The sequence below is a fragment of the Pseudomonas sp. WC2 genome (genome assembly GCF_050586545.1).
Classification (GTDB): Bacteria; Pseudomonadota; Gammaproteobacteria; order Pseudomonadales; family Pseudomonadaceae; genus Aquipseudomonas.
The window spans coordinates 1-115,343 of sequence record NZ_JBOBDR010000004.1; the positions used below are offsets into that span (position 1 = coordinate 1).

The following is a 115,343-nucleotide window of genomic DNA, read 5'->3' on the forward strand; positions in this document are numbered from 1 at the left end:
CGCTGTCAACACCTCTTTTTCAACTTCCTTTCGGCTTCGATAAACTGAAGCAACCTTGCTGTCGAAACCTACATAACTCATTGAATCTCAAGGAGTTTTCCGTTTCGACTGCGCCGGAAGTGGGGCGAATTATAGACATCTAAAATTCGCCGTCAACAGTTATTTTCCGTATCACTCAGATTTCAGCGTAATACGTGCAAATGCCTTCTTGCCCGCCTGGCAAACGTGAGTTGCGCCCAGTACATATATAAAGGAGCGATCAACCACCTCGCCATCAACGCGCACACCACCCGACGCCAAGAGATCGCGCGCTGCCGCTGAGTTCTTCACTAGCCCTGCCTTATTAAGGACAGCCGCAATCGGCATATCTTCCGCAGAAACCAATTCGATCTCTGGCAGATCATCCGGCAACTCGCCATCCTTCATGCGATTGCCCGCCGCGCGGTGGGCATTGGCCGCAGCCTCCTCACCATGGAAACGCGCAACGATCTCTTCGGCCAGCTTGATTTTAACGTCACGCGGATTGGCACCCGCCTCTACGTCTGCACGCAACGCATTGATCTCATCCATCGAACGGAAGCTGAGCAATTCAAAGTAACGCCACATCAAAGCATCCGGAATCGAAACCAGCTTGCTGTACATGACACCCGGCGCTTCCTGAATGCCGACATAGTTGCCCAACGACTTGGACATCTTCTTCACGCCATCCAGACCTTCAAGCAGCGGCATGGTCAGAATGCATTGAGCTTCCTGACCGTAACCGCGCTGCAGCTCACGCCCCATCAACAGGTTGAACTTCTGATCAGTGCCACCCAACTCGACATCCGCGCGCAAAGCCACCGAGTCATAACCCTGAACCAGCGGATAGAGAAACTCGTGAATAGCAATTGGCTGATTGGTGGTGTAGCGCTTATCGAAATCATCGCGCTCAAGCATACGAGCGACGGTGTATTGGGAAGTCAGACGAATGAAATCCGCCGGCCCCATCTTGTCCATCCAGGTGGAGTTGAACGCTACTTCGGTTTTCGCCGGATCGAGAATCTTGAACACCTGAGTCTTGTACGTCTCGGCGTTTTCCAGAACCTGCTCGCGCGTCAACGGAGGACGCGTAGCGCTCTTGCCACTCGGATCACCGATCATCCCGGTGAAGTCACCTATAAGGAAGATGACCTGATGCCCCAGCTCCTGGAACTGACGCAGCTTATTAATAAGCACCGTGTGACCCAAGTGCAGATCCGGAGCGGTCGGATCAAAACCAGCCTTGATACGCAGCGGTTGGCCGCGCTTGAGCTTCTCGATCAGCTCGGACTCGACCAATAGTTCTTCCGCACCACGTTTAATCAGCGCTAGCTGCTCTTCAACCGACTTCATAACAGACCCGCAAGGCTCAGATTCAAAGGGAACCAACCATACAAGATCGCGCACCAATTACAAGTTTTGCCCGGCGCACGGACACTAATCCACAGACCGGCTGTCTGTAGACTTGCTTCGGGGATGATTTGGTTATATTTTATACAGTTATTTCATCTTCATCATGTCATTCATCTTTTCCAATTCATCTTTTTTCAAAGTCAAAATTACTTATGACCACAGAACCGTCTAAAGCGCCTCCGCTTTACCCGAAGACCCACCTGCTCGCCGCAAGTGGAATAGCCGCCCTTCTCAGCCTGGCACTCCTGGTATTCCCTTCCAGTGATGTTGAAGCCAAAAAGACGACCCTGAGCCTTGAACTGGAAAGTCCTGCTGAACAACTGACACAAGATCAAGACGCTGCTGACGCGGCTCAAGCCACAAATGAGCCAGTAGCTTCACCGTTTGCACAGATCGAAAACACCGACGAAAACACCCCGCAGACCGCTGAAGCCGCGCCTGCACCGGCGCCTGTTGCGGAAAAAACAAAGGCTCCCGGCCACCGTGAAGTCGTTGTCGCCAAGGGCGACACGCTATCCACCCTGTTCGAGAAAGTCGGCCTTCCAGCGGCCTCTGTTCACGAAGTGCTGGCCAGCGACAAACAAGCCAAACAGTTCAGCCAACTTAAACACGGCCAGAAACTCGAATTCGAATTAAGTCCCGAAGGTCAACTGACCAGCCTCCACAGCAAGGTCAGCGACGTCGAAACCATTACCCTGACCAAGAATGACAAGGGTTACGCGTTCAACCGGGTCACCGCCAAACCTACCGTTCGCACCGCTTATGTCCACGGCGTCATCAATAGCTCGCTCTCGCAATCCGCTGCACGCGCGGGCTTGTCCCATAGCCTGACCATGGACATGGCCAGCGTCTTTGGTTATGACGTCGACTTCGCTCAGGACATCCGCCAGGGCGACGAATTCGATGTGATCTACGAACAGAAAGTGGTCAACGGCAAGTCTGTGGGCAATGGTCCGATCCTGTCCGCGCGCTTCACCAACCGCGGCAAGACTTACACCGCCGTGCGTTACACCAATAAACAAGGCAACAGCAGCTACTACACGGCTGATGGCAACAGCATGCGCAAGGCGTTCATCCGTACCCCGGTGGACTTTGCCCGCATCAGCTCGAAGTTCTCAATGGGTCGCAAGCACCCGATCCTCAACAAGATCCGCGCTCACAAAGGCGTCGATTACGCGGCACCACGCGGCACGCCCATCAAGGCTGCCGGTGACGGCAAAGTCCTGCTCGCCGGTCGCCGTGGCGGTTACGGCAACACCGTGATCATCCAGCACGGCAACACTTACCGTACGCTGTATGGCCACATGCAAGGTTTTGCCAAGGGCGTGAAGACTGGCGGCACTGTCAAGCAGGGTCAGGTGATTGGCTACATCGGCACCACCGGCCTTTCCACCGGCCCGCACTTGCACTACGAATTCCAGGTCAACGGCGTTCACGTCGATCCACTGGGCCAGAAGCTGCCAATGGCTGATCCAATCGCCAAGGCCGAACGCGCTCGCTTCCTGGCGCAGAGCCAACCACTTATGGCACGCATGGACCAAGAGAAGGCGACCATGCTGGCTTCGAGCAAGCGTTAAGCCATGACCCTGTATATCGGTGTGATGTCCGGAACCAGTCTCGACGGGCTGGACATTGCCCTGATCGAACAAACCTCGGCGATCAAACTGATCGCCACGCACTACATTCCCATGCCTGAATCCCTGCGCGCCGAGCTGCTTGGCTTGTGCGCCAGCGGCCCAGACGAGATCGCTCGCTCGGCGATTGCCCAGCAACACTGGGTGACACTCGCGGCGCAGGGTATTCACACCCTCCTTGATCAGCAGCACATCAAACCTGAAGCCATTCGTGCGATTGGCAGCCACGGCCAGACTATTCGCCACGAACCGGCGCGTGGTTTCACCGTACAGATCGGCAACCCTGCCCTCCTCACTGAGCTGACCGGCATCACCGTAGTCAGCGACTTCCGCAGTCGCGATGTGGCTGCCGGCGGCCAGGGCGCCCCTCTCGTGCCAGCGTTCCATGAAGCTTTGTTCGAAGAGCGTACCGGCAACCAGGCTGTCTTGAATGTCGGCGGTTTCAGCAATCTGAGTCTGATCGAGCCAACCAAGCCTGTAGCCGGTTTCGACTGCGGCCCTGGGAATGTTCTGATGGACGCGTGGATTCAGCAGCAGCGAGGCGAGAACTACGACCGCAATGGCGACTGGGCAAAATCAGGCTCTGTTGAGCAAACTCTGTTGAAGGCACTGCTCAGCGATCCGTTTTTCGTCACCAAAGGCCCAAAAAGTACCGGTCGCGAAGTGTTCAACTTGCCATGGCTGGAACAACACTTGTCACGCCTGCCAGGCTTCGCAGCAGAAAACGTACAGGCCACGCTGCTCGAACTGACGGCCCTGACCATCGTCGAGTCGCTGCAAAGCGCTCAGGCTGAAACGCAGGAATTGCTGGTTTGCGGCGGCGGCGCACACAACGCCACACTGATGGAGCGCCTGGCCGAACTGCTGCCGAACACCACGGTCGCCAGCACTGCGACCCACAGCGTTGATCCGGACTGGGTCGAAGCCATGGCCTTCGCCTGGCTTGCCCATTGCTGCCTCGAAGGCATCGCCGCCAACCGGCCAAGCGTCACAGGCGCCAAAGGCCTGCGCGTACTCGGCGCCATTTACCCGAACTGAACAAAACGCAGACAACAAAAAACGCCGCAGAACCGTAAGGCCCTGCGGCGTTTTGCTGTCTGAAACGAAAGCGATCAGATCGAGAACGACGACCCGCAACCACACGTCGTAGTGGCGTTTGGGTTCTTGATCACGAAGCGCGACCCTTCCAGACCTTCCTGGTAATCCACTTCAGCACCGGCCAGGTACTGGAAGCTCATTGGATCAACCACCAGACTCACGCCTTCGCGCTCGACGATGGTGTCGTCATCGGCCACATCTTCATCGAAGGTGAAACCGTACTGAAAACCTGAACAACCGCCACCCGTAACGAATACGCGCAGCTTCAAGCGATCATTCCCCTCTTCATCGACCAGGCTCTTCACCTTGTGCGCAGCACCTTGAGTGAATTGCAAAGCCGTGGGGGTGAAGGATTCGACGCTCATGCTGACTATCTCCCGGCGTTACGCCGCCATAATGCGTGATGACGCGCATTATCCGCTTGTCCTAGAAAATCGGTCAACTATTGTTACGGTATATCAATAAAGCCGACGAGCTGTTCAGAATGCAAAAAGGCCCGTTTGACGGGCCTTTTTGCTATGCAGCTTAAAGTGTTACGGCAGCATACCGGCGTGGGACAGGCCGAAACGCTCATCCAGACCGAACAGGATGTTCATGTTCTGCACTGCCTGACCCGACGCGCCTTTGACCAGATTGTCGATCACCGACAACACCACGACGAGGTCGCCATCCTGCGGACGGTGAACCGCAATGCGGCAAACGTTGGCGCCACGTACGCTGCGGGTTTCCGGGTGGCTGCCGGCTGGCATCACATCAACGAACGGCTCGTTGGCGTACCGCTTTTCGAACAGCGTCTGCAGATCCACCGAGCGATCTACGACTGTTGCGTAGAGCGTGGAATGAATGCCACGGATCATCGGGGTCAGGTGTGGAACGAAGGTCAAACCGACGTCCTTGCCCGCTGCACGACGCAGGCCCTGGCGGATTTCCGGCAAGTGTCGGTGACCTTTCACCGCGTAAGCCTTCATGCTTTCCGACGTCTCGGAGTACAACGAACCTACAGCAGCACCGCGACCGGCACCGCTGACGCCGGATTTGCAGTCGGCGATCAGACGCGAAGTATCCGCCAGACCCGCTTCAAGCAAAGGCAGGAAACCCAGCTGCGTAGCGGTCGGGTAGCAACCCGGCACGGCGATGAGACGAGCCTTCTTGATCTGTTCGCGATTGACTTCCGGCAGACCGTACACCGCTTCGTCCAGCAGTTCCGGAGCGCCATGGGGCTGACCGTACCACTTGGCCCACTCTTCAGCGTCTTGCAGGCGGAAGTCCGCTGACAGGTCGATGACCTTGGTGCCCGCCGCCAGCAATTCGCCCGCCAATGCATGCGCAACACCATGCGGGGTGGCGAAGAACACCACGTCGCAAGCGCCCAGGGTCTTGATGTCCGGCACGCTGAAAGCCAGGCCGTCGTAGTGACCGCGCAGGTTCGGGTACATATCAGCCACGGCCAGACCGGCCTCGGATCGGGAAGTGATCACAACCACTTCTGCCTGCGGATGCTGTGCCAACAGACGCAGCAGTTCGACACCGGTGTAACCCGTGCCGCCGACGATACCGACCTTGACCATAAACCTGCCCTCAACGAACCCACTGGAAAGCCTTCGATAATAGGGGCCGCGCGCGCCTGCGACAACCGTCAAGGTGACGCGCGGACGCTCAAGCCTCTACTATCGGGCCTACCGTGAACCTGGAATAACTAAAAATGCTCTATCTATGGATCAAAGCTTTTCACATTGTCAGCATCGTGTGCTGGTTTGCCGGGCTGTTCTATCTGCCACGCTTGTTCGTCTATCACGCGCAAAGCGAAGACACGCTCAGCAAAGAACGCTTCAGCCTCATGGAGCGCAAGTTGTATCGCGGCATCATGGGCCCGGCGATGATCGCGACGCTGATCTTCGGTGGCTGGCTGATCTATCTCAACCCGGGCATCTTCAGCATGGGCGGCTGGATTCACGCCAAGCTGACCTTGGTCGTGTTGCTGATCGGCTACCACCACATGTGCGGCGCGCAGGTAAAACGTTTTGCCCGTGGCGAAAACACCCGCAGCCATGTCTTTTATCGCTGGTTCAATGAAGTGCCGGTTCTGCTATTGCTGGCTATCGTAATTCTGGTCGTGGTCAAGCCGTTCTAACTTCAACAAGAACCGATCTTTGGGGTATTCATAATGTCGCTGCCCGCTTTGCTCGAACAACGTCTGCGTTTGCCTGTTGTGGCAGCGCCGATGTTCCTGATCTCCAACCCGGAACTGGTGCTCGCCTGCTGCCGTAATGGCGTGGTCGGCAGTTTTCCGGCCTTGAACCAGCGCGAAAGCAGCGGCTTCAAGGCCTGGCTGGAACAGATCGAAGCGGGTCTGGCGACACTGGACAACCCCGCGCCTTACGCAGTGAACCTGATCGTGCACAACAGCAATCCGCGCGTGCAGGCGGATCTGAACATTTGCGTCGAGCACAAAGTGCCGATCGTCATCACCAGCCTCGGCGCGGTGAAAGAACTGGTGGATGCGGTGCACAGCTATGGGGGCCTGGTCTTCCATGACGTCACCACGCGCCGGCATGCTGAAAAAGCGGCCGAAGCCGGTGTCGATGGTTTGATCGCGGTGGCGGCTGGCGCTGGGGGCCACGCCGGCACCTGGAGCCCGTTTGCGCTGATCGCCGAGATCCGCGAATTCTTCGACAAGACCTTGTTGCTCGCAGGATGTTTGAACCATGGCCACGAGATTCTTGCCGCTCAGCTACTCGGTGCGGATTTGGCCTACTTCGGTACGCGATTTATCGGTACTACCGAAAGTCATGCGCCTGACGCTTACAAGGAAATGCTGCTGACAGCCAAGGCTGCGGACATCATTCATACTCCTGCGGTGTCTGGGGTTCCGGCGAGTTTCATGCGCCAGAGCCTGCAGGCGGCCGGGTTTGATACAGCAGCACTGCAGGGCAAGGGTGAAGTGAATTTCGGCGACAAGCTCAAGCCGATCAATGACGAAGCCAAAGCCTGGAAGACCGTGTGGTCGGCCGGTCAGGGCGTAGGGCAGATTGATGACTTGCCGAGCGTGGATCAGCTGATTGCCCGCCTCGACGCAGAATATCGTCGGGCCCAGGAACGCGCCGCGCAGTTACCGCAACGCTGGCCTCGTTAAGAAAATATCAGGCCAGTCGCGGGTGGACTGGCCTTACACTGAAGACCTTTCAACCTATTCGCGACAAGGATGCCTCGGCCATGAGCGACACCCGTTACAAGATCGTTTTCGACGGTGCTCTACAGCCCGGTGTCGATATCACCACTGCCAAGCTCAATCTGGCGAATCTGTTCAAAAGCGAAGTAGCCGCCATTGAGCGTCTGTTTAATGGCAGCGTCGTCGCCATCAAGCGCGACCTGTCCCACAGCGATGCGCAGACTTATCTGCAAGCGCTGAACAAAACCGGCATTGATGCGCGCATCGAAAACGAAACACCTATCGAGCTGAACCTGGCGGACGTGCACGAACACGCTGCCCCCGTGGCTGAACCGACTTCACCCTACGCTCCACCTCGCGCGAACGTCGGCGAAAGCCTGCCAGCGTTTGCCACACTCAAACCCTTTGGGGTGGAGGGCCGGATTGGACGTCTACGCTACCTGGCTTGGTCGATGGTGCTGACGCTCGTAACTCTGCCGATTATCGGCATCTTTGCGTTGATCGCACTGGGACTTGTCGGTGCCGACTCCACCAGCGGCCTGATCATCGGCGGCATCGTCGCGGTCTTTTTGTTCCTGGCCCTGGCCATCGTCAGCATCTTGTTCAGTGTTCAACGCCTGCACGATATCGGCTGGTCAGGCTGGCTCTGGTTGCTGACCCTGGTGCCTTTCGTGGGGGGGTTCTTCCCGTTTGTGATCATGATCGTGCCCGGTAATACCGGCGCCAACCGCTATGGCCCACCACCCCCGCCGAACACCACTGCGGTCAAAGTCCTGTGCTCCTTGTGGATCGTGTTTATCGCTGTGTTTTTCATCGGCGGCATTCTTGGCGGAATCTCCACCGTCCAGCAAGAATATGAAAGCAGTCTGGAGAGCAGCTACGAAAGCGGCTCGGTGACCACCGATGAAATCGATGTAGAGGTCGAGCCTGCAGCGAATTCCGCCGACGAAGCAGCCGAAGCGCCGCAGGCCCCTGTAGACTCTGCGAAAGAATGAACAGCGCTCCCCGCCGTGACACCCGCGTCGCTGGCGCGGAGCTGTTGCGATGGAGAATTGCATGACCCGTTACGCTCTGATCACTGGCGCTTCCAGCGGCATCGGCCTGGCCATGGCCGAAGCGCTGGCCCGCCGTGGCCGCAGCCTGATTCTGGTGGCACGACAACGTGATCAGCTGGAAAGTATCGCAATCGAACTGACCCAGCGCTTCGGCGTCGAGGTGTTGTTCCGCGCCTGTGATCTGGGCGAGCCGCTGCGTTTGTCGGGCTTCTTGCTGGAGCTGGAAGAAGGTGACCGGCAGATTGATCTATTGGTGAATTGCGCCGGCATCGGCACTTGTGGGCCATTCCTCGCACAGGACTGGATGACCGAGCAGGATCTGATCGAGGTAAATATCCTCGCCCTCACCCGTCTGTGCCATGCGATCGGCAACAGCATGGCGTTGCAGGGCGGCGGGCAGATTCTCAACGTCGCCTCGATGGCCGCCTTCAATCCGGGCCCGTGGATGAGCACCTACTTCGCCAGCAAGGCGTATGTTCTGCACTTCTCCGAAGCCCTGCGGGTCGAACTCAAACAGAGTGCGGTGAAGGTCTCGGTACTCTGCCCAGGCCCGACGCGCACCGCGTTTTTCCGTACGGCACAGCTCAACAGCGACAAACTCAAAGACAGCACCTTAATGATGAGCCCCGAGGAAGTCGCGCTGTATACCGTGCGCGCCCTCGACAAGAACCGCGCAATCATCATCCCGGGACGGCGCAACCGCTGGTTTGCGTTCCTGCCGCGACTGGGCTCACGCTGGCTTAACCGCACCATCGTCGGCATGGTCAACAAAGCTTATTGCCCGCGCTGAAGAACCATCATTCAACGCGGTACACTCGAATCAGCCCAAACAACGGAGAAAACAGCAGTGGATACTCTGTTCACCAAAATCATCAACCGGGAAATCCCGGCCAACATCATTTACGAGGACGACCAGGTTCTGGCGTTCCACGACATCGCGCCGCAGGCACCTGTGCATTTTCTGGTGATCCCGAAGAAACCGGTGCGCACCCTCAATGACCTGACCGAAGACGACAAGGCTTTGGCCGGGCATATCCTGTTCACCGCACAACGTCTGGCGTTGGAACTGGGTTGCGAGGAAGGCTTCCGTGTGGTGATGAACTGCAATGAAAAAGGTGGGCAGACGGTCTACCACATTCATATGCATGTCCTCGGTCAGCGCCAGATGAACTGGCCACCGGGCTAAGGTTCACGCCCTTCATCGGTGGGAGCGAGCCTGCTCGCGAAGGCGTCAGTACATTCAATACACCGGTGTCTGACAGTACGCATTCGTGAGCAGGCTCGCTCCCACAAAAGCGCATCGGCCTGCCAAATGACCCAGCGCAAACCTTCTCCGGCCGATTCGGTTAAACTGGCCGCGAGATTTTTCCCGGAGGTCAGCATGACTACCCAACGTCACTACTCGCCCATTGACCGCCTGCTGCTGCAAGCCGATGCCGCCATGCGCACGCTGCTGCCCTCCAGTGGCCAGCCGTACCGTCCGTCGCCCGCCATTTTGCAGCCAGACACGCAGATGAGCGATGAAGACACTCGCCACGTCGCCGGTTTGATGCGCATCAATCACACCGGTGAAGTCTGCGCCCAGGCGCTGTATCAAGGGCAGGCGCTGACCGCCAAGCTTCCGCAAGTGCGCGAAGCCATGGAGCATGCCGCCGAAGAAGAAATTGATCATCTTGTGTGGTGCGAACAGCGCATTCATCAGTTGGGCAGCCATACCAGTGTTTTGAATCCTTTATTTTATGGCATGTCGTTCGGCATTGGCGCGGTGGCCGGGTTGATCAGCGACAAGGTCAGCCTCGGGTTTGTCGCGGCGACCGAGCACCAGGTCTGCAAACACTTGAATGAGCATCTGGAGCAATTGCCGGCGGAGGACGAGAAGTCCAGGGCGATTCTGGAGCAGATGCGCATTGATGAAGAGCATCATGCGGAGAGTGCATTGGAGGCTGGCGGTTTCCGTTTTCCGGCGCCGGTGAAATTCGGGATGAGTATTCTGGCCAAGGTGATGACCAAGAGCACTTATCGGATCTGAGATCTGCATGGCTGCAGAAGGCCCCTTCGCGAGCAGGCTCGCTCCCACAGGGTGGGTGTGGCAGAAATGAAAAAGGCGACCCAAGGGTCGCCTTTTTTGTGCCCGGGAATCTTAGGTCGGCATGTTGCGCGCGTAGAAGATTTCGAGCATTTCGTGTTTCACCCGGTCGGTCACCTGAGCACGCTGCTCGGCTGACAGGTTGCTGGTGGCGTCGCCGAACAGGTAGTTATCCAGTTCGAAGTTCTTCAGCAGCATTTTGGTATGGAACAGGTTTTCCTGATACACGTTCACGTCGGTCATCTGGTACGCGTCGCGAGTGTCTTCGGAGAGGTAGTTCTGGATCGAGTTGATCTCGTGGTCGATGAAGTGCTTGTTGCCTTCAACGTCACGGGTGAAGCCGCGCACACGGTAATCCACAGTCACGATGTCCGAATCGAACTGGTGAATGAGGAAATTGAGCGCTTTCAGCGGTGAGATGACACCACAAGTCGACACGTCGATGTCCACACGGAAGGTTGCAATACCGTCGTCCGGATGAATTTCCGGGTAGGTGTGCACCGTGATGTGACTCTTGTCGAGGTGGGCCAGGATAATTTCGGGCAACGGGCCCGGCGATTCTTCGATCTGGCTTTCAGTCGGGGTTACCGGCTCTTCAGAAATCAGAATCGTGACGCTGGCGCCCTGAGGTTCGTAGTCCTGACTGGCAATGTTCAGGATGTTGGCACCAATGATCTCGACAACTTCTGTGAGAATCTGCGTCAGGCGTTTCGCGTTGTACTCTTGATTGATGTACTCAACGTAAGCCTGCTGGTCTTGCGGGGTCTCCGCGTAGCAGATGTCATAGATGTTGAAGCTCAAGGTCTTTGTCAGGTTATTGAACCCGTGGAGCTTGAGTTTGCTTTTCACCGTTAAAAACTCTCTATGTATGCGGCGCAGCCGCGTGATCAAGCATGCCCGTCAAGTGCGAACAACGCACCTGCGTAGGACGGTTAACACCTCTTCGCGATGGCGATTTTGGTTATCTGTTCAGGCGGATGATCCGTCGGCTGACCGATCACTGCCCTGAAAAAAGTGGCGCATTATGCAGACGTCAGCGTGGGATCGCCAGAGTCTGCACTGCTTTTATGATAGTTGAATGTCGGTTCAACCGAGTTCGACGATTTCGTAATCGTGGGTGATCGCCACGCCAGCGGCACCGAGCATGATCGAGGCCGAGCAATACTTCTCTGCAGACAGCTCGATCGCACGTTTGACCTGGGCTTCTTTCAAGCCACGACCCTTGACCACAAAATGCATGTGAATCTTGGTGAAGACCTTCGGATCTTCGGTCGCGCGCTCGGCTTCGAGAAAGGCTTCGCAGCTCTCAACGGCCTGACGGGACTTCTTCAAGATGCTGACCACGTCGAAATTGCTGCAACCGCCAACGCCCAGCAGGAGCATTTCCATCGGGCGAACACCCAGGTTGCGACCACCGGCGTCCGGCGGACCGTCCATGACCACGACATGACCGCTGCCGGATTCGCCGAGGAACATGGCTTCGCCAGCCCATTGGATGCGTGCCTTCATCGCCAAGACTCCACTGTAGAAAAAAGGGTCGCCAGCTTAGCACAGGGCTTTGCTCCGACATCGTGCGATCCTTCCTAGGACGGATGCGTCTAAGACGTAGGTAATTTCTCGAATTTGCGACGAAGTGTCTGTTAAGCTGGCGCCAATTCGCTGGCGCCCATGTCAGCTGTGCAGCAACCGCCTTCAGCGCCTCATAAAAAAACCAAACATCACCGTGCAGTCTTTTCGGGATACAACCATGGTTGCTATTACCCCCACACCCAAAATCAAGAACCTCGACAAGCTGCTGATGCATTGCCAGCGCCGTCGTCATGCGACCAAGAGCAACATCATTTGTGCGGGCGATCGTTCCGATACGTTGTACTTTATCATCAAGGGCTCGGTGACGATCCTGATTGAAGACGATGATGGCCGTGAAATGATCATTGCCTACCTGAACGCCGGGGATTTCTTTGGTGAACTGGGCCTGTTCGAACAGGCCGGCCAGGAGCAGGAGCGTAGCGCCTGGGTGCGGGCCAAGGTTGAATGTGAAACCGCAGAAATCAGCTACGCCAAGTTTCGCGAACTGTCGCAGCAGGATCCGGACATTCTTTACGTCCTCAGCGGACAAATCGCACAACGTCTGCGCAACACCACGCGCAAGGTCGGTGATCTGGCGTTCTTTGATGTCACCGGTCGCGTGGCGCGTTGCCTGTTGGAGTTGTGCAAACAGCCGGACGCGATGACCCACCCCGATGGCATGCAGATCAAGGTGACACGTCAGGAGATCGGGCGGATTGTCGGCTGTTCGCGGGAGATGGTCGGTCGCGTGCTCAAGGATCTTGAAGAACGCAACCTGGTCGATGTGAAAGGCAAAACCATGGTGGTCTTCGGTACGCGTTAAGCCCGTAACTCAGACGCTGTACATCTGCGCCAGCATCAAACGAAACAGCTCATCGAGACGCGCCAAGGCCTGCGGCGCGTTGAATTTCTCATGCAGGGCGATGTGGCTTTGCGCCCTCACCCGCTGCTCCAGACCACACGCTTCGTTGAAGCGATTGACCGCCGCCACCATCGATTCTCGCTCGTCATCCATCAGCATCGCCCCGTGCACCAGACCGACCGGACGTTGTCTGCCCTGACTCTGGCGCCAGCGCTGCGCGGTGCCGACCATTTTTCGGCCGTCGAGATTGACGTTGAAGCGACCATCACAGAACGCGCCATCGATCTCGCCCAACGATGACGTGCCACCCAATTCATCCAGCAACTGACAGATCGGATCGCACAAACGGCGGTAACCGGTTTCGATGCGATTCAGATCACCTTCGCTGCGCGGTGGTGCGTAGACCAAAGCGATGTTGATGGTGGCAGCGGATTGCGGGACGGGTTCGCCGCCGGTTTCACGCAACAGGATAGGCCAACCGGCAGCGGCGGAGACTTCGCAGGCGTGGTCGAAACCGGCAAGACGATTGAGGCGGCGTGGCATTACAAGTGCGCGATCATTGGGTTGCCAGAATAGAAGACCAAATTCCGCGTCTCCGGCGCAGACCGAGGCCAGCAAATCCTGTTCGGCTTGCAGGCCTGCTTCGATGGTCAGGGGGGTTGGCAGCGACATGGAGGGCTCCGGCAATATGGAAATCTTCAGAGGTTTCGATGACCTCTTCGCGAGCAGGCTCGCTCCCACATTTGGAATGCATGTTCATGTGGGAGCGAGCCTGCTCGCGAAGCAGTCGACTCGGTCTAACGGCAATCAGTCGAGGGTCGAACCGCTGATCGGTACGCCACGCTCCGGGAAGAACAGGCGCTGCAGTTCAGTGCCCGGGTTCTCCGCGCGCATGAACGCTTCACCGACCAGGAACGAATACACGTCGCTGATTTCCATCAACTCGACATCGGCACGGTTGAGGATGCCGCTCTCGGTAATCACCAGACGATCACGCGGGATACGCGGCAGCAGATCGAGGGTGGTTTCCAGACTGACTTCAAACGTGTGCAGATTACGGTTGTTGACCCCGACCAACGGCGTGTCGAGGGTTTTCAACGCGCGCTCAAGCTCATCGCCGTCGTGGACTTCGACCAGCACGTCGAGACCAACGCTCTTGGCCACCGACGCCAGCTCGGCCATTTTCACGTCATCCAGTGCGGAGACGATCAGCAACACACAATCGGCGCCCAGCGTGCGAGCTTCAACGATCTGGTACGGATCGATCATGAAGTCCTTGCGGATCACCGGCAGGCTGCACGCCGCGCGAGCCTGTTGCAGATAGGCATCAGCACCCTGGAAGTAATCGATATCGGTGAGCACGGACAGGCAAGTCGCCCCGCCTCTCTCGTAGCTTTTGGCGATGTCGGCTGGAACGAAGTCCTCGCGAATCACGCCTTTGCTTGGCGAGGCCTTTTTGATTTCGGCAATCACTGCAGGCTGCTTCTTCTTCGCCTGCGCCAGCAATGCCTGGGCAAAACCACGGGGTGCATCGGCCGCCTTGGCCAGACTTTCCAGCTCGCTCAGACTGACGCGGGCGCTACGCTCGGCGACTTCCTGAACTTTGCGGGCCAGAATGTTTTCCAGAACCGTCGGTACACTCATCCTTCATTCTCCACTCTGAATACCGCGGTAAAGGCACCCAGCTCCTCGAGTTTCTCCCGAGCGAGGCCGGTGTGCAGAGCGTCGTGCGCAAGCTCCACGCCCTGTTTCAAACTGCTGGCCACGTCGGCGGCGTACAACGCGGCGCCGGCGTTGAGCACAATCATTTCGGCGGCTTTCTGGCCGTTTTCGGTTTTGCGCTTGCCGAGGGCATCGCGGATCAGCGCCAGCGACGCTTCCGGACCTTCGACCGACAGACCGTGCAAGCTCTGGCTCTTCATGCCGAGATCTTCCGGCTCGACCCAATATTCAGTGATTTCGTTGTTCTTCAGTTCGGCAACAAAGGTCGGTGCGGCGAGGCTGAACTCGTCCAGGCCGTCCTTCGAATGCACCACCAATACATGTTTGCTGCCCAGACGCTGCAAGACTTCGGCCAGCGGACGGCACAAGGCTTGAGTGAACACGCCCACCACCTGATGTTTCACCCCGGCCGGATTCGTAAGCGGGCCGAGCATGTTGAACAGCGTACGCAGGCCGAGATCGCGACGCGGGCCGGCGGCGTACTTCATGGCTTTGTGATGGGTCTGGGCAAACATGAAACCGATGCCGACGTTGTCGATGCAGCGGGCAACTTGAACAGGCGTCAGGTTCAGATAAATCCCGGCTGCTTCGAGCAAATCGGCGCTGCCGCTCTTGCCCGATACCGCACGGTTGCCGTGCTTGGCGACGGTGCAGCCGGCAGCGGCGACAACAAAGGACGAAGCGGTCGACACGTTGAAAATGTTGGCACCGTCACCGCCGGTACCGACGACATCAACCACGCCGTCGAGGGTCTTGAGTTCAACCTGATCGGCCAACTCACGCATCACCGAAACAGCGCCGACGATTTCGTCGATGCTCTCGCTCTTCATGCGCATGGCCATCATGAACGCGCCGATCTGCGCGTCGCTGCATTGGCCGGTCATGATTTCGCGCATCACGTCGCGCATTTCTTCGGTGCTGAGGTCGAGGTGCTCGACGATACGGCTCAGGGCTGTCTTGATATTCATGGGAAGTCCTTAGCGCGTGCCGCCGGTTTGTTTGAGGAAGTTGGCAAACAGTTCATGCCCCTGCTCGGTCAGGATCGACTCGGGGTGAAACTGTACGCCCTCAATGTTCAGGGTCTTGTGACGCAGGCCCATGATTTCGTCGACCGAACCGTCGTCGTGTTGTGTCCACGCGGTCAGTTCCAGGCAATCGGGCAACGTATCGTGTTTAACGATCAGCGAATGGTAGCGAGTAACGGTCAACGGATGGTTGAGGCCGTTGAAAACGCCCTTGTCCTCGTGGAATACCGGACTAGTCTTACCGTGCATCACCTGTCGGGCGCGGACTACATCGCCGCCAAAGGCCTGACCGATGGACTGGTGACCCAGGCAAACACCGAGGATCGGCAGTTTGCCGGCAAAGTGCTTGATGGCTTCGATGGAGATGCCGGCCTCGGTGGGCGTGCATGGGCCTGGCGAGACGACGATGCGCTCGGGTTTCAGCGCTTCGATTTCGGCGATGGTCAGTTCGTCGTTGCGCACGACTTTGACTTCGGCACCCAGCTCGCCGAGGTATTGCACAACGTTGTAAGTAAAGGAGTCGTAGTTGTCGATCATCAGCAACATGGCGTTTCGAACCTCTTGAATTCTGACTTGGAAACAGCCTTCAGATGACTTGCCCGCAGGGCGCTGCACGATGTCGGACGCAGGTGGACGCGTCGGCACAGCGGCAATTCAAACGGGTAAGGAAGGCAAAGCGATACAGATCCGGCAGGGCCGGCAGAAAAGATTCAGGCGCGCCAACGCCAGCGGGCGTGTGCCTTGATGACTTGATCCAGAAGTTTGCTGGTGATCAACACGGGGAAGGTCTCGTTCATACGTTCCGGCACAGTAACTTAGCTGGGCGGAGCGTGCAATATGGCCGGGCCTATGGGGGATAAATCCACACAGCGATTCGCGACCGATGGCAAAACGCCGTAAGTTTTTGGTACTGTCGTTTCGTTCACCTACAACAATAAATAAACGGACTTGCTCATGATCAAACAGACGTTGTTTGTACCGCTGGCCAGTTGCCTGCTCGCTTTGGCCTGTGCTCAAGCGAATGCCGCCCCCAATCCTTATTCGAATTTCGTGGTGTTTGGCGACAGCCTCAACGACGCCGGCACCTTCAGAGATACCGGCGGCCCTGCGGGCGCGACCCAGCGCTACACCAACCGCACCGGGCCGATCTATCTGGACGGCAGCGGCGAATCCCGAGACCTGAACGCCACCCAACGACTGGGCGCACGCCTCGGCTACTCGCCGGATCAAACCGCATCTTCCAGCTCGGCAGTGCGCGCCGAAAATGGCCTGCCCGACGGCAATAACTGGGCGGTCGGCGGTTATCGCACCGACCAGATTCTTGACTCGATCACCACGCAATCCGCCACCGGTGAACGCACCCGCGCCGGTTACCTGCCATCGAACGGCTTCCGCGCCGACCCGAATGCGCTGTATTACATTTCCGGCGGCGGCAACGACTTCCTGCAAGGTCGCATCCTCAGCCTGCCGCAAGCCAATGCCGGCGCCGATCGCCTGGCTGACAGCGTGCAGGCCCTGCAAACCGCTGGCGCCAAGTACGTGATGGTCTGGCTGCTGCCGGACGTCGGTCTGACTCCCGCTATCAACGGCACACCGCTGCAGGCATTCAGCAGTCAACTCGCTGCGCAGTTCAACAGCCAGTTGGTGACGCGCCTGCAAGGCATCAACGCCGAGATCATTCCGTTGAACATTCCGGTGCTGCTGTCGGAAGTGTTCGCCGATCCTGGCCGTTTTGGCCTGGCCACCGATCAGAACCTTACCGCGACCTGCTTCAGCGGCAGCAGTTGCCCGGAAAACGCCCGTTACGGCATCAACAGTGCCACGCCGGATCCGACCAAACTGATTTACAACGACGGCGTGCACCCGACCGAAGCCGGACAGAAACTGATCGCCGACTACGCCTATTCCCTGCTGGCTGCGCCATGGGAACTGACGCTGTTGCCGGAAATGGCCCACGCCACCGTGCGCGCGCACCAGGATGAATTGCGCAGCCAATGGCAGGCCGATTGGGAAAACTGGCAAGCGGTCGGCCAATGGCGCGCGATTGTTTCCGCCGGCGGTCAACATCTGGATGTCGACAGCCAAAGCAGCGGCGCCAGCGCCGACGGTAGCGGTTACAACCTCAACGTCGGTGGCAGTTATCGTCTCAACGAAGCGTGGCGTGTCGGCGTGGCCGGCGGTTTCTACCGGCAGAACCTGGAGGCCGGTCATAACGATTCGGACTACAAACTCAACAGCTACATGGCCACCGCGTTTGCCCAATTCCAGCAGAATCGCTGGTGGGCAGACGCCGCGTTAACCGGCGGCAAACTCGACTACGACAACCTCAAGCGCAAGTTCGATCTCGGCGCCAGCGAGGGTGCGGAAAAAGGTGACACCGACGGCAGCCTGTGGGCGTTCAGCACCCGTATCGGTTACGACATCGCCCAACCGGGCAGCGAATGGCACCTGTCGCCGTTCGTCAGCGCCGATTACGCCAGCGTCGATGTCGACGGCTACTCGGAAAAGAGCAACCGCGCCACTGCGCTGACTTTCGATGACCAGACCCGCGACTCGAAACGCCTCGGCGTTGGTTTGCAGGGCAAGTACAACATCACTCCGCAAACCCAGGTGTATGGTGAGTATGCCCACGAGCGTGAGTACGAAGATGACGTGCAGAAGGTGCGCATCGCACTCAATACCCTGCCAGCCAACGACTTCCAACTCGAAGGCTATACACCGCAAAGCCATTTGAACCGCTTGAGCCTAGGCGTCAGCCACAAGCTCACAGCTGATCTGGCGCTGCGTGGCGGGTATACGTTCCGCAAGGATGATGATTTTACCCAACAGGGCGTCAACGTCGGAGTGGTGTTGGACTTCTAAATCCGCAGGCACAAAAAAAGCGGCGCCCTCACAGGCGCCGCTTTTTTATGACTGAATACAATCAACTGTAGGAGTGAGCCTGCTCGCGATTGCGGTGGTTCAGTCAACACATCTTTTGAATGTTAATCCGCTATCGCGAGCAGGCTCGCTCCTACAAGTGTTTTGTGTGGACTCAGGCTTCCGGGGTTTGCTCGGCCAGCGCCACGGCGCGGAACATCGCGCGGCGTTTGTTCAGGGTTTCTTCCCACTCCAGCGCTGGCACCGAGTCAGCGACGATGCCGCCACCGGCCTGCACGTGCAGTTCGCCGTTCTTGATCACCGCCGTGCGAATGGCAATCGCGGTGTCCATGTTGCCGTTCCACGCGAAGTAACCCACCGCGCCGCCATACACACCGCGCTTGACCGGCTCCAGTTCGTCGATGATCTCCATCGCGCGAATCTTCGGCGCGCCGGACAAGGTGCCCGCTGGCAGAATCGCCCGCAGTGCGTCCATCGCCGTCAGCCCGGCCTTCAACTGGCCAGTCACGTTGGAAACGATGTGCATCACGTTGGAATAACGCTCGATGACCATTTTCTCGGTGAGTTTCACCGAGCCGATTTCCGAAACACGACCGGTATCGTTGCGGCCGAGGTCGATCAGCATCAAGTGCTCGGCGATCTCTTTGTCGTCCGACAGCAGATCTTCTTCCAGCGCCACATCGGCTTCTTCAGTCGCGCCGCGTGGGCGAGTGCCGGCAATCGGGCGCACGGTGATCAGGTTGTCTTCGACGCGTACCAGCACTTCCGGCGAACTGCCGACGACGTGGAAGTCGCCGAAGTTGAAGAAGTACATGTACGGCGTCGGGTTGAAGCAACGCAGCGCGCGGTACAAATCGATTGGCGCAGCCTTGAAGTCAATCGACATGCGCTGCGACGGCACGACCTGCATGCAGTCGCCGGCCAGGATGTATTCCTTGATGGTGTCGACGGCTTTTTCGTAATCGTCCTGAGTGAAACTCGAACGGAACACCGGATCAGCCGATTGCTGCTTGCTGAAATCCAGGCCACGGCGCGGGGTGATCGGCTGGCGCAATTGCTCGAGCAATTCCTGCAAACGCGCCTGACCTTGTTCGAAGGCATCTTCCTGCGAAGGGTCCGCCAGCACGATCGCGTGCATCTTGCCGGCAAGGTTGTCGAACACCACGACGGCGTCGGACACCATCAGCAGAATGTCCGGCACGCCCAGCGGATCCGGATTCGGGCACTTGCCCAAGCGCTTCTCGACATAACGCACGCAGTCGTAACCGAAGTAACCGACCAGACCACCATTGAAGCGCGGCAGACCGGCGATGGTCGGCACGTTGTAGCGCGCCTTGAAGGTTTCAACGAAGGCTAGCGGGTCTTCAACGTCGTGGCTTTCGGTTTCAACGCCATCAACGGTGATGCTGACGTGGTGGTCGTGAACCCGCAGCACGGTGCGGCACGGCAGACCAATGATCGAGTAACGGCCCCATTTCTCGCCGCCCTGCACCGATTCGAGCAGGTAGGAGTTCGGCTGGTCGGCCAGTTTCAGGTAGATCGACAGCGGCGTGTCGAAGTCGGCCAGGGTTTCGCAGGCCAACGGAATGCGGTTGTAGCCGTCAGCGGCCAAGCGCAGGAATTCTTCGCGGATCATAAGGTGCCTCGTGGTGTGAGGTGCTATCAGTCAGGTATGCAAACGCGCCGGCAGGCCGGCCAGGAACAAGTCAGGCGCGCCAACGCCAGCGGGCCAGGGCCTTGATGACTTTCATCCAGAGTTTGCGAGTGACCACCACGATGGCGTTTCCAGAATGGGAGTGAGAAGCGTCGGGCAACGTTATCTCAGCGGCCGTAACGAGGCAACCGGGAATTAACTTGCGCAGATCGTCGATCACCAAGGCGGGCGATTCTTCGGCAATCGGCCGGCCATGGTTGTAGCCGTAACTCAACGCAACGCATTTGACCCCCGCCGCTTTCGCCGCCAGCACGTCGCTGCGCGAGTCGCCGACGAACAACGATTGCGAGGCCGGGATGTTGGCCATTTTCATCACGAAGAACAACGCCGCCGGATCAGGCTTTTTCTGCGGCAGGGTATCGCCGCCGATGATCCACTTGAAGTAGCGGCCGATCTTCATCTGATCCAGCAGCGGCGCAACGAAGCGCTCCGGCTTGTTAGTGATCAGCGCCATGGCCACGCCTTGCTTGTGCAGCCATTTGAGAGTGTCGCGCACGCCCGGATAGACCACGGTCAGCTCATGGCTGGCGCCATAAGCCTCCATGAACACTCCCAGCGCATGTTCGGCCTCGCCGTCATCCACCGCCGAATGATCAATGCCACCGGCCAGCGCCCGACGCACCAGAACTGGCGCGCCGTTGCCGACCCATTCGCGCACCGCTTCGATGCCCGCTGGCTGGCGGCCGAGGGAGAGCAGCATGGTGTCCACCGCCGCTGCCAGGTCTGGAACCGAATCGATCAGCGTGCCATCCAGATCGAACATCACCAGCCGTGGCAGTTTGCCCGGGAACAGCTGCTCAAACCCGCTCATGGGCGCGCCAGCGCCAGTTCGGAACGCATCTTGTCGATGACTTCCTGGTAGTTCGGCGCGTTGAAGATTGCCGAGCCAGCGACAAAGGTGTCGGCGCCAGCCGCGGCGATTTCACGGATGTTGTTGACGTTGACGCCGCCGTCGATTTCCAGACGGATGTCACGGCCCGAAGCATCGATGATCGCCCGCGCTTCGCGCAGTTTGTCGAGGGTGCCGGGAATGAACTTCTGCCCGCCGAAACCCGGGTTGACGCTCATCAGCAAGACCATGTCGACCTTGTCGATCACGTACTTGAGTACGTCCAGCGGGGTCGCCGGGTTGAACACCAGACCGGATTTGCAGCCGCCTTCACGGATCAGCTGCAACGAGCGATCAACGTGCAGCGTGGCTTCCGGGTGGAAGGTGATGTAGGTCGCGCCGGCTTCGATAAAGTCGCCGACAATGCGATCCACCGGGCTCACCATCAGGTGCGCGTCGATCGGCGCGGTGACGCCGTACTTGCGCAATGCCGCGCAAACCATCGGGCCGATGGTCAGGTTGGGTACGTAGTGGTTGTCCATGACGTCGAAGTGAACGAAGTCGGCGCCAGCGGCGAGAACGTTGTCCACTTCCTCACCGAGGCGGGCGAAGTCGGCGGAGAGAATCGACGGAGCAATTACGAAGGGCTGCATGACGCACCTTTTCTGAGCTAAATCACGATGGCGCGCATTGTATACCTCAAGTTTCCGCGCGCGCACCGTGACCGCGATGATCAGTACGCCGCTCGGTAGATCTTCTCGATATCGACGGCGCTGAGTTTGCGCGGGTTATTGCGCATCAAGCGCTCGATGCCCGCGGCTTCTGCGGCCATGGCCGGGATCGCCTCTTCCGGCACACCGAAACTGCGCAGCCCGGCAGGAATTTCCACCGCCGCGCACAAATCGGTCATCGCCTGCACGGCTTTGTCCGCCGCCTCGGCGGCACTCAGATGAGCGATCTTCACCCCCATGGCTTCGGCAATATCCTGCATGCGTTCGACGCAGGCCATCTTGTTCCAGGTCATGACATACGGCAGCAGCAAGGCATTGCTGACGCCATGGGCAATGTTGAAGCGCCCGCCCAGCGGATACGCCAGCGCATGCACCGCACCGACCCCGGCATTGCCGAAGGCCATGCCGGCCATCAGGCTGGCGGTGGCCATGTCTTCGCGGGCTTGCAGGTTGGCGCCGTTGGCGTAGGCCTTGGGCAGGGCTTTGGCGATCAGCTTGATGGCGCCGATGGCGAGGGAATCGGTGATCGGCGAGGCATTCACCGACAGATAGGACTCGATGGCGTGCACCAATGCGTCGACGCCACTGGCGGCGGTGACGCTGCGCGGGCAGGTCAGGGTCATTTGCGGGCTGACCAGCGCCACGTCCGGCAGCAGATAGTCGCTGACGATGCCTTTCTTCAGCTGCGCGACTTTGTCCGAGAGGATCGCTACGTTGGTGACCTCGGAACCGGTGCCGGCGGTGGTCGGGATGGCGATCAGCGGCGGGCCTTTGCGCGGCACCTGGTCGACGCCGAACAGATCTTCCAGCGCGCCGTGGTAACCGGCATAGGCCGCAACACTTTTGGCGATGTCGATGGCACTGCCGCCACCAAGGCCGATCAAGCCGTCATGCCCGCCCTCGCGGTAAACACGCATGCAGTCTTCGACGATGGCAATTTCCGGGTCCGGGAGCACACGGTCGAATATTTCGTAGTCGCGCCCGCCGAGTTGCACCAGCGCCAGCTCCACCGTGCCGGATTTGACCAGCGCGGCGTCAGTGACGATCAGCGGGTTGTCGATGTCGAGGCGCGTGAGTTCGGCGGCCAGCTGTTCGATGGCGGCGGCGCCGGTGATCAGTTTATGAGCGATTTTGAACTGGGACAGACTCATCGTGCGCAGCCTCTTATAGATGTGGGAGCTGGGCACAAGATTAGCTGGGGATTTGGGGTTGTCTGCTATTCACTCCATGAATGACCCAGTCGCGAGGACGGTACTCCCTGATTGTTCCCACGCTCTGCGTGGGAATACAGCCGGGGACGCTCTGCGTCCCATCCTTGAGCGGGAACGCGGAGCGTCCCGAGAGGCATTCCCACGCAGAGCGTGGGAACGATCAGCGTCAGACCTGGGCGGTACGCAGCTTCTCGCTGCGACCGCGTAGCCATTCCAGCGTCAGCAACAGGATGACCGAGAACGCAATCAGCAACGTCGCAGCAGCGGCAATCGTCGGACTGAGGTTCTCGCGAATCCCGCTAAACATCTGCCGAGGCAATGTCGCCTGCTCAGGCCCCGCAAGAAACAGCGTCACCACTACCTCATCAAACGAAGTCGCAAACGCAAACAGCGCACCGGAAATTACCCCCGGCGCAATCAGCGGCAAGGTCACCCGACGGAATGCCGTCAGAGGCGAAGCACCCAGACTCGCAGCAGCACGCACCAGATTATGGTTAAACCCCTGCAAAGTCGCCGACACGGTGATGATCACAAACGGCACGCCCAACACCGCGTGCACGACGATCAGCGAGAAGAAACTGTTGCCCAACCCCAGCGGCGCGAAGAACAGATAACTCGCCACACCAATAATCACCACCGGCACCACCATCGGCGAGATCACCAGCGCCATCACCAGCGCTTTGCCAGGGAAGTCACCGCGAGTCAGGCCAATCGCCGCCAGCGTACCGAAGATCATCGCCAGCACCGTCGCCGCCGGGGCGACGATGATGCTGTTCTTCAGTGCACGCATCCATTCCGCCGAGGCGAAGAAGTCGTGGTACCACTGCAGCGAAAAGCCTTGCAGCGGATAGACCAGAAAACTTCCCGAGTTGAACGACAGTGGAATGATCACCAGCACCGGCAGAATCAGGAACAACAGAATCAGGCCGCAGAGGATCCGCAGGCTGTAGAACCACACCCGTTCAATGGGCGACATGTAAGGACTCAGCATCTCGAATTCCCCTTAGCTCAGGCGCAGGCGACTGGCGCCGACCAGCCAGCTGTAAATCAGATAAAGCACCACGGTCGCCAGCAGCAACAGCCCGCCGAGTGCGGTGGCCATGCCCCAGTTGATGCTGGTGTTGGTGTAGAAGGCGACGAAGTAGCTGACCATTTGATCGTTCGGGCTGCCGAGCAGCGCCGGGGTGATGTAGTAGCCGATGGCGAGGATGAACACCAACAGGCAACCGGCGCCGACACCGGCGTAGGTCTGCGGGAAGTACACCCGCCAGAAACTGGCGAACGGGTGGCAGCCGAGGGAAATCGCGGCGCGCATGTAGGTCGGCGAGATGCCTTTCATCACGCTGTAGATTGGCAGAATCATGAACGGCAGCAGGATGTGCACCATCGAGATGTACACACCGGTGCGGTTGAACACCAGTTCCAGCGGTTTATCGATGATGCCCATGGCCATCAGCCCGCTGTTGATCAGACCACCCGATTGCAGCAGCACGATCCACGCCGCCACTCGCACCAGAATCGAGGTCCAGAACGGCAGCAGCACCAGAATCATCAGCAGGTTGCTCTGCCGCGATGGCAGGTTCGCCAGCAGGTACGCCAATGGATAAGCCAGCAGCAGACAGATCACGGTGATGACCAGGCCCATCCAGAACGTGCGGGCGAAGATGTCGAGGTAGATCGCCTGATCCGGAGTGGCCGGGGCGACTTCGCCGAGGTCGTCGATGCGGTGATCAACGGACGCCAGCAGGTAATAAGGGGTGATGCTGCTGGTGTTGCGTTTGACCGCTTGCCAGTAGGCCGGATCGCCCCAGCGCTCATCGAGACCTTCGAGTGCTTCTTTATAAGAGGCCGGTTCGCTGACGAAGGGCAATGCCCGGGCGGTTTTGGTCAGCAGGCTGCGATAGCCGGCCAACTCCATGTTCAAGCGCTTGGACAAATCGCCCAGCGTCTGGTTTTTGCGTGCTTCGGCGAGGTCTTCGCCGGCGGCTTTGTAGACCGGTTCAGCGGGCAGGCCGCGGCCGTCCCAACTGGCGATGGCCGCCACGGTGCGCGGCATGCCGCCGACCACTTCGGGGTTGCCGACGCTTTTGTAGAGCAGCGCCACGATCGGCACCAGAAACACCAGCAACAGAAACAGCACCAGCGGCGCAATCAGCGCTTGAGCCTTCCAGCGGTTGACCCGCTCGGCGCGCTTGAGCTTCTGCTTCAAGGTGGGGCTGTTGCCCTCGTTCAGGGGAACGGCGATGGCCATGACGTACTCCGCAAATCTTTGATCGTTACAGAGGCGGTGAATACCACCTCGAACTTTTGCTACTGATCGTTCCCACGCTCTGCGTGGGAATGAATCCAGTGACGCTCTGCGTCACACGGGGACGCGGAGCGTCCCGGGCGGCATTCCCACGCAGAGCGTGGGAACGATCATCCGGAGGCCCTCGGCCCGTATGCTCGGCTTATTTCGCAGCCCAGGAATTGAAGCGCTGCTCCAGTTGCTCGCCGTTGTCAGCCCAGAAGCTGACGTCGATCTGCACTTGGTTGGCGATGTTTTCCGGGGTAGTCGGCATGTCTTTCAGCACGTCCTTGGCCAGCAGCGGTACGGCTTGGGTGTTGGCCGGGCCGTAGGCGATGTTTTCCGAATAGGTCTTCTGCTGCTGCGGCTGCACCGAGTAGGCGATGAATTTCTTCGCCGCTTCCGCACGCTTGGCGTCCAGACCTTTCGGGATGGCCCAGGCGTCGAAGTCGTAGATGCCGCCGTTCCACACCACTTTCAGGTTGGATTCTTTCTGCACCGCCGCGATGCGACCGTTGTAGGCCGAGCTCATCACCACGTCACCGGAAGCGAGGTATTGCGGCGGTTGCGCGCCGGCTTCCCACCACTGGATGTTCGGTTTCAGCTCATCGAGCTTCTTGAACGCGCGATCCTGACCGCCCTTGCTCGCCAGCTCTTTGTAGACGTCTTTCGGCGCCACACCATCGGCCATCAGAGCGAATTCGAGGGTGTATTTGGCGCCCTTACGCAGGCCACGTTTACCCGGGAATTTCTTGGTGTCCCAAAAATCCGCCCAGCTGGTGGGTGCGGTTTTCAGCTTGTCGGCGTTGTAAGCGAGTACGGTCGACCAAACAAAGAAACCCACGCCGCACGGCTGGATCGCGCCTTTGACGTAATCTTCGGTCTTGCCGAACAGGGCCGGGTCGAGTTGTTCGAACATGTCTTCGTCACAACCACGGGACAGTTCTGGCGATTCAACTTCGACCAAGTCCCACGACACGCTCTTGGTGTCGACCATGGCTTTGACCTTGGCCATTTCGCCGTTGTATTCGCCGGCGACGATCTTGCCGTTGCCCGCCGCTTCCCACGGTGCATAAAAGGCTTTGACTTGCGCCGCCTTGTTCGCCCCGCCAAACGACACCACGGTCAAATCCGGGCCAGCGGCCATTGCGCTTGCCGCACCCATCAGGCCCAGGGTCAGGGCGGTGAACTTCAGGGATCTCAACATTTATTGTTCTCTCCACGTGCAGGGTTGGTGTTGGTGTTGCCGGGGCGATCAGTTCGCCTCTAAAAGCGGATCAAGCGCGCGAACGTGCTCGACCTGCCAGCCAAGCGGTACCACGTCACCGACGGCGAGCGCGGGATCGAGCTCGGCAATCGGTTGTTTCACGAAAAAGTCGGTCTTGCCGCAGACTTCCAGGCGTACCCGGACGTGGTCGCCCAGATAGATGAATTCCGCCACCCTCCCTGAGAAGCGGTTGACGCATTGATCGCTGGATCCGTTGAGGCTGACGCGCTCCGGACGGATCGACAGGGTCACCGGTTCGCCGGTCTTGCCGACGTTGACCGCCAGCGCCTCGACCTTTTCGCCACGGCCCAACTCGACCACGCAACGCTCGCCGGTCTGGCTGAGCAGGCGGCCGTTGAGGCGGTTGTTCTCGCCGATGAAGTTGGCGACGAAGGTGTTTTTCGGTTCTTCGTACAGGGTGCGCGGTGGGGCGATCTGCTGGATTTCGCCTTGATGGAATACCGCGACGCGGTCGGACATGGTCAGCGCTTCACCCTGATCGTGGGTCACGTAGACCACGGTCACACCGAGGCGCTGGTGCAGGTGTTTGATCTCCATCTGCATGTGTTCACGCAGTTGTTTGTCGAGGGCGCCGAGGGGTTCGTCCATCAGCACCAGTTGCGGTTCGAACACCAGCGCACGGGCCAGCGCCACACGCTGCTGCTGACCACCGGACAACTGCGCCGGATAGCGCGAGGCGAACGCGTCGAGCTGAACCATGCTGAGGACTTTCTTCACCCGATCGCTGACGTCGCTCTTGTTCAGGCCACGCACGGTCAACGGGAACGCGAGGTTCTCGGCAACGGTCATGTGCGGGAACAGTGCGTAGTTCTGGAATACCATGCCAATGTCGCGCTTGTGCGGCGGCACGTTGTTGATCGAGCGCCCGGCCAGCAGGATCTCGCCAGCGGTCGGTGTTTCGAAACCGGCGAGCATCATCAGGCTGGTGGTCTTGCCGGAACCGGACGGCCCGAGCAGGGTGAGAAATTCGCCTTTGCGGATGTCCAGGTTGAGGTCTTTGACGATCAGGTTCTCGCCGTCGTAGCTCTTCTGCACTCCACGAAAGCTGACCAGCACATCACTGGCCCCTGCGTTTGTATCGACCTGGCTCATACCCACACCTTTGTTGTTGATGACTGCTTGTGGATTAAGCCTAGTGCTTGCTGACAGCCGCGCAAATCGGGGCGCAGGAGAGAATCGCCTCAGCCGGATGGAAGGTTGGGGGTAGGGATTGCCCTACAAGGATGGCGCTAACGGATACGGCAGTGGCGAGTGACAAGCTGCGAGCCGCAAGCAAGGGCAAAAACGCGTGTCGCTTAGGGATATGCGCACAATCAGGATCAAAAGCAGGCTCGCCCCCACAGGGGAACAGTGCTGATCAGAGGAGTTTGTGTTCCATCGCGTATTTGACCAGTTCAGCGAGCGAAGTGATGTTGAGCTTTTGCATCAGCCGCGCCTTGTGGGTGCTGATGGTTTTGCTGCTCAGGGCCAACTGTTGGGCGATGTCGTTGACGTTGGCGCCTTGGGCCAAGCGCTCGAACACCGAGAATTCACGTTCGGACAGTAAAGAATGCAGCGGCCGCGTATCAGTCAGGCCGACTTCAAACACCATGCGGTCCGCCAGATCCGGATCGATATAGCGCCCACCCGCCGCGACCTTGCGGATCGCCGTGAGCAACAGCGCCGGGTCGCTGTCCTTGGTTGCGTAGCCAGCCGCGCCGACCTTCAGCGCGCGAGCAGCCATTTGCGCTTCGTCGTGCATCGACAGCACCAGAATCGCCGGCGGATTGTTCAGTGCGCGGATGCGCGGAATTGCTTCGAGGCCGTTAACCCCAGGCATGGAGATGTCGAGCAGCACCACTTCGCACGGCACATGGCGCAGGGTTTCGAGCAGTTGCTCGCCATTGCTCGCCTCGCCCACCACTTGCAGATCCTTGGCCAGGCCGATCAATTGCTTGATGCCTTCGCGGACGATGGTGTGGTCTTCGGCTACCAGTACACGGATCAAATTCTTTCTCCAGATTTCAGGCACACACTAATTCATGTGGGAGGGAGCCTGCTCGCGAAAGCGTCAGCCCAAACACCACAAATCCTCAAACCTCACTCACCGGCACACGCACCACCAGGCTGGTGCCCTCCCCCGGCTCACTCTCCAGCACCAACCGTCCGCCCATGATCAGCACCCGCTCACGCATGCCGACCAGACCAAACGAAGTAGGCCTGCCCGTAGCGGCGACAAATCCTACGCCATCATCGGCGACCGTCAGGCACAACTCATCACCGTCAAGCACCAGCGTCAGTTCCACAGTATGCGCCTGAGCGTGACGCATCACGTTGGTCAGCGCTTCCTGCAAAATCCGAAACAATCCAATCGCCTTGGCATCACTCAGCGCCGGCAGATTGTCCGGTACCTGCACCAGACACGGGATCTGCGTGCGCGCTTCAAATCGCCGCGCCTGCCACTCGATCGCCGAGGCAATCCCGGCATCTAGAATCGGTGGGCGCAGCGCCGTCGCGACATCACGCACCAACTGGAATAACTGGGCGATCAAGCGTTTCATGCTGTTCAGCCGCTCGTTCAGACCCGGGTCAAGTTGCGCATAGGCCAATTCGCACATCGATGTCTCCAGTTTCAGCACCGTGAGCATCTGCCCCAACTCATCGTGAACCTCCCGGGCAATGCGCGCCTTCTCTTCTTCGCGCACGCTCTCCAGGTGCGCAGACAGCTCGCGCAGTTGCTCGCGCGAGGCCGCCAGTTCCAGTTCGATACGTTTACTCTCGCTGATGTCCCAGACGATGCCGTCCCAGACATACGCGCCGTCCTCCAGTTGCCGGGTGATCGCTTTGATCTCGGCCCAGCGCTGTTCGCCCTGACGCGTAAGAATTCTTCCCTGCCACGACCAGTCGCTGTCGGTGTCCAACGCCTGATCCTGGGTTCGGTGATAACTGGCCTTGTCGTCCGGGTGCACCAGACTGCGCAGGCCCATGTCGCGATGGGCGATGGCGGCCGGCGCGTAGCCGACCAGGCTTTCACTGCCCTCACTGATGTAGGCAAAGTCGATCTGCCCGGTCACCGGCGCGCGCTCCAGCCGGAACACCAATCCCGGCACGTTGGCGGCGATGCCTTGCAGACGTGCCTCACTTTCCTGCAATGCCGCCAGTGCACGACGGCGCTCCGTGACGTCGGTGAGGTAAACCACCAGGTATTCACTGTCGCGAAAGCGCAGAAAACTCAGCGACACGTCCGCCGGCAAAATACTGCCGTCGGCGCGCACGCAATTGGTTTCAAAACTAAGCGGCCCTTCTTCACTGGCCCGGGCGCGTTTCCACAGGTTGAGCCAGCGGTCCATGTGCAGGCCCGGTTCGAAGTCGATCAGCGGCCGCTCGATCAACCCGCCCGAGGGATAGCCGAGCATGTTTTCCGCCGCGCGATTCGCGTAGCGCACATGGCTGTCCCAGTTGACCCAGAGGATGCCGACGGTGCTTTGATCGATGGAAAACTGCGTCAGCCGCAGGGCCTCTTCGCTGGCCGCGCGCAGGGCGATGTCTTCCCGGGCGGCCAGCAGTCGCTGCTCAAGGCTGTGCTGTTGGCGGCGCTGCCAGAACACGATCGCGACACAACTGAGCAGCAACACCGCAAACAACAGGCTGAGGTTCTGCCAAAAGCCCGGTGACTCCGACAGTCGCGGGTATTTCGGTTGCAGCCATTGGTTATGCAGTTGCTCCAGATCCTTGGCCGGGATTGCACGCAGCGCACTTTGCACGATGCCGGCCAACTCTGGCCAATCGCGGCGGGAGCCGACGCGCAGCAGTTGCGGCAGGCCGATATCACCGACCACCACCAGCTCGGCGAACTCCGGCTCGGCGGACAGGCGCCCGAGTTGCGCCTCATCGACCACCGCGTAAGCCGCCTGCTGACTTAACAACAACTGCAGCGCCTGACGCTCCAGCGGAACGCCTTGCAGGTTCAGATGCGGATAAGTGCCGCGCAGGTAATCGGCGGTGGTACTCGGCATGCGCACCGCGACGCGGGTCTGGCTGTCGAGTTTTTCCAGATCGACCACCGCGCTGGCCTTCTGGTCGCTGACGATCAATTGCGGCACGCGCATATACGGATCGGAAAACTGCCACAGGCGTAACGCGCTCGGGGTCTGACTCAGGCCTGGCGCAATGTCGATCTCACCATCGCGCACCGCCGTTTCCAGTTGCGCCAGATCCTGAAAGTTGCGCCAGCTCAGTTCGACATTGAGTGCCTTGGCCAGCAATTTCATCAGTTCGACGTTGGCCCCTGACAGTCGCTGCAGGCGTCGGTCGTAAGTTGCATACGGCGCCTGCAAGACCAGACCGACGCGCAATTCATTGTGCTGCGCCAGCCATTGCTGCTGGCTCGCCGACAACTGCGCAAGGTGGGCCGCAGGCGCAGGCGCCGCCCAGCCCATCAAGGGAAACCACAAACAGCCGATAACCCACAGGCAGCAAAATCGCTTCATTGAAGTCTCATACACTGACAAATTCTGACCAACCCATTAGGCTGCCGGGATACTTTCTGGCCTGGAATAACCGATGCCCTCTGTCTACCGCCTGGCAATGCCAGCATTGTGCCTGTCGCTGCTCCTGCCTTGTGCGTTTTCCGTCGAAGCCGCCGATCCGGCACCTGCCGCGACTGCGGAAAAACCTGCCGAAGAAAAACCCGTCGAACGCCAGCCACTGCTTGAGCGTAGTCAGGAAGAGGCGGCCGCACTGGAACGTAAGGTTCCGGCGCAAGAACAGCAACAATTGCAGGCGGGCAGCGACACCTTTCTCGCCCTGTGGAAACCGGCCAACACGGCTGAGCCCAAAGGCGCGGTGATTATCATCCCTGGCGCCGGTGAAACCGCTGACTGGCCGCAGGTAGTCGGCCCGTTACGGCAAAAATTGCCGGATGCCGAGTGGAGCAGCCTGAGTATCACCCTGCCGGATTTGCAAGGCGATGCCATCGCACCGCGGGTGATCGAGCCCGCCGCCGCGCCGAAAGCGCCGGAAACCGGCAGCAAGGACGCGACCACGGCTCAGCCGATCGAGCAGGCTGCTGGCGGTGAAGCCGAAGTGGCCGATCAGGTTGTTGCCGAGACCACCGAAGAACAGAACAAGGCCGATGCCGAGCGCATCTTTGCGCGCATCGACGCCGCGATTGGCTACGCCGAACAGCAGAGTGCGCGCAGCATTATCGTGCTCGGTCACGGTACCGGCGCGTATTGGGCGGCGCGGTATCTGAGCGAGAGACAAAGTGCTCAGGTAGAAAAACTGGTCATGGTCGATGTGCGGGCACCAGCCAAGGCCAAGCCGCCACTGGTTGAACTGACGCCGACACTGAAGCTGCCGACTGCCGATATTTTCTACATGGACAAACCGCTGGATCGCCAAGCGGCGCTCGAACGCATGCAGGCGAGCAAGCGTTTGAAGGGCTCGACGTTCAGCCAGGTGGCGCTACACGCGTTGCCGGATAACAAGGCTGAACAGGAACAACTGTTCCGCCGGGTGCGCGGTTGGTTGAATCCGCAGAGCACGGACTGACCGAGAGACCGCGTCGCCCCCTTCGCGAGCAAGCTCGCTCCCACACTGGATGTGTACGAAGATCCAATTGTGGGAGCGAGCCTGCTCGCGAAGAGGCCCTTAAAGACAACACACCTCTAGTGGCTAACGAAAATCCCGCCGCTCACGAATCAATGTGTAGGCATTGTGCAATTCACGGGTCCGCTCGGTCGCTTCACGCACCTGTGCTGTCGTCGCACCTGTGCCGGCAATCTTGTCCGGATGATGCCGGCTCAACAGCCGTCGATAGGCCCGTTTGATCTGCGCCGGCTCACTGGTCGCCGACACCCCAAGCAAGCGCATCGCTTCCTGATAACTCACCGCAGCGCTGACAATCGGCCGTTTGCCCGGCTCGTAATCACTGGCCAACGCTTGCACCTGATGCGTCGTCCAGCCCAGCCATTTGCCCCACTGCGCCAACAGCTCGCGCTCGCTGACACCCGCGCGACCGTCAGCCCAGATCATCCGCCAACAAGCACGCAATACGCCTTCGGCAGCATGCGGCTGTGCACTCAGACGTTTGAGATAACCGCGCAGATTATCGCCGCCGGACTTGCCGCGGTTGAACGCGGCAATCGCCCGCCGCGTTGCCGGCTCGCTCATTTCCAGCGCACGCATCTCATTGCGCGCCTGATGAATATGCCCGTCAGTGACCCGACCGTCACTCTTGGCCAAACGCCCGAGCAGCACAAACAACAACTCGTCGTTGCGCAACATCGGCCGGCCACCGAGTTTCTCGCGCAAATGCCCCCAGCTCTGCAACTGCAGGCGCCGATCCAGCGCCTGCCCCAACAATGCCCCAAGCATGGCCCCCGGAATGCTGGCAATTGCAAAACCCGCTCCGGCTCCAATCAGAGTCCCTGGCCATAACATGTCAGCGACTCGCTTCTATCAAGGCTTCAGCTTCAGCCAGCCGCTCGTGGGTGCCGACATCCACCCAGTGACCTTTCAGCCGTTCGCCAGTGACCTCGCCTTCCGCCATGGCTTTGCGCAGCAGCGGCGCCAGTTTGAAAGCACCGTCCGCGCAGCCGTCGAACAGTTGCGGATGCAGCACGGCGATGCCGCTGTAAGTCAGGGTTGCCGCGTCCGCGTGGCCGTCGTTCACTTGACCGTCAACCAGCGTGAAATCGCCGGTCGGGTGATGCGCCGGGTTGTCCGCCAGCACCAGATGCGCCAGACCGTTGATCGGTTGGTGCAGCACGCTGAAGTCGTAGTCGGTCCAGATATCCCCGTTGACGACCAGGAATGCATCATCGCCGAGCAGCGGCAGCGCACGAAAAATCCCGCCGCCGGTTTCGAGCGGCTCGCCTTCCGGTGAGTACTCGATGCTGACGCCAAACTGCGAACCGTCGCCCAGGTAGTCCTCGATTTGCTGGCCGAGCCACGCGTGGTTGATGACGATTTCGTTGAAGCCAGCGGCCGCGAGGGCGCGCAGGTGATACTCGATCAACGGCACGCCGCCAGCACGCACCAGCGGTTTTGGGGTGGTCAGGGTCAGCGGGCGCATGCGCTCGCCTTTGCCCGCCGCCAGAATCATTGCCTTCATTCTATTGCTCCACCCCGCAGGCTGGTGAACAACGCTTGCAGCTCGGCCAGTTCAGGACGGCGGGCAATCACTGCTTCTATATAGGAGAAGAAGCGCGGGACGTCAGCCAGATAACGCGGCTTGCCGTCGCGATGGCAGATGCGCGCGAAGATGCCGATGACTTTCAGGTGACGCTGCACGCCCATCAGGTCGCTGGCACGCAGGAAATCTTCGAAGTCCGGCTGCACCGGAATATTCAGTGCCGAGGCTTGCTGCCAGTAATTTTCCAGCCAGCCGCGTACACGTTCTTCAGGCCAGCTGAGGAAGGCGTCCTTGAACAGGCAGGTCACGTCGTAGGTCACCGGGCCGTAGACCGCGTCCTGAAAATCCAGCACGCCAGGGTTCGGCTCGCTGAGCATCAGGTTGCGCGGCATGTAGTCGCGGTGCACCAGCACTTTCGGCTGGGCCAAGGCGCTGTCGATCAACAGCTCGCTGATCCGCTGCCACTGTTGTTGCTGAGTCGAATCGAACTCGACGCCGAGTTCATGTTTCACGTACCACTCAGGAAACAGTTCCAGCTCACGACGCAGCAGGGCCACGTCGTAACTCGGCAGCGGCGCCACCATCGGCAGCTGCTGAAAAGCCAGCAGCGCTTGCAGGGCATCGCTGAACAATGCGTCGGCGTTTTCGCCATCGATCACGTCGAGATAGGTCTTGTTGCCCAGGTCATTGAGCAAAAGAAATCCACGTTCGAGGTCCTCGGCGTAAATTTTCGGCACATTTATTCCGGATTTCGCCAGCAAAAACGCGATATCCACGAACGGTTTGCAGTTTTCCTGGGGCGGTGGTGCATCCATTACGACGAAGCTGCGACCGGCGCCTTCCCAACGGAAGTAGCGGCGGAAACTCGCGTCGCTGCTGGCCGCAGTCAACGTGGCCGGGGGCACGGCGCCCCAGCCCTGATCTGCAAACAGGATTGCCAACTGCTCATCGAGCCAAACTTTCAGGTGTTGCAAGCGTACATCTTGGTCAGGCATTGCAAGGGTCTCCGACGGCGCTAGCCGTCAAGCGGGTCATGCTTTATTATCCAGCATCTTTTTCAGACCATCGAGAGGCGTGCGGCCCACACCGCGGGCAGATGGCACGCAGGAAGCCCGGACTAATAAGATGGCATTGAAATCCCCCGCGTTTCGTAAAAAATTTCCGTTGTTGGTAACCGGCAGTCTGCTGGCTATGCAACCTCTGGCCAGTCAATTCGTTGTCGCCGCCGAGCAGTATGACTGCTCCGTCTCGGCTACGGGTGGTTGGGCCTGTGCGCCCAAGTCATCCGCTGCAGCCTTGCCGCCACGCCCAGTGCATGACGGCAGTGCCGTCAGCGCCGCTGGCGACGCGGCGAGCGAGGACGGTTCGGTTGCCGACACAGGCCCTAAAACGGTCCTGGTCACCGAAGCCAAGGGCCGTGGCCTGAAATCCCGTAGCGAAGACTTCAGTCACCTCGACTGGGTTCCGCGCGAGAAGCTCACCGCCGCCCAACTGGCCGAGACCGGTCCGTATTGCTCAGGTGCCTACATCGAGCCAACTCGTCCTGGCATGAACGACAAGACGAATAAAAGCGATGCTCCGACCTTTATCGGCGCAAAAGCCTCGCGCTATAACACCGATGATCAAGTCGGTACGCTGGCCGGTGATGTCGTCCTGCGTCAGGGCAGCATGCAGGTTGAATCGGACGAGGCCAGCCTGTATCAGGCCGAGAGCCGCGCCGAACTCAATGGCGACGTGCGCATCCGTGACAACGGCGCGCTGATCGTCGGCGACCACGCCGATGTGCAGCTCGACACCGGTGAAGCCAAAGTCGACAACGCCGAATACGTGATGCACAAATCGCGCATCCGCGGTAACGCGCTGTACGCCAAGCGCGCCGAAAACGCGATCATCCGCTTGAAGGACGGCACGTACACCACGTGCGAACCGAACAGCAACGCCTGGCAGCTCAAGGGCAACAACATCACCTTGAACCCGGCCACCGGCTTCGGTACCGCGACCAACGTGACGCTGCGCGTTAAAGACATTCCGATCCTGTACACGCCGTACATCTACTTCCCGATCGACGACCGTCGCCAGTCGGGCTTCCTGCCGCCGACCATCGGCACGGGCAGCGACACCGGCTTCATGCTGGTCACCCCGTACTACTTCAACCTGGCGCCGAACTACGACGCCACGTTGTATCCGCGTTACATGAGCAAGCGCGGCATGCTGGTCGAAGGCGAATTCCGTTACCTGACCAAGTCGAGTGAAGGTCAGTTCGGCGCCGCGTATCTGAACGACGAAGATACCGATCGCAGCAAGCAGACCGATTACGAAAAAAATCGCTACATGTACAACTGGCAGCACAAGGGCGGCCTGGACTCGCGTGTATACACTCAAGTGGACTACACGAAGATCAGCGACCCTTACTACTTCCAGGATCTGACCACTGATCAGATCGGCGTGAAGAGCGAAGACTTTGTGAATCAGCAGGGCGCGGTGACCTATCGTGGTGATAACTACACCGCACGCCTCAACGCCCAGCAGTACCAGTTAGCTACCGTTTCGAACATCACGCCGTATGGCCGACTGCCGCAGATCACTTTCAACGGCAAACTTCCGTACCATCCGCAAGGTCTGAGATTCGATTACGAGACCGAACTGGTTCGTTTTGACCGTGATCTGGAAAAAGGCACCTTCACCGACGAAGATGGCAACATATCGCCTCGTCTGGACACCAACGTTGTGGGTCTCGCCCGCGCCAATGGTGATCGCCTGAATCTGAAGCCGGGCGTCAGCCTGCCGATGAACTGGACCTATGGTTTCCTCAAACCATCGCTCAAGTACCAGTACACCCAATACCAACTGGACCTGGACGGCACCGGCAAATCGCAGATCGATGCGATGACTGCAGAGCAGAAGAAGCTCAACGGTGAGTTCGGCAGCAGCCAGAACCGCGGCGTACCAATTGCAAGTATCGACAGCGGCCTGTACTTCGACCGCAACACGTCTTTCTTCGGCAAAAACTACCGCCAGACTCTGGAGCCTCGCCTGTTCTACCTCTATGTACCCGAGGTTGATCAGGAAGACATTCCGGTGTTCGACTCCAGCGAATACACCTTCAACTACGCTTCGCTGTTCCGCGACAACCGCTTCTCGGGCTCCGACCGTATCGGCGACGAAAACAAGTTGTCGCTGGGCGTGACCAGCCGCTGGATCGAAGACGACGGCTTCGAACGTCAACGCATCAGTGTCGGCCAGGCCTATTACTTCAAAAATCGTGAAGTGCAACTGCCAGGTATCGAAGCCAAAACTCGCGACGACGCCAACGCAAATGTCTCGCCATACGCGCTGGAATACGAATACCGCTGGAACCGCGATTGGCGCACCACGGCCGACTACAACTGGGATCCGGACAGCCGCAGCCCACGCTCCGGCAGTGCGATGTTCCACTACCAGCCGGAAGACAACCCGAACAAGGTGGTCAACCTCGGTTATCGCTATCGCAACGACCAGGTCCGTTACGACCAGAACACCGGCAAGTGGTCGGTGGGCGGTGGTGACTACGGCACCCCGGGCACCCCTGGCTATGTGAAGGACTACTACAAGATCCAGCAGCATGATTTCTCGGTCATCTGGCCGATCGTTCCACAATGGAGCGCGATCAGCCGCTGGCAGTACGACTACAACCGCAACCGTACGCTGGAAGCCTTCGGTGGTTTCGAGTACGACAACTGCTGCTGGAAATTGCGCCTGATCAACCGTTACTGGGTTTCCTACGACGAGTTCAGTCAGGAAGCTCCTCAAAACGAAAAAGGCGACCATGGCGTCTTCCTCCAAATTGTTCTGAAGGGACTCGGCGGCCTGACTGGCGCCAAGGTAGAGAGCTTCCTCGACAAAGGCATTCAAGGTTATCGTGAACGTGAAGACCAAGCTTTCTGATTGTCTGCGCCCGCTGATGCTGGGCGCGCTGTTCCTGGGTACGGCGGCTAACGCCGCCGTGCAGTCCATCGATAAAGTGGTTGCCATCGTCGACAACGACGTGGTCATGCAGAGCCAGCTGGATCAACGTGTCCACGAAGTTCAGCAGACCATCGCCAAACGTGGAGGCGGCTCGCCACCTCCAGGCGTACTGGATCAGCAGGTGCTTGAGCGCCTGATCGTCGAGAACCTGCAACTGCAGATCGGCGAACGTTCCGGCATCCGCATTACCGATGAAGAACTGAACCAGGCTGTTGGCACCATCGCCCAGCGCAACAACATGACAGTTGAGCAGTTCCGTGGCGCTCTGGCGCGTGACGGTCTGAACTATGACGACGCCCGTGATCAGATCAAGCGTGAAATGATCATCAGCCGTGTACGTCAGCGCCGTGTGGCAGAGCGCATCCAGGTCTCGGAACAGGAAGTGAAAAACTTCCTCGCCTCCGACCTGGGCAAGATGCAACTGTCCGAAGAGCTGCACCTGGCCAACATCCTCATCCCGACGCCAGAAAGCGCCAACTCTGAAGCCATTCAGAGCGCTGCCCGTCAGGCCATGGAGGTTTACCAGCAGCTCAAGCAAGGCGCTGATTTCGGTCAGATGGCCGTTGCCAAGTCCGGCAGCGACAACGCCCTGGAAGGCGGCGACATGGGCTGGCGTAAAGCCGCGCAACTGCCACCGCCGTTCGATCGCGAGCTGAGCAGCATGGCGGTTGGCGACATCACCCAGCCTGCACGCACGCCGGGTGGTTTCATCATTCTGAAGCTGCTGGCCAAGCGCGGTGGCGAAGCCCAGATGCGCGACGAAGTGCATGTGCGCCACATCCTGGTCAAGCCAAGTCCGATCCGCGACGAGGCCAAGACTCAGGCGCTGGTGCAATCGCTGTATGAGCGCATCGTGGCCGGTGAAGATTTCGCTGAACTGGCGAAGAACTACTCTGAAGACCCGGGTTCCGCCCTCAATGGCGGCGACCTGAACTGGATCGACCCGAACGCACTGGTGCCGGAATTCCGCGAAGTGATGGCGAAGACCCCACAAGGTCAGCTGTCCAAGCCATTCCAGACCCAATACGGCTGGCACGTTCTCGAAGTCCTTGGCCGTCGCGCCACTGACAGCACCGAACAAGCCCGCGAGCAGCAAGCCATGACCGTACTGCGTAACCGCAAATACGATGAAGAGCTGCAAACCTGGCTGCGTCAGATCCGTGACGAAGCGTATGTAGAGATCAAACTCCCTGATGCAGACCAGGCAGCGCAGTGAAACCCAAGCGTTTCGCGCTGACACCCGGCGAACCAGCCGGCATCGGTCCCGACCTGTGCCTGCTGCTCGCCTCGCAAGCCCAGCCACATCCCCTGATTGCCATCACCAGCCGCGACCTGCTCATTGAGCGGGCCGCGCAGTTGGGGCTGGCCGTCAATCTGCTGGATGTCGGCCCTGATCACTGGCCGCAAGTCCCAGCGCCTGCGAACAGCCTGTACGTCTGGGATACACCGCTCAGCGCCCCCGTGGTTGCCGGGCAACTGGACAAAGCTAACGCTGCGTTCGTTCTCGAAACCCTGACCCGCGCCGGCAACGGCTGCCTCAACGGCGACTTCGCCGGGATGATCACAGCCCCGGTGCACAAGGGCGTGATCAACGAATCAGGCATCGCCTTCTCCGGGCACACAGAATTTCTGGCTGATCTGACTCACACCGCACAGGTCGTGATGATGCTGGCAACACGCGGTTTGCGCGTTGCGTTGGTCACCACTCACCTGCCCCTGCGTGACATCGCCGATGCGATCACGCCAGAGCGGCTGGAGCGGGTCACGCGAATTCTGCACAGCGACCTGCAAAACAAATTCGGCATTGCCCGGCCACGCATCCTGGTCTGCGGGCTCAACCCGCACGCCGGTGAAGGCGGCCACCTGGGCCATGAAGAAATCGACATCATTGAACCAACATTAGAGCGCCTGCGCGGCGAGGGCATGGACCTTCGTGGCCCGCTGCCTGCCGACACTCTGTTTACCCCCAAATATCTGGAGCACTGCGACGCAGTGCTGGCGATGTACCACGACCAGGGCTTGCCTGTGCTCAAGTACAAAGGCTTCGGCGCTGCCGTCAACGTGACCCTGGGCCTGCCGATCATCCGCACGTCGGTCGACCATGGCACTGCCCTGGATCTGGCCGGCAGCGGTAAGATCGACACCGGCAGCCTGCAAGTCGCCCTGGAAACCGCCTACCAGATGGCCGAGACCCGTTTATGACCGAGCAATACCAACACAAGGCGCGCAAACGCTTTGGCCAGAACTTCCTGCACGATGCCGGCGTTATCGACCGCATCCTGCGCTCCATCAGTGCCAAGTCCGAAGACCGTTTGCTGGAAATCGGCCCGGGCCAAGGCGCGCTGACCGCCGGTTTGCTCAACTCGGGCGCACAGCTTGATGTAGTGGAACTGGACAAGGATCTGATCCCGATCCTCAACCAGCAGTTTGCCGGCAAGAGCAACTTCAACCTGCATCAGGGCGATGCACTGAAGTTCGACTTCAACACGCTCAACGCCGCGCCGAACAGCCTGCGTGTAGTCGGCAACCTGCCGTACAACATTTCCACGCCACTGATTTTTCACCTGCTGAACAACGCCGGCATCATTCGCGACATGCACTTCATGCTGCAGAAAGAAGTGGTCGAACGTCTGGCCGCAGGCCCTGGCGGTGGTGACTGGGGTCGCCTGTCGATCATGGTTCAGTACCATTGCCGCGTGGAGCACCTGTTCAATGTTGGCCCCGGCGCGTTCAACCCACCGCCTAAAGTCGACTCGGCCATCGTCCGTCTGGTACCGCACGCGGTGCTGCCGCACCCGGCCAAAGATCACAAGTTGCTCGAGCGCGTAGTGCGCGAAGCATTCAACCAACGCCGCAAGACCCTGCGCAACACCCTCAAGCAATTGCTCAGCAATGCCGAGATCGAAGCCGCTGGTGTCGATGGCAGCCTGCGTCCGGAGCAACTGGATCTGGCTGCGTTCGTGCGCCTGGCCGACCAGCTCGCCATTCAGGTCCCGACCTCCCCCGCCGCCGACTGACAAACGATGAACGCTATCGGGCAGGACGCCACTCTGGTTTACTGCCCGATACTTGCCTAGACTGATTCCCCATCAGCTACGCCCCGCGTTCCGCTTCGTTTAAGGCCTCTTGCATGTCCGATTCCCGTTACCAGGTCGATGTCAGTGTCGTTACCCGCTATCTGGCAGACCAATCGCAACCCGAGCACGACCGCTTTGCCTTCGCCTACACCATCACCGTGCAGAACAATGGCGCGATCCCGGCCAAGCTGCTGTCGCGGCACTGGGTGATCACCGACGGTGACGGCCATGTCGAAGAAGTCCGCGGCGCTGGCGTGGTGGGTCAGCAACCGCTGATCAATGCCGGACAGAGCCACACTTACAGCAGCGGCACGGTCATGACCACCAAGGTCGGCACCATGCAGGGCACGTACGAAATGGTCGCCGACGACGGCAAACATTTCGATGCCATCATCAAGCCATTCCGCCTCGCCGTCCCCGGAGCCTTGCACTGATGGCGACGTATGCCGTCGGCGACCTGCAAGGCTGCCTCGAGCCGCTGAAATGCCTGCTCAAGCAAGTGGCGTTCGACCCCAAGCTCGATCGACTGTGGCTGGTCGGTGATCTGGTCAACCGTGGCCCGCAATCACTGGAAACCCTGCGTTTTCTGTACGGCATGCGTGAATCGCTGGTCTGCGTGCTCGGCAACCATGATCTGCACCTGCTGGCGGCGGCAAAAAATATCGAGCGCCTGAAAAAGTCGGACACCTTGCGCGAGATCCTCGAGGCACCGGACAGCGCCGAGCTGCTCGAATGGGTACGCCAGCAAAAGCTGATGCATTACGACGAGACCCGTGATGTCGCCATGGTGCATGCCGGCATCCCGCCGCAATGGTCGCTGAGCCGCGCGCTGAAGTGCGCTGCCGAAGTCGAAACCGCCCTGCGTGACGACAATCTGTTCCCCGCCTACCTCGACGGCATGTACGGCAATGATCCGGCGAAATGGGACAACGATCTCAAAGGCGTGACCCGCTTGCGCGTCATCACCAACTATTTCACGCGCATGCGCTTCTGCACTGCCGAGGGCAAGCTCGACCTCAAGAGCAAGGAAGGCCTGGACAACGCTCCAGCCGGTTACAAACCCTGGTTTCAGCACAAGGAGCGCAAGACCAAAGGCCTGCGCATCATCTTTGGTCACTGGGCGGCACTGGAAGGCAACATCCATGAGCCGGGCATCTCGGCACTGGACACCGGCTGTGTCTGGGGCGGTAGCCTGACCCTGATGAACGTCGACAGCGGCGAACGCCTGTCCTGCAAATGCGACGAACACGGTGGACTCGCCTCAACCGTCGCACCACTTATCCCCGAAACTTCGCCAGTCAGCGCGCCGCGTTAGACTGCGCTTTCAGCCGAGCAACAGGAACCCGCCATGAGCGAATTCAAACGAATCCCCCCGGAACAGGCCCAGGCCCTGCGTGAACAAGGTGCTGTCGTTGTCGACGTGCGCGACCCAGCGACTTTCGCCGCCCTGCACATCAGCGGCTCGAAGCATCTGGACAATCATTCGCTGCACGCCTTCATCCAGGGCGCTGACCTCGATGCGCCGACCGTGGTCGTCTGCTACCACGGCAATTCCAGTCAGGGCGCAGCAGCGTACCTGATCAGCCAAGGCTTCTCCGACGTCTACAGCATGGACGGCGGCTTCGAGTTGTGGCGGACGACTTATCCTGCAGAAACCGCGCAAGGCACTGCCGAATAATTTTTTTGTCACGCGCAGGCCCCGGCTGCCGTGGGCCTGCGCGGGCAGACGAACGGTCTTGCCACAACTAATTACGTATCTCGCCTTTACCTCCTGAATTCCCAACTATCCTTAAGCCCAGGCCATCCAAAACAGGGGAGAGCCGGTACACCGGCGCACGGGTCATCGGGAGTGACTTTCGCGATTGTCGATCGTGGAAGTGTTCTGGGGGGTAAACAAACAGCTGCCAAAACGGTTGTTTGCCAGCATCGACTGAGTGATCCGGCGTCGGCTCCACGTATCGAGCGAGGTGACGTCATGAGTATCTTTAGCCACTTCCAACAACGCTTCGAGTCCACACGCCAGGAAGAACTCTCGCTGCAAGAGTACCTGGAGCTGTGCAAGCAAGACCGTAGCGCCTACGTTTCCGCCGCCGAGCGTCTATTGCTGGCCATCGGCGAACCGGAACTGCTCGACACCTCGACCAATTCGAGGCTGTCACGCATCTTCTCCAACAAGGTGATCCGTCGCTATCCGGCCTTTGAAGACTTCCACGGGATGGAAGAATGCATCGACCAGATCGTTTCGTATTTCCGCCATGCTGCCCAAGGCCTGGAAGAGAAGAAACAAATCCTTTACCTGCTCGGCCCCGTCGGTGGCGGTAAATCGTCCCTGGCCGAGAAGCTGAAACAGCTGATCGAGAAAGTGCCCTTCTACGCGATCAAGGGCTCACCCGTATTCGAATCGCCGCTGGGTCTGTTCAACGCCACCGAAGATGGCGCGATCCTCGAAGAAGACTTCGGCATCCCACGGCGCTACCTGAACACCATCATGTCGCCATGGGCGACCAAACGTCTGGCCGAATTCGGCGGCGACATCAGCCAGTTCCGCGTGGTCAAGCTTTACCCTTCGATCCTCAATCAGATCGCCGTGGCCAAGACCGAGCCGGGCGACGAGAACAATCAGGACATCTCCGCGCTGGTCGGTAAAGTCGACATTCGCAAACTCGAGGAATACCCACAGAACGACGCCGACGCTTACAGCTACTCCGGTGCGCTGTGCCGGGCCAACCAAGGCCTGATGGAATTCGTCGAAATGTTCAAGGCACCGATCAAGGTGCTGCACCCATTGCTGACCGCGACTCAGGAAGGCAACTACAACAGTACCGAAGGTCTCGGCGCGATTCCGTTTACCGGGATCCTGCTCGCCCACTCCAACGAATCGGAGTGGCACACCTTCCGTAACAACAAGAATAACGAAGCGTTCATCGACCGGATCTACATCGTCAAAGTGCCGTATTGCCTGCGCGTCAGCGACGAAGTGAAGATCTACGACAAACTGCTGTTCAACAGTTCTCTGGCCAAAGCCCATTGCGCGCCTGACACCCTGAAGATGCTCGCGCAGTTCACTGTGCTATCGCGTCTCAAGGAGCCGGAAAACTCCAACATTTACTCGAAGATGCGTGTCTACGACGGCGAAAACCTCAAAGACACCGATCCGAAGGCCAAGTCGATCCAGGAATACCGCGATTCGGCGGGCGTCGACGAGGGCATGAACGGTCTGTCGACCCGCTTCGCGTTCAAGATCCTGTCCAAGGTCTTCAACTTCGATCCGCACGAAATCGCCGCCAACCCGGTACACCTGCTCTATGTGCTGGAACAGCAGATCGAACAGGAACAATTTCAGGCCGAAACCCGCGAGCGCTATCTGCGCTACCTGAAAGAGTACCTGGCTCCGCGTTATATCGAATTCATCGGCAAAGAGATCCAGACCGCCTACCTCGAGTCTTACAGCGAGTACGGCCAGAACATCTTCGACCGCTACGTGCTGTACGCAGACTTCTGGATTCAGGATCAGGAATACCGCGATCCGGAAACCGGTGAGATTCTCAACCGCGTAGCGCTCAACGAAGAACTGGAGAAAATCGAAAAACCGGCGGGCATCAGCAATCCGAAGGATTTCCGCAACGAAATCGTCAACTTCGTGCTGCGCGCCCGGGCCAACAACAACGGCAAGAACCCGACCTGGCTCAGCTACGAAAAACTCCGGGTGGTCATCGAGAAGAAAATGTTCTCGAACACTGAGGATCTGCTGCCGGTCATCAGCTTCAACGCCAAGGCCAGCAAGGAGGATCAACAGAAGCACAACGACTTCGTCACTCGAATGGTCGAGCGCGGCTACACCGACAAACAGGTACGGCTTCTTTCCGAATGGTACCTGCGGGTACGGAAGTCGCAGTGAAGCAGCTGCAAGCTTCTAGCTACAAGCTGCAAGAACAAAGCGCGTAACCCAGAGATGCCCGGGAACCTGCTTTTACTTGCAGCTTGAAGCTCACAACTTGAAGCTGCCCGGAGGGCTTCCTATGAGTTATGTGATCGACCGACGTCTGAATGGCAAGAACAAGAGCACGGTAAACCGCCAGCGCTTTTTGCGGCGTTACCGTGATCACATCAAAAAGGCTGTCGAAGAGGCGGTCAGCCGGCGTTCCATCACCGATATGGAACACGGCGAACAGATCAGTATTCCCGGTCGCGACATCGACGAACCGGTGCTTCACCACGGCCGCGGCGGCAAGCAGACCGTGGTTCATCCCGGCAACAAGGAGTTCACTGCCGGCGAACATATCGCCAGGCCGCCGGGTGGTGGCGGCGGACGCGGTCCGGGCAAGGCCGGCAATTCCGGCGAGGGCATGGACGAGTTCGTCTTTCAGATCACCCAGGAAGAATTTCTCGAGTTCATGTTCGAAGACCTCGAGCTGCCGAACCTGGTCAAACGCAACCTTAGCGGCACCGACACCTTCAAAACCGTGCGCGCGGGGATCAGTAACGAAGGCAACCCCTCTCGGATCAACATCATCCGCACCCTGCGTTCAGCTCACGCGCGGCGCATTGCTTTGTCGGGCAGCAGCCGGGCGAAACTGCGCGAAGCCAAAGAAGAACTTGAGCGGCTGAAACGCGAAGAACCGGACAACTTCGGCGATATTCAGGAACTCGAGGCGGAAATCGAAAAACTCAGCGCACGTATCCATCGTGTGCCGTTCCTCGATACGTTCGACTTGAAGTACAACTTGCTGATCAAACAGCCGAACCCAAGCTCGAAAGCCGTGATGTTCTGCCTGATGGACGTTTCCGGCTCCATGACCCAAGCGACCAAGGACATCGCCAAACGCTTTTTCATCCTGCTGTACCTGTTCCTGAAACGGAACTACGACAAGATCGACGTGGTGTTCATCCGCCACCACACCAGTGCGCGAGAAGTCGATGAAGAGGAGTTTTTCTATTCGCGGGAAACCGGCGGCACCATCGTCTCCAGCGCGTTGAAACTGATGCAGGAGATCATGGCCGAGCGTTATCCAAGCAATGAGTGGAACATCTACGCGGCCCAGGCTTCCGACGGTGACAACTGGAATGACGACTCGCCGATCTGCCGTGACATTCTGATCAACCAGATCATGCCGTTTGTGCAGTACTACACTTACGTGGAGATCACCCCGCGCGAACATCAGGCCTTGTGGTATGAATACGAACGCATCGCCGACGCCTTTTCTGACACTTTTGCCCAGCAGCAACTGGTCTCGGCCGGGGATATCTATCCGGTCTTCCGTGAACTCTTCCAGCGCAGGTTAGTGACATGACCGCCAAAGAGCAGAAGCGCCAACCCATTTCCACCGGCTCCGAATGGACGTTCGAGCTGATCCAGACCTACGACCGCGAAATCGCCCGTATCGCGGCCGGCTATGCGCTGGATACCTATCCCAATCAGATTGAAGTGATCACCGCCGAGCAGATGATGGATGCCTATGCCTCGGTGGGCATGCCGCTGGGCTACCACCATTGGTCCTACGGCAAACACTTCCTCAGCACCGAAAAATCCTACAGTCGCGGGCAGATGGGCCTGGCGTACGAGATCGTGATCAACTCGGACCCGTGCATCGCCTATCTGATGGAAGAAAACACCATCTGCATGCAGGCGCTGGTGGTGGCGCACGCGTGCTATGGCCACAACAGCTTCTTCAAGGGCAATTACCTGTTTCGCACCTGGACCGATGCCAGTTCGATCATCGATTACCTGGTGTTCGCCAAGCAGTACATCATGCAATGCGAGGAGCGCCATGGCATCGATGCCGTGGAAGACTTGCTCGACTCCTGCCATGCACTGATGAACTACGGCGTCGACCGCTACAAACGGCCCTACCCGATTTCCGCTGAGGAGGAACGCCGCCGGCAAAAGGATCGCGAAGAACACCTGCAGAAACAGATCAACGATTTGTGGCGCACCATTCCCAAAGGCGCGGACAAGTACAGCGACAAGGACAACGCGCGCTTCCCCGCAGAGCCGCAGGAGAACATCCTTTATTTCATCGAGAAGCACGCACCGTTGCTGGAGCCCTGGCAACGCGAGATCGTGCGGATTGTGCGCAAGATCGCTCAGTACTTTTATCCACAGCGCCAAACCCAAGTGATGAACGAAGGCTGGGCGACGTTCTGGCACTACACGCTGATGAACGACCTGTATGACGAGGGCCTGGTCACCGACGGCTTCATGATGGAGTTCCTGACGTCGCACACCAGCGTGGTATTCCAGCCAGGTTTCGACAGCCCTTACTACAGTGGCATTAACCCCTATGCATTGGGTTTTGCCATGTACCGCGACATTCGGCGCATGTGTGAAGAACCCACCGAAGAAGATCGGCACTGGTTTCCGGAAATTGCCGGGAGCGACTGGCTGTCGACCATCAAATTCGCCATGAGCAGCTTCAAGGATGAGAGTTTCATCCTGCAATACCTGTCACCGAAAGTGATCCGCGATCTGAAACTGTTCAGCATCATGGATGACGATCAGAAGGATGACCTGTTGGTGCCAGCGATTCATGACGAACCCGGTTATCGGATCATCCGCGAAACCCTGGCCGCGCAGTACAACCTCGGCAACCGCGAACCTAACGTGCAGATTTACAGCATCGATCGGCGTGGCGACCGCTCGTTGACCCTGCGCCACCAGCAACATGACCGTAAACCGCTGGGCGATTCCACCGAAGAGGTGCTCAAACACCTGCATCGTTTGTGGGGCTTCGACATTCACCTGGAAACCCTGCAGGGCGACCAGATCATGAAAACCCATCACGTTCCACCACGCAGCGAACACAGCGAAGGGGATTACGGTCGGCTCGATCTCGCCGTCATTCATCTTTGAAACGGTTCTGGCCTCCGAAAGTCCGACGCAAGGGTTATCCTGTCGGGCTAACGGAGGTTTTTTATGCAGATTTTCAAGGTTGGCGGTGCGGTGCGTGATCGCTTGCTGGGCAAGCCGGTCACCGACATTGATTGGGTCGTAGTCGGTGCTACGGCCGAGGAAATGCTCGAAAAGGGCTACCGCCCGGTGGGTGCGGACTTTCCAGTATTTCTTCACCCAAAAAGCGGTGAGGAATACGCCCTCGCTCGCACCGAACGCAAAAGCGGTCGCGGCTATGGCGGCTTTACCTTTCACGCCAGCCCCGACGTTACGCTTGAAGAGGACCTGATTCGCCGCGACCTGACCATCAATGCCATGGCCGAGGATGATCAGCAGAATTTAACTGACCCCTATCACGGCCAGCGCGATCTTGAGGATCGAATTCTGCGCCACGTTTCCCCGGCGTTTGCCGAAGATCCTCTCCGGGTATTGCGTGTAGCGCGCTTTGCCGCACGGTATGCGGGACTGGGTTTTACCGTGGCACCGGAAACCCTCGAACTGATGCGTCAACTCAGCGAATCGGGCGAGCTGGAAGCATTGACCGCTGAGCGCAGCTGGAAGGAAATTTCCCGCGCACTGCTGGAAGATCAGCCGCAGGTATTCATTCAGGTGCTGCGCGACTGTGGCGCGCTGAAAGTGTTAATGCCAGAGGTCGACGCGCTGTTTGGCGTGCCGCAACCCGAAGCGCACCACCCGGAAATCGACACCGGCCTGCACACCTTAAGCGTGCTGGAGCAATCAGCCCTGCACAAACAACCGCTGACCGTGCGCTGGGCCTGCCTGCTGCATGACCTCGGCAAAGGCCTGACGCCTGAAGAAGAATGGCCACGGCATATCGCTCATGAGCACACCGGGTTGAAGCTGATCAAAGCGGTCAACGAACGCTTCAAGGCGCCGAAGGATTGCCAGGAATTAGCCCTGCTCGTTGGCAAGTACCACACCCATGGGCACCGGGCGCTGGAGCTGAAGGCTTCGACATTGCTGGAGTTGCTGCAGAGTTTTGATGTGTATCGCCGCCCGCAGCGGTTTGAAGAATTCATCGCCGCGTGCGAGATGGATGCGCGAGGCCGCAAAGGGCTGGAGCAGAGAACTTATCCACAAGCGGATTACCTGCGAGGCGCAGCAAAGGCTGCACGGGAAGTCGCGGTGCAGCCGTTGCTGGAGAAGGGATTCAAGGGGCCGGAGCTGGGTGAAGCGCTGAAGCGTGAGCGACTGAAGGCACTGAAAGCCTACAAAGACGCGGCGTCCGCTTGAAAAGCTTCGCGAGCAGGCTCGCTCCCACATTTTGGCATGCATTTCCCTGTGGGAGCGAGCCTGCTCACGAAAACGTCAGTCGATTTAACGCAAATCCGAAGGCGTGAGCTGCTGCCCCCGCCACTCAAACCCAACCGGCGCCAGCACCTGATCAATCTGCGCCTCTGCCCACAACGTCGCGAAGCTTTTTCCCACGCCGGGATGCACGCGATCCGGCGCAATCATCGACAACGGCCACAGCACAAAGGCGTTTTTCAGAATCTCTGCCCGCGGCAAAACCAGACCGTCAAAATTGCCCGCCAAATCGCCATACAGCAGCACGTCGATATCCAGCGGCAAACCCTTGCGATCCGGCGCGTAGCGACCGTTATCCGCCTCAATAAACTTCAAGCGACGATCCAGTTCAATTAGCGGCAGATCGGTAAACGCCGACACCACAAAGTTGAAGAACGGCCCGCTCTTGATTCCCACTGGCTGACTCTCGAACACCGCCGAACAGCGGATATCCACCAGAAACGTCGCCAATGCATCGAGGCCTGCGCGCAAATGGGTTTCGCGCTGGATATTGCTACCGAGCCCGAGGAAGACCTGAGTCAGCGACATCCGCGCTCGATCTCCACACCCACGCCGCCCTTGGCAGCCGGCACCGCGCCCGGCTTGGTCAGCTTCAGGCGCACCCAAGTAATCTTGAATTCGCTCATCAGCACTTCGACCAGACGCTCGGCGAACGTCTCGACCAGTTGAAACTGCGCCTGCTCTGCAAAGGCCTGAATCCGCGTGGAAACACTGGCGTAATCGAGCGCCAGGTTCAGGTCGTCACCGGCCGCCGCCGGGCGATTGTCCCAAGCGAAGCTCAGATCAAGGCGCAGGCACTGTCGGATGCCGCGCTCCCAGTCGTAGGCACCGATCACGGTATCGACTTCCAGGCCCTCGATAAACACTCTGTCCAAGCACTTCTCTCCGCTGCACGACAAGGGCGCAATGCGCCGTTAGAATCAGGGCGTCCTCGCCCGGAATAGTTAGCATGTTTTGGTTACTGGCGACTCTCGCCTACCTGCTCGGCTCGCTGTCCTTCGCCATTTTGCTCAGCCGCCTGACCGGAAATCCGGATCCGCGAATGAGTGGCTCGGGCAATGCCGGCGCCACCAACATGCTGCGCCTGGCCGGTCGCAAACTGGCGATCCTGACCCTGTTGGGTGATCTGTGCAAAGGCTTGGTGCCGGTGCTGATTGCCTCGGCGGTCGGCCTTTCGCTGCAAGATCAGGCGTGGATCGGCGTGTGCGCCGTGATCGGTCACCTGTTCCCGCTGTATTTTCGCTTCCGTGGCGGCAAAGGTGTTGCCACTGCCGCCGGCATGCTGCTGGGCCTGTATCCGCCCGCCGCGTTGCTGGCCGTGTGCGCCTGGCTGCTGACGTTCTACCTGACCCGCACCAGCTCGCTGGCGGCGCTGATCGCCACGCCGCTGACCCTGCCATTACTGGCCTGGCAGGAACCGGAGGCGCTGCTGCCAATGAGCGCACTGACCTTGCTCATCGTCTGGCGCCATCGCGGCAATCTACGCGACCTGTTTGCCGGGCGCGAACGGCATTTCTAAATACCGCTCACCAGCGCCACTCATCACAACGCCGACAACTGCTCCATCGGCCAGCGCGCCTGAACGCTGATTGCCAGACTTTCCTGCTGGCCGGCCTGCAAACGCTGGCAACCGGCAAACGCGATCATCGCGCCGTTGTCGGTGCAGAACTCGGGACGGGCGTAAAACACATCGCCCTTCATGTCGCCGAGCATCTTCTCCAGCGAAACGCGCAAAGCCTTGTTGGCGCTGACGCCGCCAGCGATCACCAGACGCTTCATGCCCGCCTGTTTCAGGGCGCGCTTGCACTTGATGGTCAAAGTCTCCACCACGGCCTGCTGGAACGCCAGCGCGATGTCGCAACGGGCTTGCTCGTTGTCGTCCCCGGCGCTGACGCACTGCTGCCAGGCGTTGAGCGCGGAGGTTTTCAGACCACTGAAACTGAATTGCAGACCCGGGCGATCGCACATCGGACGCGGAAAGGTAAAACGTCCTGCAACGCCCTTCTCCGCCAACTTGGCGATTTCCGGCCCGCCAGGATAATTCAGGCCCATCATCTTCGCGGTTTTGTCGAATGCTTCGCCGGCAGCGTCGTCGAGCGTCTCGCCGAGCAAGGTGTATTGACCGATGCCATCGACCTGAACCAGCTGCGTATGACCGCCCGAGACCAACAAAGCGACGAACGGGAATTCCGGCGGTTTTGGCTCCAGCATCGGTGCGAGCAAATGCCCTTCCATGTGGTGCACGCCGAGCGCCGGAATGCCCCAGGCAAACGCCAGCGCCTGAGCGCAGGAAGCGCCGACCAGCAGCGCGCCAACCAGGCCAGGACCCGCGGTATAGGCGATCGCATCGATCTCGGTCGGCACGCAGTCAGCCTCGGCCAACACCTGACGAATCAAGGGCAGCATGCGTTTGACGTGGTCACGCGAGGCGAGCTCCGGCACCACACCGCCGTAGGCGCGGTGCAGGTCAATCTGACTGAACAGTGCGTCGGCCAGCAGACCGCGCTCACTGTCATATAATGCGACGCCGGTTTCGTCGCAGGAGGTTTCTAATCCCAGTACTAGCATGGGTTTGCGCCTTGTTTAGGCTGAATTCGAAGGCGCGCATAATAGTCCCCGCGTGATGCCCCGACCAGCGGTTTTCGATCAGAGGCTTTGCATTCCGAGCGATGAGGGGTTAACATCCGCAACCCTTAAAAACCGACGTCTTCAAGTGCTCTTTTGCCGCGAGGATGTTGACCCCGGTAATGAATGAAGGTAGCTCTGGATGCCAGCCGTCAAAGTTAAAGAGAACGAACCCTTCGACGTAGCTCTGCGTCGTTTCAAGCGCTCCTGCGAAAAAGCCGGTGTACTGGCTGAAGTTCGTAGCCGCGAATTTTACGAGAAGCCAACTTCTGAGCGTAAGCGCAAAGCAGCAGCCGCTGTTAAGCGTCACGCCAAGAAAGTTCAGCGCGAACAGCGCCGCGCCGTTCGTCTGTACTAATACACAGACGTTCGTAGCAAGCTTCTTGCCTAAGCCCGGCTCTGAGCCGGGCTAATGGCATTTGCGTAAAACGCTTGATGCTTCAACGTCGAAGCCGCACACGCGACCGAGACGAATCTGCTTCACACGTCAGACCTGGCTCTTTTGCCAGCGGTGCACGTCTTTTCTGACGAGCCTTTCAAGGCTACTGACGAGCACACCCACTGATTCCTCTTACGACGATCAGCCCAAGGCACCTGCATGCGTGCCCGCTTTATTGAGCTATCCGAGGCCCTTTACCGGCCGCCAGCGGATTCAGCGCAACACTTTCAAATAGTCGAAGACTGATAAGCACTAACGTCAGTGGATTTTCGGCAGATACACTTCCCGACAGCGATTACGCAGACGACACCGGTCGAGCCGCACCTTTTGCGTGCTTCCTATAATGACCCGCGTCCACCAGCCTTTCGCATCGGACTTATTGCAGCGCAGACGACGAGAATGCCATGGCCGGGCTGATTCCCCAGAGCTTCATTGACGACCTGCTGAACCGCACCGACATCGTCGACGTGGTCAGTTCGCGCGTGCAGTTGAAGAAGGCCGGCAAGAACTACACCGCCTGTTGCCCGTTTCACAAAGAGAAAACCCCGTCATTCAGCGTCAGCCCTGACAAGCAGTTTTATTACTGCTTTGGCTGCGGCGCCGGCGGTAATGCCCTCGGCTTTCTCATGGATCACGACAATCTGGACTTCCCCCAGGCTGTCGAGGATCTGGCCAAAGCCGCCGGCATGGAAATCCCTCGCGAAGAAAGCGGCCGGCCGCACAAACCGCGCCAACCGACCGATTCGCCGCTGTACCCGCTGCTCACCGCCGCCGCCGACTTTTACCGGCAAGCCCTCAAGAGCCATCCAGCGCGCAAAGCGGCGGTGGATTACCTTAAGGGCCGCGGCCTGACCGGCGAGATCGCCCGGGATTTCGGCCTCGGCTTCGCGCCGCCGGGCTGGGACAACCTGTTCAAGCACTTGAGCAGCGACACGCTTCAGCAAAAAGCCATGATCGACGCCGGCCTGCTGATCGAGAACGCCGAAACCGGCAAACGCTATGACCGCTTCCGCGATCGCGTGATGTTCCCGATCCGCGACACCCGCGGGCGCATCATTGCTTTTGGTGGTCGCGTGCTAGGTGACGACAAGCCGAAATACCTGAACTCACCGGAAACCCCGGTCTTCCATAAAGGCCAGGAACTCTACGGCCTCTATGAAGCGCGCAAGAACAATCGCAACCTCGACGAAATTATCGTCGTCGAAGGTTATATGGACGTCATCGCCCTTGCCCAGCAAGGCTTGAAGAATGCCGTAGCGACACTGGGCACCGCGACCAGCGAAGAGCACTTGAAGCGCCTGTTCCGCGTCGTGCCTAACGTGCTGTTCTGTTTCGACGGCGATCAGGCTGGCCGCAACGCCGCCTGGCGCGCACTGGAAGCAACCCTTTCCAGCCTGCAGGACGGGCGTCGTGCGCGCTTTCTGTTTCTGCCCGAAGGCGAAGACCCGGACACTCTGGTGCGCGCGGAAGGCACTGACGCCTTCAAGGCCCGAATCAATCAGCACGCGCAGCCGCTGGCCGATTATTTCTTCCAGCAACTGACCGAAGAAGCCGACCCGCGCTCGCTCGAGGGCAAGGCGCACATGGCCACCCTCGCCGCACCGTTGATCGACAAAGTGCCGGGCGCCAACCTGCGCATCCTGATGCGTCAGCGCCTGACCGAAATCACCGGCCTGAGCAGTGAAACCGTCAGTCAGCTGGCGCAAAGTGCGCCGCAGGAAGCGCCGCCCGCCTACGATCCGGGCATCAATTACGACGCAATGCCGGACTACAGCGACTACCATCAGCCGCAGGCACAGGACATGTATGTGCCGCAGCAGGAATGGACGCCAAAAAAACCCGGCGCCGGCGGCAAGAAGTGGGACAAGAAACCCTGGGACAAAAACGGCCAGCGTGGCGGTGATCGCGAACAACAACGCCCACGAACGCCGATTGGCGTCGAATCACCGACCCTGACCGCCCTGCGCACATTGCTCCATCACCCGCAATTGGCCGAGCGCGTCGAAGATGCCGGGCACATCGCGGACGAAAATCAGACCAACGCCCAGTTGCTTGTCGCGCTGCTCGAAGCCGTACAGAAGAATCCCAAGCTAAACTCATTTCAGTTGATCGCGCGATGGCACGGCACTGAACAGGGTCGCTTGCTCAAGGCACTGGCAGAAAAGGAATGGCTGATTGACGGAGATAACCTTGAACAACAGTTTTTCGACACCATTACTAGCTTGTCAGCCCGCCAACGCGAGCGAAATCTTGAACAGTTACTCAGGAAAGCCCGTCAAAGCGAACTGAGTATTGAAGAGAAAAATCAACTGCGCGACCTTCTAAGTCGCAATGTTTCCGCATCAAACCCGACCTCAACTGGCGCGTGAGGTCATAGCTCAGGTATAATCCTCGGCTTGTTTTTTGCCCGCCAAGACCTTCAGTGGATAGGGTGTTATGTCCGGAAAAGCGCAACAGCAGTCTCGTATTATTGAGTTGATCAAACTGGGTCGTGAGCAGAAGTATCTGACTTACGCCGAGGTCAACGACCACCTGCCCGAGGATATTTCAGATCCAGAGCAGGTGGAAGACATCATCCGCATGATTAACGACATGGGGATCCCCGTACACGAGAGTGCTCCGGATGCGGACGCCCTTATGTTGGCCGACGCCGATACCGACGAGGCCGCTGCGGAAGAAGCAGCCGCCGCGTTGGCAGCGGTGGAGACCGATATCGGTCGCACCACTGACCCGGTGCGCATGTACATGCGTGAAATGGGTACGGTCGAGCTTCTGACTCGTGAAGGCGAAATCGAAATCGCCAAGCGGATCGAAGAGGGCATCCGTGAAGTGATGAGCGCAATTGCGCACTTCCCTGGCACGGTTGACCACATTCTCTCCGAGTACACCCGCGTCACCACCGAAGGTGGTCGCCTGTCCGACGTCCTGAGCGGTTATATCGACCCGGACGACGGCATTGCGCCGCCTGCCGAAGTGCCGCCGCCAGTCGAAGCGAAAGTGGCGAAAGCCGACGACGAAACCGACGACGATGAAGCCGAATCTTCCGATGACGAAGAAGAAGCCGAAAGCGGTCCGGATCCGGTCATCGCTGCCCAGCGCTTTGGCGCCGTGGCTGATCAAATGGAAGTCACCCGCAAGGCCCTGAAAAAGCACGGTCGCAACAACAAGGCAGCGATTGCCGAGTTGCTCGCACTGGCCGAGCTGTTCATGCCGATCAAACTGGTGCCGAAGCAATTCGAAGGCCTGGTCGAGCGTGTTCGCGGTGCTCTGGATCGTCTGCGTCAGCAAGAGCGCGCGATCATGCAACTGTGCGTACGTGATGCACGTATGCCACGCGCCGATTTCCTGCGTCAGTTCCCGGGTAACGAAGTCGACGAAAGCTGGTCCGACGCCCTCGCTAAAGGCAAGAGCAAGTACGCCGAAGCCATCGGTCGCGTGCAGCCGGACATCCTCCGTTGCCAGCAAAAGCTGATTGCGCTGGAAACCGAGACCGGTCTGACCATCGCAGAAATCAAGGACATCAACCGTCGCATGTCGATCGGTGAGGCCAAGGCCCGCCGCGCGAAGAAAGAGATGGTTGAAGCCAACTTGCGTCTGGTGATCTCGATCGCCAAGAAGTACACCAACCGCGGCCTGCAATTCCTCGATCTGATCCAGGAAGGCAACATCGGTCTGATGAAAGCGGTGGACAAGTTCGAATACCGTCGTGGTTACAAGTTCTCGACTTATGCCACCTGGTGGATCCGTCAGGCGATCACTCGCTCGATCGCCGACCAGGCCCGCACCATCCGTATTCCGGTGCACATGATCGAGACGATCAACAAGCTCAACCGTATTTCCCGGCAGATGTTGCAGGAAATGGGTCGCGAACCGACCCCGGAAGAGCTGGGCGAACGCATGGAAATGCCTGAGGACAAGATCCGCAAGGTATTGAAGATCGCTAAAGAGCCGATCTCCATGGAAACCCCGATCGGTGATGACGAAGACTCCCATCTGGGTGACTTCATCGAAGACTCGACCATGCAGTCGCCAATCGATGTCGCCACTGTTGAGAGCCTTAAAGAAGCGACTCGCGAAGTGCTGTCCGGCCTTACTGCCCGTGAAGCCAAAGTACTGCGCATGCGTTTCGGTATCGACATGAACACCGACCACACACTCGAAGAAGTGGGCAAACAGTTTGACGTAACGCGTGAGCGGATCCGTCAGATCGAAGCCAAGGCGTTGCGCAAGCTGCGCCACCCGACGCGAAGCGAGCATCTGCGCTCCTTCCTCGACGAGTGATACCAGAACCCCCGGCCCAGGCCGGGGGTTTTGTTTTTGTGGCAGATTAAATTCCTCGCACCACCCTCCCCGCTGCTTACCCCGTCTACACTCGAAACAATCATCCCCGAGCCATAACGAGAGCGTTATGCCCAGACTGGCGTCCGTGCTTTTTTTGCTGTCACTGATGATCTGGACCGCAACGGCTGACGCGCTGACTCTGACCGATGAAGAACGTAGCTGGCTGGCGGCTCACCCGGATTTGCGCCTGGGTGTCGACGCGTCGTGGCCGCCGTTCGAGTACCGCGACGAGCAGAATCGCTATCAGGGATTGGCGGCCGATTACATCGACGTCATTCGCCAGCGTTTGGCGATCAAGTTGACGCCGATCGAACCCCTGAGCTGGACGGTGGTGCTGGAGCAGGTAAAAACGGGCAAGATCGACCTGTTGCCCGGGATCATGTCCACTCCGGAGCGCCAGAACTATCTGTCATTCACCCGCCCCTATCTCGACTTCCCGATCGTCATTCTTGCCCACGTCGGTGGCGCGCAACCGCGCAAACTGGATGATTTATACGGGCTGAAGATTGCCGTAGTGGAAAACTACGCCCCCCACGAACTGCTGCGCACCCATCACCCCGACCTCAATCTGGTGGCCATGCCCAATGTCAGTTCGGCCTTGCAGGCCTTGGCGACCGATGAAGTGGACGCGGTGGTCGGCGACCTCGCGTCCAGCGTCTGGAGCCTGCGCCAGCTCAAGCTCGACGGCCTGTATGTCAGCGGCGAAACCCCGTATCGCTACCAATTGGCGATGGCCGTGCCCCGCGACAACAAGGTCTTGGTGGGCATTCTCGACAAAGTCCTCGCCGACATGACCCCGGCGGAAATCAGCAGTATCCAGGAGCACTGGGTCGGCAACGTCCTCGATCACCGGACATTCTGGTCTGACCTGCTGATCTACGGCCTCCCGGGACTGTTGCTGCTGATCACCGTTCTGGCCGTGGTGATTCGCATCAACCGCCGCCTGAGCTCTGAAATCGCCCGCCGCATCGACCTCGAACAGGAGCTGCGCAGCAGCGAATATCACTACCGCGGTCTGGTGGAAAGTCTGTCGGCCATCGCCTGGGAAGCGCGCATGAGCGACTTCACCTACAGCTATGTTTCGCCACACGCCGAAGACTTGCTCGGTTATCCACAATCCCATTGGCTGATTCCGGGCTTCTGGCACAACATCATTCACCCGGCGGACCTGACGCGCACGCAGAGTTATTGCAAAGAGGCACTGCGTGAAGGTCGCGATCACATCGTCGATTATCGCGTGATCACCGCCGATGGCCGCTGCCTGTGGGTGCGCGACATCGTCAGTCTGATTGAGCATGGTCATGAGCCGGTGATGCGCGGTTTGATGATCGATATCAGTGAAATCAAGCGCACCGAAGAAGCGTTGCGGCTTTCGGAGCAAAAATTCGCCTCAGTGTTCGAACAATGTCCGGACATCCTGGTGATCGCGCGGTTGTCCGACGGTTGTCTGCTGGAGGTCAACGAAGCGTTTGAAGAACAGATCGGCCTGAAAGCCGAAGAAGTCATTGGCCAAACCGCTACTAACCTGAATATCTGGGGCATTCCGGGTGTTGGCCCCGGGCTGTTGCAGCGCTTGCAGGCCGGCAGCATCCGCAATCTCGAAATGCCCTTTCGCCGCAACAATGGCCAGTTGTTCACCGGCCTGATTTCCGCCGAGCCGTTTGACCTGGACACCACGCCTGCGCTCGTGGTCGTGGTGCGAGATATCACCCAGCTCAAAGAAACCCAGCAACAATTGCAGACCTCCGAAGAGAAGTTTGCCAAGGCTTTCCATGCCTCGCCGGACGGCTTGCTGCTGTCGCGGCAGAGCGACGGTTTGCTGCTGGAGGTCAACGAAGGCTTCAGTCGTATTACCGGGTTCAACAGTGCGATGTCGGTGGATCGCTCGGCGCTGGACCTGGGGATCTGGGTCAATCTCAACGAACGCAAACAGATGCTGGATCTGCTGCACCGCGACGGTTTCGTCCGCGACTTCACCTGCCACATCCGCCGCAGCGACGGGCAGATTCGTCTTTGCGAAGTCTCCAGTCGGCCGCTGCCGATCGGCGATGAAGACTGCATGCTGACCATCGCCCGCGACATCACCGAACGTCATCTTATGCAGGAAAAACTGCAACAAGCCGCGACCGTGTTCGAGAGCACTGCCGAAGGCGTGTTGATCACCGACACGCAGCAGCACATCAGCGCGGTCAACCGCGCGTTCACCGAGATCACCGGCTACAGCGAGAGCGAAGCCCTCGGCCATACCCCGCGCCTGCTCGCTTCCGGCCTGCACGACAGCGCTTTTTATGCGGCGATGTGGCACCAGTTGACCGACGAGGGTCACTGGCAAGGTGAAATCTCCAATCGGCGCAAGAATGGCGAGCTGTACCCGAGCTGGCTGACCATCAGCGCCGTGCGCAACCGTGACAAATTCATCACCCACTTTGTCGCTGTATTCGCGGATATTTCCAGCCTCAAACACGCGCAGGCCAAACTCGATTATCAGGCGCACCATGACCCGCTGACCGGCCTGCCCAATCGCACGTTGTTCGAAAGCCGTTTGCTCACTGCCCTGAACAATCAACAGGAAAACGGCGGCCAGGGCGCCGTGCTGTTCCTCGATCTCGACCGCTTCAAGCACATCAACGACAGTCTCGGCCACCCGGTCGGCGACCTGCTGCTCAAAGGCATCGCCGTGCGTTTGAAAGAGCAGTTGCGTGACATCGACACCGTGGCGCGACTGGGCGGCGATGAATTCATCATTCTGCTCCCCGGCCTGCAACAGGCCAGCGACGCCGACAACATCGCCACCAAGCTGCTCAATTGCTTCGGCGCACCATTCCAGGCCGGCGAGCATGAGTTTTTCATTAGCGCCAGCATCGGCACCAGCCTCTACCCGCGCGATGGCTGTGACGTCGCCACACTGGTGAAAAACGCCGACGCAGCGATGTACCGCTCCAAAGCCAAGGGCCGCAACCGCGTGGAGAGCTACACCCGCGACCTCACCGCCCAGGCCAGCGAGCGCGTGGCACTGGAGCACGAACTGCGCCGGGCCATTGAGCGCGATGAACTGTTTCTCTACTACCAACCGAAGATCAGCCTGGAAGATCACAGCCTGGTCGGCGCCGAAGCACTGATCCGCTGGCGTCACCCGACTTTCGGCGACGTGCCGCCGGAGCACTTCATCCCGCTGGCCGAAGAGAACGGCATGATCCTGCAGATCGGTGATTGGGTACTGGAAACGGCCTGTCGGCAGATGTTCGAATGGAATCAGGTCTACGACAGCCTCGGCCCGCTCTCGGTCAACCTCGCCGGCGCGCAACTGCGTCAGCCCAACCTGTTAGGGCGCATCGAACAACTGCTCAAGGACAACCGCCTGCAACCGGATTTACTGCAACTGGAAATTACCGAGAATTTCATCATGAGTCAGGCCGAAGAGGCGCTGGCGGTGCTGCACCAACTCAAACACCTCGGCGTGCAACTGGCGATCGACGACTTCGGCACTGGCTATTCCTCGCTTAGCTACCTCAAGCGCTTGCCGCTCGACATCCTCAAAATCGACCAGTCCTTCGTCCGCGGACTGCCTGACGACCCGCACGATGCCGCGATTGTCCGCGCCATCATCGCCCTCGGTCGCAGCATGCAATTCACCGTGATCGCCGAGGGCGTGGAAACCCAAGCGCAACAGCAATTCCTCGCCGCCGAAGGCTGCGAACAGATCCAGGGCTACATCGTCAGCCTGCCGCTGCCGCCGGAAGAATTCGCCGCTACGTTTCTGCGTGTAACCGTATCGGATTATTCGGATAGCACAGCCGAGAAACCGTCGCTATAATCCGCGACCTACTGAGGGCCTATAGCTCAGTTGGTTAGAGCAGAGGACTCATAATCCTTTGGTCCACGGTTCAAGTCCGTGTGGGCCCACCAAATTGAAAGCCGCGCTAAATGCGCGGCTTTTTCTTGGGCGAGTGGTTGGGGGGTCAGTCTTGGCGAGCGCAATGTTCGGAAGACTTCCCTGAAGGCTGTAGGCAAGTTCCGAAGCTGTGGTTTCGAGCGGTTTGGCGCCTGTTGGGCGTTGGTTTGACGGGATACTCTCAATACATGACTTGGCCGCAATGAGCAAAGCGGTGATGGATGATGTGGTGAAGGTCTTAACCAAAGTCTGAAAAGACTGATAGTTCAAGCTCCGATAGCGAGATCCCGCATAGACGCCTTATCTTCTCCGCCTAGCGCAGGAGCAGCAAAGAACTTGCAAAGCGAAGCAGTTATACCTAGTCTTTCCCGCAACATACCCGCCATGCCTAGGGCTGCGTTAGCAGCTAAGCACAAATTGAGCGGGTTTTTTTTGCCCGGAGTTTTTGGGGCATGAGAGTTTTCCATAAACCTGTCATTGATATTCCCGCTCAGATCGCGCTGCTCAAGCGACGGGGATTGCAGATTCAGGACGAGGCCAGGGCCCATTGTTTTCTGGAGGCTGTAAGCTACTTTCGTCTCACTCCCTATATGCGCACGTTCCAGCAGACGGGGAACCAAAATCATCTTTTTCGCCACGGCGCGGGCTTCCGGGATTTAACAAGACTCTACGAGTTTGACCGTCGATTGCGCCTGCTTGTCATAGATGCAATCGAACGGGTGGAAGTCGCCGTTCGATCCATGATCAGCAATCACATGGGGCCTCTTCATGGCGGGCACTGGTATGTAAATGCTTGCCTCTTTCAGCACACCTACGACCATACCCGTTTGCTAGAGACCATTAACGCCAAACAGCTTGCGGCAAAGCGTGATTATGAAAGGGAATGTCAGCGGATCGACCGCTTGCAAACCAGTGAGCATCGTAAGTCTCAACTGAAGCACCGGCGCGCCAGCGAAAGCTACGCCCGTCATTATCCAGTCAATTACGATAGCCCCTCACTGATGCCGGGCTGGGCAATGCTTGAAGAGCTTACCTTGGGAGAATTATCCCATCTCTTCAAAGGACTAGCCCGCGATTCTGATAAAAAAGCCATATCCAGCCAATTAGGGCTACCTGCGCCTTTGTTGCTGTCCTGGATGCATACTCTGACCACCATCCGAAATTTATGCGCCCATCATGCAAGACTGTGGAATCGCGAACTCGGGATACGTCCGGAATTACCTAAAAAACCCTCCTTCTCATGGCCAATAGCATTGATCCAGGAAGGGCCTCATCCGAGGATCTACCCGGTGCTGTGCATTCTCAATCATCTGACGTGCCGAGTGAGTCCACATTCTCGTTGGGATATCCGATTGCACGAATTAATGCGCGAGTTTCCGCAGGTCGATCAGCGAGCGATGGGTTTTACCGAGCATTGGCATCAGGACACGTTCTGGGATTTCGATTACGGCTCTTTCAGAAAACCAAAAAGCCCCGACGATTTCGCATCGGGGCTTTCTACAGAGCTCATCTCCTGATTTTTACAACCCTCAGAAAATGGGATAAGAGGTCTCACCTTACACCGACGTAGCAGCATCGCTGAGGTACCTACGTCTGCTAAAGCCCTGCCAGGCAGCAGATTTCGCGCTCTTGCCCACATCTTTGACAAGGATCAGCATCGTGTCAACTTGGTAGTCTTGTAACATGCGTAACTCACCACCGCCATGGAACCGCCCCCTTGCCAGACACCCGCCCGCCCGTGCTCGACGAAATCGACCGTCAGCTGATCGCCGCTCTGCAAATCAACGCCCGCGAAAGCGTGGCCATGCTTGCCCGGCAATTGGGCATTGCGCGCACCACCGTGACCTCTCGATTGGCGCGGCTAGAGAAGGCCAAAGTGATCACCGGTTATGGCGTGCGCCTTGGGCAACGCGTGGTTGATGGCGGCTTGCAGGCCTACGTCGGGATCAAGGTGCAGCCACGCTCCGGCAAGGAGGTAGTACGCCGGTTGAGTGCGATGGCGCAGGTGCAGCAGTTGTGTGCGGTGAGTGGCGAGTTTGATTATGTGGCGTGGTTGCGTACCGATTCGCCGGAGCAACTGGATCAGTTGCTGGATCAGATTGGCAGCGTGGACGGGGTGGAGAAGACCACAACTTCGATTATTTTGAGTAGCAAGGTTGATCGGGGGCAGCCGGTTTAAGCTGTTCATGGGCTGCTCTGCTGGATTATCCGGCCTCTTCGCGAGCAGGTTCGCTCCCACATTTTGGTCGGTGTGTAGTTGATTATCGTCATATTGATCAGACAATGATCAAAACGACGACAATTTGCGTCTTATTAACGTGTTCCACGCTCCCTAGAATGGCTGGCATCTTTTCCTATACTCAGACGCGCATCCCGCGTCGGGTCGCCAGCAAGGTCAGCCATGAACAAGAACAATCGCCATCCTGCAGACGGTAAGAAACCAGTCACCATATTCGGCCCGGACTTTCCGTTCGCGTTCGACGACTGGATCGAACACCCGGCCGGTCTCGGCACTATCCCTGAACATAATCACGGCGCAGAAGTGGCGATTGTCGGCGCGGGCATCGCTGGCTTGGTGGCGGCTTACGAGTTGATGAAGCTCGGTCTGAAACCAGTGGTTTACGAGGCGTCGAAGCTGGGCGGGCGTTTGCGTTCGCAAGCGTTCAACGGCACTGACGGCATCGTCGCGGAGCTCGGCGGCATGCGATTTCCGGTATCTTCCACGGCGTTTTATCACTACGTCGACAAGCTCGGCCTCGAAACCAAACCCTTCCCGAACCCACTGACGCCAGCCTCCGGCAGCACAGTCATCGATCTGGAAGGTAAAACCCATTACGCACAGAAACTGGCGGATCTTCCTGCACTTTTCCAGGAAGTGGCTGACGCTTGGGCGGACGCACTGGAGGCCGGTTCGCAATTCGCCGATATTCAGCAAGCCATTCGCGACCGTGATGTGCCACGCCTCAAAGAACTGTGGAACACCTTGGTGCCGCTGTGGGACGACCGCACGTTCTACGATTTCGTCGCCACCTCTGCAGCCTTCGCCAAACTGTCGTTCCATCACCGCGAAGTGTTCGGTCAAGTCGGTTTCGGCACCGGCGGCTGGGACTCGGACTTCCCCAACTCGATGCTGGAAATCTTCCGCGTTGTGATGACCAACTGCGACGATCACCAGCACTTGGTGGTCGGCGGCGTCGAGCAAGTGCCGCAAGGCATCTGGCGCCATGTGCCGGAGCGCTGCGTACATTGGCCCGAAGGCACCAGTCTGAAATCCCTGCACCGTGGCGCGCCACGTTCCGGCGTGAAGAAAATTGCCCACGCACCGGATGGTCGTTTCGCTGTCACCGACAACAACGGCGACACCCGCGAATACGCCGCTGTGCTGACCACTTGCCAGAGTTGGCTGCTGACCACGCAGATCGAATGCGACGAAAGCCTGTTCTCGCAGAAGATGTGGATGGCACTGGACCGCACGCGCTACATGCAGTCGTCGAAGACTTTCGTGATGGTCGACCGCCCATTCTGGAAGGACAAGGACCCGGAAACCGGCCGCGACCTGATGAGCATGACCCTCACCGATCGCCTGACCCGTGGCACCTATCTGTTCGACAACGGCGACGACAAACCGGGCGTGATCTGCCTGTCCTATTCGTGGATGAGCGATGCGTTGAAAATGCTCCCGCATCCGGTGGAAAAACGCGTTGAGCTGGCGTTGAATGCGTTGAAAAAGATCTACCCGAAAGTCGACATCGCCGCGCGAATCATTGGCGACCCGATCACCGTATCGTGGGAAGCCGACCCGTATTTCCTCGGCGCCTTCAAAGGCGCCCTGCCCGGCCACTATCGCTATAACCAGCGCATGTACGCGCACTTCATGCAGGACGAGATGCCAGCCGAGCAGCGCGGAATTTTCATCGCCGGCGACGACGTTTCATGGACGCCGGCATGGGTCGAAGGCGCAGTGCAAACCTCGCTCAACGCAGTGTGGGGGATCATGAAGCATTTCGGCGGGTCGACACATAAAGCGAACCCGGGCCCCGGTGATGTGTTCAAAGACATCGGCCCTATCGCCCTGCCCGAGTAAGAGGAATCCTTGATGCGTGTAGCCCTTTATCAATGTCCACCGCTGCCACTGGAACCCGCCGCCAACCTGCAGCGCCTGCATCAATTGGCGATGGAGGCCAAAGGCGCCGACCTGCTGGTGCTGCCGGAGATGTTCATGACCGGCTACAACATTGGCGCCGAAGCGGTCAGCACCTTGGCCGAGGTCTACAACGGTGAGTGGGCGCAACAGATCGGGCGGATCGCCAAGGCTGCGGGTCTGGCGATTGTTTACGGTTATCCGGAGCGTACCGCCGACGGGCAAATTTACAACGCCGTGCAGTTGATCGATTCCCACGGCGAGCGCCTGTGCAATTACCGCAAGACGCATCTGTTCGGTGATCTGGATCGCTCGATGTTCAGCCCCGGCGACGATGATTTCCCCATCGTCGAACTCAATGGCTGGAAGCTCGGTTTCCTGATCTGCTACGACCTCGAGTTTCCGGAAAACACCCGCCGTTTGGCACTCGCCGGTGCTGAGCTGATTCTGGTGCCGACCGCGAACATGGTTCCGTTCGATTTCGTTGCTGACGTCACCGTGCGTTCCCGCGCCTTCGAAAACCAGTGCTACGTGGCCTACGCCAATTATTGCGGCAGCGAAGGCGACATCCACTATTGCGGACAAAGCAGCCTCGCCGCACCGGACGGCAGCCGCATCGCCCAGGCCGGACTCGACGAAGCGCTGATCATCGGTGAGCTTGATCGCCAGTTGATGCTCGACTCACGCGCCGCCAATCACTACCTGAATGATCGGCGTCCAGAGCTTTACGGCGCGCTCAACAAGCGCTAATCCGCTAGCATTGGCACTTCACTGTTCTGGAAGTGCCCATGCCTGCGCCGACTCCCCCCCGCCCCCACACTGAAACCCTGGCCAACGGCTTGCGCGTAACCCTGCGTCATGCGCCGAGTCTCAAGCGCAGCGCTGCCGCATTGCGCGTGGCTGCCGGTAGCCATGACGTGGCATTGGCGTGGCCGGGGCTGGCGCATTTTCTGGAGCATCTGCTGTTTCTCGGCACCGAGCGTTTTCCTACGGGCGAAGGGCTCATGGCCTACGTGCAAGGTCAGAGCGGGCAAGTGAATGCCAGCACTCGCGAACGCACTACAGACTTTTTCTTTGAGCTGCCGACCCGAGCGTTCAGCGGCGGGCTGGAGCGTCTGTCAGACATGCTCGCCAACCCACGTATGAATCTGGACGATCAGCTGCGGGAACGGGAAGTGTTGCAGGCGGAATTTGTCGCTTGGTCGCAGGATCCAGCGGCGCAGCGGCAGTTTTCTTTGTTCGAAGGTTTACCAGCAGAGCATCCGCTACGCGGGTTTCATGCAGGTAATCGGGACAGCCTGAAAGTTGAAGACCCGGCATTTCAGCAAGCGTTGAAAGATTTCCACCAACAGTTTTATCAGACCGGGCAAATGACGTTGAGCCTGGTCGGGCCGCAGAGCCTTGAAGAATTGCAAATGCTGGCGGAGCAGTTTGCGGCGGCGTTGCCGGCTGGGGATAAAATTACCCAGGCTGCGCCCCTTCCGCTGGCCGTGAAAAGTTATCAACAGGCCGATGAGCGGCGCGGCAATCTGTTGCTTGCTTTTGATGCCTTGCCTGAGTCGTCCCATGAAGCTTTGGCGTTTCTTTGCCATTGGTTGAACAACGCCAAGCCCGGCGGACTACTTGCGCACTTGCAACAGCTAAAACTGGCGGATGGATTGAACGCCGCGCCGGTGTACCAGTTTGCCGGGCAAGCGTTGCTGCATCTAGAGTTCACCGCGCCCACCGAATCGTTAAACGCTATTCGCGAACAACTGCTCGATTGGCTGAGTTTCTTTGCTCAGCAAGATTGGACGCCATTGCGCAAGGAATACGCAGCCCTGCTGCAACGACAGCAGCGAGTCAGCGGCGCACTGCAACTGGCGCGGCTGGACAGTGAGCAATTGGAAAATGGCCTGTCCGAAAAAGGCGTTGAAGCCCTTACACAGATCCTCAGCGAAATCGGCACTGTGGATAACTTCAGCGCTCACTGGCACTTGCCTGCCGCCAATCCATTCCTGCGCGCCGACGAACCTTTGGCCAACGCCGGACTGATTCGCGGCCAGACCAGCGCCCACCGAGGCCTGCGCACCTTCGCTCAGGATCGCTCCCGTGGCCGACGTGAACGTTCGCCGATGCAATTCAGCCATGCATTGCCGGACAACGGCGAAGAAGGTGCGATTTATCTGCGTTGGCAGGTGGAGGCTGCCGCCAGCGCCGATCTGCTCTCGCGGTTGCAACGCAGTCTTCGGCCAACTCAGCAAGATGCGCGTGAGGCCGGGGTCGATTTGTCTTTCAGCGCCTCTGGCAATCAATGGCTGCTGAAACTCACCGGCCTGCAAGAGTCGATGCCCAGCGTCCTCGAACACGCGCTGAAATGTCTGACGCAAGTTGACGCTGATTCGCCGCGAAGCGAGCCGGAAACGCCGCTGATCGCCATCCGCCAATTACTCAAAGTGCTGCCAGAACATGTTCTGCCACCCGCCGATATCGGCGACGACGCCAAACACCTGTGGACAACTTCACGCTGGGACGGCCTCGCTTTGGGTCTCAAACCACAAACGCAATCCGCCATGGGCCTGGCCCTGAGCCGCATTCCCGGGATCCCGGATAATCAGCTCTCCGCGCCAGCAGTGATCTTCACAGAAAAGCACTGGCGCCACATCGATACCGCATCCAGCGAACATGCCTTGCTGCTGCATTGCCCGACCGCCAGCCGTGACATCGCCAACGAGGCGGCGTGGCGGATGCTCGCGCACCTGTGCCAAACACCGTTCTATCAGCGTTTGCGCGTCGAGTTGCAACTGGGCTACGCCGTGTTCAGTGCGCTGCGGCAGGTGCACGGGCAAACCGGCCTGCTGTTCGGCGTGCAATCGCCAAATGTCGAACCTATGGAATTGCTTGAACACATTCAACAGTTTCTCAACGGCATTCCTGCACTGATCGAACAGGCCGATGACGCCAGCCTCAACCAACACCGGCAGAACCTCGCCAATCAATTCGATGACAACCAGCTGTCCAGCAAAGACGCCGACGAATTGCTCTGGCAGGCCAGGCTTGCGGGCCACTCGTCGGATTATCTGGAGCAACTGATTGCCGCCATCCACCGATTGGATCGCGCGGCATTGCTCAGTGCGACACAACGTCTGATCAACGCAGACGGTGGCTGGCTCTGCCTCACCAGCGATTCCGCCGCCGAAACCCTATGGCAAGGGGCAAATTGATCATTACCGAGGCTGCAAGGAGCTTTCTCAAAGATTCATGGGCATTTACCCGGAAATTTTGAGTAACATAGCAGCCTAACTATTTGGAACATCTCTGCGCTGCCGTGGACTATAACTATGGACAGCGCTATCCCACCCACCCTGAAGGAGACACCCATGTCCTGGACAAAACCTGCTTACACCGACCTGCGTATCGGCTTCGAAGTCACCATGTACTTCGCCAGCCGCTGAGTTCTGCTTACGTAGAATTGCAGTGCAACGCCTCGGCTCGCCGGGGCGTTTTATTTTCCGCGTTGAAATGATGGAGTGTTCATGTTCGTCCAGATTCTGGGTTCGGCCGCTGGCGGCGGTTTTCCGCAGTGGAACTGCAACTGCGTCAACTGCGCAGGTTTTCGCGACGGCAGCCTGAATGCCAAGGCCCGTACCCAATCGTCCATCGCGATTTCCGATGACGGCGTGAACTGGGTGTTGTGCAACGCCTCACCGGACATCCGCGCCCAGCTGCAAAGCTTCGCCCCGATGCAGCCGGGCCGCGCCCTGCGTGACACTGGCATCAGCGCGATCATCCTGATGGACAGCCAGATCGACCACACCACCGGTCTGCTCAGCCTGCGCGAAGGCTGCCCGCATCAAGTGTGGTGCACGGACATGGTTCACGAAGATTTGAGCACCGGTTTCCCGCTGTTCAAGATGCTCACCCATTGGAACGGCGGATTGGACTGGAACCGCATCGAGCTCGATCAGAGCTTTACTGTGGCGGCGTGCCCGAATCTGCGATTCACTCCGCTGCCATTGCGCAGCGCAGCGCCGCCCTACTCGCCGCACCGCTTCGATCCGCACCCGGGCGACAACATCGGTTTGATCGTTGAAGACCTGAACACCGGCGGCAAACTGTTTTACGCCCCGGGTCTGGGCAAGGTCGATGCGCCGTTGCTGGAGATCATGGCGGGCAGCGATTGCCTGCTGGTCGACGGCACGATGTGGGACGACGACGAAATGCAGCGCCGTGGCGTCGGCACCCGCACCGGTCGCGAGATGGGGCATCTGGCGCAGAACGGCCCTGGCGGCATGCTCGAAGTGCTGGAACAACTGCCAGAGCAGCGCAAAGTGCTTATCCACATCAACAACACCAACCCAATTCTCGATGAAGATTCGCCGGAGCGTGCTGAACTGGCGCGGCGTAATGTTGAAGTGGCGTATGACGGCATGAGTATTGTGTTGTAAGCCGTAGGTACCGATGCGCGGCCCTTCGCGAGCAGGCTCGCTCCCACATTGGAATGCGATCTACCTGTGGGAGCGAGCCTGCTCGCGAAGAGGCCAGAGTAACCAGAAAAGATTCTAGGGTTGTTCCCCGGAGAACAAATATGACTGACACGCCAATGTCCCCCACCGAATTCGAAGCCGCCCTGCGCGCCAAAGGCGCCTACTACCACATCTACCACCCGTATCACGTGGCGATGTATGAAGGCCGCGCCACCCGCGAGCAGATTCAGGGTTGGGTCGCCAACCGCTTCTACTATCAGGTGAACATCCCCCTGAAAGACGCGGCGATCCTCGCTAATTGTCCCGACCGGGAAATCCGCCGCGAGTGGATTCAGCGCCTGCTCGACCACGACGGCGCCCCGGGCGAGGATGGCGGTATCGAAGCGTGGTTGCGTCTGGGCCAAGCGGTCGGCCTCGACCCGGACCAATTGCGTTCTCAAGAACTGGTTCTACCGGGCGTACGTTTCGCCGTCGACGCCTACGTCAACTTTGCCCGCCGCGCCAGTTGGCAGGAAGCCGCCAGCAGTTCGCTGACCGAACTGTTCGCCCCGCAGATCCACCAGTCGCGCCTCGACAGTTGGCCGCAGCATTACCCGTGGATCGACCCGGCCGGTTACGAATACTTCCGCACCCGCCTCGGTCAGGCCCGGCGTGATGTCGAGCATGGTCTGGCGATCACGCTCGAGCACTACAAGACGCGCGAAGGCCAGGAGCGCATGCTGGAAATTCTCCAGTTCAAACTGGACATTCTTTGGAGCATGCTCGATGCCATGAGCATGGCCTACGAACTGAACCGCCCGCCGTATCACAGCGTGACCGAACAACGGGTCTGGCATAAAGGAATCACCTTATGAGTTTCGACCGCAGCAAAGTCCCGACCTGGCGTCCCGGCTACCGCTTCCAGTACGAACCGGCGCAAAAAGGTCACGTGCTGCTTTACCCCGAAGGCATGATCAAACTCAACGACAGCGCCGCGCTGATCGGCGGTTTGATCGACGGCGAACGCGACGTTGCGGCGATCATTGCCAAACTCGATGAGCAGTTCCCCGGCGTGCCTGAGCTCGGTGATGACATCGAGCAATTCATGGAGGTTGCCCGTGCACAGCACTGGATCGAACTTGCCTGATCTGCCGGCCAAGCCTGAAATCGGCCTGCCGCTGTGGCTGCTCGCCGAGCTGACCTACCGCTGCCCGCTGCAATGCCCGTACTGCTCCAATCCGCTGGATTTCGCCGAGCAGGGCAAAGAGCTGAGCACAGAACAATGGATCAAGGTGTTTCGCGAGGCGCGGGAGATGGGCGCTGCGCAACTGGGCTTTTCCGGTGGCGAGCCGCTGGTGCGTCAGGATCTCGCCGAGCTGATTCATGAAGCGCGGCAGTTGGGTTTCTACACCAACCTGATTACCTCCGGCATTGGCCTCACCGAGCAGAAAATCAGCGACTTCAAGAAGGCCGGGCTCGATCACATCCAGATCAGTTTTCAGGCCAGCGATGAGCAAGTGAACAACCTGCTCGCCGGCTCGAAAAAGGCTTTCGCGCAGAAGCTGGAAATGGCTCGCGCGGTGAAGGCCCACGGCTATCCGATGGTGCTGAACTTCGTCACCCATCGGCACAACATCGACAAGATCGACCGCATCATCGAGCTGTGCATCGCGCTGGAAGCCGACTTCGTCGAGCTCGCCACTTGCCAGTTCTATGGTTGGGCGCAGCTCAATCGTGTCGGCCTGTTGCCGACCAAAGAGCAACTGGTGCGCGCCGAACGCATCACCAACGAATACCGGGCGAAGCTGGAAGCCGAAGGGCATCCGTGCAAGCTGATTTTCGTCACCCCTGATTACTACGAAGAACGCCCGAAAGCCTGCATGAACGGTTGGGGTAGCATCTTTCTCACGGTCACTCCAGACGGCACCGCCCTGCCCTGCCATGGCGCCCGACAGATGCCGGTACAATTTCCCAATGTGCGCGATCACAGCATGCAGCACATCTGGTACGACTCGTTCGGCTTCAACCGCTTCCGCGGCTACGACTGGATGCCCGAGCCGTGCCGCTCCTGCGACGAGAAAGAAAAAGACTTCGGCGGCTGCCGCTGCCAGGCGTTCATGCTCACCGGTGATGCGAGCAATGCCGACCCGGTGTGCAGCAAATCCGAACACCACGGCGTGATTCTCAAGGCCCGCGAAGAAGCCGAGACCGCCACTCAAACCATCGAACAACTGGCCTTCCGCAATGAACGAAACTCACGCCTCATCGCCAAGGGCTGAGCCTTTCAGCGCCTCGCAAGCCGTCGCAGCCGGGACGGATTTCGCCGAATTGCAGCTCGGCGCCAACGGGTTGTTCTGGAATGAATACCGACCGGAAGACGCCGCGTGCCGGATCTGGCATTGGCGCGATGGCGTGGCGAAATGTCTGACGCCGAATGGCTTCAGCGTGCGCAGTCGCGTGTACGAATACGGCGGTGGCGCGTTTTGTCTGACGCCGGATGGCGTGGTTTTCGTGGCTGAGGCCGATCAGCAGTTGTATCGGCAATCGCTGGATGGCGAACCCCAGGCGCTGACCTCGGGGGATTGTCGCTATGGCGATCTGCACTTCGCCGATGGCCGGGTGTTGGCCGTCGAGGAACAGCTGGATCAACATCGGCTGGTGGCGATTGATCTGGCGGATGGCGCGCGGCATGTGCTGGCCGAAGGGGCGGATTTCTACGCGGCGCCGACCCTCAGCCCGGATCGGCAGCGTTTGGCGTGGATCGAGTGGAGCCGCCCTCATCAGCCATGGACTTCAACGCGATTGATGGTGGCTGACGGTGATTATTCCGCGCCCCGTTGCGTGGCGGGTGAGCAGATTGAGGAGTCGATTCAACAACCGCGATTCGATGCCGAAGGTCGTTTGTATTGCCTGACTGATCGCGGTGGTTTTTGGCAGCCGTGGGTTGAAACGATCGATGGCTTGAAACCGATGCCCGCTGCGCAGGCCGATCATGCGCCCGCGCCGTGGCAACTCGGCGGCTGCACCTGGTTGCCTGTTGAAGATGCCTTTTTAGCCAGTTGGAGCGAAAGTGGTTTTGGCCGTTTGGCCCTCGGCGACGAAGACCTCACTGGCGATTACAGCCGCTTCCGTCACCTGGCACTGGATGAGCAGAACATCTATTGCATCGCCGCTTCGCCGATCAGTCCTTCGGCGGTCATCGCGATTGATCGAACCAGCCGCGAAGTGAAGGTTCTCGCCGGTGGCGTCGCGCCCCTGCGCGCCGAACGTATCAGTCGTCCGCAAACCCTGCGTTATCCGAGCGGAATGGGCGAGGCTCACGGTTTCTTTTATCCGTCCATGGGTGGCGAACCAAAACCGCCGTTGGTGGTGTTCATCCACGGCGGCCCGACATCGGCCTGCTACCCGATGCTCGACCCGCGCATCCAGTACTGGACGCAACGCGGCTTTGCCGTCGCCGATCTCAACTATCGCGGCAGCAGCGGCTACGGTCGCAAATATCGCCAGGCGTTGCATTTGAGTTGGGGCGAGGTGGATGTCGAGGATGCATGCGCCGTCGTCGCGCATCTTGCCGAACAAGGCTTGATCGACGGCCAACGGGCGTTCATTCGTGGCGGCAGCGCGGGCGGCTACACAACATTATGTGCACTGGCGTTCAAACAGGTTTTCCGTGCGGGCGCCAGCCTTTACGGCGTCAGCGATCCGGTGGCGTTGGCTCGAGCGACGCACAAGTTCGAAGGGGATTATCTGGACTGGCTGATCGGTGACCCCGAGCAAGACGCCGAACGCTACGCCGCCCGCACGCCGTTGCTGCACGCGAGCAACATCCGCGTACCGGTGATCTTCTTTCAGGGTGAACTGGATGCTGTGGTGATCCCGCAACAAACCCGCGACATGGTCACGGCGCTGGAGCAGAACGGCATTGAGGTCGAGGCCCACTACTACCCCGACGAACGCCACGGCTTCCGCCGCGCGGCCAATCAGGCGCATGCGTTGGAGCAGGAGTGGAAGTTTTATCGGCGGGTGATGGGATTAGCGGACTGATCACCGCGCCACATTCAAAACCGAGTTGCCCCATTCGCGGGCAGGCTCGCTCCCACACTGGATCTGTGTTGTTCACAATTCCCTGGTGGGAGCGAGCCCGCTCGCGAAAGCTATCGACTTGGCGCCGCAGTACTCAGCGCTTGGCGATGATATACACCGCATGCACGATCCCCGGAATATAACCGCACAACGTCAGCAGAATGTTCAACCAGAACGCCCCGCCAAACCCGACCTGCAGAAACACGCCCAGTGGTGGCAACAGAATAGCGATGATGATGCGAATGAAATCCATGGGGCAGCTCCTGTATGGGGGTTGGCTCACTTGAGCCATACAAGCTAATCGACCCGCGCCGTTCGTCAGGGTTCAGTGCAACTGCCATTTGATCGCCACCACCCTACAAAAAAACGCCCCACGCCAAAAGAATCAGGCGTGGGGCGTGCGTTATACCGCGAGACGGTTCTGGAAATCGGGTAGGAAACTTCAGCTCAGACGGCAATCCCTTTGCGGCATTGCAGTTGTGCGGTGCGCACTCGCGAGAAAGCACGACCCAGGCGCAGGAGCATCTCGTCGATGTTGGCTTTGCTGACGGTGAGGGCGGGGGTGAAGCGCAGGCAATTGGCTTGCGGAGCATTGAGCAGCAGGCTTTCGTGCAGGGCGGCGTGGACCACGGCATCGGCGGAATCGTCTGACAGAGTCAGTCCGTAAAACAGGCCTTGACCGCGCAGTTCGCCATGGTCGTAACGGTGCGCCAATCGTGCCAAACCTTCGCGCAAATGCTGGCCGTTGTCGTTGACCTGCTGAAGAAAGCTGCGATCGTGGACGTTGTCCAGCACCACCAATCCCGCCGCTGTCATCAGTGCATTGCCGTGATGCGTGCCGCCCAGTTCACCCGCGTCGAAACAACATGCCTTGCCCCGCGCCAGCAGCGCCGCCAACGGCACGCCGCCGCCCAGCCCTTTGCCGAGCACGACGATATCCGCGCGCACGCCGTAGGACTGTTCCGCGAGCAAGGTGCCACAGCGGCCGATACCGGTTTGTACTTCGTCGAGGATCAACAGGATGCCCAGTTCTCGGCACAGTCGCTCGACACCTTTGAGGTAATGCTCGGTCGCCGGCACAACACCGGCGTCGCTCTGAATCGGTTCAAGCATGATCGCCACAGTCTGCGCGTCGACCGCCGCGTGCAGCGCCGGCAAGTCGTTGAACGGCACAAGATCGAAACCCGGCAGCAACGGCGCGAAACGGTTGTGCAGGTTGCAGCTGTCCGAGGCGGAAATCGTCGCCAGACTGCGACCATGACAACCCTGCTTCGCGACGATAATGCGCGAGGCGCCGCCGCGATGCAGTTGGCCCCACTTGCGCGCCAGTTTGATCGCCGCTTCACAGGCTTCGCTGCCACTGTTGAGCAGGTAAGCCTGATCGCTGGAGGTGGCGGCGCACAGCCGCTCGGCGAGGCTGAGCATGCCGCGATTGTGCAGATTGAAACCGGGATTGATCAGCGCCTGCGCCTGGCTGCTGATGGCTTTGACCAAAGCCGAAGGGCTGTGGCCGAGGCTGTTGGCGCCGCCGGCCTGGGAAAAGTCCAGGTAGGCGCGGTCGTTGCTGTCCCACAGCCACGAACCCTGCCCCCGAACGAACACCTGTTGCGGCCGTTCAACGCTGGGCATCAGGCGCTCAGTGCTGAGCTTTTCTCTGTTGTCAGAAGGGCTGGCCTCGAGAGCGAGGTCATCAAGACTCGGCGTTTGGCGCCGCAAACTGAATAGATTCATTGAAAAACACCTCGTTTGAGGTGTTTTGAACTGCCTATGCAAACACTGTCGAAGCGAACGCTATTCATCGCGCTTTCTGGCCCTGTAAGCCTTGTGAATGCGGTTAGACTAGGCTCACTGACGGCTTCGGGCCATTTCGATTTCCCAGCATTTTCGATAAGCATTACTTATGGATTTTAAACAACTGCGTTATTTCGTCGCGGTCTACGAAGAAGGCCATGTCGGACGGGCGGCGGAACGCCTGTCGATCTCGCAACCGGCCCTGTCGCAGCAGATTCGTCACCTCGAACAGAACCTCGACGTCACGCTGTTCGAGCGCAGCAGTAAACGCCTGCTGCCGACCCTCGCCGCACATACGTTGTACAACCACGCGTTGCCGCTGCTTGATGGTCTGCAACGGGCGCGCGAGGCGCTGGGTAACTTCAAGGGCCAGGCCTTGCGCACACTGGCCATCGGCGTGCTGCAAACGGTGCACACCAGTCTGGTGCCGCAAATGCTTGAACGCGTACGCAAAGCGCAGCCGCATCTGGTGGTGCAGATTTATGAATTGACCGGGCTGGAGATCGAGCGCCGCCTGCTCAACGGTTCGCTGGATATCGGCATCAGTTATCTACCGCCGCGCCAACCGGGCCTGCATGGCGTGATGCTCTACGAAGATGAACTGACGCTGGTGATTCCAGCGGATCATCCATTGCGCGAATTCAAGAAAGTTTCGATGCGCCAGGCCGCGGAACTGCCGATGTTGCTGTTGGGCGAAGAGTTTCAGATCCGCCAGATCTGGCAGGCGCAACTGACCGCGCTCGGGCGACGTCCGCAAGTGCAGGCCGAGCTGAACAATATGGTGGGTATTCTCGACAGTCTGCCGCACACCAAATTGGCAACGGTGCTGCCCGGGCGTTCGCAGAAGGAATACGACGATCAGGATCTGCTGTGGAAACCGCTGAGCGAACCACGGGTGCCGTTGAAGGTTGGGTTGGTCTGTCGCGATGTGCAACGCCAGCAGGCGCCTCTGGCGCTGTTGCAGACATTGCTGGAAGAAGTGATGGAGCGTGAGATGAAGCCAACGCTTGATCCGCTGGCCTGAGCACTTTTCTGCAGGCAAAAGAAAACCCCGCCGAAGCGGGGCTTTGCAGACTGTTTCCCTGACATCCATTTCACTCCGCCACCCTGGCAGAATCCTACGTGTCCGTGTTGTTGCTTTGCGCTTCCTGCGCGACGTCCATGAAATGTAGATTAGCCGTGGATCCAATCCACGCATATGGGAGAACAGCAGCACGTCATGTAAGAGAATGCTTACATGACGTCATCGCATCAGAATTGCGCCGCATCCAGCAGGAACAACGACTCGCTACCGGCCTTGACCGACGCGCTCAACGAGTGAATGCGCGGCAGCAAACGGGCGAAATAGAACCGCGCGGTGCCGAGCTTGCTGGCGTAGAAATCATCCTGCGCTTCCTTGCCCAGCGAAGCCTTGGCCATCAGTGCCCACATGTAGGCATAGGCCGTGTATCCGAACGCTTGCAAATATTCGACCGAGGCCGCGCCGATTTCGTTCGGATTGTTTTTCGCCCGATCCAGCAGCCACGCGGTCAGTTCGTCGAGGGTGTCGACGGCATCGTTCAACGGCTTGGTGAATTCGCCCAGATCGGCACTGGCGGTTGCGGTGAAATGGCGGATCTCGTCGGCGAACAGTTGGTAGAACGCGCCACCGCTGCCGACGATCTTGCGACCCACCAGATCCAACGCCTGAATGCCGTTGGTGCCTTCGTAGATCTGCGTGATGCGCACGTCACGCACCAGTTGCTCCTGGCCCCACTCGCGGATGTAGCCGTGGCCGCCGAAAATCTGCTGGCCGTGCACGGTGGTTTCCAGACCCAGATCGGTGAGGAATGCCTTGGCCACCGGCGTCAGCAGTGCAACCAGATCTTCCGCACGCTTGCGGGTGGTGGCGTCTTCGCTGAACTTGGCGGTGTCGAGTTGCATCGCCACGTAGGTGGAGAATGCACGGCCGCCCTCGTTCGAGGCTTTCATGGTCAGCAGCATGCGCCGCACGTCCGGGTGGACGATGATCGGGTCAGCGACTTTGTCTTTGTTCTGCGCGCCGGTCGGCGAACGGCTTTGCAGACGGTCGCGGGCATATTCAACGGCGTTCTGATACGAACGCTCGCCGGTCGCCAGGCCTTGAATACCAACACCGAGACGCTCGTAGTTCATCATGGTGAACATCGCGTTGAGGCCTTTGTTCGGCTCGCCGACCAGATAACCCACGGCGTCGTCGAAGTTCATCACACAGGTCGCGGAGGCCTGGATGCCCATCTTGTGTTCGATCGAACCGCAGTTCGCCGGGTTGCGCGCGCCGAGGCTGCCGTCGGCATTGACCATGAATTTCGGCACGAGGAACAGCGAGATGCCTTTCGGACCGGCAGGCGCGTCCGGCAGCTTGGCCAGCACCAGGTGAATGATGTTTTCGGTGAGGTCGTGTTCGCCACCGGTGATGAAGATCTTGGTGCCGCTGACCTTGTAGGAACCGTCGGCCTGAGGCTCGGCTTTTGTACGAATAATCCCCAGGTCGGTGCCGGCGTGCGGCTCGGTCAGACACATCGAACCGGCCCAGACGCCGGCGTACATGTTCGGCAGATATGCGGCTTTCAGCTCTTCGCTGGCGTGGGCGTTGATCGACAGGCAGGCGCCGGCGGTGAGCATCGGGTACAGACCGAAGGACAGGCTGGCGGAGTTGACCATTTCTTCGACCTGCGCCGACACGGCTTTGGGCATGCCCATGCCGCCGTATTGCGGATCACCGCCAACGCCGACCCAGCCGCCTTCGGCATAAGTCTGATAAGCCTGTGGAAAACCGGCCGGAGTGGTGACGGCGCCGTCCGCCCAGTGGCAACCTTCTTCGTCAGCAGCGCGGCTCAGCGGTGCGATGCTTTTGCTGGTGACCTTGCCGGCCTCTTCGAGAATGGCTTCAACGGTTTCCGCGTCGACGGTCTCGGCCAGCGCTGGCAGTTCAGCCCAGAGTTTGGCGACCTCGAACACTTCATTGAGGACGAAGCGCATATCGCGCAGCGGCGCTTTGTAGTCAGCCATGGCAAACCTCGCAAGATCTAAACAGGTGATTCGTGGAATGATGTTTTCGTTGATCCGGAGTGTACCTCAACAACTTTTGCGACACATAGGGTCAACCGGTGACTGATTTGTTATTTCTAGTCACCGGAAAAAGATCTGCCCTACAACGCAAACAACTCCGCCGGCAACTTCATCAAACAATCACTCCCCGCCTCAATCGCCACCCGATGCGCCGCCGTGCGCGGCAACAAGCGCTTGAAGTAAAACTCGCACGTCGCCAATTTGCCCCGCAGATAATCCGCCTCGCCCTCGCCCGCCTCCAGTTGCGCCTGCGCCACCAGCGCCATGCGCAACCACAGATACCCAAGAATGATGTAACCGCTGTACATCAGGTAATCCACCGACGCCGCGCCCACCTCATCCGGGTTCTTCATGGCCGCCATGCCGACCTTCATGGTCAGCTCGCCCCACTGCTGATTCAGCTCGTTGAGCTGCGCAACGAAACTGCCCAACTGCGCATGCTCGGCATTGGCCGCGCAGAACTTGTGGACGATTTTGGTAAACCCGCGCAGCAACTTGCCCTGACTGCCCAACACCTTGCGCCCCAGCAGATCCAGCGCCTGAATGCCGTTGGTGCCTTCGTAAATCGGCGCAATCCGACAATCGCGCACCAGCTGCTCCATGCCCCATTCACGAATAAAGCCGTGGCCGCCAAACACCTGCATGCCGTGGTTGGTCACTTCCAACCCGGTGTCGGTCATGAATGCCTTGCAGATCGGCGTGAGGAACGCCAACAGGTCTTCGGCCTCCTGACGCGCCTCGGCATCGCCGCTCAGGTGTGCGACATCGAGCATCTGCGCAGTGAAGTAGGTCAGCGCGCGATTGCCTTCGTTGAAGGCTTTCATGGTCAGCAACATGCGCCGCACGTCGGGGTGAACGATGATCGGATCGGCGGCTTTGTCCGGGGCTTTGGCGCCGGTCAGTGAGCGCATCTGCAAGCGGTCGTTGGCGTATTTGATTGCGCCTTGGAAGCTTGCCTCACCCAGACACAAACCCTGCATGCCGGTGCCGAGCCGGGCGTGGTTCATCATGGTGAACATGCAGTTGAGGCCCTTGTTCGGCTCCCCGATCAAGTAGCCCTTGGCGCCGTCGAAGTTGAGCACGCAGGTGGCCGAAGCCTTGATGCCCATCTTGTGTTCGATCGAACCGCAGGTAACACCGTTGCGTTCGCCCGCTTCGCCCGCCGTGTCCGGCAAGAACTTCGGCACGATAAACAGCGAAATGCCTTTGGTCCCGGCCGGCGCATCCGGCAACTTGGCCAATACCAGGTGGATGATGTTGTCACTCAGGTCGTGCTCGCCGGCGGAGATGAAAATCTTGCTGCCGGTAACCGCATAACTGCCGTCAGCCTGGGGCACGGCGCGGGTCTTGATGATGCCCAGATCAGTGCCGCAATGGGCTTCAGTCAGGCACATGGTGCCGGTCCATTGCCCGGCGGTGAGTTTGCTCAGGTAGGTTTCTTTCTGCTCGGCGGTGCCGTGGGCGTGGATCGCCGACATCGCGCCGTGGGTCAAGCCCGGGTACATACCCCAGGACGTGTTGCTGGAGCCGACCATTTCGCTGATCACCAAACCCAGCGAACTCGGCAGGCCTTGGCCGCCGTAGATCGGATCCGCCGCCAGACCGTGCCAGCCACCCTCGACGTATCGTGCGAAAGCCTGCTTGAAGCCTGTAGGCGTTGTCACCACGCCATTGTCGAAATGGCAGCCCTCTTCGTCACCGCTGCGATTGAGCGGCGCTAGAACGTTCTCACAGAACTTCGCACCCTCTTCGAGGATCGCGTTGATCATGTCCGGGCTGGCGTCATCGGCACCGAGGGCGGCGTAGTTGGCGTGGAAGTCGAAGACGTGGTCGATCAGAAAGCGCATGTCGCGCAGCGGGGCTTTGTACTCAGGCATGGTGGCTTCTCCGTCAGCAGATCACTCCAACCTACTGCTGGCCACCACGCCTCACAATCATTGTGCAGACGCTGAATGCGCCGTCATCACTCAACCCGCAGCGGTGTCCATGCGCACCGCGCCACGGCGGTTCTGGCCGAACGCGACGACGCAGTTTCGCCCTGCGCCCTTGGCGCTGTAGAGCGCCTCGTCGGCGGACTTCAGGACTTGCTCCGGGTTACGCTGCTCCACTCGCTCGGCGACGCCAATACTGACCGTGACCGAAACGCTGGAGGCACCGGAACCGGCACGACGCTGACGACCTTGCTGGTCGTCCTGCGGGCGGTTTTCCTGATTGCGCAGTTGAATGTTGTAGGACGCAATCGACTCGCGGATCACCTCAAGATGGGGCATGCATTCCTCAAGGGTTTTGCCTGCAAACACCAGGGCGAATTCCTCACCGCCATAGCGATATGCCCTACCGCCACCGCTGATTTTCGACAGCTTGCTGGCGACTAATCGCAGCACCTGATCGCCGACGTCATGGCCGTGGGTGTCGTTGAATTTCTTGAAATGGTCGACGTCACTCATCGCCAGCACATAGTTGCGACCGAGGCGCTGCATGCGTTCGTTGAGTGCGCGTCGGCCCGGCAGACCGGTGAGCTCGTCGCGGAAGGCCATTTGATAAGCCTCATGCGCCACGGCGGCGGCAATCATCAACATCACCTGGCTGCACATGATGTTCAGGGTGAACGGCAGGATGAAGGTTTTCGGCAGCATCCAGAACACGCCGAGCAAACCAACCAATTGCGCCGCGTGCAGCGGGCGCGGGTTGCGCCAGTATTGCCAGGCAAGCAGCAGGAACGCCGAGATGAACACCGGGTATGACATCTGAATCAGGCTCATCCATGCGCCGTGCAACGCCGGCCAGCGGATCTCGGACAGCCACATCAGCAATGCCTGGGGATAACTTTGTTCAAGCCCCAACGCCACGCTGCCGAAGATCAGTAGCACGGCGAAACGCGCCACCATGTCCTGGAACAGGTGCGTGCGCTCCTGCCATGCAGCGAACAGCCCGAACAACAGCGGCAGCAGCAGACACACGAGGTGGAAGACCACCGCAGCGTCTTCGCGCACTTTGCCGTTGTCGCGGTAATAATCGGTCTGGGTGTCGAGCAGAAAGTAGGCGATGTACACCGTGAGCATCAGAAACAGTTCGCGCTGGCGTCGGTAAACCGCGCAATAAGCGCCGCCCAGCAGCAGCACCAGCGTTGGCAACACGTTGAACAGCGAAGTGAAGAACACGTTGAGGTCTTTGACGTACGCAGCCGCCAACCCCGCGAGCAACAACAGCAGTGAAGGTAGGAAATGACTGAAACGTACAGCGGAAGAACGCGGCAAGGGTAAAGCTCCGACCCGTCATGGCAAAGAGATGGCATTGTGCCTGCAATGCATGCAGTTAAGCACACACAATGTGATCCAGATCACACGCAGTCTCTTTAACGGCAGAAAGCCTGACTATCTGAGCGATTTGCCAAGTTTTTTGCCTGATCCACGGCACTGGCCACCATGACTGATGGCCAGACGCGGAAATGGTCCTCAAAGATCGTTGTAGAAAGGCAGTAGTGGCCCCTCCGCAGCACTGCGTCCCTCGGCGCCATAAGGCTTGAGATTGAGCGAAGCATCCGCCGCTTGCCGTGTCGTGACCTTCGGGCTGGCCGGGCGTTGGGTCACCGCATTTTCATCGCCGACATGGCCCTGTGGGATCACCAGCGATGGATGATCGAACGGTGCCCGCTCCCAGGCCACGCGCGGATCGGTGAGGCCGACTTCCATGAATTTCACCAGTGCATCAATCTCATCGGGCGTCAGGTTGAGGTTGGTCATGTCCGGATCGAGGTTGGAGGTGTTGTGCTGATTCACCGCCGGGTGCTCGAAGCCGCTGGTGTTGTTGGCGTCCTCGCCACGCCGGTCGCCACCACGGTTGTAAAACTCCATCACCTGCTTGAGCGTCGCGCGGCTGCCATTGTGGAAGTACGGCCCGGTCAGGGCGATGTTGCGCAAGGTTGGCGTCTTGAAGGCGCCATCGACCGAGTCACGGAAGTTGACGTTGGGTTTGAGCGTCGCATCGCACGGAATCGCAGCACTGAGCGGCGCTTCAAAGGTGCAGACGTCGACGTCCAGCGGATCGGGGATGCTGCCGCCCTGCAACAGCTTGTTGTACTGACGGCTGAACGACCAAGGGTTGCCCCAGGCATCCGAACCACCGAGGGCCAGATCTTCGGACGTCGGGCGCACCCCGGTGTTGTAGAAACCGTTGTCGTAGAGGGTGGTGAGGTTGTCAGCCATGACCATGCGCTCGATGCGTTCACGCGGGTGCATCAACAAGCGGCTGGCAGCGTTGGTCATTTCCGGTCCGCCGTGGCAATTGACGCATTTGCCTTTGCCGAGAAACAGGTTCATGCCTTGGACCTGCTGCGCGTTCATCGCAGTTGAATCGCCCTGCAGATAGGCATCGATTGGCGCCTGATCTGAGACGAGTGTGGCTTCGTACATTTGAATCGCCAGCCCGAAGAACAAGGGGAAATTGGCTTCCATCTGCGTATACGGCGCGCCACCCACCAACACGTTTTGCGTGGCGTTCCACAGACGAGGCTGGAAGGCGTTCTTGATCAGTTCGCGATAGGTCGGACGCCGCGCGCCGGAGACCGAGGCGAGCACCGAGTCATTGGAAGAAATCCGCTGTTGCTTGAGCATCAATTGATCGAGCATGCGCCGGCCAATGTCGGCAAAGGTGCGACCGCCGCAGGACATTTCCACGGCGCTGCCGGGCGGACCGACCGCTTGCGATGCGGCGGAAGCGTCGTTGAGCGCCAGGCGAACTTTGCTCGCCACGGTGCTGCGCTCGGCGGTCACGTAGATCCCTGCATCGGGATCGCGATTGCCGAACGGCGAGAATCCGTTGAAAACGTTATTCGCGCGGCCATCCCAGAAGTTGCGCACGTTGAACGCAGCGTTGATCACCGACGGCGCGTTGCGCCCGGTGCTGCGACGGACGTTGATGCCGCCGACCTGGAAAATGCCGTCCGGTTGCTGGGTGCACTTGTCGAAACGCGGCTGGTTGGGTTTGACGAAATTGGCGTCGAAGACACCCTGGGAGCCGACCACGTCGTCGCTCGAATAGACGATCGGCGAGTTGCGCTCCAGTGGGTTGCTCAGCACATGCGTCGGGAAGTCGGTTTTCTTCAGCGTGTAGTTCGGCCCGCCCTTGCCGCCGGAAAGCGTCGCATAGGACGCCACGTCACCGGGAATATCCGAGGCGATGAAAGGCTTGTTGAAGATCGAGGCGACGTTGGCGTTGGTGTGCGCCTGGCCGGGGTTGAGTTGGTTGGCGATGCGATGATCGACGCCAGCGTGGTAATGGCAGGACGCGCACGCAGTGGCGCCATCACTGCCGACTTCCATGTCCCAGAACAACGCCTTGCCCAGCAGGATTGCGGCGGAGCGATTGAGCACGTAGTCGGTCATCAGATCGACTTTGCGCCCGCCCTCGGTTCCGGAAGGATCGGGCGGAACCATGCCGCGCAACGATTGCAGGCTGGGCACTTCCGCAACCGGCGGGTCCACTTCGGCGGGCGTCGCGGCCATCGCGCCAGAGGCGGCAAGTGCAAGGGCTAACCAGACGAGTCGGCAGATGTTCATGTGCTTCACCCTGACGGTTGTTGTTATGCGTTGTGCCGGGCGAGAGGGGTCGTGGAACGGGACAGGTTTTCTCGTGAGCGCCGGTTAATCTGCGCAGTGCAATTAATTGGCCATGCTTTCGAGAAACATTTTGAATCAATAAACGCGAGGGCTGCACGCTGTCAGCTCACCGTTTCTGCTGGGGAATCGCTCCCAGAGTTGGGGACAAATCCAACGCAAAAAAAACCGCTGCCCCCGAAGGAGCAGCGGTTTTTCAAGAGACCGCGTTAAGGCTTAGTAGCCCAGTGCGAAGTCTTCTTCTTTCATGTCCATCAGGTTGTTGGCGCCCGACAGCATGGTGGCCACGTGCGTACGGGTACGCGGCAGGATGCGCTGGAAGTAGAAGCGCGCGGTTTGCAGCTTGGCGGTGTAGAACGCCGCGTCGCCGCTGCCTTCTGCCAGTTTCTCGGCTGCCACGCGAGCCATGTCGGCCCAGAAGTAAGCCAGGCAGGCATAACCGGAGTACATCAGATAGTCCACGGAAGCCGCGCCGACTTCTTCGCGATCTTTCATGGCGGCCATACCGACCTTCATGGTCAGCTCGCCCCACTCTTTGTTGATCGCTGCCAGCGGTGCGACGAACTCTTGAACAGCTTCGTTGCCTTCGTTGTTCTGGCAGAACTTGTGGACGATCTTGGTGAAGCCTTTCAGAGCCTCGCCTTGCGTCATCAGCACTTTACGGCCCAGCAGGTCGAGTGCCTGGATCCCGGTGGTGCCTTCGTACAGCATCGAAATGCGGCTGTCGCGAACGTTCTGCTCCATGCCCCACTCGGCGATGAAGCCGTGGCCGCCGTAGATTTGCACGCCGTGGTTAGCGGATTCGAAACCGACTTCGGTCATGAACGCTTTGGCGATCGGCGTCATGAAGGCCAACAGTGCGTCGGCTTTCTTTTTCTCTTCTTCATCGACGCCGTATTTGACGATGTCGACCTGCTTGGCCGTGAAGTACACCATCGCACGGTTGCCTTCGGCGAATGCCTTCATGGTCAACAGCATGCGGCGAACGTCAGGGTGCACGATGATCGGGTCAGCGGCTTTTTCCGGCGCTTTCGGGCCAGTCAGGGAGCGCATTTGCAGACGATCGCGAGCGTATTTCAGACCACCCTGGAAACCGATTTCGGCGTGGGCCAGACCTTGCAGCGCGGTACCCAGACGAGCGGTGTTCATAAAGGTGAACATGCAGTTCAGGCCTTTGTTCGCCGGGCCGATCAGGTAACCGGTGGCGCCGTCGAAGTTCATCACGCAGGTGGCGTTGCCGTGGATGCCCATCTTGTGTTCCAGCGAACCGCAGGTGACTGCGTTGCGCTCACCGACGGTGCCATCAGCGTTCGGCATGAACTTCGGAACGATGAACAGCGAGATGCCTTTGGTGCCAGCCGGTGCGTCCGGCAGGCGGGCCAGCACGATGTGGACGATGTTGTCGGCCATGTCGTGTTCACCGGCCGAGATGAAGATCTTGGTGCCGGACACTTTATAGGAGCCGTCAGCCTGAGGTTCGGCCTTGGTGCGCAGCATGCCCAGGTCGGTGCCGCAGTGCGGTTCGGTCAGGCACATCGTGCCGGTCCATTCGCCGGAAACCAGTTTGGTCAGATAGGCTTCTTGCTGCTCAGGAGTACCGTGCTCGGAGATGGTGTTCATCGCGCCATGCGACAGGCCCGGGTACATGCCCCACGACCAGTTGGCTTCGCCCACCATTTCGCTGACTGCCAGACCCAGCGACTCCGGCAGGCCTTGACCGCCGTGCTCGACGTCGTGCGCCAGGCTTGGCCAGCCGCCTTCAACGAATTGCTTGTAAGCCTCTTTGAAGCCGGTCGGGGTTTTCACACCGGACTCGCTCCAGGTGCAACCTTCGAGGTCGCCCACGCGGTTCAGCGGTGCCAGTACCTGCTCACAAAACTTGGCGCCTTCTTCGAGAATGGCGTCAACCATGTCCGGAGTTGCGTCTGCGCAAGCCGGAAGGCTCTGATAGTGCGCTTCGTAGCCGAGCAGCTCGTCACGAACGAAGCGAATATCACGCAAGGGGGCCTTGTAGTCAGGCATAGCGATAAACCTCTGCTGATGTAACCGGGAATGAACGACCGCGTTGATTTGTTGTGACGGTCAAACAGTTGTTTGAAACATACGTTTACGCCGAAACCTTGTCAAGCGTCGATCTTTTGCCGTTCGTCATCAGATTTCTCAAACGCCGGACACTGCAAAACCACCATAAACTCGAGCGAGTCACGGGTGCTGAAAAAAGATTAGTTGAGGGAGAAGGACTTACGACGCAAAACGCCGCGACAGTGCGCGGCGTTCAATGGGCAGCAGACAAATTATCAGGCAAACGTATCGATGATCGTACCGAGCACTTCATCGGAAGCCTTGGCGACCTTCACACCCAGCTCAGCCTGGATCTTGCCTTGGGACATCTCGACCATATTGCTGGCCAGATCCGATTGCTGGGCACGATCCACACCGCGCAGACGATCAACCTGAACTTCGGACGACTGGCTGGTCACCGAGCGTTCAATCGTATTGTTGGCGATCTGGCTGGCAGCCTGATCGACGCGATTCTGTCCGCTCTGAATCGAGCTCAGGCCCGCATAAAAAGCTGTGTTTCCGGAGATTTCCATGACGGCTCTCATCCTTGGGAAGGATCAATGGCTGCCATTGAAGCAGAGGCGCCAGAAAAACACCCGTCAAAAACACTAATGGCACAGTGCCTGCCCATAGAGAAAAGCTTAGTCGAGCAGATCCAGTTGCAAATGATCGGCCACCGCCTCTGCGCTCATAGCCTTGAGTTTAGGCACGCGGCCAAGACACGGCGCCGGAATCCGCTCGGCCAATGTGGCGAGGTTTTCTTCCAACCGCGAAGTCTTCGGATCGATGATGTTCGCCACCCACCCCGCTAATTGCAGGCCATCGCGGGCAATCGCCTCGGCCGTCAGCAACGCATGACTGATACAACCCAGGCGCACGCCCACCACCAGAATCACCGGCAGCTTCAACGCAATCGCCAGGTCAGACAAATTGTCCTGATCCGCCAATGGCACCCGCCAGCCACCCGCGCCTTCAATCAGGGTGAAATCGGCATTCATCGCCAGAATCTCGCGCATTGGCGCCAGCAACGATTGCACCGTCAACGCCACACCCGCCTCGCGCGCCGCCAGATGCGGAGCGATGGCCGGCTCGAATGCCACCGGATTGACCTGTTGATACGTCAGCGGCAACGAACACTCGGCCAACAGCGCCAGCGCGTCCGAGTTGCGCAACCCCTTGGGCGTGACGTCGCACCCCGACGCCACCGGTTTGCCCGCCGCCGTGCTCAACCCCGCCGACCGCGCCGCGTGCAGCAGCCCGGCGGCTACGGTGGTCTTACCGACATCGGTGTCGGTTCCGGTGATGAAATAGGCTGCGCTCATACGGGTTTCTCCAACACGGCGTAGACCACCTGATAAGTTGCCGGCAATCCCGACGCCTGACGGAACTGCTCGTAAGCTTCAACCAGCCCGAGAATCCGCGCCCGCCCGGTCAAACCGCCCGGGCGACCCGGATTGAGATTGTGCGCACCCAAGGCTTTCAATTCGTGGGTCAAACTGCGCACATCCGGGTAATGCAGCACATGCGCCTGGTTCTCCAGACTCAGCGTGCGCAAACCACTCGCGCCACACAGTTGCTGATACCGGGCGAACTCGCGGAAGCGGTTGACGTGCACCAGCCCATCGACCTGCCGCCAACTGTCGCGCAACTCAAACAACGTCCCTACACAAAGACTAGCAAACGCAAAGATGCCGCCCGGTTTCAATACGCGAAACGCTTCGTTGAGCACTGCCTCGAAATCCGCACACCACTGCACCGCGAGGCTGGAAAAAATCAGCTCGCAAGTCGAATCCTGCAACGGCAACCGTTCCGCATCACCGGCAATGAAATGCTCGGCGCCGCCCAATGGCCGCGCGTGATTGAGCATGCCCTCGGCGATGTCCAGCGCCAGCCCATGGCCCTCGACAAATTGCGAAGCCAACGCGCGGGTGAAATAGCCGGTGCCACACCCCAGATCCAGCCAGCGCGCCGGCACAAAATCCGTCGGCAAGCGCTGCAACAACTGTGTACCGACATCGCGTTGCAACTCGGCGACACTGTCGTAGCTGGCCGCCGCGCGAGAAAAAGACGCCGCGACCTGACGCTTGTCAGGCAAGCCGCCAGGCAGCACTAGAGACAAATCAGTCATCACCGCACTCGTGTAAAAAAGCCTGGATCGCACCCGCCAGTCCGTGGGGGTCCTCCAGAAGAAACGCATGACTGGCCTGTTCGATCAGACCAATTTCGATATCCGGCAACAGAGCGAACAACTCTCCCGCTGCTTCCGCCGGCACCAGACCGTCCTGCCCGCCGAACAGATGCAACTGCGGCCCGCGAAACGCCTGCAACGCGTCGCGGGTGTCGATCTGCGCGAGCAGTTCCAGCCCGGCCATCAAGGTCGTCGGCGCGGTATTCGGTGCGCCGCCGAGCAGCAGTCGCGACAAGCCGCGCGGGTCTTGCGCGCCTTGAGCACACAGCAGCGAGAACCGTTTCAGAGTCGTGCGCGGGTCGGCCTGGCAACCGGCGAGAAACGCGTCGAACGTCTCACCCGCCATCGCATTCGGCCATTGCTCATGGGCAACAAAAGAAGGATTGCTCGCCAGCGTCAGCAATCCGCAGCAACGCTCGCCACGCCGCGCCGCCAATTCGGAGGCGAGCATGCCACCCAGCGACCAGCCACCGAGCCACACGTCCTGAGGAACGCGTTCATCAAGTTCGTCGAGCCAGTCTTGCAGGTCGCTGGAATCGAGCTCCGGCAATGGCTCGATTTCGACATTCAGATGCTCATCGAGCCCGTGCAACGCCGCCGCCAGAGGCTCCATCGGCGAAATACCGAGGCCCCAGCCGGGCAGCAGAATCAGGCGATTACGCATGGCTTGGCTCCGACGTCAGTTGGGCAAAGCAATCGGCCAGTCCTTCTAACAATAGCTGCACCTGCGCCTCACTGTGCGCGGCGGTCAGCGTCACGCGCAAGCGCGCACTGCCAGCAGGCACGGTTGGCGGACGAATCGCAGTGACCATCAGCCCGCGTTCGCGCAACATCTGCGACAAGCGCACCGCGCGCCTGGCATCGCCAATCATGATCGGCTGGATCGGCGTGAAGCTATCCATCAACGCCAGGCCGATCTGCTCGGCGCCACGACGGAACTGGCGAATCAGCGTTTGCAGATGCTCGCGGCGCCAGTGTTCAGTGCGCAGCAGCTCAAGACTTTTCAGCGTCGCGCAGGCCAGCGCCGGCGGTTGGCTGGTGGTGTAAATGTACGGGCGGGCAAACTGGATCAGGCTTTCGATCAGCTCCTCGCTGCCCGCGACGAAAGCGCCAGCGGTGCCGAAGGCTTTGCCGAGAGTGCCGACCAGCACCGGCACATCCTCCTGACTCAACCCGAAATGCTCGACGATGCCGCCGCCATTCGCACCGAGCGGGCCGAAACCGTGCGCATCATCGACCATCAACCACGCGCCTTTGGCCTTGGCTTCGCGGGCCAGCGCCGGCAAGTCAGCGAGGTCGCCGTCCATGCTGAACACGCCGTCGGTGACCACCAGTGTATTGCCGGTAGCTTTCTCCAGGCGCTTGGCCAGGCTTTCGGCGTCGTTGTGCAGATAGCGATTGAAACGCGCGCCGGACAGCAGCCCGGCATCGAGCAACGAAGCGTGATTGAGGCGATCTTCCAGCACCGTATCGCCCTGCCCCACCAGCGCAGTGACCGCACCGAGATTGGCCATGTAACCGGTGGTGAACAGCAGCGCACGTGGGCGGCCAGTGAGATCGGCCAATGCCTCTTCGAGGGCGTGATGCGGGCCGCTGTGGCCGATCACCAAGTGCGACGCGCCGCCACCGACACCCCAGCGTTCGGCACCCGCGCGCCAGGCTTCGATCACTTGCGGGTGATTGGCGAGGCCGAGGTAATCGTTGTTGCAGAACGCAAGCAACGGTTGGCCATCGACCACCACTTCAGGTCCCTGCGGGGATTCGAGCAGCGGACGTAGGCGATAGAGGTTTTCGGCACGACGGGCAGCAAGGCGTGCGGCGAGATCGAAAGACATGCAGGCCTCGACTTTCAAGTGACACAGATTCCTGTGGGAGCGAGCCTGCTCGCGAATGCGTCAGGCCAGTCGACATCACTGTTGAAGGTCCGACGGCTTTCGCGAGCAGGCTCGCTCCCACAAGGGTTATGCATACATTCAGAGGTATCCGCGCAGGCTTTTACACCGCAGCGTTATAGAACTGCTCGCTGCTCTTCTGCTCAACCAATGCCTGCTCGATCGCCGCCTGGTGAACCTCATCGGCATGCTCTTCACGCGCTTCCGGCTGAATGCCCAGACGCGCAAACAGTTGCATGTCCTTGTCCGCCTGCGGGTTGGCGGTGGTCAGCAGTTTATCGCCGTAAAAAATCGAGTTGGCACCGGCGAAGAAGGCCAGGGCCTGCATCTGTTCGTTCATCGCTTCGCGGCCGGCGGAAAGGCGTACGTGGGATTGCGGCATGAGGATGCGGGCCACGGCGAGCATGCGGATGAAGTCAAACGGGTCGATGTCTTCGGCGTTTTCCAGCGGCGTGCCGGCGACCTTCACCAGCATGTTGATCGGCACCGATTCCGGATGCTCCGGCAGATTGGCCAACTGGATCAGCAGATTGGCGCGGTCGTCCAGCGACTCGCCCATGCCGAGAATGCCACCGGAGCAGATCTTCATCCCCGATCCACGCACGTAAGCCAGCGTTTGCAGGCGCTCGCTGTAAGTGCGGGTGGTGATGATGCTGCCGTAGAACTCCGGCGAGGTGTCGAGGTTGTGGTTGTAGTAATCGAGACCGGCCTTGGCCAGCGCTTCGGTCTGATCCTGATCAAGGCGACCGAGCGTCATGCAGGTTTCCAGGCCCATGGCTTTCACGCCTTCAACCATCTTCAGCACGTACGGCATGTCTTTCGCCGACGGGTGTTTCCACGCCGCGCCCATGCAGAAACGCGTCGAGCCGATAGCCTTCGCGCGTGCCGCCTCTTCGAGGACCTTCTGCACTTCCATCAGCTTTTCTTTTTCAAGACCGGTGTTGTAGTGACCGGACTGCGGGCAGTACTTGCAGTCTTCCGGGCAGGCGCCGGTCTTGATCGACAGCAACGTCGAAACCTGAACGCGGTTGGCGTTGAAATGCGCGCGGTGCACCGTTTGAGCCTGGAACAGCAAGTCGTTGAATGGCTGTACGAAGAGGGCTCTGACTTCGGCCAATGACCAGTCGTGACGCAGGGTGGCGGTGGTGCTCGCGCTCATGGCTAATTCCTTGGTTATGCTTGGCTGGCGGCTGCGGGAACGGAATACCCACAGGCGCTACACGGATGTTCGGCATATTTAAGGAAGAGTCATGCGCTGTCAACCACGATACAAAACATCGGTTTACATCTGTTTAAAAAACGTACAAACCTGTTTGCTGTGCGATGAGCCCGCAGAAGCAGAAATGCCAATGTGTGTAGCCTGCGAAACCGAATTGCCCTGGCTGGGCGAGCACTGCATCACGTGTGCTTTGCCGCTCCCCGCCGCCGGCCTGACCTGTGGCGAGTGCCTGCTAGAGCCGCCGGCGTTCGAACAGGTTGTGGTGCCGTGGTTGTATGGCTTCCCGGTCGACAGTTTGATCACGCGCTTTAAACACAACGCGAAATGGCCGTTTGGCCGCCTGCTCGGCGACGTTCTCGGGCAATACCTGCAACATCGCTTCGAGGAAGGTTTGCCAAGGCCTGATGGGTTGTTGCCGGTGCCGCTGGCGAGTAAACGGCTGCGCCAGCGCGGGTTCAATCAGGCGGCGATGCTGGCGCGCTGGCTGAGCACATCACTGGATCTGCCGTGTGAGGAAACCGTTTTGCGCCGAATCAAGGACACCGATGCGCAGCAGGTTCTCGACGCCAAATCGCGTAAACGCAATTTGCGTGATGCGTTCGGGCTGATGCCGGAGGCGCAGGTAAAAGGTCGGCATTTGGCGTTGGTTGATGATGTGCTGACGACCGGCGCCACGGCCCAAGCGTTAGCCCGATTATTAATGAATGCCGGCGCCGCAAGAGTTGACGTCTACTGCCTCGCCCGCACGCCAAAACCCGGAACCTGAAGCCAACACAAATCTCTGTGGGAGCGAGCTTGCTCGCGAAGAGGCCGGCACATTCAAAATCAATGCTGACCGACACCCCGCCTTCGCGAGCAAGCTCGCTCCCACAGGAAACGGCGCTCGACTTGACTCCGGCGTCGCGAGCGGCCAACTTCCTCCCCCACCGCCACAGCAAAAAAGCGCCCCCCCATGTCCATGCCTTCCCTGTTGTCCCAGCACATCGTCCGCCGTCCACAGCGCATCGCTTTGCTGCAACACATCGCCGAACAGGGCTCGATCACCCGCGCCGCGAAAAGCGCAGGCCTGAGCTACAAAGCGGCGTGGGATGCCATCGATGAGTTGAACAACCTCGCGCAGAAGCCGCTGGTCGAGCGCGCCGTCGGCGGCAAGGGCGGTGGCGGGGCGAAATTGTCCAGCGAAGGTGAGCGTGTTCTGCGCCTGTATCAAAAGCTGCAAGCCTTGCAGGCGCAGGTGCTGGAAGCGGCGGAAGACGCCAGCGACCTCGATCTGCTCGGTCGATTGATGCTCAGAACCAGCGCGCGCAATCAGTTGCACGGCAAAGTCGTGGCGATCAAAAGCCAGGGCCGTAATGACCTGATCGGCCTCGAGCTGGCTGAAGGCCTGTGCCTCGATGCGCAGATCACCCACGACAGCACCGTGCATCTGGAGCTTCAACCTGGCACCGAAGTCGTCGCGTTAATCAAGGCCGGTTGGCTCGAACTGCTCACTGCCGAGCAAACTGCAACGCCTGGTCACAATCTGCTCAACGGCACCATCGAAGCGATTCTCGACGCCGAAGACGGGCCCAGCGAAGTGCGTATTTCCCTGCCCAATGGCCATACCCTCTGCGCCCTCGCGGAACCGCTGGATCTGCGCACCCGTGGGCTGACCGTCGAGCGACCGGTGCAAGTGCAGTTCTCGCCGTCCAACGTGCTGATCGGCACACCGCTGTAATCGGGCCTTGCAACAAAAACGTCATCGCCTCCCTTTAAGGTTGCTGCCAAAACCATGCAGGGAGCCTGATGTGAGCCTATTAGAAGAAAACCAATCCACCGATCTGGAAAAAATGGCCGGCCTCAGCCGTCGCGGCTTCATCGGCGCCGGTGCGTTGTGCGGTGCAGCGATGTTCCTCGGCGGCAGTCTGTTGAGCCGCAGCGCGCTGGCCACTGGCGTCAGTGCCGGCAACAGCCGCTTGCTCGGCTTCGAGAGCATTCCCGCTGCGACCACCGACGTCATCACGCTGCCCAAAGGCTACAAGTCTTCGGTGCTGATCAGTTGGGGCCAGCCCCTGCAGAAGAACGGCCCGGCCTTCGATCCGAGCGGCAATGGCACTGCGGCCGCACAGGAAGTGCAGTTCGGCGACAACAACGACGGCATGAGCCTGTTCGCCTTCCCCGATGATCGCAACCGCGCGTTGATGGCGATCAACAACGAATACACCAACTACCGCTACCTCTACCCGCACGGCGGCATGCCGCAATCGGCCGAAGACGTGCGCAAGGCCCTGGCCTGCGAAGGCGTGTCAGTGATTGAGGTGCAGCGCAAGATCGGCCAATGGCAGTTCGTTCAGGGCTCGCGTTACAACCGCCGCATCCACGGCAACTCGCCGCTGCGCATCAGCGGCCCGGCTGCCGGCCATGATCTGATGAAAACCGCTGCCGACAAACAGGGCAAAAAAGTCCTCGGCACTTTCCAGAACTGCGCCAACGGTAAAACCCCGTGGGGCACTTATCTGACCTGCGAAGAAAACTTCACTGACTGTTTCGGCAGCAGCAACGCCCAGCAACAGTTCGACCCGGCGCAGAAGCGTTACGGCGTCTCGGCCGCCAGCCGCGAGATCAACTGGCACCCGTACGACCCGCGCTTCGACATGGCGAAGAACCCCAACGAACTCAACCGTCACGGCTGGGTGGTCGAGATCGACCCGTTCGATCCGCAATCGACCCCGGTCAAACGCACGGCGCTGGGCCGCTTCAAGCATGAAAACGCCGCACTGGCCGAGACCGACGACGGTCGCGCGGTGGTGTACATGGGCGACGACGAACGTGGCGAATTCATCTACAAATTCGTCAGCCGCGACCGCATCAACCACCGCAACGCCAAGGGCAATCGCGACATCCTCGATCACGGCACTTTGTACGTGGCCAAGTTCGATGCCGGCGACAGCAACCCCGATCATCCGAAAGGCCAAGGCCAGTGGATCGAACTGACCCATGGCAAGAACGGCATCGACGCCAGCAGCGGTTTTGCCGATCAGGCCGAAGTGCTGATCCACGCGCGCCTCGCCGCCAGCGTCGTTGGCGCAACGCGCATGGACCGCCCGGAATGGATCGTCGTCAGTCCAAAGGACGGCCAGGTTTATTGCACCCTGACCAACAACGCCAAACGCGGCGAAGACGGCCAACCGGTGGGCGGGCCGAACCCGCGCGAGAAGAACGTCTACGGGCAAATTTTGCGCTGGCGCACCGACCGCGACGATCATGCTTCGAAGACGTTTGCCTGGGATCTGTTCGTGGTCGCCGGCAACCCGGGCGTACACGCCGGGACGCCGAAGGGCGGCTCGAAGAACATCACCCCGCAAAACATGTTCAACAGCCCGGACGGTTTGGGCTTCGACAAGGCCGGGCGCTTGTGGATTCTTACCGACGGCGATTCGAGCAACGCCGGTGACTTTGCCGGGATGGGCAACAACCAGATGCTTTGCGCCGATCCGAAGACCGGTGAGATTCGCCGGTTCATGGTCGGGCCGATTGGTTGCGAGGTGACGGGGATCAGCTTCTCGCCGGATCAGAAAACCCTGTTTGTCGGGATTCAGCATCCGGGCGAGAACGGCGGTTCGACGTTCCCAGAGCATTTGCCGAATGGCAAGCCACGGTCTTCGGTGATGGCGATTACTCGGGAGGACGGCGGGATCGTCGGCGCCTGATAGGCCCTCATCGCTGGCAAGCCAGCTCCCACATTAGAAATGCGTTTCCCTGTGGGAGCTGGCTTGCCAGCGATGGCGTCAGCACAGACACCAACCAACTCCCCCGCTGCCATCTGCGCTACCATGCTGGGCCGGACGCGGCAGCCTGCTGCGCGCAGGAGTCAGCATGGCCCACCCGTTTGAAACCCTCACCCCCGACCTCGTCCTCGATGCCGTTGAAAGCATCGGGTTCCTCAGCGATGCGCGCATTCTGGCGCTCAACAGCTACGAAAACCGCGTCTATCAGGTCGGCATCGAAGACTCCGAACCGCTGATCGCCAAGTTCTACCGTCCGCAACGCTGGACCAACGAAGCCATTCTCGAAGAACACAAGTTCACCTTCGAACTGGCCGACGTCGAGATTCCAGTGGTCGCACCGCTGATCCACAACGGCGAAACCCTGCACGAACACGCCGGTTTTCGTTTCACCCTGTTTCCTCGCCGTGGTGGCCGGGCACCAGAGCCGGGCAATCTTGATCAGCTGTATCGCCTCGGCCAGTTGCTCGGACGCATCCACGCCGTCGGCGCGACCAAGCCGTTCGAACACCGTGAAGCCCTCGCCGTGCAGAACTTCGGCCATGCTTCGCTGAACACGTTGCTCGAAGGCAACTTCATTCCAAAAAGCCTGCTGCCGGCCTACGAATCGGTCGCCCGCGATCTGCTTAAACGTGTGGAAGATGCTTACGCCAACACGCCGCACCAGAACATCCGCATGCACGGTGACTGCCATCCCGGCAACATGATGTGCCGCGACGAGATGTTCCACATTGTCGACCTCGACGACTGCCGCATGGGCCCGGCAGTGCAGGACATCTGGATGATGCTCGCCGGTGATCGTCAGGAATGTCTGGGGCAGTTGTCGGAATTGATGGACGGCTACAACGAATTCCACGACTTCGATCCGCGCGAACTGGCGCTGATCGAACCGTTGCGCGCCCTGCGCCTGATGCACTACAGCGCCTGGCTGGCACGACGCTGGGATGACCCGGCGTTCCCGCACAGCTTCCCGTGGTTCGGCACCGAGCGCTATTGGGGCGATCAGGTGTTGGCGTTGCGTGAGCAGCTGTCGGCACTCAACGAAGAACCACTGAAACTCTTCTGATTCACCAATATCCATGTGGGAGCGAGCCTGCTCGCGAATTCGGACTGACATTCAACACTGATGTTGACTGAAACGACCCCTTCGCGAGCAGGCTCGCTCCCACAATTGTCCGCTGTTCACAATTTCCCGACCATTGCGCTACGGCATTCGTAGACAAACCTCCTTACAATCCCTCCTTTGTTAGCTGCCTAAGCAAGGATTCTGCATGCAAGCCGCCAACCCGCGTCGCGGGTACATTCTGGGCCTGAGTGCCTACATCATCTGGGGCCTGTTCCCGATCTACTTCAAAGCCATTGCCGAAGTGCCGGCCGTCGAAATCATCATCCATCGGGTGCTGTGGTCGGCGTTGTTTGGTGCACTGTTGTTGATGGTGTGGAAACACCCGGGCTGGTGGCGCGAGCTGCTCGACAACCCGAAGCGCCTGGCGATTCTGGCATTGAGCGGCACGCTGATCGCCGCCAACTGGCTGACCTACGTGTGGTCGGTGAACAACGGGCGGATGCTTGAGGCGAGTCTCGGTTACTACATCAATCCGCTGGTAAACGTCTTGTTGGGCATGTTGATACTTGGCGAGCGCTTGCGGCGCATGCAGTGGGTGGCAGTCGCTCTGGCCGCGGTGGGCGTGGCGCAGCAGGTCTGGCAAGTCGGCAGCCTGCCGTGGGTGTCGCTGGTGCTTGCGTTGACCTTTGGCTTCTACGGTTTGATTCGCAAGCAGGCGCCGGTCAAGGCGTTGCCGGGCCTCGTCGTGGAAACCTGGATGCTGGTGCCAATCGCCATTGCCTGGTTGCTGTTCAATCAAACCGCGACCAGCGCTCAACCGGAGTTCTGGACCACGTCGCAGGCCTGGTGGCTGGTGGCGGCCGGCCCCGTGACGCTGGTGCCGCTGGTGTGCTTCAACGCCGCCACGCGCCACTTGCCGTACACCACGATCGGTTTCCTGCAATACCTCGCACCGACGCTGGTGCTGTTGCAAGCCGTACTGCTATTCGGCGAGCACTTGTCGTCGAGCACGTTAGTCGCGTTTATCTTCATCTGGGCCGGTTTGGCCGTTTACAGCGTCGATGCGGTGATCAGTTTGCGCCGACGCAGCTGATCAAAAAACGCACAAACCCTCGCAGGCCACGGCTCTCGTGGCCTGCACCGGTCCTTCCCAAGGTTATCCACAGCGTGATCCCCGCCGTTTGTGTGCAAGTCACTGAATGTTGGCGGTTTTTTGATCAACTCCAGCAAAGCCGCGGGCGGTCTGACGTTGCGGGCAGTCTCTACAGGTTATCCACAGGCAGGTGCACGTTTAAACTGGATAACCTGACCGCCGTTTTAAACCTCTGTGCGTAACACCAGTTCGACCATCAGATCATCCGCCAGGGTTTCCAGACGCGACTGCAAAACGTCGAGGGACAACGTCAGCGGCACGGCGAGAATCGCTTCGGCGTGAAACAACGGTTCGCTGCTCATCGGTGCCGGACGTACTTCGGTCACCAGCCGCTCGAGGTTAACGCCCTGCTCGCTCAACAGCCGGGTGATGTCGCGTACGATCCCCGGTCGATCATTGCCCACCAGCTCCATGGCGATCGGTTTCCACGTGCAGGACTGCTCGATGCCACTCTCGGCAATCAACACGCGGATGCCGTGGGTCGACAACGCTTGCAGGGCATCGACCAATTCGTCGTAAGCCTCCGCTGGGACGCCCACCCGAAGAATCCCGGCGAACTGCCCGGCCATCCGCGACATCCGACTCTCCAGCCAGTTACCGCCATGCTCGGCGATGCATTGGGCGATGCGCTCGACCTGCCCGGGTTTGTCCGGGGCGAAAACAGTGAGTACGAGATGGTCCATGGCGTCGCCCTCTGGTCGTGACTTTTGTTATAGAAGGGGAAGTATAGGCAAGGGTCGAATTTGCGTTGGGGCGACCGACGCTTTCGCGAGCAGGCTCGCTCCCACATAAACCGGTGCCATAGCAGCCAAACAGCATTTATGTGTACAACTTTTGATATTTAGCTGGAACAATCCAATGGTTTTTTGAGAACATCCCGTTCCGCGATGTGACCGCAATGCGACATGAGGTCGCAGAACGACGTAATTAGTCTGATTTTCACAAGCGCAACTCATCATGTAGTATGCCGCAGCGCGCACTACATAACGCTGGATCGATGTCTGCCCAAGGCATGCTCACAACCCTGAAAGCCCCGTCAGCAAGGCCCCAAGCCTTTGATTGGTCCCAGCCCAGCCGCCAGCAATGGCATGTACTGGTCGGCAGGTTTGTGGTTTAAATGGCCAGAGGCTTCATTGTCAAAATTGAAGAGCTGAAAAGCGAAATAGCTGAGCAGAGTGAGGCAAGCAATGACTGAACACGTTCAAGTCGGTGGCCTGCAGGTCGCCAAAGTCCTGTTCGACTTCGTGAACAACGAAGCCATTCCCGGTACCGGCCTCACCGCCGACAAATTCTGGGAAGGTGCTGACAAGGTCATTCATGACCTGGCGCCGAAGAACAAAGCCCTACTCGCCAAACGCGATGACTTCCAGGCTCGTATCGATGCCTGGCATCAGGAGCACGCTGGTCAGGCGCACGACGCCGTGGCCTACAAAGCTTTCCTGCAAGAAATCGGTTATCTGCTGCCAGAAGCGGCTGATTTCCAGGCAACGACGCAAAACGTCGATGACGAAATCGCCCGTACCGCCGGCCCGCAACTCGTTGTGCCGGTGATGAATGCTCGCTTTGCTCTCAATGCTTCGAACGCCCGCTGGGGTTCGTTGTACGACGCCCTTTACGGCACCGACGCGATCAGCGAAGACGGTGGCGCGGAAAAAGGCAAAGGCTACAACAAGGTGCGTGGCGACAAAGTCATCGCCTTCGCCCGTGCGTTCCTCGACGAAGCCGCGCCATTGGCCGCTGGCTCCCACGTCGACTCGACCGCCTACAAAATCGCTGACGGCAAACTGCTGGTCACCCTCAAGGGCGGCAGCAACACTGGCCTGCGCGACGACGCACAACTGATCGGTTTCCAGGGCGACGCCAACGCGCCAATCGCGATCCTGCTGAAGCACAACGGTCTGCACTTCGAAATCCAGGTCGATGCCACCACCCCGGTGGGCCAGACCGACGCTGCCGGCGTCAAAGACATCCTGATGGAAGCGGCGCTGACCACCATCATGGATTGCGAAGACTCCGTGGCTGCCGTCGATGCTGACGACAAAGTGGTGATCTACCGCAACTGGCTCGGCCTGATGAAGGGCGATCTGTCGGAATCCGTGTCCAAGGGCGGCCAGACCTTCACCCGCACCATGAACCCGGACCGTACCTACACCGCGCCGAGTGGTGGTGAGGTGACGCTGCACGGTCGTTCGCTGTTGTTCGTGCGCAACGTTGGCCATCTGATGACCATCGACGCGATCCTCGACAAAGACGGTAACGAAGTGCCGGAAGGCATTCTCGACGGTCTGGTCACTTGCCTCGCGGCGATGCACAACCTCAACGGCAACACCTCGCGTCGCAACACCCGCACCGGTTCCGTGTACATCGTTAAACCGAAGATGCACGGCCCGGAAGAAGCGGCGTTCACCAACGAGCTGTTCGGTCGCATCGAAGACGTGCTAGGCCTGACGCGCAACACCCTGAAAGTCGGGATCATGGACGAGGAGCGCCGTACCACGGTCAACCTCAAGGCCTGCATCAAAGCGGCCAGCGAGCGTGTGGTGTTCATCAACACCGGTTTCCTCGACCGCACTGGCGACGAAATCCACACCTCCATGGAAGCCGGACCGGTTGTGCGCAAGGCCGACATGAAGGCTGAGAAGTGGATCGGCGCCTACGAAAACTGGAACGTCGATATCGGTCTGAGCACCGGCCTGCAAGGTCGCGCGCAAATCGGTAAAGGCATGTGGGCGATGCCCGACCTGATGGCCGCGATGCTCGAGCAGAAAATCGCGCACCCACTGGCTGGCGCCAACACCGCTTGGGTTCCATCGCCGACCGCCGCTGCACTGCACGCGCTGCATTACCACAAGGTCGACGTGTTTGCGCGTCAGGCCGAACTGGCCAAACGTGCTCGCGCTTCGGTGGACGACATCCTGACCATCCCGTTGGCAGTGAATCCGAACTGGACGCCAGAGCAGATCAAGAACGAACTGGACAACAACGCCCAGGGCATTCTCGGTTACGTGGTGCGCTGGATCGATCAGGGGGTTGGCTGCTCGAAAGTGCCGGACATCAATGACGTCGGCCTGATGGAAGACCGTGCCACGCTGCGTATCTCCAGCCAGCACATCGCCAACTGGCTGCGCCACGGTGTGGTCACCGAAGCGCAAGTGATGGAAAGCCTCAAGCGCATGGCGCCGGTGGTGGATCGTCAGAACGCCAACGACCCGCTGTACCGTCCGCTGGCACCGAACTTCGACAGCAACATCGCCTTCCAGGCGGCGGTCGAACTGGTGATCGAAGGCACCAAACAGCCGAACGGCTACACCGAGCCTGTTCTGCACCGTCGTCGTCGTGAGTTCAAGGCAGCTAACGGCCTGTAAATTTGCGTAGATGTGAAAAAGCCCTGATCTTTGGATCAGGGCTTTTTTGTTTGTGCGGTGTTGATCGTTCCCACGCTCCGTGTGGGAACGCAGCCCGGGACGCTCCGCGTCCCTTCCAAAGCCGAACGCGGAGCGTCCGTAGAGGCGTTCCCACGCAGAGCGTGGGAACGAGCGGCAACGAGTGGCAGGTATTAGGGTTCTATCCCCAATTCATGCTTCACCAACGCCAGCAACTTGCCCGTATCAATCGGCTTGAGCAGAAAATCCACCACGCTTAAATGCATCGCCGCAATCGCGTCCTTTACGTCGGCATCGCCGGAAACAATGATGATCGGCATCGCCGCCCGCACCGACTCGCGCACCTGGCGGATCAAATCCAGGCCATCGACATTGCCCATGCGCAGATCGGTGATCACCAGACCGATCGAAGGTTTCTCGGCCAACATCTTCAGCGCCGTTTCGCCGCTCGCTGCAGTCATGCAACGAATGCCATCCAACGCGAGAATCTCCGATAGCAGTTCCCGGGCATCCTTGTCGTCATCGACGATCAGGACACGCTGCGGCGGCAGATCGGGTTCGAGCATCACTGCGCTGAGCGCTTCACGCTCGGCATCGCTCAAAATATCGTGGTCGGACATGGCGTTCTCTAAATGTTCAAATCAATCCCTTGGCAAGTGGTCAGACATCGCAGGGCAGAGCTTCAATGTGCACTTCGTCGGATTTTTTTCCAAGGGGGTCACCCAAGGAATTTCCGACTGTTTGCGTAGGGCATCTCCGAAACTGCATCAACGGTGGCAAAACCTAGACTTACGTCCAATGGGCACCCTGTCCGTAGGGGCCGACCATGGCCGTAACGATCCGACAACAACAATTCGAAAAAGACTGCGGTAATGGTTATGAGTAAAGCGGACGCCTTCACCCAGGCAGGGAAAACCGCGGTATTGCAGAACATTCAGGGCACCCTGCAATTCCTCCAGCGCTTCCCGCCCTTCAATCAGATGGAACACGCCCACCTCGCGTATCTGGTGGAGCAATGCCAACTGCGGTTTTACGGCCAGGGCGAGAGCATCATCAAACCCACCGACGGCCCGGTCGAACACTTCTATATCGTCAAACAGGGCCGGGTGGTCGGCGAACGTCAGCACGTCACCAAGCCCGGCACCGAGACCACCTTTGAGATTACGACCGGCGAATGTTTTCCGCTGGCCGCATTGCTCGGTGAGCGAGCGACCCGCACCGAACACTTGGCCGGCGAAGACACGTTCTGTCTGCAACTGAACAAACTGGCGTTTATCAAACTATTCGCCCTCTCCAACGCCTTCCGCGATTTCGCCCTGCGCGGGGTCAGCAGCCTGCTCGATCAGGTCAATCAGCAAGTGCAGCAGAAAGCGGTGGAAACCCTCGGCACGCAGTACTCGCTGAACACCCGACTGGGCGAACTGGCCATGCGTCACCCGGTGACGTGCAGCCCGGACACACCGCTGCGCGAAGCGGTGAAGCTGATGCACGAACAACAGGTCGGCAGCATCGTCGCCGTCGATGAACACAAGGCGCCGCTGGGGATTTTCACCCTGCGCGATTTGCGCCATGTGGTGGCCGAAGGCGTCGGTGATTTCAGCGAAGCCATCGAACGCCATATGACCCGAGCGCCCTTCTATCTTTCACCGGATCACAGCGCCTTCGACGCGGCGATTGCCATGACCGAACGGCACATCGCCCACGTCTGTCTGGTCAAGGATCAGCGCTTGTGCGGCGTGGTCTCCGAGCGCGATCTGTTTTCCCTGCAACGGGTCGATCTGGTGCATCTGGCGCGGACGATCCGCAGCGCGCAACGGGTCGAACAACTGGTGACCCTGCGCGGCGAGATCGGCCAACTGGTCGAACGCATGCTCGCCCACGGCGCGTCGTCGACGCAGATCACCCACATCATCACCCTGCTCAACGACCACACCGTGTGCCGGGTGATCGAACTGACCCTCGCGGAAAAAGGCGACCCCGGCATTCCGTTCAGCTGGCTGTGTTTCGGCAGTGAAGGCCGCCGCGAGCAGACGCTGCACACCGATCAGGACAACGGCATTCTGTTCGACGCCCGTGATGCCGCGCATGCGGCGGAGATTCGCGGCAAGCTGTTGCCGATCGCCCAGCAGATCAATCACAGCCTGGCGCAATGCGGCTTCACTCTGTGCAAAGGCAACATCATGGCCGGCAACCCCGAGCTGTGTTTGTCCCGAGCGGAATGGGCGCGGCGCTTTGCGGCGTTTATTCGTGAGGCGACGCCGGAGAATTTGCTCGGATCGAGCATTTATTTCGACCTGCGCGTGGTCTGGGGCGATGAACAAGGCTGCGAACAACTGCGCCGAGGGATTCTTGATCAGGTCGGTGACAACCGATTGTTCCAGCGCATGATGGCCGAGAACGCCCTGCGCAATCGCCCGCCGGTGGGGCGTTTCCGTGAGTTTGTATTGGCGCGAAAGAATGGCGAAAAAGCCACGCTGGATCTCAAGGTTCAAGGCCTGACGCCTTTCGTGGATGGCGCACGATTGCTCGCATTGGCCAACGGCATCGACGCCAACAATACCCTCGAACGCTTCCGCCAGTTGGTGGATAAAGAGGTCATCGAACGGCTCGACGGCGCGGCGTATGAAGAGGCGTATCACTTCATTCAGCAAACGCGCATGCAGCAGCATCAGTTGCAGACCCGCGAGAATCTGCCGTACTCCAATCGCGTCGATCCCGACAGCCTCAATCATCTTGATCGGCGCATCCTGCGTGAATCCCTGCGTCAGGCGCAGCGCCTGCAAAGCAGCCTGACGCTGCGGTATCAGCTATGAGCCTGTTCTCGTGGCTGCGTCCGGCAAGCCCGGTGGTGCCGGCGGATTTGCAGCAGCGTCTGGCCAAGTTGCCGGCGATCAGCGAACTGAGCGAATCCACCTTGCGTGAACAGCGCTGGGTGGTGCTGGATCTGGAAACCACCGGGCTCAACCTGAACAAGGATCGCGTGCTGTCGATTGGCGCGGTGGTGATCGAGGACGGCGCGATCGATTTCAGCCAGCAGTTCGAACGCACGCTGCAATGCCGCGAACTGAAGCTCAGCCCCAGCGTGTTGATTCACGGCCTCGGGCCGAACGCGATTGCGGCTGGCAGTGATCCCGCCGAGGCGTTGCTGGAGTTGCTCGAATTTGTCGGCGACAGCCCGGTGCTGGCGTTTCATGCGCCGTTCGATCAGCACATGCTCGGGCGCGCTTTGAAGGAACATCTGGGGCACAAGTTGCAACAGGTGTTTCTGGATGTCGCCGATATTGCCCCGCTGGTGTGCCCGCAGGCGCAGATTCGCGAGGCCGGGCTGGATGAGTGGATTGAGTGGTTCAAACTCGAAGTGTTCGAGCGGCATAACGCGAGTGCCGATGCGCTGGCCACGGCGGAGCTGGCGTTGATTTTGTTCAGTCGGGCGCGGCAGCAACAGATTCAGAGTCCGTTGAATCTGCAACAGCGGTTGAGCCAATGGAAGCGCCGCCAGCAAGCTCCATCCTTTTAAAAGCACCCTGAGGGGAGCCTTTCAGCGGCCCACCCGACCAGTGGCCAATTGCTAACCATTCCCACCTCTGCCAGAATCGCGAACAATTCGCGTTAGTTAATATTTCCCAATCGGTGATATTCGGTGCCTTCAGCCCAAAGTCCTCACAGTGAACTCGTTGGTGCGATGTATCGCGACCATCGCGGTTGGCTATTGGCTTGGCTGCGGCGCAATGTCGCCTGCCCGCAACGGGCCGAAGATCTGAGTCAGGACACCTTTGTGCGCCTGCTCGGCCGCGATGAATTGCTGACGCCCCGCGAGCCCCGGGCTTTTCTGGTGGCAATCGCCAAAGGCCTGTTGTTCGATTACTTCCGTCGCGCGGCGCTGGAACAGGCTTACCTCACCGAATTGATGCTGATCCCTGAAGGCGAACAGCCTTCTATAGAAGAACAGCAACTGATCCTCGAAGACCTCAAGGCCATCGATCGCTTGCTCGGCCAACTGTCGACCAAGGCTCGCGCCGCGTTCCTCTATAACCGCCTCGACGGCCTCGGCCATGCCGAGATCGCCGAGAAGCTCGGCGTGTCGGTACCGCGCGTGCGTCAGTACCTCGCGCAGGGGATTCGTCAGTGCTACATCGCGTTGTACGGTGAGCCGACGTGAGTCCGGCCAGTTCCACACCGGTGCCGGCCCATGTGCTGGACGCGGCGATTGCCTGGCAGCTGACCCTCGATTCGAGCAGTCCGCTGGAGCGCGAGGAGTTCGCCAAATGGCACGCGGCCAATGAAGAACACGCGCGCGCCTGGCGCCAATTGGGCATGCTCGATCAGCGTTTCAGTGTTGCCAAAGGTCCGGCGCGCAATGCCTTGCTGCAATCACGCGAGGGCATTCGCCGCCGCGTGCGCAAACTCGGCAGCGGATTGGCCAGTGTGGTGGTGATTGTGGGTTTGGGGCTATTCGCCAGTGAACGGTATCTGCCGCTGGATTACTGGCTCGCCGATCAACGCACCGCCACGGGCGAGCAGCGCGTCGTGCGCCTGTCCGACGGCACGCTGTTGAACCTCAACACCCACAGCGCGGTGGATGTGCGTTTCGATGACAAGCGCCGACTGATCGTCTTGCAGGAAGGCGAAATCCTCGTTGAAACCGGTCACGGTGACGCGCGGCCCTTCATCGTCGAAACCCGCGAAGGCAGCATGCGCGCCTTGGGCACACGGTTTCTGGTCAAGCGCGAAGACGACGGCACGCGCCTGAGCGTGCTGCAGTCGGCGGTGGCGGCCCACGCGCAAGCGAATCCTGACGAACAGATTTTGCGGGAAGGCCAACAGGTACTGCTGCGCAGTGATGGACTCGGCTCAATCGTCGCCCTCAACCCCGGCGCCGATGCGTGGACACGCGGCATGCTGGTGGTCGACAACGCACGGCTGAGCGATCTGGTGCATGAACTGGGACGCTATCGCCGCGGGCATCTGGGTGTCGCGCCGGAAATCGCCGACTTGCGGATCACTGGCAGCTTCCCGCTGCACGACACCGATAAAGCGTTGAGCGCCCTGCTGCCGACATTGCCGGTGCAGATTGAGCGGCACACGCCGTATTGGGTGACGGTCGCCAAGGCCGAGCCCCCCTCCCCCTGACCTGCTCGTTCCCACGCTCTGCGTGGGAATGCAGCCCGGGACGCTCTGCGTCCCTGTTGAAGCGGACGCGGAGCGTCCATTGAGGCATTCCCACGCAGAGCATGGGAACGATCAACTCCGCAGAAATGTGGCTGTTTTTCGCAAATCAAAATTATTTTCACCCTGCCCTATCACTTTTCGAGTTTCATCCGGCACACAGGCAATTGAGAAATATTTCCATTCAGGAGCCGCCGTATGTCCCGTTCGCTAGACACCTTGTTGCGTCCCAGTCTGCTGGCCGTCGCCATTGCCCTCAGCACCCCGCTGATCAGCAACCCGTTGCTGGCCGCTGAACAAGCATCCAGCGTGCACGCCTACAACCTGCCGGCCGCACCGCTGTCGACCACACTCAACCAGATCGCCAGTCAGGGCGGCCTCCCGTTGTCGCTAAGTCCGGCGCTGGCGGCGGGCAAGACCTCGGCGCCAGTGAACGGCCAGTACGACGCGGCCGGCGCGCTGCGCGCAGCTCTGCGCGGCACCGGTCTGCAACTGGAACAGAGCGGCGCGGGCACCTACACCCTGGTCGCGGTCCCTGACGGCGCGATGGCCCTGCCGGAAACCGCGATCATCGGCGTGGAAAACAGCGAAAGCGCTTGGGGACCGGTCGAAGGCTACACCGCCACCCGCACCGCCGCTGGGACCAAAACCGACACCGCGCTGGTCGAAGCGCCGCGTTCGATCTCCGTGGCCACCCGTCAGCAAATGGAAGACCGTGGCGTGCACAGCCTCGACGACGCCGTGCGCTACATGCCCGGCATCACCGCCAGCAGCTACGGCAGCGACACCCGTATCGACTGGCTGCGCGTGCGTGGTTTCGAACCGACCCAGTATCTCGACGGCCTGGCGCTGCCACGCGGCATCTACGCCAACCCGAAACCGGAGACCTGGAACCTCGATCGCCTCGCCCTGCTGCGTGGACCGGCCTCTTCGGTGTACGGCCAGACCCCGCCGGGCGGCTTGCTCGACATGGTCAGCCGTCGTCCGAGCGCCGAGGCGAGCAGCGAGATCCAGTTGCAGTACGGCAGCGACAACCACCGCCAGATCAACTTCGCCAGCACCGGCAAGATCGATGAAGCGGGCCAATTCCTCTATGGCATCAGCGGCGTCGTGCGCGACAGCGACACGCAAATCGACCACATCGAAAACAAGCGCTACAACATCGCGCCGAGCCTGACCTGGAACATCGACGACGACACCAGGCTGACCTTGCTCACGCAATTCACCCGCGACGATACCGGCGTCACCAGCCAGTTCTATCCGATCCAGGGCACCAAGATCGACATGCCGTTCGGCAAGATCTCCCATCACAAAAACCTGGGCGATCCTGACTACGACTTCTACGACCGCACCTATTACGCGCTCGGTTACGCCTTCGAACATCGCCTGAACGATGTTTGGCAGTTCAAGCAGAACCTGCGTTACACCAAGTCGGATCTGGCGTTCCAGACCGTCACCGTCAACAGCTACAACCCGTCGTTCGCCGGTTTCACCGTGGACGATCAGGGCAATGTCGGCCGCGGCACCACCAACGTCGATGAGGACATCAGCCAATTCGCCGTGGACAACAACTTCCAGGCTGACTTCGCCACCGGCGATATCCGTCATACCCTGCTGCTGGGTCTCGACCATCAGCGCAGCAACGATAACTACACCTCGATCTTCGGCAGCGCGCCGGAAATCAACGTCAACAATCCGATCTACGGCCAGACGATCGTCCGTCCACCGCGCTCCAGCGCGTTTTACGATTACGACCAGAAGACCACCCAGACCGGCCTCTACGTGCAGGACCAAATGGCCCTGGACCAATGGCGCCTGACCCTGGGCGGGCGCGAAGACTGGGTGCACACCAGCACCAAGTTCTTCAACAAGGATGACGCCACCAACACCCAGCGTGACAAGGCGTTCAGCGGCAACGCGGCAATCAGCTACGTGTTCGATTCCGGTTTCGTGCCGTACCTGTCGTACGCCGAATCTTTCCAGCCCACCGCTGGCGCCGATGCCACTGCCACCGACTCGTTCAAGCCGACCGAAGGCAAGCAGTGGGAACTGGGCATCAAGTACCAGCCACCGGGCAGCAAAACCCTGCTCAGCGCAGCGGTGTATGACCTGACCCAGAAGAACGTCTCGGTCAACAGCATCGTCAACAACGTGACCATCACCAGCCAGACCGGCGAAGTCAAAGTCAAAGGCCTGGAGCTGGAAGCAGTTTCCGACGTCACTGATAACCTCAAAGTCATCGCCGCCTACACCCTGGCCAAGTCCGAAGTGCAGAAAGGCGTCGACAAGGGCAATCGCCTGCAACTGATGCCGAACCAGCAAGCCTCGCTGTGGACGGATTACACCTGGCACGCCGGCGTCCTCGACGGCTTCGGCATCGGCGGCGGCGTCCGTTACACTGGCAACACCTATGGCGACAAAGGCAACACCTGGCTGGGCAAAGCGGACGCTTACACCGTGTTCGACGCCGCCGTGCATTACGACCTCGGTCGTCTGGACAACAGCCTCAAAGGCGCGTCGCTGGCACTTAACGCGACCAACCTGTTCGACAAGGATTACATTTCCACCTGCGACGGCTTCTATTGCTACTACGGTGATCAGCGCAGCGTGATCGCCAGCGCCACTTACAAGTGGTAAGCGACTGAGCTGAAACAGGCCCTGTTGCCAGGCCGTCCCTTGTGGACGGCTTCGGCGTTTTTGAAGGTCATGAAATGAAAAGCAAAACAATTCGTCGCTGGTCGTTCATCCACACCTGGACCAGCCTGATCTGCACCGTGTTCTTGCTGATGCTGGCACTGACCGGTCTGCCGTTGATTTTCAGCCACGAAATCGACCATCTGATCGGTGATGCCCCAGAGTTGCGCGAGATGCCGGCCGACACGCCGCAGCTCAATTTGCAGCAACTGGTGGACGCGGCGCAGAAACATCGCCCGGGCGAAGTCATGCAGTATTTCGGCTATGACGACGAAGACCCGAACGCGGCGTTCGCGATCATGGCAAAAACCGCCGACACCGAGCCCAATTCCTCGCACTCCTTCATGCTCGATGCGCGCACCGGTGAAGCGCTGGAAACGCCTTCAGCCAACGGCGGCTTGATGCTGTTCATCCTGCGCCTGCACGTCGACATGTTTGCCGGGCTGCCGGGCAAGTTGCTGCTGGCGTTCATGGGCTTGCTGTTTGTCGTGGCCATCGTGTCCGGGACGGTGCTGTATTTACCGTTCATGCGCCGGTTGAAATTCGGCACGGTGCGTCAGGAAAAATCGACCCGTTTGCGCTGGCTCGACCTGCATAACCTGATCGGCGTGGTGACACTGACGTGGGCTTTGGTCGTCGGCGTGACCGGCGTGATCAGTGCCTGCGCCGACCTGTTGATCGCCGCCTGGCGCAACGAAGCACTGACCGCGCTGATCGAGCCGTACCGCGATGCCCCGCCGCTAACGCAACTGGCACCCGCCACGCGTTTGCTCGACATCGCCGCTGAAGTCGCGCCGGGGATGAAACCTGACTTCATCGCCTTCCCCGGCACCCGCTTTTCCAGCGAGCACCATTATTCGGTGTTCATGAAGGGCGGCACGCATTTGACCTCGCACCTGCTCACGCCGGTGCTGATCGACGCCACCACCCTGAAGGTCACCGCTGTGGCTGAACGACCGTGGTACATGGACGCCATGGGCATGTCGCAGCCCCTGCACTTCGGTGACTACGGCGGCATGCCGATGAAAATTCTCTGGGCCACCCTTGATGTGCTGACCATCATCGTCCTCGGCAGTGGCGTGTACCTATGGGTCGTACGGCGCAAAGCCGCGAAGCCTGTGCTGGAAACGGCGGAGGCGTCTGCATGAAGCCGCGTCAGTCGAATTTCTGGAAGGTCTTCAGCACGCCGCTGGTGATTGCGCTGCTGAGTGCAGCGGGGTTGTTTGCGGCGCTGTTGGGGGATGGGATCTGGGATGCATTGAGCTGGGTTGGCCTGGGTGTGCCGGCGGTTCTGGCCATAAGAGGATTGTTGCAGCGAAGCTAAAGAAACCTGTGGGAGCGAGCCTGCTCGCGAAAGCGCTCCAACATTCAACATCAATGTTGAATGTACCGACGCCTTCGCGAGCAGGCTCGCTCCCACAATGGTTTCGCGCCGGGCTTGAGGACGTGGCATTACGCGCTATGCTGGCTCCTCATCGTTCTGATCGAGACCCTGCCAATGTCCGCCCCCAGCATGACCCTGTACCACAACACCCTCTCCCCGTTCGTACGCAAAGTGATGGTCTTGCTGCACGAGACCGGCCAGCAGGATCGCGTCGCGCTGCAAGACTGCGTGCTCAGCCCGGTCAGCCCGAGTGCCGAGCTCAATGCCGACAACCCGCTGGGCAAGATCCCGGCCCTGCGTCTGGCCGACGGCAATGTCATCCATGACAGCCGCGTGATCCTCGAATACCTCGATCAACAACATGTCGGCAATCCGCTGATCCCCCGCGAAGGCGCGGCGCGCTGGCGGCGTCTGACCTTGGCCTCGATGGCCGACGGGATCATGGATGCCTCAGTGCTGGTGCGGTATGAACAAGTGCTGCGTGCTCCGGAAAAACACTGGGAAGAATGGCTAGAAGCCCAGCGCGACAAGATCCGCCGCGCCCTCGCAGTGTTGGAAAGCGATGCGATTGCCGAGCTGACCAGCCATTTCGATGTGGCGGCGATCAGCGTCGCGTGTGCGTTGGGTTATCTCGATTTGCGTTTCCCGGACCTGGGCTGGCGTGAAGCCAACCCGCAACTGGCTCACTGGTTCTTTGAAGTGAGTCAGCGACCGTCCATGATCGCCACGATGCCCAAGCCTTAAATCGACGGCATCTGTTCCGGCCTCTTCGCGAGCAAGCTCGCTCCCACATTGTTTTTGGGTATGGCAGAAACCTCTGTTGCAACACCAATCCTGTGGGAGCGAGCCTGCTCGCGAATGCACCACCTCGGTTCCAGCGGCAGCGCTGCAAAAATCAGCGTCACCAAAACCTCTACCTCTCGCTGATCTTCACGCAATCCCACCCGGCTCATTGCATCGCCCCCACATCAAACTCCAACGGCTTGCCCGGCTTCTGCCCAATCCCGTACCAGTCCAGTTTGCGCGTCAGCACCATAAACACACCGAGCAGACCGAACAGCAACAACGAGCCCATCAGCAGCGCGTAATCCTCGGCACTCAGCAATCCATAGAGCAGGCCATACAGCGCCGCCAACCCTGCCGAAAAACTCAAGCCATGCCGCACGCTGTGCAGCACATGGCAGACGTAAAACCCGATCAACAACACGCAACCACTGGCCGACAGCAGATACGCCAGGGCAAACCCGATGTGCTCCGACAGCGACAGCAACAGCAAATAGAAGAACGCCAGCGCGACACCGACCAACGCGTACTGCACAGGGTGCACCGCGAGGCTCTTGAGCACTTCGAAGAGGAAGAAACCGGCGAACGTCAGAACGATGAACAGCAGCGCATATTTGATCGCCCGATCGCTCTTCAGATACTGATCCACCGGGTCGATGAAACTCACCCCAAAGCTGCGGCCGTTGAACGCCTCGCAATCATTGCCGCTCACGCAACGGCTCATCGCGTCTTGCAGGTTGGTGGAGAAAAACGTGGTCTGCCAATCGGCGCTGAAGCCCTGATCGTTGATCTCACGTTTGGCCGGCAGGAAGTTGCCGATAAAACTCGGATGCGGCCAGTTAGCCGCGAGGCTGACGCTGCTGGTCTTGCCCACCGGCAGCACCTGCAATGAACCGGTACCCTGCAGGCGCAGGTCGAAACCGAAGGCCAGCTCCGTGGTTTTACGGGTGTCGAGAAGCGGCAGCGTCACCCGTACGCCTTCACCGAGCCAGCCGACTTGCGTACCGGGAACGAAGTCCAGGCGCTGGCCATCGAGTTCCAGTTTCAGCGCATTTTCGATACCGCGAATGTCGCTGATGCCGACCGCGAGAAACGGCGCATCGAACTGGTAGTCGCTGAAATCTTCTTTAATGCCCAATTGCGCCGGCAGCGAAAAATGGCCGTTGATGCGGTTGTCGGCATGGAACAGCCGGGCCTCATAAATGCCCCGCGCCCGCAGTTCGGTTTGCACCTGGCCGTCGAGTTCGAAACGCTCCGGCAAGAAATACAAACGCCCGCGCTCTTCGCTCGGTTCGTCGTAGCGCTGGTTGGTCTTGTCGTTGGTTTTCCAGTTGTGAATCACTTTGCGGTACGGCACCACCATCACCGGCCCGCGCAGTTGCTGGCTGTAGCTGGAACTGCGGGCGATGTCTTCGAGCACGCCGTCGCGCAACTGTTGGCGGTCGTCGATCACGCCGTCGATCATCAGCAGCGGGATCAGTAACAGCAGGATCAGCAAGGCGATGGCGCCGAGCTTGATGGTCAGATTCTTGTTCATGGGACTCTCCCTGTTTGGATGGGCAGAGTCTGGTGACGCGGTGTGGGGGTTTTGTGGGGGGAATGTGGAGATTGTGTGGAGACTTAACCGGCCCCTTCGCGAGCAGGCTCGCTCCCACATTGGATCTGCGTCGTTCACAAATACCCTGTGGGAGCGAGCCTGCTCGCGAAGGACGCACCTCGGTATCAAGGCAAGCGCAGTGTCACTTCAACACCGTTTTCGACATTGCGGATCTGCATAGACCCACCATGCAGCTTGACCACTTCTTCAACGAAGTTGAGCCCCAACCCCGTGCTTTTGCGCCCACTGTCCGGACGCGGCAAGGAGTAAAAACGCTCGGTCAAACGCGGCAGAGCGTAATCGGGAATCGGCGCGGTTTCATTGAACAGACGCAGTTCAATCTGCTCACCCCGGCGCTCGGCACTGAATCGCAGCGACCCCTCACGCGGTGTGAAATCCAGCGCATTCTCCAGCAAATTATCCAACGCCTGACGCAGCAAAAACGGCTCGCCGATCAGCAACAGGTCCTCCGCAATGGTCTGCTCGACCCGCAACTGCTTGGCTTCAATCCGCGCCGCCTGCCCGTGCAGCAACTCATCGACCAACACCGCTAAAGGCACGGCGACCCGTTCTTCAAGACCCTGACGCTGTTCCACCTGGGCCAGATTCAGCAGCCGTTCGATCAACTGCTGCATGCGCGCGCTTTCGCTGTCGATGTTGCCGACAAAACGCAGTCGCTGAACCGGCGGCATTTCCCCTTGCAGCAACTCCGCCGCGCCACGAATCGCCGCCAGCGGACTTTTCAATTCATGGGTCAGCGTGTGCACGTAACGCTCGACATAGGCCTTGCCCTCCAGCTGCGTGCGCATCTGCTCCACGGCGGTGGCGAGTTGTTCCAGTTCGCCGCCGCGATAATGTGGCACTTCCACGCGCCGACCTTCACTCACCGCTTGGGCATAACCGGTCAAACGGTGCAGCGCACGGCTTAGCCACCACGACAGCAACGCGCCAAGCAACAGACCGAGGCCGATCAACCCGGCGCCGTAAAACAGCAGGCGTTTTTCCGTGCGATCGACATACGGCTGCAATGAGCTGTTGGGCTTGGCCACGGTGACCACGCCGATGATCTGGCCGTTGTCGCGGATCGGTGCGCCGACGTGCATCACAGAAGAAGTGGCGTCGTCCGGATCACTGCGGGTTGAGCGTGCACCGTACTCACCGCGCAGGGTCAGGTAGACATCGTTCCAGCGCGAGTAATCCTGACCGACCGCGACGCCGCTGGAGTCCAGCACGACGACGCCTTTGGCGTCGGTCACGTAGATACGGTGGTTGACCTGATTCTTCGGCAATCCCCAAATGCTCGCCTGCGGCTGACGCTCGCCATAAGCGCGCAGCAACTCGGGCCAACGGTTCTCGCTGAGGGTGCCGGCCTTGAAATCGTCGCGCAGGACTTCCGCCATCAGGTTGGCGGTGTCGACCAGGGTTTCTTCAGTGGACTGGCGCACGCCAGGACGGATTTCTTCCATCACCGTGTTGAGCACGAAATAACCGGTCAGGCCGATAAACAGCACGTACACCAGAAATATCCGCAGCCCCAGCGACATCAGCTGTGCCCCGGGCTGTAGCTGTAACCGAGGCCACGATGGGTCTGGATTGGCTCGGCGTCGGCGCGCACCAGTCGCAACTTGGCGCGCACGCTTTTGATGTGGCTGTCGATGCTGCGCTCGTAACCGGCGTCCGCTGCCACGCCCAATGCATCCAGTAATTGCTCGCGGCTGAAGACACGCTCGGGTTGTTCGAGCAGGCATTGCAGCAGGCGGAATTCGTGGCGCGTGAGGCTCAGGGCCTGGCCGCGATAGAGGATTTGCACACGCTCGGGATCGATGCGAAACAGCGCGGCAGAAGCCTCAATCGCCGGGCGCGGCGCCATGCGTTTAAGAATGGCCTTGACCCGCGCGGCCACTTCTCGCGGGCTGAACGGCTTGACCACGTAATCGTCGGCGCCGATTTCCAGCCCGACCACGCGATCGATCTCGGCATCCCGGGCGCTGAGGAACAAGACCGGCACTTCGCTGAAGCGCCGCAGTTGTTTACAGGTTTCGAAACCGCTGATGTCCGGCAGGCCGATGTCGAGGATGATCAGATCGGCCGGGCTCTGCCGCTGATGCTCCAGCGCCGCTGCGCCGAGGCTCAGCCACGTGGTGCCGAACCCCTCGCCCTGCAGGGCAAAAATCAGCGTGTCGGCAATCGCCGCTTCGTCTTCGACAATCAGGATATGAGGCATGGCGTCCGAGCCCGTGGGTTAGTGCGCGAACGGTGCCCCAAGCCTGACGCTACGTCAATGAGCCCCCTTAGCAGTCTGGCTTGTCGGCTGTGAAACGACGGGCCGGATTCACTGCTGCGCCAAATTCACGCAAGGCCTTGGCACCGATCAGCAGCGGGTAGTTGAAGTTGCTGCGGTCGGTCAGGTTGACCTCGACGGTACGCTTGACGTTGCCCAGGCACAGTTCCAGATCGACCACCGGGCGCTTGGCGACTTCGGTGCTTTCGCCCTCGTCCTCTTCGTCCGAGCGGCTCTTGATCTTGCTGATCCGCGCGACCTTGTGTTCGTAGACTTTATTACTGGCGTCTTTGGTGCCGAGGCGGAAACGCACCCACTCATCGCCGTCGCGGGTGAAGGTTTCGATGTCCTTGGCCGACAGCGAGGCGGTCAGCGCGCCGGTGTCCATCTTGGCCTTGAGCACTTCGCCGCCGATCTCCGGCAGCGCGATGTATTCGTAGCGCCCGTACAGGGTCGGCTCGGCGGCCATGACCGGTAAGGCGACGAGGGCAAACAGTGCAAGGAGGGATTTCACGTAAGGGGCTTCCTTGAGAGGTTGGGCAACGGGATTTTAGACCGTTGCGCGCTTGATCGTTCCCACGCTCTGCGTGGGCATGCATCCATTGACGCTCTGCGTCACAGGGACGCGGAGCGTCCCGGGCGGCGTTACCACGCAGAGCGTGGGAACGATCAGGTTAACGCGACTGAAGTGAAACATTTGTCACCACCGATTTGGCCTGCCGCGCGAAGCTGCTTATCATGGCGCGTCCATCAGTTTTTCAAAGAGTTGCCTATGCGCCGCCTGCTCACCGGCTGTTTTGTCACCCTGCTGCTGTTGCTCAACACCCTGATCCTGATCGGGCCATTGATGGTGTTTGCCCTGCTCAAACTGGTCGCCCCGGGCCGCTGGCGCGACTATGCGTCGGGGGCGGTGATGTGGATCGCCGAGACCTGGGCCGAGGTCGACAAGCTGATTTTCCGTCTGTGCATCCCCACCCGATGGGACATTCGCGGCGGCGAAGATCTGCGTGGCGACACCTCGTATCTGGTGGTCAGCAATCACCAGTCGTGGGTCGACATCCCGGCGCTGATCCAGACGCTCAACCGGCGCACGCCGTTCTTCAAATTCTTCCTCAAGAAAGAACTGATCTGGGTACCGTTTCTGGGACTGGCGTGGTGGGCGCTGGATTACCCGTTCATGAAGCGCTACACCAAGGCATTCCTGGCGAAGAACCCCGAGCTGGCGGGCAAAGATCTGGAAAT

General features: G+C 59.5%; 98 protein-coding genes and 1 tRNA gene (1 of these 99 running past the window's edge). 55 read left to right on the forward strand and 44 right to left on the reverse strand.

Annotated elements, in window-relative coordinates; genetic code table 11:
* Positions 1-171: 171 nt before the first annotated feature.
* Positions 172-1,371 carry a tyrosine--tRNA ligase gene (gene tyrS / locus ACQ4OE_RS05685; RefSeq protein ID WP_430946219.1) on the reverse strand — a complete coding sequence of 400 codons (1,200 nt, stop codon included), beginning with the start codon at positions 1,369-1,371 and terminating at the stop codon, positions 172-174.
* A 212-nt stretch (positions 1,372-1,583) separates the two neighbouring features.
* Between tyrS and ACQ4OE_RS05690 the strand changes: the two genes are divergently transcribed.
* The gene (locus ACQ4OE_RS05690; protein ID WP_430946053.1) at positions 1,584-3,008 is read left to right on the forward strand and encodes a peptidoglycan DD-metalloendopeptidase family protein; all 1,425 of its coding nucleotides are present in this window, start codon (positions 1,584-1,586) and stop codon (positions 3,006-3,008) included.
* Positions 3,009-3,011: 3 nt separating this feature from the next.
* Positions 3,012-4,103, forward strand: coding sequence for an anhydro-N-acetylmuramic acid kinase (locus tag ACQ4OE_RS05695; RefSeq protein WP_430946054.1), 1,092 nt, complete (start codon positions 3,012-3,014; stop codon positions 4,101-4,103).
* A 74-nt stretch (positions 4,104-4,177) separates the two neighbouring features.
* Here the strand turns inward: ACQ4OE_RS05695 and erpA are convergent, their stop codons facing one another.
* Together erpA and argC are read right to left on the reverse strand one after the other, a co-directional pair.
* Entirely contained in the window at positions 4,178-4,528 is a 351-nt protein-coding gene (gene erpA, locus ACQ4OE_RS05700) for an iron-sulfur cluster insertion protein ErpA (protein WP_007918905.1), read from the reverse strand.
* A gap of 168 nt (positions 4,529-4,696) precedes the next feature.
* Positions 4,697-5,731 (reverse strand): N-acetyl-gamma-glutamyl-phosphate reductase, encoded by a 1,035-nt coding sequence (argC, locus tag ACQ4OE_RS05705; RefSeq protein ID WP_430946055.1) that lies wholly within the window; start codon positions 5,729-5,731, stop codon positions 4,697-4,699.
* A 134-nt stretch (positions 5,732-5,865) separates the two neighbouring features.
* Between argC and hemJ the strand changes: the two genes are divergently transcribed.
* The 6 genes from hemJ (at position 5,866) to coq7 (ending at position 10,416) form a co-directional block, all read left to right on the forward strand.
* Positions 5,866-6,294 (forward strand): protoporphyrinogen oxidase HemJ, encoded by a 429-nt coding sequence (hemJ, locus tag ACQ4OE_RS05710; RefSeq protein WP_122594840.1) that lies wholly within the window; start codon positions 5,866-5,868, stop codon positions 6,292-6,294.
* 33 nt (positions 6,295-6,327) lie between these two features.
* Positions 6,328-7,296, forward strand: coding sequence for an NAD(P)H-dependent flavin oxidoreductase (locus tag ACQ4OE_RS05715; RefSeq protein ID WP_430946056.1), 969 nt, complete (start codon positions 6,328-6,330; stop codon positions 7,294-7,296).
* A gap of 80 nt (positions 7,297-7,376) precedes the next feature.
* Positions 7,377-8,327: a DUF805 domain-containing protein gene (locus ACQ4OE_RS05720; protein ID WP_430946057.1), complete on the forward strand. Its 951-nt coding sequence runs from the start codon at positions 7,377-7,379 to the stop codon at positions 8,325-8,327.
* 61 nt (positions 8,328-8,388) lie between these two features.
* A complete protein-coding gene (locus ACQ4OE_RS05725) occupies positions 8,389-9,177 on the forward strand; it encodes an SDR family NAD(P)-dependent oxidoreductase (RefSeq protein WP_430946058.1) in 789 nt (262 codons plus the stop codon).
* Between the two features lie 57 nt (positions 9,178-9,234).
* Complete coding sequence (locus ACQ4OE_RS05730) at positions 9,235-9,573, forward strand: histidine triad nucleotide-binding protein (protein ID WP_122594836.1); 339 nt, start codon at positions 9,235-9,237, stop codon at positions 9,571-9,573.
* A 195-nt stretch (positions 9,574-9,768) separates the two neighbouring features.
* The gene (gene coq7, locus ACQ4OE_RS05735; protein WP_122594835.1) at positions 9,769-10,416 is read left to right on the forward strand and encodes a 2-polyprenyl-3-methyl-6-methoxy-1,4-benzoquinone monooxygenase; all 648 of its coding nucleotides are present in this window, start codon (positions 9,769-9,771) and stop codon (positions 10,414-10,416) included.
* A 111-nt stretch (positions 10,417-10,527) separates the two neighbouring features.
* On the opposite strand, the gene speD is transcribed toward coq7, so the two are convergent.
* Positions 10,528-11,322: an adenosylmethionine decarboxylase gene (gene speD / locus ACQ4OE_RS05740; RefSeq protein ID WP_007918883.1), complete on the reverse strand. Its 795-nt coding sequence runs from the start codon at positions 11,320-11,322 to the stop codon at positions 10,528-10,530.
* A gap of 237 nt (positions 11,323-11,559) precedes the next feature.
* Positions 11,560-11,982: an OsmC family protein gene (locus ACQ4OE_RS05745; protein ID WP_003228794.1), complete on the reverse strand. Its 423-nt coding sequence runs from the start codon at positions 11,980-11,982 to the stop codon at positions 11,560-11,562.
* Between the two features lie 238 nt (positions 11,983-12,220).
* On the opposite strand from ACQ4OE_RS05745, the gene crp reads away from it, so the two are divergent.
* On the forward strand, positions 12,221-12,865 hold the full coding sequence (crp, locus tag ACQ4OE_RS05750) for a cAMP-activated global transcriptional regulator CRP (protein ID WP_430946059.1): 645 nt from the start codon (positions 12,221-12,223) through the stop codon (positions 12,863-12,865).
* 9 nt (positions 12,866-12,874) lie between these two features.
* Here crp and ACQ4OE_RS05755 read toward each other — a convergent pair whose 3' ends face one another.
* The 4 genes from ACQ4OE_RS05755 to ACQ4OE_RS05770 form a co-directional block, all read right to left on the reverse strand.
* Positions 12,875-13,576 carry a lipoate--protein ligase family protein gene (locus ACQ4OE_RS05755; RefSeq protein ID WP_430946060.1) on the reverse strand — a complete coding sequence of 234 codons (702 nt, stop codon included), beginning with the start codon at positions 13,574-13,576 and terminating at the stop codon, positions 12,875-12,877.
* A 135-nt stretch (positions 13,577-13,711) separates the two neighbouring features.
* A complete protein-coding gene (trpC, locus tag ACQ4OE_RS05760) occupies positions 13,712-14,548 on the reverse strand; it encodes an indole-3-glycerol phosphate synthase TrpC (RefSeq protein WP_430946061.1) in 837 nt (278 codons plus the stop codon).
* Positions 14,545-15,594, reverse strand: a complete 1,050-nt coding sequence (trpD, locus tag ACQ4OE_RS05765; RefSeq protein ID WP_430946062.1) for an anthranilate phosphoribosyltransferase — start codon at positions 15,592-15,594, stop codon at positions 14,545-14,547. Before trpD ends, trpC begins: the two co-directional genes overlap by 4 nt.
* 9 nt (positions 15,595-15,603) lie before the next feature.
* Entirely contained in the window at positions 15,604-16,197 is a 594-nt protein-coding gene (locus ACQ4OE_RS05770; protein ID WP_430946063.1) for an aminodeoxychorismate/anthranilate synthase component II, read from the reverse strand.
* A 408-nt stretch (positions 16,198-16,605) separates the two neighbouring features.
* On the opposite strand from ACQ4OE_RS05770, the gene estP reads away from it, so the two are divergent.
* Positions 16,606-18,513: an esterase EstP gene (gene estP / locus ACQ4OE_RS05775; RefSeq protein ID WP_430946064.1), complete on the forward strand. Its 1,908-nt coding sequence runs from the start codon at positions 16,606-16,608 to the stop codon at positions 18,511-18,513.
* Positions 18,514-18,685: 172 nt separating this feature from the next.
* On the opposite strand, the gene trpE is transcribed toward estP, so the two are convergent.
* The 10 genes from trpE to ACQ4OE_RS05825 all read right to left on the reverse strand — a co-directional run bounded on the left by trpE (position 18,686) and on the right by ACQ4OE_RS05825 (position 31,060).
* Complete coding sequence (trpE, locus tag ACQ4OE_RS05780; protein WP_430946065.1) at positions 18,686-20,167, reverse strand: anthranilate synthase component I; 1,482 nt, start codon at positions 20,165-20,167, stop codon at positions 18,686-18,688.
* Between the two features lie 70 nt (positions 20,168-20,237).
* Complete coding sequence (locus tag ACQ4OE_RS05785) at positions 20,238-21,056, reverse strand: phosphoglycolate phosphatase (protein ID WP_430946066.1); 819 nt, start codon at positions 21,054-21,056, stop codon at positions 20,238-20,240.
* Positions 21,053-21,727 (reverse strand): ribulose-phosphate 3-epimerase, encoded by a 675-nt coding sequence (rpe, locus tag ACQ4OE_RS05790; RefSeq protein ID WP_007918813.1) that lies wholly within the window; start codon positions 21,725-21,727, stop codon positions 21,053-21,055. Before rpe ends, ACQ4OE_RS05785 begins: the two co-directional genes overlap by 4 nt.
* A gap of 80 nt (positions 21,728-21,807) precedes the next feature.
* A complete protein-coding gene (locus ACQ4OE_RS05795) occupies positions 21,808-22,956 on the reverse strand; it encodes an iron-containing alcohol dehydrogenase (protein WP_430946067.1) in 1,149 nt (382 codons plus the stop codon).
* Positions 22,957-23,182: 226 nt separating this feature from the next.
* Entirely contained in the window at positions 23,183-24,007 is an 825-nt protein-coding gene (locus ACQ4OE_RS05800) for an ABC transporter permease (protein ID WP_008084123.1), read from the reverse strand.
* 12 nt (positions 24,008-24,019) lie between these two features.
* Positions 24,020-25,267, reverse strand: a complete 1,248-nt coding sequence (locus ACQ4OE_RS05805) for an ABC transporter permease (RefSeq protein ID WP_430946068.1) — start codon at positions 25,265-25,267, stop codon at positions 24,020-24,022.
* Positions 25,268-25,466: 199 nt separating this feature from the next.
* Positions 25,467-26,510, reverse strand: coding sequence for an ABC transporter substrate-binding protein (locus ACQ4OE_RS05810; RefSeq protein WP_016983607.1), 1,044 nt, complete (start codon positions 26,508-26,510; stop codon positions 25,467-25,469).
* Between the two features lie 48 nt (positions 26,511-26,558).
* Positions 26,559-27,683 (reverse strand): ABC transporter ATP-binding protein, encoded by a 1,125-nt coding sequence (locus ACQ4OE_RS05815; RefSeq protein WP_430946069.1) that lies wholly within the window; start codon positions 27,681-27,683, stop codon positions 26,559-26,561.
* A gap of 265 nt (positions 27,684-27,948) precedes the next feature.
* Positions 27,949-28,578, reverse strand: a complete 630-nt coding sequence (locus ACQ4OE_RS05820) for a response regulator (RefSeq protein ID WP_095189560.1) — start codon at positions 28,576-28,578, stop codon at positions 27,949-27,951.
* 85 nt (positions 28,579-28,663) lie between these two features.
* Positions 28,664-31,060, reverse strand: a complete 2,397-nt coding sequence (locus tag ACQ4OE_RS05825) for a PAS domain-containing sensor histidine kinase (RefSeq protein ID WP_430946070.1) — start codon at positions 31,058-31,060, stop codon at positions 28,664-28,666.
* Between the two features lie 73 nt (positions 31,061-31,133).
* On the opposite strand from ACQ4OE_RS05825, the gene ACQ4OE_RS05830 reads away from it, so the two are divergent.
* Complete coding sequence (locus tag ACQ4OE_RS05830) at positions 31,134-32,123, forward strand: alpha/beta hydrolase family protein (RefSeq protein ID WP_430946071.1); 990 nt, start codon at positions 31,134-31,136, stop codon at positions 32,121-32,123.
* Between the two features lie 123 nt (positions 32,124-32,246).
* Here the strand turns inward: ACQ4OE_RS05830 and ACQ4OE_RS05835 are convergent, their stop codons facing one another.
* From ACQ4OE_RS05835 to ACQ4OE_RS05845, 3 genes are read right to left on the reverse strand one after another with little or no spacing between them, the layout of a single operon-like run.
* The gene (locus ACQ4OE_RS05835) at positions 32,247-33,014 is read right to left on the reverse strand and encodes a DnaJ domain-containing protein (protein ID WP_122594822.1); all 768 of its coding nucleotides are present in this window, start codon (positions 33,012-33,014) and stop codon (positions 32,247-32,249) included.
* Position 33,015: 1 nt separating this feature from the next.
* Entirely contained in the window at positions 33,016-33,687 is a 672-nt protein-coding gene (gene murU, locus ACQ4OE_RS05840; protein WP_122594821.1) for an N-acetylmuramate alpha-1-phosphate uridylyltransferase MurU, read from the reverse strand.
* Positions 33,684-34,703: an aminoglycoside phosphotransferase family protein gene (locus ACQ4OE_RS05845; protein WP_430946072.1), complete on the reverse strand. Its 1,020-nt coding sequence runs from the start codon at positions 34,701-34,703 to the stop codon at positions 33,684-33,686. Before ACQ4OE_RS05845 ends, murU begins: the two co-directional genes overlap by 4 nt.
* A gap of 130 nt (positions 34,704-34,833) precedes the next feature.
* On the opposite strand from ACQ4OE_RS05845, the gene ACQ4OE_RS05850 reads away from it, so the two are divergent.
* The 11 genes from ACQ4OE_RS05850 to ACQ4OE_RS05900 all read left to right on the forward strand — a co-directional run bounded on the left by ACQ4OE_RS05850 (position 34,834) and on the right by ACQ4OE_RS05900 (position 48,933).
* Positions 34,834-37,632, forward strand: coding sequence for an LPS-assembly protein LptD (locus tag ACQ4OE_RS05850; protein WP_430946073.1), 2,799 nt, complete (start codon positions 34,834-34,836; stop codon positions 37,630-37,632).
* Positions 37,607-38,929, forward strand: a complete 1,323-nt coding sequence (locus tag ACQ4OE_RS05855; RefSeq protein WP_430946074.1) for a peptidylprolyl isomerase — start codon at positions 37,607-37,609, stop codon at positions 38,927-38,929. Before ACQ4OE_RS05850 ends, ACQ4OE_RS05855 begins: the two co-directional genes overlap by 26 nt.
* Entirely contained in the window at positions 38,926-39,915 is a 990-nt protein-coding gene (gene pdxA / locus ACQ4OE_RS05860) for a 4-hydroxythreonine-4-phosphate dehydrogenase PdxA (protein WP_430946075.1), read from the forward strand. The genes ACQ4OE_RS05855 and pdxA overlap by 4 nt, the downstream gene beginning before the upstream one ends.
* Complete coding sequence (gene rsmA / locus ACQ4OE_RS05865; protein WP_430946076.1) at positions 39,912-40,730, forward strand: 16S rRNA (adenine(1518)-N(6)/adenine(1519)-N(6))-dimethyltransferase RsmA; 819 nt, start codon at positions 39,912-39,914, stop codon at positions 40,728-40,730. Before pdxA ends, rsmA begins: the two co-directional genes overlap by 4 nt.
* 113 nt (positions 40,731-40,843) lie before the next feature.
* Positions 40,844-41,224: a Co2+/Mg2+ efflux protein ApaG gene (apaG, locus tag ACQ4OE_RS05870; RefSeq protein WP_016983136.1), complete on the forward strand. Its 381-nt coding sequence runs from the start codon at positions 40,844-40,846 to the stop codon at positions 41,222-41,224.
* Entirely contained in the window at positions 41,224-42,105 is an 882-nt protein-coding gene (locus ACQ4OE_RS05875; protein ID WP_430946077.1) for a symmetrical bis(5'-nucleosyl)-tetraphosphatase, read from the forward strand. Before apaG ends, ACQ4OE_RS05875 begins: the two co-directional genes overlap by 1 nt.
* Positions 42,106-42,138: 33 nt before the next feature.
* Positions 42,139-42,468 (forward strand): thiosulfate sulfurtransferase GlpE, encoded by a 330-nt coding sequence (gene glpE, locus ACQ4OE_RS05880; RefSeq protein ID WP_016983139.1) that lies wholly within the window; start codon positions 42,139-42,141, stop codon positions 42,466-42,468.
* A 297-nt stretch (positions 42,469-42,765) separates the two neighbouring features.
* Complete coding sequence (locus ACQ4OE_RS05885) at positions 42,766-44,688, forward strand: PrkA family serine protein kinase (RefSeq protein WP_122594815.1); 1,923 nt, start codon at positions 42,766-42,768, stop codon at positions 44,686-44,688.
* 121 nt (positions 44,689-44,809) lie between these two features.
* Complete coding sequence (locus ACQ4OE_RS05890; protein WP_008085192.1) at positions 44,810-46,081, forward strand: YeaH/YhbH family protein; 1,272 nt, start codon at positions 44,810-44,812, stop codon at positions 46,079-46,081.
* Positions 46,078-47,640: a SpoVR family protein gene (locus ACQ4OE_RS05895; protein ID WP_122594813.1), complete on the forward strand. Its 1,563-nt coding sequence runs from the start codon at positions 46,078-46,080 to the stop codon at positions 47,638-47,640. Before ACQ4OE_RS05890 ends, ACQ4OE_RS05895 begins: the two co-directional genes overlap by 4 nt.
* A 63-nt stretch (positions 47,641-47,703) precedes the next feature.
* On the forward strand, positions 47,704-48,933 hold the full coding sequence (locus ACQ4OE_RS05900) for a multifunctional CCA addition/repair protein (RefSeq protein WP_430946078.1): 1,230 nt from the start codon (positions 47,704-47,706) through the stop codon (positions 48,931-48,933).
* Between the two features lie 84 nt (positions 48,934-49,017).
* Here ACQ4OE_RS05900 and folK read toward each other — a convergent pair whose 3' ends face one another.
* Both folK and folB read right to left on the reverse strand, forming a co-directional pair.
* Positions 49,018-49,536: a 2-amino-4-hydroxy-6-hydroxymethyldihydropteridine diphosphokinase gene (folK, locus tag ACQ4OE_RS05905; protein WP_430946079.1), complete on the reverse strand. Its 519-nt coding sequence runs from the start codon at positions 49,534-49,536 to the stop codon at positions 49,018-49,020.
* Positions 49,527-49,883, reverse strand: a complete 357-nt coding sequence (folB, locus tag ACQ4OE_RS05910) for a dihydroneopterin aldolase (protein ID WP_430946080.1) — start codon at positions 49,881-49,883, stop codon at positions 49,527-49,529. Before folB ends, folK begins: the two co-directional genes overlap by 10 nt.
* A gap of 74 nt (positions 49,884-49,957) precedes the next feature.
* On the opposite strand from folB, the gene plsY reads away from it, so the two are divergent.
* Complete coding sequence (gene plsY / locus ACQ4OE_RS05915) at positions 49,958-50,527, forward strand: glycerol-3-phosphate 1-O-acyltransferase PlsY (RefSeq protein ID WP_064390790.1); 570 nt, start codon at positions 49,958-49,960, stop codon at positions 50,525-50,527.
* Between the two features lie 23 nt (positions 50,528-50,550).
* On the opposite strand, the gene tsaD is transcribed toward plsY, so the two are convergent.
* Positions 50,551-51,576, reverse strand: coding sequence for a tRNA (adenosine(37)-N6)-threonylcarbamoyltransferase complex transferase subunit TsaD (gene tsaD, locus ACQ4OE_RS05920; protein WP_008085183.1), 1,026 nt, complete (start codon positions 51,574-51,576; stop codon positions 50,551-50,553).
* Positions 51,577-51,775: 199 nt separating this feature from the next.
* On the opposite strand from tsaD, the gene rpsU reads away from it, so the two are divergent.
* From rpsU to ACQ4OE_RS06000, 16 genes are all read left to right on the forward strand, one after another.
* A complete protein-coding gene (rpsU, locus tag ACQ4OE_RS05925; protein ID WP_002551877.1) occupies positions 51,776-51,991 on the forward strand; it encodes a 30S ribosomal protein S21 in 216 nt (71 codons plus the stop codon).
* Positions 51,992-52,476: 485 nt separating this feature from the next.
* Entirely contained in the window at positions 52,477-54,441 is a 1,965-nt protein-coding gene (gene dnaG, locus ACQ4OE_RS05930) for a DNA primase (RefSeq protein ID WP_122594807.1), read from the forward strand.
* 67 nt (positions 54,442-54,508) lie between these two features.
* The gene (gene rpoD, locus ACQ4OE_RS05935) at positions 54,509-56,353 is read left to right on the forward strand and encodes an RNA polymerase sigma factor RpoD (protein ID WP_122594806.1); all 1,845 of its coding nucleotides are present in this window, start codon (positions 54,509-54,511) and stop codon (positions 56,351-56,353) included.
* Positions 56,354-56,480: 127 nt separating this feature from the next.
* Positions 56,481-60,227, forward strand: a complete 3,747-nt coding sequence (locus ACQ4OE_RS05940) for a bifunctional diguanylate cyclase/phosphodiesterase (RefSeq protein WP_430946081.1) — start codon at positions 56,481-56,483, stop codon at positions 60,225-60,227.
* A gap of 15 nt (positions 60,228-60,242) precedes the next feature.
* Positions 60,243-60,319 (forward strand) — tRNA-Ile (locus ACQ4OE_RS05945).
* A 438-nt stretch (positions 60,320-60,757) separates the two neighbouring features.
* Entirely contained in the window at positions 60,758-61,822 is a 1,065-nt protein-coding gene (locus ACQ4OE_RS05950) for an Abi family protein (RefSeq protein ID WP_430946082.1), read from the forward strand.
* Positions 61,823-62,022: 200 nt separating this feature from the next.
* The gene (locus ACQ4OE_RS05955; protein WP_122594804.1) at positions 62,023-62,484 is read left to right on the forward strand and encodes an Lrp/AsnC family transcriptional regulator; all 462 of its coding nucleotides are present in this window, start codon (positions 62,023-62,025) and stop codon (positions 62,482-62,484) included.
* A gap of 222 nt (positions 62,485-62,706) precedes the next feature.
* Entirely contained in the window at positions 62,707-64,389 is a 1,683-nt protein-coding gene (locus ACQ4OE_RS05960) for a flavin monoamine oxidase family protein (RefSeq protein ID WP_430946083.1), read from the forward strand.
* Positions 64,390-64,401: 12 nt separating this feature from the next.
* Complete coding sequence (locus ACQ4OE_RS05965) at positions 64,402-65,196, forward strand: carbon-nitrogen hydrolase family protein (protein ID WP_430946084.1); 795 nt, start codon at positions 64,402-64,404, stop codon at positions 65,194-65,196.
* Between the two features lie 38 nt (positions 65,197-65,234).
* On the forward strand, positions 65,235-67,649 hold the full coding sequence (gene pqqF / locus ACQ4OE_RS05970; protein ID WP_430946085.1) for a pyrroloquinoline quinone biosynthesis protein PqqF: 2,415 nt from the start codon (positions 65,235-65,237) through the stop codon (positions 67,647-67,649).
* 156 nt (positions 67,650-67,805) lie between these two features.
* Positions 67,806-67,880, forward strand: coding sequence for a pyrroloquinoline quinone precursor peptide PqqA (gene pqqA / locus ACQ4OE_RS05975; RefSeq protein ID WP_003422658.1), 75 nt, complete (start codon positions 67,806-67,808; stop codon positions 67,878-67,880).
* An 81-nt stretch (positions 67,881-67,961) separates the two neighbouring features.
* Positions 67,962-68,873: a pyrroloquinoline quinone biosynthesis protein PqqB gene (gene pqqB / locus ACQ4OE_RS05980; protein ID WP_123594031.1), complete on the forward strand. Its 912-nt coding sequence runs from the start codon at positions 67,962-67,964 to the stop codon at positions 68,871-68,873.
* A gap of 140 nt (positions 68,874-69,013) precedes the next feature.
* Positions 69,014-69,766 carry a pyrroloquinoline-quinone synthase PqqC gene (gene pqqC / locus ACQ4OE_RS05985; RefSeq protein WP_008085171.1) on the forward strand — a complete coding sequence of 251 codons (753 nt, stop codon included), beginning with the start codon at positions 69,014-69,016 and terminating at the stop codon, positions 69,764-69,766.
* On the forward strand, positions 69,763-70,038 hold the full coding sequence (pqqD, locus tag ACQ4OE_RS05990) for a pyrroloquinoline quinone biosynthesis peptide chaperone PqqD (protein ID WP_007910068.1): 276 nt from the start codon (positions 69,763-69,765) through the stop codon (positions 70,036-70,038). The genes pqqC and pqqD overlap by 4 nt, the downstream gene beginning before the upstream one ends.
* Positions 70,010-71,170 carry a pyrroloquinoline quinone biosynthesis protein PqqE gene (pqqE, locus tag ACQ4OE_RS05995; protein ID WP_212544998.1) on the forward strand — a complete coding sequence of 387 codons (1,161 nt, stop codon included), beginning with the start codon at positions 70,010-70,012 and terminating at the stop codon, positions 71,168-71,170. The genes pqqD and pqqE overlap by 29 nt, the downstream gene beginning before the upstream one ends.
* Positions 71,136-72,935 carry a S9 family peptidase gene (locus tag ACQ4OE_RS06000; RefSeq protein ID WP_430946086.1) on the forward strand — a complete coding sequence of 600 codons (1,800 nt, stop codon included), beginning with the start codon at positions 71,136-71,138 and terminating at the stop codon, positions 72,933-72,935. The genes pqqE and ACQ4OE_RS06000 overlap by 35 nt, the downstream gene beginning before the upstream one ends.
* Before the next feature lie 133 nt (positions 72,936-73,068).
* Here the strand turns inward: ACQ4OE_RS06000 and ACQ4OE_RS06005 are convergent, their stop codons facing one another.
* The gene (locus ACQ4OE_RS06005; protein WP_003228885.1) at positions 73,069-73,227 is read right to left on the reverse strand and encodes a YqaE/Pmp3 family membrane protein; all 159 of its coding nucleotides are present in this window, start codon (positions 73,225-73,227) and stop codon (positions 73,069-73,071) included.
* A 194-nt stretch (positions 73,228-73,421) separates the two neighbouring features.
* Positions 73,422-74,705, reverse strand: a complete 1,284-nt coding sequence (locus ACQ4OE_RS06010; RefSeq protein ID WP_430946087.1) for an aspartate aminotransferase family protein — start codon at positions 74,703-74,705, stop codon at positions 73,422-73,424.
* A 169-nt stretch (positions 74,706-74,874) separates the two neighbouring features.
* Between ACQ4OE_RS06010 and ACQ4OE_RS06015 the strand changes: the two genes are divergently transcribed.
* Positions 74,875-75,789, forward strand: coding sequence for a LysR family transcriptional regulator (locus tag ACQ4OE_RS06015; protein ID WP_122594795.1), 915 nt, complete (start codon positions 74,875-74,877; stop codon positions 75,787-75,789).
* Positions 75,790-76,016: 227 nt separating this feature from the next.
* On the opposite strand, the gene ACQ4OE_RS06020 is transcribed toward ACQ4OE_RS06015, so the two are convergent.
* From ACQ4OE_RS06020 to bioB, 11 genes are all read right to left on the reverse strand, one after another.
* On the reverse strand, positions 76,017-77,795 hold the full coding sequence (locus ACQ4OE_RS06020; protein WP_122594794.1) for an acyl-CoA dehydrogenase C-terminal domain-containing protein: 1,779 nt from the start codon (positions 77,793-77,795) through the stop codon (positions 76,017-76,019).
* Between the two features lie 140 nt (positions 77,796-77,935).
* Positions 77,936-79,732 carry an acyl-CoA dehydrogenase C-terminal domain-containing protein gene (locus ACQ4OE_RS06025; RefSeq protein WP_430946088.1) on the reverse strand — a complete coding sequence of 599 codons (1,797 nt, stop codon included), beginning with the start codon at positions 79,730-79,732 and terminating at the stop codon, positions 77,936-77,938.
* 90 nt (positions 79,733-79,822) lie between these two features.
* Complete coding sequence (locus ACQ4OE_RS06030) at positions 79,823-81,112, reverse strand: GGDEF domain-containing protein (RefSeq protein WP_122594792.1); 1,290 nt, start codon at positions 81,110-81,112, stop codon at positions 79,823-79,825.
* 198 nt (positions 81,113-81,310) lie between these two features.
* Positions 81,311-83,413, reverse strand: coding sequence for a cytochrome-c peroxidase (locus ACQ4OE_RS06035; protein WP_430946089.1), 2,103 nt, complete (start codon positions 83,411-83,413; stop codon positions 81,311-81,313).
* A gap of 273 nt (positions 83,414-83,686) precedes the next feature.
* Positions 83,687-85,492: a phenylacyl-CoA dehydrogenase gene (locus ACQ4OE_RS06040; RefSeq protein ID WP_430946090.1), complete on the reverse strand. Its 1,806-nt coding sequence runs from the start codon at positions 85,490-85,492 to the stop codon at positions 83,687-83,689.
* Between the two features lie 275 nt (positions 85,493-85,767).
* Positions 85,768-86,064, reverse strand: a complete 297-nt coding sequence (locus tag ACQ4OE_RS06045) for a hypothetical protein (RefSeq protein WP_007910046.1) — start codon at positions 86,062-86,064, stop codon at positions 85,768-85,770.
* Positions 86,065-86,172: 108 nt separating this feature from the next.
* On the reverse strand, positions 86,173-86,853 hold the full coding sequence (bioD, locus tag ACQ4OE_RS06050; RefSeq protein WP_122594788.1) for a dethiobiotin synthase: 681 nt from the start codon (positions 86,851-86,853) through the stop codon (positions 86,173-86,175).
* A complete protein-coding gene (bioC, locus tag ACQ4OE_RS06055; protein WP_430946091.1) occupies positions 86,850-87,659 on the reverse strand; it encodes a malonyl-ACP O-methyltransferase BioC in 810 nt (269 codons plus the stop codon). Before bioC ends, bioD begins: the two co-directional genes overlap by 4 nt.
* Positions 87,652-88,383: an alpha/beta fold hydrolase gene (locus tag ACQ4OE_RS06060; RefSeq protein ID WP_430946092.1), complete on the reverse strand. Its 732-nt coding sequence runs from the start codon at positions 88,381-88,383 to the stop codon at positions 87,652-87,654. Before ACQ4OE_RS06060 ends, bioC begins: the two co-directional genes overlap by 8 nt.
* Positions 88,376-89,554, reverse strand: a complete 1,179-nt coding sequence (gene bioF, locus ACQ4OE_RS06065; protein ID WP_430946093.1) for an 8-amino-7-oxononanoate synthase — start codon at positions 89,552-89,554, stop codon at positions 88,376-88,378. The genes ACQ4OE_RS06060 and bioF overlap by 8 nt, the downstream gene beginning before the upstream one ends.
* A gap of 160 nt (positions 89,555-89,714) precedes the next feature.
* Positions 89,715-90,770 (reverse strand): biotin synthase BioB, encoded by a 1,056-nt coding sequence (gene bioB, locus ACQ4OE_RS06070; protein WP_430946094.1) that lies wholly within the window; start codon positions 90,768-90,770, stop codon positions 89,715-89,717.
* A 91-nt stretch (positions 90,771-90,861) separates the two neighbouring features.
* Here bioB and ACQ4OE_RS06075 point away from each other — a divergent pair, with 91 nt between their 5' ends.
* From ACQ4OE_RS06075 to rarD, 5 genes are all read left to right on the forward strand, one after another.
* Positions 90,862-91,596: a ComF family protein gene (locus ACQ4OE_RS06075; RefSeq protein ID WP_430946095.1), complete on the forward strand. Its 735-nt coding sequence runs from the start codon at positions 90,862-90,864 to the stop codon at positions 91,594-91,596.
* A 186-nt stretch (positions 91,597-91,782) separates the two neighbouring features.
* Positions 91,783-92,547, forward strand: coding sequence for a TOBE domain-containing protein (locus tag ACQ4OE_RS06080; protein WP_430946096.1), 765 nt, complete (start codon positions 91,783-91,785; stop codon positions 92,545-92,547).
* A 70-nt stretch (positions 92,548-92,617) separates the two neighbouring features.
* Positions 92,618-94,519: a PhoX family protein gene (locus ACQ4OE_RS06085; protein WP_430946097.1), complete on the forward strand. Its 1,902-nt coding sequence runs from the start codon at positions 92,618-92,620 to the stop codon at positions 94,517-94,519.
* A 166-nt stretch (positions 94,520-94,685) separates the two neighbouring features.
* A complete protein-coding gene (locus tag ACQ4OE_RS06090) occupies positions 94,686-95,660 on the forward strand; it encodes a serine/threonine protein kinase (RefSeq protein WP_016983182.1) in 975 nt (324 codons plus the stop codon).
* Positions 95,661-95,865: 205 nt separating this feature from the next.
* Positions 95,866-96,753, forward strand: a complete 888-nt coding sequence (gene rarD, locus ACQ4OE_RS06095) for an EamA family transporter RarD (RefSeq protein ID WP_122594781.1) — start codon at positions 95,866-95,868, stop codon at positions 96,751-96,753.
* A gap of 224 nt (positions 96,754-96,977) precedes the next feature.
* Here the strand turns inward: rarD and ACQ4OE_RS06100 are convergent, their stop codons facing one another.
* Positions 96,978-97,496 (reverse strand): glycine cleavage system protein R, encoded by a 519-nt coding sequence (locus ACQ4OE_RS06100; RefSeq protein ID WP_430946098.1) that lies wholly within the window; start codon positions 97,494-97,496, stop codon positions 96,978-96,980.
* A gap of 504 nt (positions 97,497-98,000) precedes the next feature.
* Between ACQ4OE_RS06100 and ACQ4OE_RS06105 the strand changes: the two genes are divergently transcribed.
* A complete protein-coding gene (locus ACQ4OE_RS06105) occupies positions 98,001-100,178 on the forward strand; it encodes a malate synthase G (RefSeq protein WP_430946099.1) in 2,178 nt (725 codons plus the stop codon).
* Between the two features lie 191 nt (positions 100,179-100,369).
* Here ACQ4OE_RS06105 and ACQ4OE_RS06110 read toward each other — a convergent pair whose 3' ends face one another.
* Positions 100,370-100,816: a response regulator gene (locus ACQ4OE_RS06110; protein ID WP_430946100.1), complete on the reverse strand. Its 447-nt coding sequence runs from the start codon at positions 100,814-100,816 to the stop codon at positions 100,370-100,372.
* A 258-nt stretch (positions 100,817-101,074) separates the two neighbouring features.
* Between ACQ4OE_RS06110 and ACQ4OE_RS06115 the strand changes: the two genes are divergently transcribed.
* From ACQ4OE_RS06115 to ACQ4OE_RS06150, 8 genes are all read left to right on the forward strand, one after another.
* Entirely contained in the window at positions 101,075-103,009 is a 1,935-nt protein-coding gene (locus ACQ4OE_RS06115) for a putative nucleotidyltransferase substrate binding domain-containing protein (RefSeq protein ID WP_430946101.1), read from the forward strand.
* Positions 103,006-103,713, forward strand: coding sequence for a 3'-5' exonuclease (locus tag ACQ4OE_RS06120; protein ID WP_430946102.1), 708 nt, complete (start codon positions 103,006-103,008; stop codon positions 103,711-103,713). The genes ACQ4OE_RS06115 and ACQ4OE_RS06120 overlap by 4 nt, the downstream gene beginning before the upstream one ends.
* Positions 103,714-103,878: 165 nt before the next feature.
* Positions 103,879-104,355 carry an RNA polymerase sigma factor gene (locus tag ACQ4OE_RS06125; protein ID WP_240999267.1) on the forward strand — a complete coding sequence of 159 codons (477 nt, stop codon included), beginning with the start codon at positions 103,879-103,881 and terminating at the stop codon, positions 104,353-104,355.
* Positions 104,352-105,326 (forward strand): FecR domain-containing protein, encoded by a 975-nt coding sequence (locus tag ACQ4OE_RS06130; protein ID WP_430946103.1) that lies wholly within the window; start codon positions 104,352-104,354, stop codon positions 105,324-105,326. Before ACQ4OE_RS06125 ends, ACQ4OE_RS06130 begins: the two co-directional genes overlap by 4 nt.
* A 234-nt stretch (positions 105,327-105,560) precedes the next feature.
* Positions 105,561-107,999 (forward strand): TonB-dependent siderophore receptor, encoded by a 2,439-nt coding sequence (locus tag ACQ4OE_RS06135; RefSeq protein ID WP_430946104.1) that lies wholly within the window; start codon positions 105,561-105,563, stop codon positions 107,997-107,999.
* A gap of 74 nt (positions 108,000-108,073) precedes the next feature.
* Entirely contained in the window at positions 108,074-109,204 is a 1,131-nt protein-coding gene (locus ACQ4OE_RS06140; protein WP_122594856.1) for a PepSY-associated TM helix domain-containing protein, read from the forward strand.
* Positions 109,201-109,380, forward strand: coding sequence for a hypothetical protein (locus ACQ4OE_RS06145; protein ID WP_122594772.1), 180 nt, complete (start codon positions 109,201-109,203; stop codon positions 109,378-109,380). The genes ACQ4OE_RS06140 and ACQ4OE_RS06145 overlap by 4 nt, the downstream gene beginning before the upstream one ends.
* Positions 109,381-109,554: 174 nt before the next feature.
* Positions 109,555-110,184, forward strand: coding sequence for a glutathione S-transferase (locus ACQ4OE_RS06150; RefSeq protein ID WP_430946105.1), 630 nt, complete (start codon positions 109,555-109,557; stop codon positions 110,182-110,184).
* Positions 110,185-110,389: 205 nt separating this feature from the next.
* Here the strand turns inward: ACQ4OE_RS06150 and creD are convergent, their stop codons facing one another.
* The 4 genes from creD to ACQ4OE_RS06170 all read right to left on the reverse strand — a co-directional run bounded on the left by creD (position 110,390) and on the right by ACQ4OE_RS06170 (position 114,615).
* On the reverse strand, positions 110,390-111,760 hold the full coding sequence (gene creD / locus ACQ4OE_RS06155; RefSeq protein WP_430946106.1) for a cell envelope integrity protein CreD: 1,371 nt from the start codon (positions 111,758-111,760) through the stop codon (positions 110,390-110,392).
* A 185-nt stretch (positions 111,761-111,945) separates the two neighbouring features.
* Positions 111,946-113,364 (reverse strand): two-component system sensor histidine kinase CreC, encoded by a 1,419-nt coding sequence (creC, locus tag ACQ4OE_RS06160; protein WP_430946107.1) that lies wholly within the window; start codon positions 113,362-113,364, stop codon positions 111,946-111,948.
* Positions 113,364-114,044 carry a two-component system response regulator CreB gene (creB, locus tag ACQ4OE_RS06165; protein ID WP_430946108.1) on the reverse strand — a complete coding sequence of 227 codons (681 nt, stop codon included), beginning with the start codon at positions 114,042-114,044 and terminating at the stop codon, positions 113,364-113,366. Before creB ends, creC begins: the two co-directional genes overlap by 1 nt.
* A gap of 67 nt (positions 114,045-114,111) precedes the next feature.
* Positions 114,112-114,615 carry an ATP-dependent zinc protease family protein gene (locus ACQ4OE_RS06170; RefSeq protein ID WP_007909997.1) on the reverse strand — a complete coding sequence of 168 codons (504 nt, stop codon included), beginning with the start codon at positions 114,613-114,615 and terminating at the stop codon, positions 114,112-114,114.
* Positions 114,616-114,873: 258 nt separating this feature from the next.
* Between ACQ4OE_RS06170 and ACQ4OE_RS06175 the strand changes: the two genes are divergently transcribed.
* A protein-coding gene (locus ACQ4OE_RS06175; protein WP_430946109.1) for an acyltransferase crosses the window boundary here: on the forward strand, positions 114,874-115,343 show its 5' portion. 418 nt of this gene lie beyond the right edge of the window; only the first 470 of its 888 coding nucleotides appear in the window; it begins with the start codon at positions 114,874-114,876; the stop codon falls past the right edge of the window.

Bases quoted from the DNA above. Each gene is read 5' to 3' on its own strand.
- tyrS (WP_430946219.1), bottom strand. From the start codon at position 1,371: ATGAAGTCGGTTGAAGAGCAGCTAGCGCTGATTAAACGTGGTGCGGAA.
- ACQ4OE_RS05690 (WP_430946053.1), top strand. From the start codon at position 1,584: ATGACCACAGAACCGTCTAAAGCGCCTCCGCTTTACCCGAAGACCCAC.
- ACQ4OE_RS05695 (WP_430946054.1), top strand. From the start codon at position 3,012: ATGACCCTGTATATCGGTGTGATGTCCGGAACCAGTCTCGACGGGCTG.
- erpA (WP_007918905.1), bottom strand. From the start codon at position 4,528: ATGAGCGTCGAATCCTTCACCCCCACGGCTTTGCAATTCACTCAAGGT.
- argC (WP_430946055.1), bottom strand. From the start codon at position 5,731: ATGGTCAAGGTCGGTATCGTCGGCGGCACGGGTTACACCGGTGTCGAA.
- hemJ (WP_122594840.1), top strand. From the start codon at position 5,866: ATGCTCTATCTATGGATCAAAGCTTTTCACATTGTCAGCATCGTGTGC.
- ACQ4OE_RS05715 (WP_430946056.1), top strand. From the start codon at position 6,328: ATGTCGCTGCCCGCTTTGCTCGAACAACGTCTGCGTTTGCCTGTTGTG.
- ACQ4OE_RS05720 (WP_430946057.1), top strand. From the start codon at position 7,377: ATGAGCGACACCCGTTACAAGATCGTTTTCGACGGTGCTCTACAGCCC.
- ACQ4OE_RS05725 (WP_430946058.1), top strand. From the start codon at position 8,389: ATGACCCGTTACGCTCTGATCACTGGCGCTTCCAGCGGCATCGGCCTG.
- coq7 (WP_122594835.1), top strand. From the start codon at position 9,769: ATGACTACCCAACGTCACTACTCGCCCATTGACCGCCTGCTGCTGCAA.
- ACQ4OE_RS05745 (WP_003228794.1), bottom strand. From the start codon at position 11,982: ATGAAGGCACGCATCCAATGGGCTGGCGAAGCCATGTTCCTCGGCGAA.
- crp (WP_430946059.1), top strand. From the start codon at position 12,221: ATGGTTGCTATTACCCCCACACCCAAAATCAAGAACCTCGACAAGCTG.
- ACQ4OE_RS05755 (WP_430946060.1), bottom strand. From the start codon at position 13,576: ATGTCGCTGCCAACCCCCCTGACCATCGAAGCAGGCCTGCAAGCCGAA.
- trpC (WP_430946061.1), bottom strand. From the start codon at position 14,548: ATGAGTGTACCGACGGTTCTGGAAAACATTCTGGCCCGCAAAGTTCAG.
- trpD (WP_430946062.1), bottom strand. From the start codon at position 15,594: ATGAATATCAAGACAGCCCTGAGCCGTATCGTCGAGCACCTCGACCTC.
- ACQ4OE_RS05770 (WP_430946063.1), bottom strand. From the start codon at position 16,197: ATGTTGCTGATGATCGACAACTACGACTCCTTTACTTACAACGTTGTG.
- estP (WP_430946064.1), top strand. From the start codon at position 16,606: ATGATCAAACAGACGTTGTTTGTACCGCTGGCCAGTTGCCTGCTCGCT.
- trpE (WP_430946065.1), bottom strand. From the start codon at position 20,167: ATGATCCGCGAAGAATTCCTGCGCTTGGCCGCTGACGGCTACAACCGC.
- ACQ4OE_RS05785 (WP_430946066.1), bottom strand. From the start codon at position 21,056: ATGAGCGGGTTTGAGCAGCTGTTCCCGGGCAAACTGCCACGGCTGGTG.
- rpe (WP_007918813.1), bottom strand. From the start codon at position 21,727: ATGCAGCCCTTCGTAATTGCTCCGTCGATTCTCTCCGCCGACTTCGCC.
- ACQ4OE_RS05795 (WP_430946067.1), bottom strand. From the start codon at position 22,956: ATGAGTCTGTCCCAGTTCAAAATCGCTCATAAACTGATCACCGGCGCC.
- ACQ4OE_RS05800 (WP_008084123.1), bottom strand. From the start codon at position 24,007: ATGCTGAGTCCTTACATGTCGCCCATTGAACGGGTGTGGTTCTACAGC.
- ACQ4OE_RS05805 (WP_430946068.1), bottom strand. From the start codon at position 25,267: ATGGCCATCGCCGTTCCCCTGAACGAGGGCAACAGCCCCACCTTGAAG.
- ACQ4OE_RS05810 (WP_016983607.1), bottom strand. From the start codon at position 26,510: ATGTTGAGATCCCTGAAGTTCACCGCCCTGACCCTGGGCCTGATGGGT.
- ACQ4OE_RS05815 (WP_430946069.1), bottom strand. From the start codon at position 27,683: ATGAGCCAGGTCGATACAAACGCAGGGGCCAGTGATGTGCTGGTCAGC.
- ACQ4OE_RS05825 (WP_430946070.1), bottom strand. From the start codon at position 31,060: ATGAAGCGATTTTGCTGCCTGTGGGTTATCGGCTGTTTGTGGTTTCCC.
- ACQ4OE_RS05830 (WP_430946071.1), top strand. From the start codon at position 31,134: ATGCCCTCTGTCTACCGCCTGGCAATGCCAGCATTGTGCCTGTCGCTG.
- ACQ4OE_RS05835 (WP_122594822.1), bottom strand. From the start codon at position 33,014: ATGTTATGGCCAGGGACTCTGATTGGAGCCGGAGCGGGTTTTGCAATT.
- murU (WP_122594821.1), bottom strand. From the start codon at position 33,687: ATGAAGGCAATGATTCTGGCGGCGGGCAAAGGCGAGCGCATGCGCCCG.
- ACQ4OE_RS05845 (WP_430946072.1), bottom strand. From the start codon at position 34,703: ATGCCTGACCAAGATGTACGCTTGCAACACCTGAAAGTTTGGCTCGAT.
- ACQ4OE_RS05850 (WP_430946073.1), top strand. From the start codon at position 34,834: ATGGCATTGAAATCCCCCGCGTTTCGTAAAAAATTTCCGTTGTTGGTA.
- rsmA (WP_430946076.1), top strand. From the start codon at position 39,912: ATGACCGAGCAATACCAACACAAGGCGCGCAAACGCTTTGGCCAGAAC.
- apaG (WP_016983136.1), top strand. From the start codon at position 40,844: ATGTCCGATTCCCGTTACCAGGTCGATGTCAGTGTCGTTACCCGCTAT.
- ACQ4OE_RS05875 (WP_430946077.1), top strand. From the start codon at position 41,224: ATGGCGACGTATGCCGTCGGCGACCTGCAAGGCTGCCTCGAGCCGCTG.
- glpE (WP_016983139.1), top strand. From the start codon at position 42,139: ATGAGCGAATTCAAACGAATCCCCCCGGAACAGGCCCAGGCCCTGCGT.
- ACQ4OE_RS05885 (WP_122594815.1), top strand. From the start codon at position 42,766: ATGAGTATCTTTAGCCACTTCCAACAACGCTTCGAGTCCACACGCCAG.
- ACQ4OE_RS05890 (WP_008085192.1), top strand. From the start codon at position 44,810: ATGAGTTATGTGATCGACCGACGTCTGAATGGCAAGAACAAGAGCACG.
- ACQ4OE_RS05895 (WP_122594813.1), top strand. From the start codon at position 46,078: ATGACCGCCAAAGAGCAGAAGCGCCAACCCATTTCCACCGGCTCCGAA.
- ACQ4OE_RS05900 (WP_430946078.1), top strand. From the start codon at position 47,704: ATGCAGATTTTCAAGGTTGGCGGTGCGGTGCGTGATCGCTTGCTGGGC.
- folK (WP_430946079.1), bottom strand. From the start codon at position 49,536: ATGTCGCTGACTCAGGTCTTCCTCGGGCTCGGTAGCAATATCCAGCGC.
- plsY (WP_064390790.1), top strand. From the start codon at position 49,958: ATGTTTTGGTTACTGGCGACTCTCGCCTACCTGCTCGGCTCGCTGTCC.
- tsaD (WP_008085183.1), bottom strand. From the start codon at position 51,576: ATGCTAGTACTGGGATTAGAAACCTCCTGCGACGAAACCGGCGTCGCA.
- rpsU (WP_002551877.1), top strand. From the start codon at position 51,776: ATGCCAGCCGTCAAAGTTAAAGAGAACGAACCCTTCGACGTAGCTCTG.
- dnaG (WP_122594807.1), top strand. From the start codon at position 52,477: ATGGCCGGGCTGATTCCCCAGAGCTTCATTGACGACCTGCTGAACCGC.
- rpoD (WP_122594806.1), top strand. From the start codon at position 54,509: ATGTCCGGAAAAGCGCAACAGCAGTCTCGTATTATTGAGTTGATCAAA.
- ACQ4OE_RS05940 (WP_430946081.1), top strand. From the start codon at position 56,481: ATGCCCAGACTGGCGTCCGTGCTTTTTTTGCTGTCACTGATGATCTGG.
- ACQ4OE_RS05950 (WP_430946082.1), top strand. From the start codon at position 60,758: ATGAGAGTTTTCCATAAACCTGTCATTGATATTCCCGCTCAGATCGCG.
- ACQ4OE_RS05960 (WP_430946083.1), top strand. From the start codon at position 62,707: ATGAACAAGAACAATCGCCATCCTGCAGACGGTAAGAAACCAGTCACC.
- ACQ4OE_RS05965 (WP_430946084.1), top strand. From the start codon at position 64,402: ATGCGTGTAGCCCTTTATCAATGTCCACCGCTGCCACTGGAACCCGCC.
- pqqF (WP_430946085.1), top strand. From the start codon at position 65,235: ATGCCTGCGCCGACTCCCCCCCGCCCCCACACTGAAACCCTGGCCAAC.
- pqqB (WP_123594031.1), top strand. From the start codon at position 67,962: ATGTTCGTCCAGATTCTGGGTTCGGCCGCTGGCGGCGGTTTTCCGCAG.
- pqqC (WP_008085171.1), top strand. From the start codon at position 69,014: ATGACTGACACGCCAATGTCCCCCACCGAATTCGAAGCCGCCCTGCGC.
- pqqD (WP_007910068.1), top strand. From the start codon at position 69,763: ATGAGTTTCGACCGCAGCAAAGTCCCGACCTGGCGTCCCGGCTACCGC.
- ACQ4OE_RS06000 (WP_430946086.1), top strand. From the start codon at position 71,136: ATGAACGAAACTCACGCCTCATCGCCAAGGGCTGAGCCTTTCAGCGCC.
- ACQ4OE_RS06005 (WP_003228885.1), bottom strand. From the start codon at position 73,227: ATGGATTTCATTCGCATCATCATCGCTATTCTGTTGCCACCACTGGGC.
- ACQ4OE_RS06010 (WP_430946087.1), bottom strand. From the start codon at position 74,705: ATGAATCTATTCAGTTTGCGGCGCCAAACGCCGAGTCTTGATGACCTC.
- ACQ4OE_RS06015 (WP_122594795.1), top strand. From the start codon at position 74,875: ATGGATTTTAAACAACTGCGTTATTTCGTCGCGGTCTACGAAGAAGGC.
- ACQ4OE_RS06020 (WP_122594794.1), bottom strand. From the start codon at position 77,795: ATGGCTGACTACAAAGCGCCGCTGCGCGATATGCGCTTCGTCCTCAAT.
- ACQ4OE_RS06025 (WP_430946088.1), bottom strand. From the start codon at position 79,732: ATGCCTGAGTACAAAGCCCCGCTGCGCGACATGCGCTTTCTGATCGAC.
- ACQ4OE_RS06035 (WP_430946089.1), bottom strand. From the start codon at position 83,413: ATGAACATCTGCCGACTCGTCTGGTTAGCCCTTGCACTTGCCGCCTCT.
- ACQ4OE_RS06040 (WP_430946090.1), bottom strand. From the start codon at position 85,492: ATGCCTGACTACAAGGCCCCCTTGCGTGATATTCGCTTCGTTCGTGAC.
- ACQ4OE_RS06045 (WP_007910046.1), bottom strand. From the start codon at position 86,064: ATGGAAATCTCCGGAAACACAGCTTTTTATGCGGGCCTGAGCTCGATT.
- bioD (WP_122594788.1), bottom strand. From the start codon at position 86,853: ATGAGCGCAGCCTATTTCATCACCGGAACCGACACCGATGTCGGTAAG.
- bioC (WP_430946091.1), bottom strand. From the start codon at position 87,659: ATGACTGATTTGTCTCTAGTGCTGCCTGGCGGCTTGCCTGACAAGCGT.
- ACQ4OE_RS06060 (WP_430946092.1), bottom strand. From the start codon at position 88,383: ATGCGTAATCGCCTGATTCTGCTGCCCGGCTGGGGCCTCGGTATTTCG.
- bioF (WP_430946093.1), bottom strand. From the start codon at position 89,554: ATGTCTTTCGATCTCGCCGCACGCCTTGCTGCCCGTCGTGCCGAAAAC.
- bioB (WP_430946094.1), bottom strand. From the start codon at position 90,770: ATGAGCGCGAGCACCACCGCCACCCTGCGTCACGACTGGTCATTGGCC.
- ACQ4OE_RS06075 (WP_430946095.1), top strand. From the start codon at position 90,862: ATGCGCTGTCAACCACGATACAAAACATCGGTTTACATCTGTTTAAAA.
- ACQ4OE_RS06080 (WP_430946096.1), top strand. From the start codon at position 91,783: ATGTCCATGCCTTCCCTGTTGTCCCAGCACATCGTCCGCCGTCCACAG.
- ACQ4OE_RS06090 (WP_016983182.1), top strand. From the start codon at position 94,686: ATGGCCCACCCGTTTGAAACCCTCACCCCCGACCTCGTCCTCGATGCC.
- rarD (WP_122594781.1), top strand. From the start codon at position 95,866: ATGCAAGCCGCCAACCCGCGTCGCGGGTACATTCTGGGCCTGAGTGCC.
- ACQ4OE_RS06100 (WP_430946098.1), bottom strand. From the start codon at position 97,496: ATGGACCATCTCGTACTCACTGTTTTCGCCCCGGACAAACCCGGGCAG.
- ACQ4OE_RS06105 (WP_430946099.1), top strand. From the start codon at position 98,001: ATGACTGAACACGTTCAAGTCGGTGGCCTGCAGGTCGCCAAAGTCCTG.
- ACQ4OE_RS06110 (WP_430946100.1), bottom strand. From the start codon at position 100,816: ATGTCCGACCACGATATTTTGAGCGATGCCGAGCGTGAAGCGCTCAGC.
- ACQ4OE_RS06115 (WP_430946101.1), top strand. From the start codon at position 101,075: ATGAGTAAAGCGGACGCCTTCACCCAGGCAGGGAAAACCGCGGTATTG.
- ACQ4OE_RS06120 (WP_430946102.1), top strand. From the start codon at position 103,006: ATGAGCCTGTTCTCGTGGCTGCGTCCGGCAAGCCCGGTGGTGCCGGCG.
- ACQ4OE_RS06125 (WP_240999267.1), top strand. From the start codon at position 103,879: ATGTATCGCGACCATCGCGGTTGGCTATTGGCTTGGCTGCGGCGCAAT.
- ACQ4OE_RS06135 (WP_430946104.1), top strand. From the start codon at position 105,561: ATGTCCCGTTCGCTAGACACCTTGTTGCGTCCCAGTCTGCTGGCCGTC.
- ACQ4OE_RS06140 (WP_122594856.1), top strand. From the start codon at position 108,074: ATGAAAAGCAAAACAATTCGTCGCTGGTCGTTCATCCACACCTGGACC.
- ACQ4OE_RS06145 (WP_122594772.1), top strand. From the start codon at position 109,201: ATGAAGCCGCGTCAGTCGAATTTCTGGAAGGTCTTCAGCACGCCGCTG.
- ACQ4OE_RS06150 (WP_430946105.1), top strand. From the start codon at position 109,555: ATGTCCGCCCCCAGCATGACCCTGTACCACAACACCCTCTCCCCGTTC.
- creD (WP_430946106.1), bottom strand. From the start codon at position 111,760: ATGAACAAGAATCTGACCATCAAGCTCGGCGCCATCGCCTTGCTGATC.
- creC (WP_430946107.1), bottom strand. From the start codon at position 113,364: ATGTCGCTGGGGCTGCGGATATTTCTGGTGTACGTGCTGTTTATCGGC.
- creB (WP_430946108.1), bottom strand. From the start codon at position 114,044: ATGCCTCATATCCTGATTGTCGAAGACGAAGCGGCGATTGCCGACACG.